91 protein-coding genes and 1 pseudogene (2 of these 92 only partly in view) are annotated in these 115343 nt (G+C 64.8%); 36 read left to right on the top strand and 56 right to left on the bottom strand.

The genetic code is table 11. The features are described 5' to 3' along the window. From ectB to CEY05_RS09590, 5 genes are all read right to left on the bottom strand, one after another. On the bottom strand, positions 1 to 1168 hold the 5' portion of the coding sequence (ectB, locus tag CEY05_RS09570; RefSeq protein WP_088598237.1) for a diaminobutyrate--2-oxoglutarate transaminase. 140 nt of this gene lie to the left of the window's left edge; 1168 of the gene's 1308 nt are visible here — the first part of the coding sequence; its start codon is at positions 1166 to 1168; its stop codon lies beyond the left edge, outside the window. A gap of 243 nt (positions 1169 to 1411) precedes the next feature. Beyond that, positions 1412 to 1954 carry a diaminobutyrate acetyltransferase gene (ectA, locus tag CEY05_RS09575; RefSeq protein WP_233161489.1) on the bottom strand — a complete coding sequence of 181 codons (543 nt, stop codon included), beginning with the start codon at positions 1952 to 1954 and terminating at the stop codon, positions 1412 to 1414. 112 nt (positions 1955 to 2066) lie between these two features. Further along, a complete protein-coding gene (locus tag CEY05_RS09580) occupies positions 2067 to 2615 on the bottom strand; it encodes a MarR family winged helix-turn-helix transcriptional regulator (protein WP_088598239.1) in 549 nt (182 codons plus the stop codon). A gap of 267 nt (positions 2616 to 2882) precedes the next feature. Beyond that, complete coding sequence (gene parC / locus CEY05_RS09585; RefSeq protein ID WP_088598240.1) at positions 2883 to 5195, bottom strand: DNA topoisomerase IV subunit A; 2313 nt, start codon at positions 5193 to 5195, stop codon at positions 2883 to 2885. 101 nt (positions 5196 to 5296) lie between these two features. Then, complete coding sequence (locus CEY05_RS09590) at positions 5297 to 7258, bottom strand: DNA topoisomerase IV subunit B (protein WP_198952732.1); 1962 nt, start codon at positions 7256 to 7258, stop codon at positions 5297 to 5299. Between the two features lie 477 nt (positions 7259 to 7735). On the opposite strand from CEY05_RS09590, the gene trxA reads away from it, so the two are divergent. Together trxA and rho are read left to right on the top strand one after the other, a co-directional pair. Beyond that, positions 7736 to 8065: a thioredoxin TrxA gene (gene trxA / locus CEY05_RS09595; RefSeq protein ID WP_088598241.1), complete on the top strand. Its 330-nt coding sequence runs from the start codon at positions 7736 to 7738 to the stop codon at positions 8063 to 8065. Between the two features lie 77 nt (positions 8066 to 8142). Beyond that, entirely contained in the window at positions 8143 to 9399 is a 1257-nt protein-coding gene (gene rho / locus CEY05_RS09600) for a transcription termination factor Rho (protein WP_057652616.1), read from the top strand. 85 nt (positions 9400 to 9484) lie between these two features. Here rho and CEY05_RS09605 read toward each other — a convergent pair whose 3' ends face one another. Next, positions 9485 to 13312 (bottom strand): YhdP family protein, encoded by a 3828-nt coding sequence (locus CEY05_RS09605; protein WP_143220342.1) that lies wholly within the window; start codon positions 13310 to 13312, stop codon positions 9485 to 9487. 120 nt (positions 13313 to 13432) lie between these two features. On the opposite strand from CEY05_RS09605, the gene glnE reads away from it, so the two are divergent. The 3 genes from glnE to CEY05_RS09620 all read left to right on the top strand — a co-directional run bounded on the left by glnE (position 13433) and on the right by CEY05_RS09620 (position 18747). Next, complete coding sequence (gene glnE / locus CEY05_RS09610; RefSeq protein WP_088598243.1) at positions 13433 to 16261, top strand: bifunctional [glutamate--ammonia ligase]-adenylyl-L-tyrosine phosphorylase/[glutamate--ammonia-ligase] adenylyltransferase; 2829 nt, start codon at positions 13433 to 13435, stop codon at positions 16259 to 16261. 70 nt (positions 16262 to 16331) lie between these two features. After that, entirely contained in the window at positions 16332 to 17012 is a 681-nt protein-coding gene (locus CEY05_RS09615) for an epoxyqueuosine reductase QueH (RefSeq protein ID WP_088598244.1), read from the top strand. 196 nt (positions 17013 to 17208) lie between these two features. Next, positions 17209 to 18747 (top strand): acetolactate synthase large subunit, encoded by a 1539-nt coding sequence (locus tag CEY05_RS09620; protein WP_088598245.1) that lies wholly within the window; start codon positions 17209 to 17211, stop codon positions 18745 to 18747. A gap of 216 nt (positions 18748 to 18963) precedes the next feature. Here CEY05_RS09620 and CEY05_RS09625 read toward each other — a convergent pair whose 3' ends face one another. Together CEY05_RS09625 and CEY05_RS09630 are read right to left on the bottom strand one after the other, a co-directional pair. Beyond that, positions 18964 to 19719, bottom strand: coding sequence for an anti-sigma factor (locus tag CEY05_RS09625; RefSeq protein ID WP_233161439.1), 756 nt, complete (start codon positions 19717 to 19719; stop codon positions 18964 to 18966). Next, on the bottom strand, positions 19716 to 20294 hold the full coding sequence (locus CEY05_RS09630; protein WP_088598246.1) for a sigma-70 family RNA polymerase sigma factor: 579 nt from the start codon (positions 20292 to 20294) through the stop codon (positions 19716 to 19718). Before CEY05_RS09630 ends, CEY05_RS09625 begins: the two co-directional genes overlap by 4 nt. A 254-nt stretch (positions 20295 to 20548) precedes the next feature. Between CEY05_RS09630 and CEY05_RS09635 the strand changes: the two genes are divergently transcribed. Together CEY05_RS09635 and CEY05_RS09640 are read left to right on the top strand one after the other, a co-directional pair. Then, positions 20549 to 21484, top strand: a complete 936-nt coding sequence (locus tag CEY05_RS09635; protein ID WP_088598247.1) for a metallophosphoesterase — start codon at positions 20549 to 20551, stop codon at positions 21482 to 21484. 31 nt (positions 21485 to 21515) lie between these two features. After that, positions 21516 to 21866, top strand: coding sequence for a cupredoxin domain-containing protein (locus tag CEY05_RS09640; protein WP_088598248.1), 351 nt, complete (start codon positions 21516 to 21518; stop codon positions 21864 to 21866). Between the two features lie 68 nt (positions 21867 to 21934). On the opposite strand, the gene CEY05_RS30885 is transcribed toward CEY05_RS09640, so the two are convergent. The 4 genes and pseudogenes from CEY05_RS30885 to aceB all read right to left on the bottom strand — a co-directional run bounded on the left by CEY05_RS30885 (position 21935) and on the right by aceB (position 27529). After that, complete coding sequence (locus CEY05_RS30885; RefSeq protein WP_143220344.1) at positions 21935 to 22132, bottom strand: hypothetical protein; 198 nt, start codon at positions 22130 to 22132, stop codon at positions 21935 to 21937. A gap of 46 nt (positions 22133 to 22178) precedes the next feature. Beyond that, a pseudogene (locus CEY05_RS09645) lies at positions 22179 to 22370 on the bottom strand (DUF1016 domain-containing protein); the annotation flags it as partial. A gap of 449 nt (positions 22371 to 22819) precedes the next feature. After that, complete coding sequence (clpB, locus tag CEY05_RS09650) at positions 22820 to 25420, bottom strand: ATP-dependent chaperone ClpB (RefSeq protein ID WP_088598249.1); 2601 nt, start codon at positions 25418 to 25420, stop codon at positions 22820 to 22822. Positions 25421 to 25945: 525 nt separating this feature from the next. Continuing rightward, a complete protein-coding gene (gene aceB, locus CEY05_RS09655; RefSeq protein ID WP_088598250.1) occupies positions 25946 to 27529 on the bottom strand; it encodes a malate synthase A in 1584 nt (527 codons plus the stop codon). 220 nt (positions 27530 to 27749) lie between these two features. On the opposite strand from aceB, the gene CEY05_RS09660 reads away from it, so the two are divergent. The 4 genes from CEY05_RS09660 to CEY05_RS09675 all read left to right on the top strand — a co-directional run bounded on the left by CEY05_RS09660 (position 27750) and on the right by CEY05_RS09675 (position 31012). Then, a complete protein-coding gene (locus CEY05_RS09660; RefSeq protein ID WP_088598251.1) occupies positions 27750 to 28685 on the top strand; it encodes a LysR family transcriptional regulator in 936 nt (311 codons plus the stop codon). Between the two features lie 89 nt (positions 28686 to 28774). Further along, positions 28775 to 29935 carry a hypothetical protein gene (locus CEY05_RS09665; protein ID WP_088598252.1) on the top strand — a complete coding sequence of 387 codons (1161 nt, stop codon included), beginning with the start codon at positions 28775 to 28777 and terminating at the stop codon, positions 29933 to 29935. A 101-nt stretch (positions 29936 to 30036) separates the two neighbouring features. Beyond that, positions 30037 to 30582 carry a GTP cyclohydrolase I FolE gene (gene folE / locus CEY05_RS09670; RefSeq protein WP_088598253.1) on the top strand — a complete coding sequence of 182 codons (546 nt, stop codon included), beginning with the start codon at positions 30037 to 30039 and terminating at the stop codon, positions 30580 to 30582. Between the two features lie 25 nt (positions 30583 to 30607). After that, complete coding sequence (locus tag CEY05_RS09675) at positions 30608 to 31012, top strand: FKBP-type peptidyl-prolyl cis-trans isomerase (RefSeq protein ID WP_088598254.1); 405 nt, start codon at positions 30608 to 30610, stop codon at positions 31010 to 31012. Positions 31013 to 31124: 112 nt separating this feature from the next. Here CEY05_RS09675 and bglX read toward each other — a convergent pair whose 3' ends face one another. Beyond that, entirely contained in the window at positions 31125 to 33443 is a 2319-nt protein-coding gene (bglX, locus tag CEY05_RS09680; RefSeq protein WP_088598255.1) for a beta-glucosidase BglX, read from the bottom strand. Positions 33444 to 33652: 209 nt separating this feature from the next. Between bglX and CEY05_RS09685 the strand changes: the two genes are divergently transcribed. The 4 genes from CEY05_RS09685 (at position 33653) to CEY05_RS09700 (ending at position 37698) form a co-directional block, all read left to right on the top strand. Beyond that, positions 33653 to 34834 carry a CaiB/BaiF CoA-transferase family protein gene (locus CEY05_RS09685; protein WP_088598256.1) on the top strand — a complete coding sequence of 394 codons (1182 nt, stop codon included), beginning with the start codon at positions 33653 to 33655 and terminating at the stop codon, positions 34832 to 34834. A 38-nt stretch (positions 34835 to 34872) separates the two neighbouring features. Further along, a complete protein-coding gene (locus CEY05_RS09690; protein WP_088598257.1) occupies positions 34873 to 35634 on the top strand; it encodes a FadR/GntR family transcriptional regulator in 762 nt (253 codons plus the stop codon). A gap of 57 nt (positions 35635 to 35691) precedes the next feature. Beyond that, positions 35692 to 36507 (top strand): enoyl-CoA hydratase, encoded by an 816-nt coding sequence (locus CEY05_RS09695; RefSeq protein ID WP_088598586.1) that lies wholly within the window; start codon positions 35692 to 35694, stop codon positions 36505 to 36507. A 213-nt stretch (positions 36508 to 36720) separates the two neighbouring features. Then, positions 36721 to 37698, top strand: coding sequence for a tripartite tricarboxylate transporter substrate binding protein (locus CEY05_RS09700; protein WP_088598258.1), 978 nt, complete (start codon positions 36721 to 36723; stop codon positions 37696 to 37698). Between the two features lie 167 nt (positions 37699 to 37865). Here CEY05_RS09700 and CEY05_RS09705 read toward each other — a convergent pair whose 3' ends face one another. Beyond that, positions 37866 to 38402 carry an NUDIX domain-containing protein gene (locus tag CEY05_RS09705; protein ID WP_088598259.1) on the bottom strand — a complete coding sequence of 179 codons (537 nt, stop codon included), beginning with the start codon at positions 38400 to 38402 and terminating at the stop codon, positions 37866 to 37868. A gap of 188 nt (positions 38403 to 38590) precedes the next feature. Further along, positions 38591 to 39475, bottom strand: coding sequence for a LysR family transcriptional regulator (locus tag CEY05_RS09710; protein ID WP_088598260.1), 885 nt, complete (start codon positions 39473 to 39475; stop codon positions 38591 to 38593). A gap of 350 nt (positions 39476 to 39825) precedes the next feature. Between CEY05_RS09710 and CEY05_RS09715 the strand changes: the two genes are divergently transcribed. From CEY05_RS09715 to CEY05_RS09725, 3 genes are all read left to right on the top strand, one after another. Further along, positions 39826 to 40956, top strand: a complete 1131-nt coding sequence (locus CEY05_RS09715) for a mandelate racemase/muconate lactonizing enzyme family protein (RefSeq protein ID WP_088598261.1) — start codon at positions 39826 to 39828, stop codon at positions 40954 to 40956. A 123-nt stretch (positions 40957 to 41079) separates the two neighbouring features. Further along, entirely contained in the window at positions 41080 to 42057 is a 978-nt protein-coding gene (locus CEY05_RS09720) for a tripartite tricarboxylate transporter substrate binding protein (protein WP_088598262.1), read from the top strand. Positions 42058 to 42239: 182 nt separating this feature from the next. Next, positions 42240 to 43235 carry a tripartite tricarboxylate transporter substrate binding protein gene (locus CEY05_RS09725; RefSeq protein ID WP_088598263.1) on the top strand — a complete coding sequence of 332 codons (996 nt, stop codon included), beginning with the start codon at positions 42240 to 42242 and terminating at the stop codon, positions 43233 to 43235. A 110-nt stretch (positions 43236 to 43345) separates the two neighbouring features. Here the strand turns inward: CEY05_RS09725 and CEY05_RS09730 are convergent, their stop codons facing one another. Then, positions 43346 to 44995 carry a glycine betaine ABC transporter substrate-binding protein gene (locus CEY05_RS09730; RefSeq protein ID WP_233161441.1) on the bottom strand — a complete coding sequence of 550 codons (1650 nt, stop codon included), beginning with the start codon at positions 44993 to 44995 and terminating at the stop codon, positions 43346 to 43348. A 107-nt stretch (positions 44996 to 45102) separates the two neighbouring features. On the opposite strand from CEY05_RS09730, the gene CEY05_RS09735 reads away from it, so the two are divergent. Next, positions 45103 to 45747 carry an LON peptidase substrate-binding domain-containing protein gene (locus CEY05_RS09735; RefSeq protein WP_088598264.1) on the top strand — a complete coding sequence of 215 codons (645 nt, stop codon included), beginning with the start codon at positions 45103 to 45105 and terminating at the stop codon, positions 45745 to 45747. Positions 45748 to 45767: 20 nt separating this feature from the next. Here CEY05_RS09735 and CEY05_RS09740 read toward each other — a convergent pair whose 3' ends face one another. Next, on the bottom strand, positions 45768 to 48509 hold the full coding sequence (locus CEY05_RS09740; RefSeq protein ID WP_233161442.1) for a glucosidase: 2742 nt from the start codon (positions 48507 to 48509) through the stop codon (positions 45768 to 45770). Positions 48510 to 48687: 178 nt separating this feature from the next. Then, positions 48688 to 50850 carry an amylo-alpha-1,6-glucosidase gene (locus CEY05_RS09745; protein ID WP_088598265.1) on the bottom strand — a complete coding sequence of 721 codons (2163 nt, stop codon included), beginning with the start codon at positions 50848 to 50850 and terminating at the stop codon, positions 48688 to 48690. A gap of 384 nt (positions 50851 to 51234) precedes the next feature. On the opposite strand from CEY05_RS09745, the gene CEY05_RS09750 reads away from it, so the two are divergent. Next, positions 51235 to 51480 carry a hypothetical protein gene (locus CEY05_RS09750; RefSeq protein WP_088598266.1) on the top strand — a complete coding sequence of 82 codons (246 nt, stop codon included), beginning with the start codon at positions 51235 to 51237 and terminating at the stop codon, positions 51478 to 51480. 22 nt (positions 51481 to 51502) lie between these two features. Here CEY05_RS09750 and otsA read toward each other — a convergent pair whose 3' ends face one another. Continuing rightward, positions 51503 to 52894 (bottom strand): alpha,alpha-trehalose-phosphate synthase (UDP-forming), encoded by a 1392-nt coding sequence (gene otsA, locus CEY05_RS09755; protein WP_088598267.1) that lies wholly within the window; start codon positions 52892 to 52894, stop codon positions 51503 to 51505. A 105-nt stretch (positions 52895 to 52999) separates the two neighbouring features. Then, positions 53000 to 53740, bottom strand: a complete 741-nt coding sequence (gene otsB, locus CEY05_RS09760; protein ID WP_088598268.1) for a trehalose-phosphatase — start codon at positions 53738 to 53740, stop codon at positions 53000 to 53002. Between the two features lie 129 nt (positions 53741 to 53869). On the opposite strand from otsB, the gene CEY05_RS09765 reads away from it, so the two are divergent. The 5 genes from CEY05_RS09765 (at position 53870) to CEY05_RS09785 (ending at position 59369) form a co-directional block, all read left to right on the top strand. After that, positions 53870 to 54529: a response regulator gene (locus CEY05_RS09765; RefSeq protein ID WP_088598269.1), complete on the top strand. Its 660-nt coding sequence runs from the start codon at positions 53870 to 53872 to the stop codon at positions 54527 to 54529. Further along, a complete protein-coding gene (locus CEY05_RS09770; RefSeq protein WP_088598270.1) occupies positions 54526 to 55929 on the top strand; it encodes an ATP-binding protein in 1404 nt (467 codons plus the stop codon). Before CEY05_RS09765 ends, CEY05_RS09770 begins: the two co-directional genes overlap by 4 nt. An 89-nt stretch (positions 55930 to 56018) precedes the next feature. Beyond that, the gene (locus tag CEY05_RS09775; RefSeq protein ID WP_088598271.1) at positions 56019 to 57497 is read left to right on the top strand and encodes a DegQ family serine endoprotease; all 1479 of its coding nucleotides are present in this window, start codon (positions 56019 to 56021) and stop codon (positions 57495 to 57497) included. A 213-nt stretch (positions 57498 to 57710) separates the two neighbouring features. Next, positions 57711 to 58460 carry a peptidoglycan DD-metalloendopeptidase family protein gene (locus tag CEY05_RS09780; protein WP_369825911.1) on the top strand — a complete coding sequence of 250 codons (750 nt, stop codon included), beginning with the start codon at positions 57711 to 57713 and terminating at the stop codon, positions 58458 to 58460. A 57-nt stretch (positions 58461 to 58517) separates the two neighbouring features. After that, entirely contained in the window at positions 58518 to 59369 is an 852-nt protein-coding gene (locus tag CEY05_RS09785; protein ID WP_088598272.1) for a hypothetical protein, read from the top strand. A gap of 13 nt (positions 59370 to 59382) precedes the next feature. On the opposite strand, the gene CEY05_RS09790 is transcribed toward CEY05_RS09785, so the two are convergent. Next, entirely contained in the window at positions 59383 to 59940 is a 558-nt protein-coding gene (locus CEY05_RS09790; protein ID WP_088598273.1) for a hypothetical protein, read from the bottom strand. Positions 59941 to 60030: 90 nt separating this feature from the next. On the opposite strand from CEY05_RS09790, the gene CEY05_RS09795 reads away from it, so the two are divergent. From CEY05_RS09795 to CEY05_RS09815, 5 genes are all read left to right on the top strand, one after another. Continuing rightward, positions 60031 to 60222 (top strand): hypothetical protein, encoded by a 192-nt coding sequence (locus CEY05_RS09795; protein ID WP_088598274.1) that lies wholly within the window; start codon positions 60031 to 60033, stop codon positions 60220 to 60222. A 435-nt stretch (positions 60223 to 60657) separates the two neighbouring features. Then, entirely contained in the window at positions 60658 to 61065 is a 408-nt protein-coding gene (locus tag CEY05_RS09800; protein ID WP_088598275.1) for an Hsp20/alpha crystallin family protein, read from the top strand. Continuing rightward, a complete protein-coding gene (gene lon / locus CEY05_RS09805; protein ID WP_233161443.1) occupies positions 61062 to 63509 on the top strand; it encodes an endopeptidase La in 2448 nt (815 codons plus the stop codon). The genes CEY05_RS09800 and lon overlap by 4 nt, the downstream gene beginning before the upstream one ends. Before the next feature lie 104 nt (positions 63510 to 63613). Continuing rightward, positions 63614 to 64879, top strand: a complete 1266-nt coding sequence (locus tag CEY05_RS09810; protein WP_088598276.1) for an Hsp70 family protein — start codon at positions 63614 to 63616, stop codon at positions 64877 to 64879. A gap of 241 nt (positions 64880 to 65120) precedes the next feature. Continuing rightward, complete coding sequence (locus CEY05_RS09815; RefSeq protein WP_088598277.1) at positions 65121 to 66695, top strand: tetratricopeptide repeat protein; 1575 nt, start codon at positions 65121 to 65123, stop codon at positions 66693 to 66695. Positions 66696 to 66811: 116 nt separating this feature from the next. On the opposite strand, the gene CEY05_RS09820 is transcribed toward CEY05_RS09815, so the two are convergent. From CEY05_RS09820 to urtA, 12 genes are all read right to left on the bottom strand, one after another. Further along, a complete protein-coding gene (locus CEY05_RS09820; protein ID WP_088598278.1) occupies positions 66812 to 67612 on the bottom strand; it encodes a fused MFS/spermidine synthase in 801 nt (266 codons plus the stop codon). Continuing rightward, positions 67609 to 68370 carry an ABC transporter permease gene (locus tag CEY05_RS09825; RefSeq protein WP_088598279.1) on the bottom strand — a complete coding sequence of 254 codons (762 nt, stop codon included), beginning with the start codon at positions 68368 to 68370 and terminating at the stop codon, positions 67609 to 67611. Before CEY05_RS09825 ends, CEY05_RS09820 begins: the two co-directional genes overlap by 4 nt. Beyond that, the gene (locus CEY05_RS09830) at positions 68367 to 69293 is read right to left on the bottom strand and encodes an ABC transporter ATP-binding protein (RefSeq protein ID WP_088598280.1); all 927 of its coding nucleotides are present in this window, start codon (positions 69291 to 69293) and stop codon (positions 68367 to 68369) included. Before CEY05_RS09830 ends, CEY05_RS09825 begins: the two co-directional genes overlap by 4 nt. 126 nt (positions 69294 to 69419) lie before the next feature. Beyond that, positions 69420 to 70358: a dihydrodipicolinate synthase family protein gene (locus tag CEY05_RS09835; protein ID WP_088598281.1), complete on the bottom strand. Its 939-nt coding sequence runs from the start codon at positions 70356 to 70358 to the stop codon at positions 69420 to 69422. A gap of 133 nt (positions 70359 to 70491) precedes the next feature. Then, positions 70492 to 71397 (bottom strand): JmjC domain-containing protein, encoded by a 906-nt coding sequence (locus CEY05_RS09840; RefSeq protein ID WP_088598282.1) that lies wholly within the window; start codon positions 71395 to 71397, stop codon positions 70492 to 70494. A gap of 188 nt (positions 71398 to 71585) precedes the next feature. Further along, positions 71586 to 71918, bottom strand: a complete 333-nt coding sequence (locus CEY05_RS09845) for a zinc ribbon domain-containing protein (RefSeq protein ID WP_088598283.1) — start codon at positions 71916 to 71918, stop codon at positions 71586 to 71588. Between the two features lie 12 nt (positions 71919 to 71930). After that, positions 71931 to 73160, bottom strand: a complete 1230-nt coding sequence (gene fmdA / locus CEY05_RS09850) for a formamidase (protein WP_088598284.1) — start codon at positions 73158 to 73160, stop codon at positions 71931 to 71933. 31 nt (positions 73161 to 73191) lie between these two features. Beyond that, a complete protein-coding gene (urtE, locus tag CEY05_RS09855) occupies positions 73192 to 73884 on the bottom strand; it encodes an urea ABC transporter ATP-binding subunit UrtE (protein ID WP_088598285.1) in 693 nt (230 codons plus the stop codon). A gap of 94 nt (positions 73885 to 73978) precedes the next feature. Then, on the bottom strand, positions 73979 to 74752 hold the full coding sequence (urtD, locus tag CEY05_RS09860) for an urea ABC transporter ATP-binding protein UrtD (RefSeq protein ID WP_088598286.1): 774 nt from the start codon (positions 74750 to 74752) through the stop codon (positions 73979 to 73981). Continuing rightward, positions 74749 to 75888 carry an urea ABC transporter permease subunit UrtC gene (urtC, locus tag CEY05_RS09865; RefSeq protein ID WP_088598287.1) on the bottom strand — a complete coding sequence of 380 codons (1140 nt, stop codon included), beginning with the start codon at positions 75886 to 75888 and terminating at the stop codon, positions 74749 to 74751. Before urtC ends, urtD begins: the two co-directional genes overlap by 4 nt. 17 nt (positions 75889 to 75905) lie before the next feature. After that, positions 75906 to 76823, bottom strand: a complete 918-nt coding sequence (urtB, locus tag CEY05_RS09870) for an urea ABC transporter permease subunit UrtB (RefSeq protein WP_088598288.1) — start codon at positions 76821 to 76823, stop codon at positions 75906 to 75908. Between the two features lie 116 nt (positions 76824 to 76939). Continuing rightward, positions 76940 to 78202, bottom strand: coding sequence for an urea ABC transporter substrate-binding protein (urtA, locus tag CEY05_RS09875; RefSeq protein WP_088598289.1), 1263 nt, complete (start codon positions 78200 to 78202; stop codon positions 76940 to 76942). Between the two features lie 222 nt (positions 78203 to 78424). On the opposite strand from urtA, the gene CEY05_RS09880 reads away from it, so the two are divergent. Together CEY05_RS09880 and CEY05_RS09885 are read left to right on the top strand one after the other, a co-directional pair. Further along, positions 78425 to 81979 carry an ATP-binding protein gene (locus CEY05_RS09880; RefSeq protein ID WP_088598290.1) on the top strand — a complete coding sequence of 1185 codons (3555 nt, stop codon included), beginning with the start codon at positions 78425 to 78427 and terminating at the stop codon, positions 81977 to 81979. Then, positions 81960 to 82931 carry a response regulator transcription factor gene (locus tag CEY05_RS09885; RefSeq protein ID WP_088598291.1) on the top strand — a complete coding sequence of 324 codons (972 nt, stop codon included), beginning with the start codon at positions 81960 to 81962 and terminating at the stop codon, positions 82929 to 82931. The genes CEY05_RS09880 and CEY05_RS09885 overlap by 20 nt, the downstream gene beginning before the upstream one ends. A gap of 239 nt (positions 82932 to 83170) precedes the next feature. Here CEY05_RS09885 and CEY05_RS09890 read toward each other — a convergent pair whose 3' ends face one another. From CEY05_RS09890 to aceA, 6 genes are all read right to left on the bottom strand, one after another. Further along, on the bottom strand, positions 83171 to 84436 hold the full coding sequence (locus tag CEY05_RS09890) for a hypothetical protein (RefSeq protein WP_143220346.1): 1266 nt from the start codon (positions 84434 to 84436) through the stop codon (positions 83171 to 83173). Between the two features lie 31 nt (positions 84437 to 84467). Further along, positions 84468 to 85973 carry a DUF6844 domain-containing protein gene (locus tag CEY05_RS09895; RefSeq protein WP_143220348.1) on the bottom strand — a complete coding sequence of 502 codons (1506 nt, stop codon included), beginning with the start codon at positions 85971 to 85973 and terminating at the stop codon, positions 84468 to 84470. Positions 85974 to 85985: 12 nt separating this feature from the next. Beyond that, complete coding sequence (locus CEY05_RS09900) at positions 85986 to 86606, bottom strand: penicillin-binding protein activator LpoB (RefSeq protein ID WP_088598294.1); 621 nt, start codon at positions 86604 to 86606, stop codon at positions 85986 to 85988. Positions 86607 to 86620: 14 nt separating this feature from the next. Next, positions 86621 to 87055, bottom strand: a complete 435-nt coding sequence (locus CEY05_RS09905) for a DUF1425 domain-containing protein (RefSeq protein WP_143220349.1) — start codon at positions 87053 to 87055, stop codon at positions 86621 to 86623. Between the two features lies 1 nt (position 87056). Next, positions 87057 to 88550, bottom strand: a complete 1494-nt coding sequence (locus CEY05_RS09910) for a hypothetical protein (RefSeq protein WP_143220351.1) — start codon at positions 88548 to 88550, stop codon at positions 87057 to 87059. 529 nt (positions 88551 to 89079) lie between these two features. Next, positions 89080 to 90441, bottom strand: a complete 1362-nt coding sequence (gene aceA / locus CEY05_RS09915; RefSeq protein ID WP_088598297.1) for an isocitrate lyase — start codon at positions 90439 to 90441, stop codon at positions 89080 to 89082. A gap of 505 nt (positions 90442 to 90946) precedes the next feature. Here aceA and CEY05_RS09920 point away from each other — a divergent pair. Genes CEY05_RS09920 through queF form a run of 3 tightly spaced genes read left to right on the top strand, consistent with a single transcriptional unit; the run spans position 90947 to position 92474 of the window. Next, the gene (locus CEY05_RS09920) at positions 90947 to 91186 is read left to right on the top strand and encodes a type II toxin-antitoxin system Phd/YefM family antitoxin (RefSeq protein WP_088598590.1); all 240 of its coding nucleotides are present in this window, start codon (positions 90947 to 90949) and stop codon (positions 91184 to 91186) included. Continuing rightward, positions 91183 to 91587, top strand: a complete 405-nt coding sequence (locus CEY05_RS09925; RefSeq protein ID WP_088598298.1) for a type II toxin-antitoxin system VapC family toxin — start codon at positions 91183 to 91185, stop codon at positions 91585 to 91587. The genes CEY05_RS09920 and CEY05_RS09925 overlap by 4 nt, the downstream gene beginning before the upstream one ends. A 56-nt stretch (positions 91588 to 91643) precedes the next feature. Further along, complete coding sequence (gene queF / locus CEY05_RS09930) at positions 91644 to 92474, top strand: NADPH-dependent 7-cyano-7-deazaguanine reductase QueF (protein ID WP_088598299.1); 831 nt, start codon at positions 91644 to 91646, stop codon at positions 92472 to 92474. Positions 92475 to 92531: 57 nt separating this feature from the next. Here queF and CEY05_RS09935 read toward each other — a convergent pair whose 3' ends face one another. From CEY05_RS09935 to CEY05_RS09965, 7 genes are read right to left on the bottom strand one after another with little or no spacing between them, the layout of a single operon-like run. Beyond that, on the bottom strand, positions 92532 to 93515 hold the full coding sequence (locus CEY05_RS09935) for a D-2-hydroxyacid dehydrogenase family protein (protein WP_088598300.1): 984 nt from the start codon (positions 93513 to 93515) through the stop codon (positions 92532 to 92534). Positions 93516 to 93549: 34 nt separating this feature from the next. After that, a complete protein-coding gene (locus CEY05_RS09940; protein ID WP_088598301.1) occupies positions 93550 to 95388 on the bottom strand; it encodes a CocE/NonD family hydrolase in 1839 nt (612 codons plus the stop codon). Between the two features lie 54 nt (positions 95389 to 95442). After that, on the bottom strand, positions 95443 to 97044 hold the full coding sequence (gene ggt, locus CEY05_RS09945) for a gamma-glutamyltransferase (RefSeq protein WP_088598302.1): 1602 nt from the start codon (positions 97042 to 97044) through the stop codon (positions 95443 to 95445). Beyond that, positions 97041 to 97883 (bottom strand): ABC transporter permease, encoded by an 843-nt coding sequence (locus tag CEY05_RS09950; protein WP_088598303.1) that lies wholly within the window; start codon positions 97881 to 97883, stop codon positions 97041 to 97043. The genes ggt and CEY05_RS09950 overlap by 4 nt, the downstream gene beginning before the upstream one ends. Before the next feature lies 1 nt (position 97884). Next, a complete protein-coding gene (locus tag CEY05_RS09955) occupies positions 97885 to 98904 on the bottom strand; it encodes a PotD/PotF family extracellular solute-binding protein (protein ID WP_088598304.1) in 1020 nt (339 codons plus the stop codon). Positions 98905 to 98943: 39 nt separating this feature from the next. After that, positions 98944 to 99999 (bottom strand): ABC transporter ATP-binding protein, encoded by a 1056-nt coding sequence (locus tag CEY05_RS09960; protein WP_088598305.1) that lies wholly within the window; start codon positions 99997 to 99999, stop codon positions 98944 to 98946. A gap of 11 nt (positions 100000 to 100010) precedes the next feature. Further along, on the bottom strand, positions 100011 to 100811 hold the full coding sequence (locus CEY05_RS09965; protein WP_088598306.1) for an ABC transporter permease: 801 nt from the start codon (positions 100809 to 100811) through the stop codon (positions 100011 to 100013). A gap of 62 nt (positions 100812 to 100873) precedes the next feature. On the opposite strand from CEY05_RS09965, the gene CEY05_RS09970 reads away from it, so the two are divergent. Then, on the top strand, positions 100874 to 101842 hold the full coding sequence (locus CEY05_RS09970) for a LysR family transcriptional regulator (protein ID WP_198952733.1): 969 nt from the start codon (positions 100874 to 100876) through the stop codon (positions 101840 to 101842). Between the two features lie 26 nt (positions 101843 to 101868). Here the strand turns inward: CEY05_RS09970 and pgsA are convergent, their stop codons facing one another. The 10 genes from pgsA to CEY05_RS10020 all read right to left on the bottom strand — a co-directional run. After that, positions 101869 to 102441 (bottom strand): CDP-diacylglycerol--glycerol-3-phosphate 3-phosphatidyltransferase, encoded by a 573-nt coding sequence (pgsA, locus tag CEY05_RS09975; RefSeq protein WP_088598308.1) that lies wholly within the window; start codon positions 102439 to 102441, stop codon positions 101869 to 101871. Positions 102442 to 102562: 121 nt separating this feature from the next. Beyond that, positions 102563 to 104389, bottom strand: coding sequence for an excinuclease ABC subunit UvrC (uvrC, locus tag CEY05_RS09980; RefSeq protein WP_088598309.1), 1827 nt, complete (start codon positions 104387 to 104389; stop codon positions 102563 to 102565). Then, the gene (nagZ, locus tag CEY05_RS09985) at positions 104349 to 105407 is read right to left on the bottom strand and encodes a beta-N-acetylhexosaminidase (protein ID WP_088598310.1); all 1059 of its coding nucleotides are present in this window, start codon (positions 105405 to 105407) and stop codon (positions 104349 to 104351) included. Before nagZ ends, uvrC begins: the two co-directional genes overlap by 41 nt. Before the next feature lie 131 nt (positions 105408 to 105538). Beyond that, positions 105539 to 106063, bottom strand: a complete 525-nt coding sequence (gene acpS / locus CEY05_RS09990; protein ID WP_088598311.1) for a holo-ACP synthase — start codon at positions 106061 to 106063, stop codon at positions 105539 to 105541. A gap of 61 nt (positions 106064 to 106124) precedes the next feature. After that, positions 106125 to 106880, bottom strand: coding sequence for a pyridoxine 5'-phosphate synthase (locus CEY05_RS09995; protein WP_088598312.1), 756 nt, complete (start codon positions 106878 to 106880; stop codon positions 106125 to 106127). Beyond that, positions 106877 to 108367: an efflux transporter outer membrane subunit gene (locus CEY05_RS10000; protein ID WP_088598313.1), complete on the bottom strand. Its 1491-nt coding sequence runs from the start codon at positions 108365 to 108367 to the stop codon at positions 106877 to 106879. The genes CEY05_RS09995 and CEY05_RS10000 overlap by 4 nt, the downstream gene beginning before the upstream one ends. Beyond that, on the bottom strand, positions 108364 to 111606 hold the full coding sequence (locus CEY05_RS10005) for an efflux RND transporter permease subunit (protein ID WP_088598314.1): 3243 nt from the start codon (positions 111604 to 111606) through the stop codon (positions 108364 to 108366). The genes CEY05_RS10000 and CEY05_RS10005 overlap by 4 nt, the downstream gene beginning before the upstream one ends. A gap of 95 nt (positions 111607 to 111701) precedes the next feature. After that, complete coding sequence (locus tag CEY05_RS10010; protein WP_088598315.1) at positions 111702 to 112952, bottom strand: efflux RND transporter periplasmic adaptor subunit; 1251 nt, start codon at positions 112950 to 112952, stop codon at positions 111702 to 111704. Positions 112953 to 113300: 348 nt separating this feature from the next. Next, the gene (locus tag CEY05_RS31705) at positions 113301 to 114164 is read right to left on the bottom strand and encodes a winged helix-turn-helix domain-containing protein (protein ID WP_233161444.1); all 864 of its coding nucleotides are present in this window, start codon (positions 114162 to 114164) and stop codon (positions 113301 to 113303) included. A 136-nt stretch (positions 114165 to 114300) separates the two neighbouring features. After that, a protein-coding gene (locus tag CEY05_RS10020) for a DUF3734 domain-containing protein (protein ID WP_088598316.1) crosses the window boundary here: on the bottom strand, positions 114301 to 115343 show its 3' portion. It continues 139 nt past the right edge of the window; 1043 of the gene's 1182 nt are visible here — the last part of the coding sequence; its start codon lies beyond the right edge, outside the window — the gene reads right to left on this strand; it ends in the stop codon at positions 114301 to 114303.

The raw sequence follows: 115343 nt of genomic DNA on the forward strand, positions 1-115343 counted from the left end.
GCACTTCGTCATGGGCCCCGGAGGTCTCGATGACGATGCCGCGCTCGAAGGCCTTGCGGGCAATGGCGTTGGCCAGTTCGGGATTGGCGGTGGACACCAGGCCCTGGATCAGGCCGCGGCCGCGCACGGCCAGGCCGGCGCCGGGATAGCTGTGCGCCACGTTCTCCAGCCAGTCGCGCACCAGCCTTTCCTTGCGCTGCACGTCCTTGGTGAACGTGTCATCGCTCCAGTACGTACGCAGCGCGGCGGCGGCGGTAACGAAGGCCAGGTTGTTGCCACGGAAGGTGCCGCTGTGCGCGCCCGGCTTCCAGATATCCAGTTCGGGCTTCATCAGCACCAGCGACATCGGCAGGCCGAAGCCCGACAGCGACTTCGACAGCGTGATGATGTCGGGCTGGATGCCGGCGCTTTCGAAACTGAAGAAGCTGCCGGTACGGCCGCAACCGACCTGGATGTCATCGACGATCAACAGCATGTCGTGGCGGCGGCAGACCTTTTCCAGTTCCTTGAGCCAGCGCAGCGTGGCCACGTTGACACCGCCCTCGCCCTGCACCGTTTCCACGATCACCGCGGCCGGCTTGTCCATGCCGCTGCTGGGATCGTCCAGCATCTTTTCCAAGTAGGCCATGGTGTCGACGTCCGGACCGAAGTAACCGTCATAGGGCATGAAGGTGGTGTTGCCCAGCGTGTAGCCGGCCGCGTCGCGGAACTTGGCGTTGGCCGTGGCGCCCAGCGAACCGCCGCTGACGCCGTGGAAACCGTGGGTGAACGAAATGACGTTGGGACGGCCCTTGACCTGGCGCGCGATCTTCAGCGCCGCTTCCACCGCGTTGGTGCCGGTGGGACCGGTGAACTGCAGCGTGTAGCGCCACTTGCGCGGCTGCAGCAGCACTTCGTCGACGCTTTGCAGGAAGCGCTTCTTGGCGCTGGTGGCCATGTCCAGGCCATGCACCACGCCGTCGGCGGCCAGGTATTCAAGCAGCTCGGACTTGAACAAAGGATTGTTGTGGCCGTAGTTCAGCGTGCCCGCGCCGCTGAAGAAATCGATGTACTCGGTCCCATCCTCGTCGATCAGCAATGAGCCACGCGCCTGGCTGAAAATCACCGGAAAAGAGCGGATGTAGCCGCGTACCTCGGACTCCATGCGATCAAAGATTTTCAAGTCCATAAATTTTTCTCCCTCATTGTGGTTGACAGGTGACCGGCCGCGGAGCGCGACCAGCCTTGGCGTCATCGAAGGGCCGTTGTGGCGTTCGCTTCGAACGGCCCCTTCTAATGGGTCAGATAACCCGGTCAAGAAACCCGTGGTGCTGCGCACGGGCTTCACGATGATGGCGGCGCGGGCACTTGGCCCCTGCGCACCGCTGCTTCGTCACGGCGTAGATCGCTACGTCCGCGACGTCCTCGATCGCTACGCCGCCATGGGCACGGACGCGAACGGTCCGATGCGCAGCAGCATTTCGTCGTCATGGTCGCCATGGCCGAACAGCTGCTTGCCGAACAAGGGCTGTTCCGCCAGGTGGGCGCCAAGGCCGGCGGCCAGACCCGTGAAGGTGCGGCGCGACGGCGCGTTGTCGGGGCCCACGGTGGTCTCCAGCTGGCGGACATGGGCCAGGCCCGGGCGGCCCAGCAGGTGGCGCAACATGGCGCCAGCCAGGCCATGGCCGCGCGCGCGCTCATGCACGGCGACCTGCCAGATGAACAGGGTGTCTGGCGACGCGGGGGGAATGTAGGCGGAGACAAATCCGTCGATGCTGCCGCCGGCCGTTTCGGCCACCACGCAGGTATCGGGGAAGTGCTCGCAGAGAAGCAGATAGGCGTAGACCGAGTTCAGGTCGAGCGGGGGACATTCGGCAATCAGGCGGTGCAGGGCCGCGCCATCGGCGGGGCGGGGGCGTCGCAAATTGTGCGCCGCGGATTGCTGGGTGAGACGGGTGTTTTCAGTGGAAGCGATAACGTGATTCCTTTTCTTTTCAGGGGCGGCCCCGGGTCCCGAAGGATGCAAGGCCGCCATTGATTCGGATATTCAATGCGCGCATTCAATACGAACAGACGGACGATTCTCTTCAGACCACCAGCCCGGACTCCGGCGCCGGCCCCGTCGTGGGGACCTCCAGGATGGCGGTTGCGCCTTCGCCATGCGGCTCTGGCGGCGCGGCCTGACCGCCCTGCTCCATCAGCGCGACGATGCGCTCCAGCGACAGGGTGATGGTGGCCTGTTCCAATTCGGGCAAGGCATTCAAGGCCTCGGCCAGGTGTTTCTGCAGCGGCGACGGCGCCTCCTCAGCCAGCGCCATGCCGGCGGGCGTGGCGGTGACGAACACCGTACGGCGATCTTCCCGGCTGCGTTCGCGCCGCACCAGCCCCTTGTCCTCCAGCCGATCCAGGATGCCGACCACCGTGCTGGGGCTGACATGGATCTCGCGGCTGATGGCCGTGGCCGTGATGGGCGCCGACGCGATCACCGTGCGCAAGCACATCAGCTGCGGCGCCGTGATGTGGCTGACCGCCGCCAACTGCCGTGAATGCAGCGCGATGGAGCGCGTGATCCGGCGTAGAGCACGGAGGATGCGCAAATCGTATTGCTGAGCGTTAACCGTCGTGGAAGTCGTCATAGTGGGCTGTGCCTCGAATTGAGACGCCAATAAAAGATCGGTACTGAAATCTGTGTTGCTGAATTGATTTGAGTACGAATTATATCGACGCAAGAGATCAGGGGAGAATAGAAAATGTAAAACTCGGACGCGAATTGGTGACGGGCCACCTGTTCGCTCAAGATGCTTTGCCGAAATTAGCGGAATTTGGCCGAAAAAGGCGACAAAAAAGCCCGAGCGATGTGCACTCTGCAACATCGCTCGGGCTTTTTGTTCCGTTGCTCTCAGTTACAAAACCGGAGACAGCACTGGCTGTTTCGGCCGGACTTCCAGTTGTCGACCCTTGCGCGCACGCTTGCCGATGTAGGTTTGCAGGGTGGCGCCCACCAGGATGTCCTCGGTCTGCTTGTTGCGGTACATGCCGACCGCGCGCAAGCCGGCCGGCCCCACCGGCACGATCTGCGCCAGCTTGTCGTTGCCGTCCAGGCCCATCAGGATGGTGCCGCGGCCGCCACCGGCCAGCACCTTGACCTCATCCAGGCCGAATACCAGGAATTTGCCCTTGGTCGACAGCAGCGCCAGTTGCATCGCGCCCGGGAACACCGGCACCGGATGCAGCATGGCGTCGCCCGCTTCCAGCGTGATGAACTGCTTGCCGGCGCGCTGGCGGCTGCTCATGTCGCCCAGCTTGGCGACGAAGCCGAAGCCGCCCTCGCTGGCGAACAGCCACCGGGTATCCGCCGCGGCGGCGATCATATGGGTGATGCGGGTGCCGCTGGCCAGGTCGATCATGGTGGTCACCGGCTGGCCATCGCCACGCGCCGACGGCAGCGCCGACACCGCCACGCTGTAGGCGCGGCCGTTGTCGCCCAGCGCGATCAGCGTGTCCGTGGTGCGGCACTCGAAGGCGCCATAGAGTCCATCGCCCTGCTTGAAGGTGAACTGCCCGACGTCATGGCCATGGCCCTGGCGTGCACGCAGCCAGCCCTTCTGCGACACGATGACCGTGACGGGCTCGTCGACCACGCGGGTTTCCACCACGGCGCGCTCGGCCACTTCGATGAGGGTACGGCGATCGTCGCCGAATTGCTTGGCGTCGGCCTCGATCTCGCGCACGATGGTGCGCTTCAACGAGGACGGGTTGTCCAGCAGCTCCTGCAGCTTGGTCTGCTCTTCGCGCTTGTCGGCAAGTTCCTGCTCGACCTTTATGCCATCCAGGCGGGCCAGCTGGCGCAGCCGCATTTCCAGGATGTCTTCGGCCTGGCGTTCGCTCAGCTTGAAGCGCGCCATCAAGGCCGCGCGCGGCTCGTCGGCCTCGCGGATGGTCTGGATGACTTCGTCGACGTTGAGGTAAACCACCATGCGCCCTTCCAGCACATGGATGCGGTCGATGACCTTGTCCAGGCGATGGCGCGTGCGGCGCGTGACCGTATCGGTGCGGAAGGCCAGCCATTCGACCAGGATGTCGCGCAAAGGCTTCTGGCGCGGCCGGCCGTCGGTGCCGATGCACACCAGGTTGATCGGCACGCTGCTTTCCATGCTGGTCTGCGCCAGCAGGATCTTGACGAACTCTTCGCGGTCCACGCGCGAGGTCTTGGGTTCGAAGACCAGGCGCACCGGCGCTTCCTTGCCCGACTCGTCGCGCACGGCGTCCAGCAGGCCCAGCATCAGGGCCTTGGACTGCTGTTGTTCCGGCGTCAGGCTCTTCTTGCCGGCCTTGATCTTGGGATTGGTGATTTCCTCGATCTCTTCCAGCACGCGCTGGCCGGAAGCGCCCGGCGGCAGTTCGTTCACCACCAGTTGCCACTGGCCCCGCGCCATTTCCTCGAACGTCCAGCGCGCGCGCGCCTTCAGCGAGCCGCGGCCGACGCTATAGATTTGCGCGATGTCCTGCGGGGAAGTGATGATCTGGCCGCCGCCGGCGAAATCCGGGCCCTGCAGCAGCTTGTGCAGTTCCTCGTTGGGCAGCGTGGGATTCTTCAACAGCGCCACGCAGGCCTGGGCCACTTCGCGCAGGTTGTGCGGCGGAATTTCCGTGGCCATGCCCACCGCGATGCCGGATGCGCCGTTGAGCAGCATCATCGGCAAACGCGCCGGCAGCATCTGCGGTTCCTGCTGGCTGCCGTCGTAGTTCGGAATGAAATCGACGGTGCCTTCGTCCAGCTCGTCCAGCAACAAGCGCGAGATGGGCGTCAGGCGCGCTTCGGTGTATCGCATGGCGGCGGCGTTGTCGCCGTCGCGCGAACCGAAGTTGCCCTGGCCGTCGACCAGCGGATAGCGCAGGGAGAAATCCTGGGCCATGCGCACCATGGCGTCATAAGCCGCCTGGTCGCCGTGCGGATGGTATTTACCCAGCACGTCGCCCACCACGCGGGCCGACTTGACGTGCTTGGCGGTGGGGCCCAGGCCCATGGCCTGCATGGCGTACAGGATGCGGCGCTGCACCGGCTTCTGGCCATCGCCGACGTCGGGCAGCGCGCGGCCGCGCACCACGGAAACGGCATAGTCCAGATACGCCTGCTCCGCGTACAGGCCCAGCGTGATGGCACTGTTGTCGCCTTCAGGCGGCTCGAACAGGCCGGGTTGGTTGTTATCGGTCATAAGTTTCGCGAGCCGTGGCCGGCTCGAGCATCGATTCGTTCAGATTCAAGCTCCCCCCGTTTCCCGTCGCCGGCAAAGGGGGAGAGAACAAGCCCATGGCATCAGATATCGAGTTCGGCGAGATTGCCCTTTTCCTCGATCCACGAGCGGCGCTGCGACGATTCGCCCTTGCCCATGAGCATGTCGAACATGCGCGTGGTGTCCTCGGAGGTCAGTTCGCCGTAGCCCACCGGCAGCAGGCGCCGGGTGTCCGGATTCATCGTGGTTTCCCACAACTGCTCCGCGTTCATTTCGCCCAGGCCCTTGAAGCGGCTGATGCTCCAGGCGCCTTCGCGCACGCCTTCCTTGCGCAGCTTGTCCTGCACGGCCTCCAACTCGCCGGCGTCCAGGCAGTAAGCCTTGCGCGCCGGGCGCTTGCCCTGCGCCGGCACGTCCACGCGGAACAGCGGCGGCTTGGCGATATAGACGTTGCCGGCCTCGACCAGCTTGGGGAAATGCTTGTAGAACAGCGTCAGCAACAGCACCTGGATGTGCGAGCCGTCGACGTCCGCGTCCGACAGGATGCAGATGCGGCCGTAGCGCAGGCCGGACAGGTCCGGCGTGTCATTGGGCCCGTGCGGATCGACGCCAATGGCTACCGAGATGTCATGGATTTCGTTGTTGGCGAACAGGCGGTCGCGCTCGACTTCCCAGGAATTCAGCACCTTGCCGCGCAGGGGCAGCACCGCCTGGAATTCCTTGTCGCGCCCCATCTTGGCGGAGCCGCCGGCCGAGTCGCCCTCGACCAGGAAGACTTCGGTACGGCTGGCGTCGCTCGATTCACAGTCGGTCAGCTTGCCGGGCAGCACCGCCACGCCGGAACTCTTGCGCTTTTCCACTTTCTGCGCCGAACGGGCGCGCGCCTGAGCCTGGCGGATCGCCAGTTCGGCCAGCTTCTTGCCGTACTCGACATTGCTGTGCAGCCACAGGTCCAGCGCGCTCTTGGCGAAACCGCCCACCAGGCGCACGGCGTCACGGCTATTCAGGCGTTCCTTGATCTGGCCCTGGAACTGGGGATCCAGCACCTTGGCCGACAGCACGAAGCTGGCGCGCGCGAAGACGTCTTCGGGCAGCAGTTTCACGCCTTTCGGCAACAGGCTGTGCAATTCGGCGAAGCTCTTGACGGCGCTGAACAGGCCTTCGCGCAGCCCCGATTCGTGGGTGCCGCCAGCCGGCGTGGGAATCAGGTTGACGTAGGACTCGCGCACCACGTTGCTGTCCTCGGCCCAGGCCACGGCCCATTGGGCGCCCTCGCCTTCGGCGTAGCTTTCGTGGTCGGCGCCGGCGTATTGCGCGCCTTCGAACATGGGCACCATCAGGTCGGCGCCGTTCAGGGCCTCGGTCAGGTAGCCGCGCAGGCCGTCCTCGTACAGCCAGGTCTTGACCTCGCCGGTCTTCTCGGTGGTCAGGGTGACCTTGACGCCCGGCAGCAACACGGCCTTGCTGCGCAGCAGGTGGGTCAGCTCGCCCAGCGGGATGTTCGGCGAATCGAAATACTTGGGATCGGGCCAGACCCGCGCCCGCGTGCCGGACTTCTTGCGCGCGACGCCGGTGTAGGCCGCCAGGGGCTCGGCGACGTCGCCGTCGCGGAAGACCATGCGGTGGATGCCGCCGTCGCGCCAGACCGTGACTTCCAGCCGCGTGGCCAGGGCATTGGTGACGGACACGCCAACGCCGTGCAGGCCGCCGGAGAACGCGTAGGCGCCGCCGCCCTGCTTGTCGAACTTGCCGCCGGCGTGCAGCCGGGTAAAGACCAGTTCGACGACGGGGGCATTTTCTTCCGGGTGCATGCCGACCGGGATACCACGGCCGTCGTCCTCCACGGAGACGCTGCCGTCGGTGTGCAAAGTGACCTGGATATGTTTGCCGTTGCCAGCCAGGGCTTCATCGGCGGCGTTGTCGATGACTTCCTGCACGATGTGCAGCGGATTTTCTGTGCGGGTGTACATGCCCGGGCGTTGCCGCACGGGCTCCAGGCCCTTCAGGACCCGGATCGACGACTCGGTGTAACGTGGTGTGGCCAAGTTATCCCCAACATCTGTGGAAAAAAACCGACATTTTACGGAAAGGCTCAGGATTGGCGCGGCTTCCAGTGGAATGCGCACAGTCTGACCAGTGCCGGTATGACGGTGGTAACGAAAGGCCCGGCGGAATCCGATCCGGGGCGCGCGATTTTAGTCACGAGAACCTCGTTCCCGGCCGAAATGCACCCCGGCCGACCGGCTTGCCGGACTGCGAGGCCGTTTATCCTACACAAAACCGGTGAAGCCTGTTCGTATCGACAGTGGTATGCTTTAATCCTGTCAACTCAAAAACGCCGGGTTAGCGCTCAGGCAGTGCGGCAGATGTCTGTCGCGGGCGACATGAAGGTCGGGGAACCCCTGTCATTCATCGGTGTCCCAGCCAACAGGCCTCAGGGATACCACCTGTCCAGCCACCCGCAGCACGTCACCGCCGGTTCTACCGGCCGCCTAGCGCAAAAAACCTAACGAGAAACCGCCATGAGCGACCAAATCAAGCACGTAAGCGACGCCAGCTTCGAAGAAGATGTGTTGAAGTCCGATGTCCCCGTTTTGGTGGACTACTGGGCTGCCTGGTGCGGCCCCTGCAAAATGATTGCCCCCATCCTGGAAGAAGTGGCCAAGGAATACAATGGCCGCTTGACCATCGCCAAGATCAACGTCGATGAGAACCAGGATACGCCCGCCAAGTACGGCATCCGTGGCATCCCGACGCTGATGTTGTTCAAGGGCGGCCAAGCCGCCGCAACCAAGGTCGGTGCCCTGTCGAAATCCCAGTTGACGGCTTTCCTGGATAGCTCCCTGGGTTAACGCGTACCCTTTTTCGCGCGGGCCCGTCCGTGGCCCGCCGCCCCACTCCCCCTCTTTCCTCCCCCAACAACACCGCAATGCACCTGAATGAATTAAAGGCGCAGCACGTCTCCCAACTGCTCGAGCAGGCCGCCAAACTCGAAATCGAAAACGCCAACCGCCTGCGCAAGCAGGAGTTGATGTTCGCCATCATGAAGAAGCGCGCCAAGCAAGGCGAGCAGATCTTCGGCGACGGCGTGCTCGAAGTACTGCCGGATGGCTTCGGTTTCCTGCGCTCGCCGGAAACGTCCTACCTGGCCAGCACGGACGACATCTATATCTCGCCGTCGCAGATCCGCCGCTTCAACCTGCACACCGGCGACTCGATCGAAGGTGAAGTGCGCACGCCCAAGGATGGCGAGCGTTATTTCGCGCTGGTGAAGGTGGACAAGGTCAACGGCCTGGCGCCCGAGGCGATCAAGCATCGCATCATGTTCGAAAACCTGACTCCGCTGCACCCGAACCGGGTGATGCGCCTGGAGCGGGAAATCAAGAGCGAAGAGAACTTCACCGGTCGCATCCTGGACATCTTCGCGCCTTTGGGCGCCGGCCAGCGCGCGCTGATCGTCGCGCCGCCGAAGTCGGGCAAGACGGTGATGATGCAGCACATCGCGCATGCGATCACCACGAACTTCCCGGAAGCGGTGATGATCGTCCTGCTGGTGGACGAGCGTCCCGAAGAAGTGACCGAAATGCAGCGCACGGTGCGCGGCGAAGTGGTGGCGTCGACCTTCGACGAACCGGCCACGCGCCACGTGCAGGTCGCTGAAATGGTCATCGAGAAGGCCAAGCGCCTGGTCGAACTGAAGAAAGACGTGGTGATCCTGCTGGACTCGATCACGCGCCTGGCGCGCGCCTACAACACCGTGGTGCCGGCTTCCGGCAAGGTATTGACCGGTGGTGTGGATGCCAACGCCCTGCAGCGTCCGAAGCGTTTCTTCGGCGCGGCGCGGAATATGGAAGAAGGTGGTTCGCTGACCATCATCGGCACGGCGCTGATCGAAACGGGCAGCCGGATGGATGAAGTCATCTACGAAGAGTTCAAGGGCACGGGTAACTCCGAAGTGCATCTGGAACGTCGTCTGGCGGAAAAGCGCGTCTACCCGGCCATCAACCTGAACAAGTCGGGCACCCGTCGTGAAGAACTGCTGATTCGTCCGGAGTTGCTGCAGAAGACGTGGGTGCTGCGCAAGTTCATCCATGACATGGATGAAATCCAGGCGATGGAGTTCATCATGGACAAGATGCGCGCGACGAAGACGAACGACCAGTTCTTCGACATGATGAAGAAGTAAGGCCCTGGCGGACCGGCACAACCGGCTCCGCGGTGCCAGCGAAAAAAAACCTGTGCGAGGCACAGGTTTTTTTTATTTGGACCGATCAATGCTCGATGAAATCGCGTGCCTTGGCGGCGGCGTCGGCTTTGTTGGATGACTCGATGGCGGCGACCTTGGGGTCGTTCCAGCTGCCGGTGACCGCGTATTCGCTGGTGAGCGCGCTGGCCAGCGGATGCTTGAGGATCAACTGGCCCAGAAAAGCGCCCAGGCCCAGCAAGGGATTGACGAAGGCAGTGGCGACGGCGGCGCCGCTGGCATCCAGGTTGGGGACGACCACGGCCTTGACGTTCCAGGTTTCGTCGATGATGTTGGTGTCGCCCGCCAGAATGATGCTGGCCACCGGACCCGCCACCTTGTAATCCTCGGTATGCGCCACGCCCTTGGACAAGTCGACGTGGCCGCGAATGGTGTCGAACGGAAAGCCGTCGCGCAAGACGTTGACGGGGTTGAAGTCCAGCCGCGCCAGGCGGTTCACCGACTGCAGCGACAGCAGTTCCAGCAGCCGTGACGTGCGCGAGTTGACGTGCACGAAACGCCCTTTGTCCAGGCTGAACTCCAGCTTGCCCTCGACATTGCCCAGTTCATGCGTCCACGGCAGGTCCTTCCACGTCAGACGGCCCGAGGCCGAACCCGTCCCGCCGGCCACGGTGTCGGGCTTGCCCAGTCGCGCCAGCAGCTTGCCGAAATCATTGAACTTAGCCTTGGCATCCACCGTCAGGCCGCGATCGGCGCCACTGAGCCGCCAGTTGCCCGTGGCGTCCAGGGTCGCGTCGGCATTGGTGACGCGCAGCTTGTCCAGCTGCCAGTGGCGGCCCCGCTCCAGGTTGGTGCCAGACACCTGCAGCGCGCCGACGTCCATGCCATACAGGCGCAGGGCATCGGACGTCAGGTCGACCGCGGGAATGTCCGACAGATCGTCGGTTTTCGACAGGGCATCGGTGGCGGTGTTGGTATCGCTGGCATCGCCGAAGGACAGGTACTTGAACCGCCCCGTCACCTTGCCGGCCACGTTGCCCGAGGCCTCGCGCCACGACAGCGAACCGGCGGCCTGGCGTGACTGGAGATCCACCCGCCATTGCATCTCGATCGGACGCTCCGCCGTCAAGGTCAGGTCGTTCAACGTCAGGCCGGACATGCGCAACTGCGGCGTCTGGATACTGACCAGATTGATGGGTGGCAACAGCGGCTGCGACGGCTCGGCGGACACCGGACGGCGCGCCGCCGTCTTCCCCGCGGGCGCCGGTGCCGGCGTGGGCGAGAAACCGTTGACCAGTTCCTCCCAGGCGTCGGCATCCAGCTCCGGCAGATTCAGCTTGAGACTGAAGCCTTTATCCGGCAACGTCGCCGCCTGGTTGGCCCCCACGGCGCCGCGCGCGAAAAACGCACGCCGGTCCGCGGGGTCGCGTTCCATCAGCACATTGATGTTCTGTCCCACGCTGCCGGTCAGCCACACCCGGTTGCGTGGGCCGGGCGTTTGCGCCGGGCTCCATTGCACCTTCAGCGGCAACGCCGTGGCGGCGCGCTTGCCCACCGGCGCCGGCATGTCCAGGGCCAGGCCGACCAGGTCGGACTCCAGCGTGGCATCGATGTTGCCGCCCTGCAGATACAGCAGGCGGGCGCGATAGGCCGTCTTGCCGCTGATACGTGCCATGGACTTGGCGTGGAACAGCTGCGACAGCGATGCGCCATTGACGGAGCCCTCGAAGCGCAAGCCGTTCTTGCTGTCCAGCAGGCTGCCGTCGACCCGCAAGGGCCCGCCCAGGAACTGGCCCTCCAGGGCGCGGGCGCTCACATCCTGCTCCGTGAACGCCAGTTGGCCGCGCACTTGCTGCACAGGCGGCAATTGCGGGAACAAGGCGAACTCGTTGCCATCGAAGGTCACGGTGCCGTCGACCTTGGTGTCGTCCGGATTGAGCAGGGGCACGCGCAGCGCCACCGCCAGGCTGGCGTCGCCGGTGCCGCGCGCGTCGTCCAGCAGATTGTTCAGCAGACCGCCCAGCGGCGACGTCTTGGCGGTCGCCAGGTAGGTCGTCAGGGGACCGCTGGTCTCGCCATCGAGGGACAGCTCGGCATGCAACTCCATATTGGGGATGCTGGCCTTGACGCCGTGCAGCGCAATGGGGGCGTTGGTACCGGGCGCCTGCAGAAAGCCGCCGGGCGCGGCTTCCAGCGTCAGCGCCGCGCCATCGATGGCGAAGCTGCCGTTCACGCCCGTGACGGCCGGCCAGCCCTTGCGCTTGTCGCGCGCCGGCGCGTAATCCACGGTGGCGCCGTTGTAGCTGCCGCCGATATGGAATTTGCCCGGCCTGCCCGGCTGCGTGAAGGGGAAGTCGTCCAGATCCCCCTGGATCACGATACCGGCATCGCGCACGTCGCCCGCCTTCAGGCCCAGGCGCAGCCAGTCACGCGCTTCCGCCGTGACGGTCAGGGGCAGGTAGCGATGCAAGGCATTCATGCGCATGCGCGTCAGCTTGCCGGTCAGGTCGGCGGTGCCGGCCGCGGTCTTGCCGGTTTCGCGCCAACGGCCTTGCAAGGTCAGGTCCAGGTCCTCGTTACGCACATTGGCCTGGCGCAGGTCGATGCCCAGCACGCCATCGTCGCCGCGCCGCGCCACGCCGTCCAGGTTGAGCTGGGCCAGCGCCACGTGCGGCTGTTGCAGCACGCCCGGCATGTCCGCGGTCAGTGCCTGCGCCTGCAATTGCAGCGCCAGGCCCTTGGGAACGGCCGCGGCGGCGCCCATGGGCGCAGGCCGCTGCGAGGGCGCGCCACCGCTCTGGGCCAGCGCCAGTCCGCCCAGGCTGTCCCAGACATCGCCCGGCAGGCCATCGATGTGCAAGCGCACGCTGCCCGCGCCCACCTGGGCGCCGTCGGGCCAGCGCCAGCCCATGCCGCGCGCGGCCACGTCGGCGGTCACGGCGCCCAGGCGCTTGCCGTCCACCTGCATCCAGGCTCGTGCCGCCAGCCGGCCGCCGGTCGGCGGCAATTGCACCCAGGGCGTCCAGGCCGCGGGATCGACGTCGACGATCTCGCCGTAGAGCTGCCCGTGCCAGTTGTTCGGATTACGGCCATCGCGCACGAACAGGGAACGTTCGATCTCGCCGCGCAGGTCCACGCTGCGGCCCAGGGCGGGCGGCAATTGCGCGCGCACGGCGAAGCGATGCGACAGCACGCCATTGAGCGAAGCCAGGCTGGCGTCCTGGATGACCAGCTCGGGGGTGCCGCGCAACTCGTCCTGCCAGCGCACGGTCACGTGCTTCAAGGCGATCTCGCGCTGGCGCGCCAGCCAGCGCACCGCCGCCGTGTCCAGCAGCGGGGCATCGTCGCCCGTGTCCAGGGCGATGGCCTGGCCGGCCACCCACAGGCGATTGTCGCGGTCGCGCCGCAAGGTCAGGTCCAGGCCGTCGGCCCGCAGGTTGACCAGGCGCGGCACGCGGTCGAACAAGGTGCGCCAGGCGACCACGGCCTGCACGGTGGGCAGGCTCAGGACCGGGGTGGCGGGGGCGGAGATGAAGGTGGTACCCGGGCTGGCAGGATCTGGTGGATTGGCGCTACTGGCGGCCGGGCCGGCACCCGCCGCGGAACCGGTACTGGCCGCCGGGCCGGCGCTGCCGCTACCACTGCTGTCGCCGGCGGCACCGGCCGGGCCTGGCGCATTGGGTATCTCATAAATACGCACTTCGCTCAGATTGAGGCGCGGGTTCAGGCCGTACCAGTCGGCCGAGATCTTGCCGATCTCCACGCGCGCACCAATCGCCTGGCTGGTGTACTCCTCGATCTGCGGGCGCCATTGGTCGATGCGCGGCAGGACCAGATAGCGCATGCCGAGCAAAGCCACGGCCGCGACAAAGTACACGGCCCAGACGACCCACATCAGGATGCGCAGTATTTTGAAGGAAAAATGCACTGGAAAATGAGCGAGAGCGATAGTCTTGCGGTATCGTCCCCTTATACATGAAATGCCTATCGGCGTCTGCGTAACTCTTTACTGACCATGTCCGCCGCTACCCCCATCGATACCAACTCAGCACCCAACGCCGCCCCCGCTTCCGACGCGCTGCTGGCGCCTGCGCTCGCCTGGTCAGGCTATCTGCGCCGCCGCTTGCAGGCCTATCCGGATCTGGCTGCCTGGCTGGGCCAGCATGCAAGGCAGCCGGTCGACCAGGCCACGCTGCTGCGCTGGCGCGATGAATTGGCGGGGGCCGGCGATACGGTACTGCCCGTGCCGGCTTGCCGCGCGATGCTGCGCCAGCTGCGTGAACGGGTCTTCTGCACCCTGATCGTGCGCGACCTGGCTGGCCTGGCGCCGCTGGAGGAAGTGGTGGGCGCCATGACCGGCCTGGCCGACCTGGCCATTGCCGCGGCCTACCGCAGCGTGGCCGCCGACCTGGCCGAAACGCATGGCATCCCCATCGATCCCGCCAGCGGCAAGCCCCAGGAAATGCTGATCATGGGCATGGGCAAACTGGGCGGCGGCGAATTGAACGTGTCCTCCGACATCGACCTGGTCATGCTCTATGGCGAGGAAGGTGAAACCAATGGACGGCGCAAACTCAGTTATCACGAATTCTATGGCCGGCTGACCCAGCGCATGATGCCGGTGCTGTCGGAAATGGATGCGCATGGTCACGTTTTTCGCACCGATCTGCGTTTACGTCCGGACGGCGACGGCAGCCCGCTGGCCTGGAGCCTGGACGCCTTCGAGCGTTACCTGGTCGGCCAGGGCCGCGAATGGGAACGTTATGCCTGGTTGAAGGCGCGCGCCATCCCGGCCCAGGCCTTCGCCGGCAGCGATTCCGAAGCGCAACTGCGCCAGATGGAAAGCCTGCGCATCCCCTTCGTCTATCGCAAGTACTTCGACTTCGACGCGCTGGCCGCCCTGCGCGCCCTGCGCGAACGCATCCGCCTGGACTGGCAGCGGCGCGCGCTGGGGCGCAACGGCATGGACAGCGCCCTGAACATCAAGCTGGGCGACGGCGGCATACGCGAGATCGAGTTCGTGGTCCAGTTGTCGCAGTTGATTCGCGGCGGCCGCATGCCGGCCTTGCGCGATCGCGGACTGCTGGCTGCCCTGCACGCCCAGCGCGACGCGGGCATCCTGCCGACGGCCGATGTCGAGCGGCTGGAGGCGGCCTACCGTTTCCTGCGCCGCACCGAACACGCCCTGCAGTACCGCGAGGACGAACAGACCCATCTGCTGCCGGCCGATCCCGAGCCGCGCGCCGCCCTGGCGCGGGCGCTGGGCATGACGCCCGCGGACTTCGAGGATCGCCTGGCCGGGCATCGCGCCTTCGTTGCCGACACCTTCCGCAATGCCTTCGGCATGGCGGGGATGGATGACGCCAGCCAGGGCGACGCCGGCCGGTCCACGGCAGGCAGCACGGGCGGCAACAGCGGCGCCGACATGGAAAGCACCCTGCTCGACCAGATCCACGAGCTGTTCGGCGATGAAGGTCCGCAGCTGGCCGCGCGCGCCACATCCCTGCTGGGCAGCCATCGCGTGCGCAGCCTGCCGGAAACCAGCCGGCGCCGCCTGGAAACCTTGCTGCCGGCGGCCGTGCAGGCGGCCGCCCGCACCGATTCCCCCGCGGCGGCCACGGTGCGCCTGTTCGACCTGATCGAACAGGTGGCGCAGCGCAGCGCCTACCTGGCCTTGCTGGCCGAATATCCCGATACCCTGGCGCGCGTGGCCCGCATGATGGCCGCCAGCCCCTGGGCCGCCCAGTACCTGACCCAGCACCCCCTGCTGCTGGACAGCCTGATCGACTGGCGCACCCTGTTCCAGCCGCTGGACTTCCAGCAGATCGGCAGCCAGTTGACCGCCGATCTGGATACCTGCGTGCTGCCCGACGGCAGCGCCGACGTCGAACGCCAGATGAACCTGATGCGCGACGTGCAGCGCCAGGCCAGCTTCCAGTTGCTGGCGCAGGACCTGGAAGGCGAGCTGACGGTGGAGAAGCTGGCGGACCAGTTGTCGGCACTGGCCGATATGCTGCTGGCCGAGACCATCCGCCGCGCCTGGCCGCTGGCCAACCGCCAGCCGGACGCGCAGCCGCATTTCGCGGTGGTGGCCTATGGCAAGCTGGGCGGCAAGGAACTGGGCTATTCCTCCGACCTGGACCTGGTCTTCGTGTTCGACGATCCGCGCGAGGATGCCCCGGAGACGTATGCCAAGCTGGGCCGGCGCATGAGCTCCTGGCTGTCCACCATGACGTCATCGGGCCGCCTGTACGAAGTGGACCTGCGCCTGCGGCCGGACGGCGAAGCCGGCCTGCTGGCCGTTTCGGTGGAGGCTTTCGCCGAATACCAGCGCAAGCACGCCTGGTCCTGGGAACACCAGGCCCTGACCCGCGCGCGCTACGCGGCGGGGGATGCGGCGGTGGGCGCACGCTTCGAGGCGGTGCGGCGCGACATCCTGTTGGGACCGCGCGATGTGCCGGCCCTGCGCGCCGACGTGCGGGCGATGCGCGAAAAGATCAGCGCGGGCCATCCGAATACCAGCGGCAAGTTCGACGTCAAGCATGACCGCGGCGGCATGGTGGACGTGGAGTTCGTCACGCAGTACCTGGTGCTGTCGCAGGCCGCGGCACACCCGGTCCTGGCGGAAAACCTGGGCAATATCAATCTGTTGCGTCTGGCTGCCGAGTTGGGATTGCTGGACCCTGGCGTGGCCATGCGGGCCGGCGACGCCTATCGCACGCTGCGGCGGGTGCAGCACGCGATGCGGCTGCAGGGGCAGGAAAAGGCGCGGGTGGCGCCCGATGCTCTGCCGCAGGAAAGGGCGGCGGTCACGGAACTGTGGAATCTGATCCTGGGCGAGTAAAATAGCGGATTCGCCTCAGCCGGTGAGGGCATCTGCCCCGGCTCGCCCCCACCTCCGCCCCGGTATTGCCATGTCTGAATACGTCCGCCCCAAACTCGATCTGCCTGAAGGACGCCGCAAGGTGCTGATGCACTCCTGCTGCGCGCCCTGTTCGGGTGAAGTAATGGAAGCCATGCAGGCCTCCGGCATCGACTACGCCATCTACTTCTACAACCCCAATATCCATCCGGTGAAGGAATACGAGATCCGCAAGCAGGAGAACATCCGCTTCGCCGAGCAGCACGGCATCGAGTTCATCGACGCCGACTACGACATGGACAACTGGTTCGATCGCGTCAAAGGCATGGAAGACGCGCCCGAGCGGGGCGAGCGCTGCACCGCCTGTTTCGACATGCGATTCGAGCGCACCGCCTTGTACGCGCACGAGCACGGCTTCGATACCATCACCAGCTCGCTCGGTATTTCGCGCTGGAAGGACATGAACCAGATCAACGGCTGTGGCGAACGCGCCGCTGCCCGCTACCCCGAACTGGTGTACTGGACCTATAACTGGCGCAAGGGTGGCGGCTCGCAACGCATGATCGAAATCAGCAAGCGCGAGAACTTCTACCAGCAGGAATATTGCGGCTGCGTCTACTCGCTGCGCGACACCAATCGGCATCGGCGCTCCCAGGGCCGCGACCGCATCCATATCGGTGTGAAGTTCTATGGCCGCGAAGGGCTGGTGAACGAAGAAGATATTCAAGGGTAAACCCCGACCTCAATCGCTTACGACGTTTACACGGCGGATCTAATACGCATCTGCCCGCTTCTAGCGTCAATTCGCGGCGCATCCTCATTGCCGCACGCCTCGCGGCCTTCCTTCACGACAATTGCCCATCCATCGACGGCGTACACTCTGCCTGGTTTTTTAGCCTTCTACGTACGGCTTTTTCGATGAGGATGGAATGAACGGCGCCGAAAGTCTGGTCCATACGCTGCTCAAGAGCGGCATCGATACGTGCTTTGCCAACCCTGGCACGAGCGAAATGCACTTTGTGTCCGCGCTCGATCGCATTCCCGGCATGCGCTGCGTGCTGGCATTGGCCGAGACCGTGGTCACCGGCGCCGCCGACGGCTATGCCCGCATGGCGGGCCGCCCCGCCGCCACCCTGCTGCACTGCGGCCCCGGGCTGGCCAACGGCCTGGCAAATCTGCACAATGCGCGCCGCGCCCATTCGTCAATCGTCAATATCGTCGGCGACCAGGCCACGCATCACCGTCCCCTGGACGCGCCGCTGACCGCCGACACCGAAGGGTGGGCGCGCCCGGTGTCGGCGTGGACGCGCACGTCCAGCACGGCAGAAACCATAGGCCGCGATGCCGCCGCCGCGGTCCAGGCCGCGCGTGCCTCGAACGGCCAGATCGCCACGCTGATCGCGCCTTCCGATACCTGCTGGAATCCGGGCGGCGTCGTCGCCGATGCCCTGGACGTGCCGCCGGCCCCCACGGTGGACGAAGGCGTGCTGAGCGCCGTGGCGCGCGTCCTGCGCAGCGGCGAGCCGGCCATGCTGTTCATGGGCAACGATGCGCTGTTGGCGGGGCCGCTGGCCGCGGCCGGCCGCATCACCCACAAGACGGGCGCGCGCATGATGGCGCAGACGTCCAACCGCCGCATCGAGCGCGGTGCCGGACGCCAGCCGATTCCCCGCCTGCCCTATGCCATCGAGCCGGCGCTGGCCGCGCTCAAGGGCGTCAAGCATTTGATCCTGGTCGGTTCCAAGGCGCCGGTGGGTTTTTTCGCCTATCCCGACAAACCGGCCCTGCTGTATCCGGAAGACTGCCAGATCCATGTGCTGAGCCGTCCTGAACAGAACCAGGGCGAAGCCCTGGCCCGCCTGGCCGACATGCTGGCGGCGCAGGAAGCCGCGCCGGTGGCGGAACGCGTGGCCGTGGAAGCAGCGCGTGGCGCGGTTACGTCCGAAGCGGTGGCGCAGACGGTCACGGCCCTGCTGCCCGAGCACGCCATCGTCATCGATGAAAGCGTGAGCTTCGGCCGCGCCTTCTATCCCGGCACGGTCAATGCCGCGCCGCACGATTGGTTGCAGATCACGGGCGGCGCCATTGGCAACGGCCTGCCCCTGGCCACTGGGGCAGCGATCGGCGCGCCGGGCCGGCGCGTGGTGTCCCTGCAGGCCGACGGTTCTGCCATGTACTCGCTGCAGGCGCTGTGGACGCAAGCCCGTGAGCAATTGGACGTCACCACGGTGATCCTGGCGAATCGCAAGTACGCCATCCTTATCGGTGAACTGTCCGGGGTTGGTGCCGAAGCGGGCAAGACGGCGATGAACATGCTGGATCTCACGCGGCCCACGCTGGACTGGGTCAAGCTGGCCAACGGCATGGGCGTGGAGGCGGCACAGGCGCAGAACATGGAACAGTTCGCTGACTTGCTGGCTGCCGCGAACAAGCGCAAGGGGCCTTTCGTTATCGAACTGGTGATTTGATTCGATAATCCGGAGCCGGACGCCACCTGAACGGCATTCGTTGCTGGCGAAGAGAATTATTTTTTGTGGGGGATATACCTCCACGCCCCCTCTTTTTCGGACGGCCCGGGTCGCGGCCTGCCGGCTGCGCAGCCCTCACGCTGAATGCGTGGGGGCGTTTTCTTTTCGGGCGCGGCGGCCGCCCGACCAGCGCCGTACATTGTCCGCCGTGCATCGTCAATTGCCGGCCTTGTTCATCAGGCTGACGAAACCCTGCAGGTCGCCCGCGCCGGCGTCGGTAATGGCCCAATAATTCATGCCCGCCGCGCGCCAATGCGCGAGGCGATAGCCCAGCCTTTCCTCGAAGCGCGGGGCCGCGGCCTCGGCCCCGCCCGGCCAGACGAACAGGCTGATCGGGTGCAGCTTGTCGCGGTAGATCATGACCGCCACCCGCTGCCCGTCCAGGTAGTCCACCCGCCCGCCCTTCAGCGGATAGCCTTGCGCGGCCAGATCGACGACGGGCGGCGCGAAATCCAGCTTGCCGCCAAACCACGGCTTGACCGTATGCTGGTCGGTCGATGCCACATCGAACAGGTGATCCACCTGCATGGAGCGGATGTTGTTACCCGCCAATTCCTGCGCGAGGCGCTGTTCGTCGGAGGGCACCTGCAGATAGAGCGCCATGCTCACCGCCAGCGCGGCCACGCTGGCCAGCGACAGGGCCCATGGCGCCCAGGCTGACGACCGTCGAGCGGGCCTCGGGGCCAAGCCTGCCGGCAGCGCCTCGGTGACCCGCCTGACCAGCTCGGCGGGCGCCGCGACACGCAGATCGGCCTGCCGCAGGCGCGTGCTCGCTTCACGTTGGCGCGCGAACGCCAGCCGGCACTCGTCGCATTGCGTCATATGACCTTCCAGCGCCGAGGATTCGGACAGGCTGAGTTCCCCGTCCAGATAGCCCGGCACCAGCGCCAATGCCTGTTCGTGATCCATCATGCCTCCCGCTCCGCCGGCGCCAGCAGCGCGGCAAGCTGCTGGCGGCCACGGCCCAGCCTGGACATTACGGTACCCATGGGGATATCCAGGATCATCGCGATTTCTTTGTAGGACAGTTCTTCCAGTTCACGCAGCACGATCACCTCGCGGTACTCCAGACGTAAAAGGCTCAGCGCATCGTGCACGCGTCTCTGGTTCTGGGCACGGATGAACATGGCCTCGGGACCATGCTCTTCAGGGGTCAGTCCGGTCACCGGGTCGGCGTGCCGGCCGCTGTGTTCCTCATCCTCGAATTCCGTGGATTCCCCCGCGTGCTTGCGGTTTTCCGCGTACCAGCTGCGGAAGGTATTGCGCACGATACTCAGCAGCCAGGCCCGTCCGTCGTCGCCGCGCAATCCACCGGAGAATCGAAAGGCGCGCAGTAATGCTTCCTGGACCACATCCTGTGCGTCCTGGTCGTTGCGTGTCAGCCAACGTGCGACGTTGAAGGCCGAGTCGAGGTGAGGTAGCACCAGCCTTTCGAAGCGCTGCGCGCTGGCTGCATCGGTGATTGCGACTCCTGCTCTGTGGGCCATGCGTGCTTATCCCTGTACAGACCGGATTCCTCCGCGTTTCATCCCTTTCATGCCAAACAGACGAGACGGCCCCATCCCTGCATAGACCGGCATACACCGCGATTTATTCCCGCTTTGGCATATTTATTTTTTCGCGTCCCGCCGATGATAGAGCGGGAATAAAGCCATTGGCGACCCGGTCTTCTGATCGAGACCAGGACGAAGCGTATTGGACGGTCCGACACGCCGTTGCTGGAATTGAACCGGGAGTTCTCATGGACATCGATCTTCCAGACCATCCTTCACGCCGCCACGCCCTGAAGTGCCTGGCCTTCGGCGGCGCCGGCACGCTGTTCACACTGGCGGGGGGCGTGCTTGCTCCCATCGATCTGGCGCTTGCCGCGACCCAGCCAGACACTGCTGGCGTACCGCTCTTTCTGCAGATCAGCGATACCCATATCGGCTTCGGGCAGGCGGCCAACAAGAATGTGGCGGGCACGCTGCAGCAGACCATAGCCCTCGTCAATGCCATGCCGGTGAAGCCCGCGCTGACGATACATACCGGGGACATCACCCACCTGGCCAAACCCGAACAATTCGACCAGGCCGCTCAATTGCTGAAGGGCCTGAACATTACCGAACTGCACACGGTACCAGGCGAACATGACGTTTCGGATGCCGGCGGCGTGGAATATTTCACGCGATTCGGCAGTGCGTCGAACAGCAGGGGCTATTACAGCTTCGATCACCAAGGCGTGCATTTCGTGGCGTTGATCAACGTCATGAACTTTACGCCGAACGGATTGGGGGGCCTGGGCCAGGAGCAGCTCGACTGGTTGAAGGCCGACCTGCAGGACCGCTCATCCAGTATGCCCATCGTGGTCTTCGCGCACATGCCGATGTGGACCATTTACGCGCCGTGGGGCTGGGGTACCGGGGATGCCGACGTAGCCATGGGCTACCTGCGACGCTTCGGGTCAGTGACCGTGCTGAACGGCCATATCCATCAGATCGTTTCCAAGGTGGAAGGCAACATCACTTTCCACACGGCGAGGTCGACGGCGTTTCCTCAACCGACGGCGGGTAACGGACCGGGGCCGGTTCCGCTTACGGTGCCTGGCGACCAGCTTGCCAGCATGCTTGGGGTGACGACAGTGCGGATCACGCAGCATCCGCTGGCTGCGTCACTGGCAGACACCACGCTTGCCTGAGCCAGGCGCTTCCATTGAGCAGAGGGACACGATGATGATTCAATTTTTATCCCGCGCAGGCTGCCGAGCCTGGACTATCGCTGCCGTACTGGCACTGGGCATGCAGGTTCCGCCAGCACAAGCCCTGGCCGACGATGGCCACGTCGTTGCCATCAAGGAGTTCATGTTCACGCCGATGAGCACCACCATCGAGGCCGGTTCGACCATGACCTGGAAAAACCTGGACGACGAAGCCCATTCGATCGTCGCCGAAGGCGGCTTGTTCCGTTCGAACCCCCTAGACCAGAACGACACCTTCTCCTACCGTTTCGACAAACCGGGCGTCTACAGGGTGGTCTGTGGCTTGCATCCCTATATGAAGGAAACCATCACGGTGGAGTAAAAGCAGATTTCGGCAGGGAATTCCGACGCCGGACCAGATTCCCGATTCACCATCGGAATCTGAACAGCCTAAAGCTCTCTCAGATTCCGATGCGCCATCTTTTCGGCCAACTCCCACAACAATTGTTCCTTGAGCAACCTCGTATCATTGATTTCCCGCCGCGGCGCCGCCCGCAGGCCGGAGGCCTCTTTGGCCGAGTTGCTCGGTTCGAGGAAATTATTTCCCAGCGGTTGGGTGACCGAGCGAATTTCAGTATCGATTTTCATTGCAGTGAGTCGCTCCATTGCGCATCAATCTGTCTGCGCGCCCGATCAATTGTCGTGACAGTGACCCGACAATTGTCTCGTCCGGATAACTGACGGCGAACTGCACCATCCGCCGCAGGTTCTTATTGGCGAAGCTACGTCCGTAATCGCCGACTAGCTCATCGATCAGCATCCGAATGTCGCTCAGCAGCACTACAGGCGCCGCGGATGAGATACGGGACACTTTATGCTCGCTCATGGAAGGCACCCTGGGGGGCATCAAGAAGCAAAAAAGACCCCGGGGTGAGGGAACCCCGGGGGCACAGGAGCGTTGCGTGGCTGCCGCAGCAGCAGGCCGACGCAACTGCGATTCATGAACACGCCACGGAGGAGAGCACAATCGCCATGAATCGCGTGATGCCATGAGACCACGCGTGATCCTGTCGACACATGAGAATTTTCTGGGTCCGCGCGCTTCCGGCGGCCCCAATGTCTGAATTCAGGATGGGAAATTTCTTACCTGGATTACCAAGGTAAAAAATAGAACATCGATCGTCATACAAAAAAGGCGCCGTCTCAAACGGCGCCTTTTCCCGGTCTGTCAACGCGGCCAGTCCACCCCGCCTCCTACCTACATCGTTAACGGCCAAGGGCGTGGAAACGTGCAGCGCGGTCAGCGGCGTGGGAACACGCCGCTCACCTTGCCGCTTACTGCAAGGTGCGTTCGAACACCAGCTTGCCGTCCCGCACGTCCACCGGCACCACATCGCGCGGACCGAAGCGGCCTTCCAGGATCAACCTGGCCACCGGGTTCTCGATCTGCTGCTGGATGGCGCGCTTCAACGGCCGCGCGCCGAACACCGGATCGAAGCCCGCACGCGCGATTTCCTTCATCGCGGCATCGCTGACCTCCAGACGCATTTCCTGCTTCTCCATCCGATCGGCCAGCCGCTTGATCTGGATGCGCGCGATCGATTCGATATGCTGCGCGGCCAAACTATGGAAGACCACCACCTCGTCGATGCGGTTGAGGAACTCCGGCCGGAAGGCCTGCTTGAGTTCATCCCACACGACTTCCTTGATGACTTCATAAGGCTGCCCCGCCATCGACTGGATATGCTGCGAACCCAGGTTGGAAGTCATCACCACCACCGTGTTGCGGAAGTCCACCGTGCGGCCCTGGCCGTCGGTCAGGCGACCGTCGTCCAGCACCTGCAGCAGCACGTTGAACACATCCGGATGCGCCTTCTCGACTTCATCGAGCAGGATCACGCTATAGGGCTTGCGCCGCACGGCTTCGGTCAGATAACCGCCTTCCTCGTAGCCCACGTAGCCAGGAGGCGCACCGATCAGGCGAGCCACCGAATGCTTCTCCATGAACTCGCTCATGTCGATGCGGATCAGATGCTCCTCCGAATCGAACAGGAACTCGGCCAAGGCTCGCGTCAGCTCCGTCTTGCCCACGCCCGTCGGGCCCAGGAACAGGAAGGAACCATAGGGCCGCGAGGGATCGGACAGGCCGGCCCGCGAACGGCGAATGGCATCGGACACCAGGCGCACGGCCTCGTCCTGGCCAACCACGCGACGGTGCAGGAAGTCTTCCATGCCGAGCAGCTTCTCGCGCTCGCCCGTCATCATCTTCGACACCGGAATACCCGTGGCGCGCGACACGACCTCCGCGATTTCCTCCGCGCCCACCTGGGTGCGCAGCAAACGCGGCCGGCCCGGCTCGGCTTCGGCCTCGGCCTTTTCCGCGCCGCTTTCGGCGGACTTCAAGCGCGCTTCCAATTCAGGCAGCTTGCCGTACTGCAGCTCCGCCAGCTTGTCGAACTGGCCCTTGCGTTGCAGCTCGGCCATCTCGGCGCGAACCTGGTCGATCTCTTCCTTGATGGCCTGGCTGCCTTGCACGGCGGCCTTCTCTGCCTTCCAGATTTCCTCGTAGTCGTTGTACTCGCGCTGCAGCTTTTCCAGTTCTTCCTCGATCACGTGCAGGCGGCGCTTGGAAGCATCGTCGGACTCTTTCTTCACCGCTTCGCGTTCGATCTTCAACTGGATGATGCGACGGTCCAGGCGATCCATCACCTCCGGCTTGGAATCGATTTCCATGCGGATGCGCGCCGCCGCTTCGTCGATCAGGTCGATGGCCTTGTCCGGCAGGAAGCGGTCGGTGATGTAGCGGTTGGACAGCTCGGCCGCGGCCACGATGGCCGGGTCGGTGATGTCCACGCCGTGGTGCAGCTCATAGCGTTCCTGCAAGCCGCGCAGGATGGCGATGGTCGACTCGACGTCGGGTTCGCCCACGAGCACCTTCTGGAAGCGGCGCTCCAGCGCGGCATCCTTTTCCAGGTACTTGCGGTATTCGTCCAGCGTGGTCGCGCCGATGCAGTGCAGTTCGCCGCGCGCCAGGGCCGGCTTGAGCATATTGCCGGCGTCCATCGCGCCTTCGGCCTTGCCGGCGCCGACCATGGTGTGCAGCTCGTCGATGAAGACGATGTTGCTGCCGTCGTCCTGCGACAGTTCCTTGAGCACCGCCTTCAGGCGTTCTTCGAACTCGCCGCGGAACTTGGCGCCCGCCACCAATGCGGCCATGTCCAGCGCCAGCACGCGCTTGCCGCGCAGGGTCTCCGGTACTTCGTCGTTGACGATGCGCTGCGCCAGGCCTTCGACGATGGCGGTCTTGCCGACGCCGGGTTCGCCGATCAGCACGGGGTTGTTCTTGGTACGGCGCTGCAGGATCTGGATGGTGCGGCGGATTTCGTCGTCGCGGCCGATGACGGGGTCCAGCTTGCCTTCGCGGGCACGCTGGGTCAGGTCCATCGTGTACTTGGCCAGGGCCTGGCGGTTGGACTCGCCCTCGGCGCCCTGCACGCTTTCGCCGCCGCGTACGGCGTCGACGGCGGATTCCAGGGCTTTCTTCTGCAGACCGGCTTCGCGCAGGATGCGGCCGGCCTCGCCCTTGTCGTCGGCCAGGGCCAGCAGGAACAGTTCACTGGCGATGAAGGTGTCGCCGCGGCGGGCGGCTTCCTTGTCGGTGCGGGTCAGCACCGATTGCAGGTCGCGGCCGACCTGGACGTTGCTTTCGCCCTGCACCTGCGGCAGTTTCTGCAGGGCCTGGTCGATGGCCGGCTGCAGGCGGTTGACGGCCACGCCGGCACGCGCCAGCAGGCCGGTGGCGCCGCTGTCGGCGTCCGTCACCAGCGCGGACAACACGTGCAGAGGGTCGATGTATTGGTGGTCGTTGCGCGCCGCCAGGCTTTGTGCGTCGCCCAGGGCTTGCTGAAATTTGGTGGTCAGCTTGTCGAATCGCATAGTTTTCGCTTTGGCCCCAGGCCACGGCAGACGACTGGGTCTGTTCGTGACGGCGGGCGCTAAAGATGGAGTTGAAACCCGACCTTGGACGGCCGGCTCGATGATCAGCAAATGCGGGCTGGACAGCCAATTTCAAGACCCTGGGTGGGCCAGGGGCTTTGGGTGAGCATAGTCTTTTTTGGTGGAGGGAATGGAGGATGGATGGGAGGGTGGATTTTTTTAAAAGCGGTTTTTAGATGACGGGGGGACCCCATCGCCCCTTTCCCGGGCTATCGCCCCAGTGGCCACTTTTCGCCTGAGCGGCGTAGTGGACCGGGAGACTGCTCAAAGAAAGAGGGGAACTTCTTTAGAAATTCCCCTTCATTTGTGGACTGCCGCAACGATCGAAGGCCCGACGCGCGCGTGGGCGTTCCTTCCCACTAAAAAAGGGGAATTTCTAAAGAAATTCCCCTTTTGACTCCCTGGCTACGGCAAGGACCCCAGCCGGGCTAGGCGTTCGGGACTTCCTTGCGTCCGCCTGGGGACTCAGACCTCTTCATACAGCGGCAACGTCAGGAATTCGGCGAAATCATCCTGGGTACTCATCTGCTCGAAGATCTGCGCGGCACGGTCGTAGGCTTTGCTGGGGCCCGCCACTTCATGCACCTTGGCCAGTTCCTCGGGGATCAGCTTGCGCACCAGCTCGGCCGTGACCTTGCCGCCGCCTTCCAGCACGCCCTTGGGCGAACGGATCCATTGCCACACCTGGGAGCGGGAGATCTCCGCCGTGGCGGCATCTTCCATCAGGTTGTTGATCGGCACGCAGCCATTGCCGTCCAGCCACGAACCCAGATAGTGGATGCCGACGTTGATGTTGGCGCGCAGGCCGGCTTCGGTGATGGGCGCTTCCGGCTGGAAATCCAGCAGGTCGGCGGCCGTCACGGCGACGTCGGGACGTTGCTTGTCGATCTGGTTGGGCGCGTCGCCCAGCACCTTGCGGAACTCCTCCATGGCCACGCCGACCAGACCGGGGTGGGCGACCCAGCCGCCGTCATAGCCATCGGTGGCGTCGCGCGCCTTGTCGGAACGGATGCCGGCCATGGCCTGGTCGTTCTTGACCGGATCGTTCTTGATCGGGATCAAGGCGCTCATGCCGCCGATGGCCGGCGCCTTGCGGCGGTGGCAGGTCTTGAGCAGCAGCAAGGCATAAGCGCGCATGAAGGGCGAGGTCATGGTGACCTTGACGCGGTCGGCCAGGCAGAAGTCGCGTTCGACCTTGAACTTCTTGATGCAGCTGAAGATGTAGTCCCAGCGGCCGGCGTTCAGGCCGGCGCTGTGTTCGCGCAACTCGTACAGGATTTCGTCCATCTCGAAGGCGGCGAGGATGGTCTCGATCAGCACCGTGGCCTTGATGGTGCCCTGCGCCACGCCCAGCGTCTTCTGCGCCTGCACGAAGATGTCGTTCCACAGGCGGGCTTCCAGATGGCTTTCCATCTTGGGCAGATAGAAGTATGGGCCGGAGCCGCGTGCCAGCAGTTCGCGGGCGTTGTGGAAGAAGTACAGCGCGAAGTCGAAGATGCCGCCGGAGACACGCTGGCCGTCCACCGTCACGTGCTTTTCGTCCAGGTGCCAGCCGCGCGGGCGCACCAGCAGCACGGCGGGCTTGTCGTTCAGCTTGTACGACTTGCCGTTCTGCTCCAGCGTGATGGTGCGGCGGATGGCCTGCATCAGGTTGATCTGGCCGTGGATCTGGTTGTGCCAGTTCGGCGTGTTGGAGTCCTCGAAGTCGGTCATATAGCTGTCAGCGCCCGAGTTCAGGGCGTTGATGACCATCTTGCGTTCGACCGGGCCGGTGATTTCCACGCGGCGGCACAGCAGGTCCTGGGGCAAGGGGGCGATGGTCCAGTCGCCTTCGCGCACGGCGCGAGTGGCGGGCAGGAAGTCCGGCTTTTCGCCCTGATCCAGGCGTTGGGCGCGCACGGCGCGGGCGGCCAGCAGTTCCTGGCGGCGGCTTTCGAAGGCGCGGTGCAGGTCGGCGACCAGGGCCAGGGCGTCATGGGTGAGGACAGTGTCGAAGCCGGCTTCGATAGGCGCGTCGATGGCGACGCCGGCGGGCAGTTTCAAGCTCATGATGTCTCCGGGATAGTGGCGGTCAGGCGGACAGTGTACGGATCGGATCTTGAATTAAAAAGCGTATAAAAGTAGATTCATTGTTTATTTTTAGTATGAAATAGCCGGTTTGTCTGCTTCTGGGACGGAAGAGGCGGGGCCGGGCTGGGTGGGCTGGGCTGGGCTGGGCTGGGCTGGGCTGGGCTGGGCTGGGCAGGCGATTTTCTTCTGAGGAGTTTTTTTGGACCGCTTCAAGCAACTGCATACTTTCGTCAACGTCGCCACGTTAGGCAGCATGTCCGCGGCGGCGCGGGCGGAGGGGGTGACGGCGGCGATGGTGGGGCGGCGGATCGACGCCCTGGAAGCGCGCTTGAGCGTGAAACTGCTGGTGCGCTCCACCCGCCGGCTGTCGCTGACCTCGGAAGGCAGCGCGCTGCTGGAATACGCCCAGCGCATCCTGCGTGACCTGGACGACAGCGAAAACCTGATCTCCTCGGGCAGCGCCAGGCCCAGCGGCCACCTGCGCATCACCGCGCCGGCCGGCTTCGGCCGCCGTCACGTCGCCCCCCTGCTGCCCGCCTACGCCGCCGACCACCCCGCCGTCAGCGTCACGCTGGACCTCAGCGACCGCCTGGTCGACCTGATCGAGGAACGCTACGACTGCGCCATCCGCATCGGCGACCTGAACGACTCCAGCCTGGTCGGCATCCGCCTGGCCGACAACCGCCGCGTGGTGGTAGCAGCGCCCTCCTACCTGGCCCGCCGCGGCACCCCCACGACCCCGGCCGACCTGATGCGCCACGACTGCCTGTCCTTCGGCAACCAGGCCAACCAGGCACGCGGCTGGCTTTTCACCGTGGCCGGCCAGGTCCAGGCCCAGCGCGTGGCCGGCCGGCTGGAGTGCAGCGACGGCAGCGTCCTGCACGAATGGACCCTGGCCGGCTGCGGCCTGGCCTGGCGGTCGCTCTGGGAAGTGCGCCACGACCTGGCCCAGGGCCGCCTGCGCACCGTCCTCGACGACTACGCCGCGCCGCCCAACGGCATCTACGCCGTCCTGCCCGAACGCCGCCACTCCCCCGCCCGGGTCCGGGTCTTCGTCGACCTGCTGCGCCGCACCTACGCCGCGGCCGAATACTGGGACGCGCCAGACCAACGAGACGCCGCCGAAATCCGTTGAAACACCCCGCGCGAAAGCCGGCCCGGAAAAGCAGCCGGCAGCGATCACCCGGCATACAATCCGCCAACGCCAAAACGTCGGACCGTGCCATGCCTCTTCGCTTCCTGTCCGCCCCCGCGCCATCGCTGCCCGGCCGCGCCATCGCGCTTACGCGCCTGCGCGCCGCGGCCCTCTGCGCGTTGCCCCTGGCGCTACCGGCTTACGCCGCCCCCGCCTCGCATGGCCCCGCACCCTCGTGGCAAACGGTGGAACTGGGCCGCGCCGGCCATCACTACCCCTTCCCGGTCTATGCCAACGTCGACCTGGCCAACGCGCACCTGGACAAGATCCGTCACGTGCTGATCATCGTCCATGGCCTGAACCGCGACGGCGACAACTATTTCCAGACCGGCGCCAACATCCTGGCCCTGAGCCCCGGCGCCGATGCCGACACCCTGCTCATTGCCCCCAAGTTCCCCGCCGCTCTCGACCGCGGCTTCGACAAGATGCCGGTGTGGAGCCACGGCCGCTGGTCGGCCGGCGAAGCCAGCATCAAATCCACGCGCCGCCCCGCGCCGGTCAGTTCCTTCGAAGTCATGGACGACCTGCTGGCCCGCGTGGCCGATACCCGCCGCCTGCCCTTGCTGCAGGACGTGGTGATCGCCGGCCATTCAGCGGGCGCGCAGCTGGTCCAGCGCTATGCGGTCTTCAATGCGGTGGACGAGCGCATCAAGCGCAGCGGCGTCAGCATGCATTACGTGATCGCCAATCCTTCGTCCTATGTGTACTTCTCCAAGGACCGCCCCAAGGGCGACGACAATCGCTTCGGGCCCTTCAATCCCGGCCAGTGCCCCGACTACAACCTGTACAAGTACGGCCTCGACCGCCAGCCGGCCGAACTGCCGCCCAGCGGCGTCGGCCCCGCCACGCCCGCGCAGGAAGCCGTGCGCCTGGCGCGCCGCTACGCCGGCCGGTCGGTGACCTATCTGCTGGGCGGCGACGACACCAACCCCGAACACCGCCTGCTCGACAAGAGCTGCGCCGCCGAAGCGCAAGGGGCCACGCGCCTGGCGCGCGGCAAGGCCTATGTGAACTACGAAAAATGGCTGCCAGCCAACCACAAGCTGAAAATCGAACACCAGGCCTTCGAAGTGGCCGGGGTCGGCCACGACAGCCGCCGCATGTTCAACTCGGAATGCGGCGTGCGGGAACTGGTGGGCGCGCGCGCCCAGGCCGTGACCGGCGCCGCCGCCTGCACGCCCATACGCTGACGCCACGACATAATCCCCTGGTCCACCCAGTGCTTTGGCGCAGCGGTCGCGCCGGTTTGGTATCGTATCGGACACCGACTCATACAGGTTTAAGCAGAATCATGTCCCTGGAAACGAACTACCACGCCATCCTGCAATCGCTGGGCGAGGACCCCGACCGCGAAGGCCTGCGCGACACGCCCAAGCGCGCCGCCAAGGCCATGCAGCACCTGTGCCAGGGCTATCACCAATCCCTCGAGGAAATCGTCAACGGCGCGCTGTTTTCCTCGGACACCAGCGAAATCGTGCTGGTCAAGAACATCGAGCTGTATTCCCTGTGCGAACACCACATCCTGCCTTTCATCGGCAAGGCGCACGTGGCCTATCTGCCCAAGGGCAAGGTGCTGGGCCTGTCCAAGGTGGCGCGCATCGTCGACATGTACGCGCGCCGGCTGCAGATCCAGGAAAACCTCAGCCGCCAGATCGCCGAGGCCGTGCAGCAGGTCACCGGCGCCTCGGGCGTGGCGGTGGTGATCGAAGCGCAGCATATGTGCATGATGATGCGCGGTGTGGAAAAACAGAATTCGTCCATGGTGACTTCGGTCATGCTGGGCGAGTTCCACGACAACCCGGCCACGCGTGCGGAATTCCTCACGCTGATCCGCTGAACTTAGGTATCAACCTGGAATCATGATGATGAAATCCCGTCTTCTTTTCGCTGCCGCCGCGCTGGCTTTCGCCGCCGCGGGCCAGGCCCAGTCCAACGTCCAGACCTTGCCTTCGGGCGTGCGCGTCGAGACGATCACCGCCGGCAAGGGCATGAACCCGACAGCCAGCAGCACCGTCACGGTGAATTACCGCGGCACCCTGACCAATGGCACGGAATTCGACAGCTCCTACAAGCGCAACGAGCCCATCTCGTTCAGCCTGAGCCAGGTCATTCCCTGCTGGACCGAAGGCATCCAGAAAATGGCGGTCGGCGGCAAGGCCGTGCTGTATTGCCCCGCCAAGACGGCTTACGGCTCGCGCGGCGCCGGCGGCGTGATCCCGCCGAATGCGGACCTCAAGTTCGAAGTGGAATTGATCGGCGTCCGTTGATTCGGTTGCTACGCGTCAGCCCGGGCTGACGATTACCGCTGGGCGCTGCCCAAAAACAAATGCCCGCATCGAAACGATGCGGGCATTTTTTTACATCGGCCGGTATTCGCCCTTACCGTCCCTTGGCCGCCGTCACCTCGAAGCTGGCCGCCTTCACGTCTTCCGAATCTAGCCCGATGTAGACGTTGAAACGCCCCGGTTCGACCACCCACTTCAGGTCATTGTTGAAGAATGACAGGTCATCCTGCTGGATGGGGAAAGTGATCTCCTTCTGCTCCCCCGCCTTCAGCGTGATCTTCTCGAAGCCCTTGAGTTCCTTCACGGGACGGCTGATCGATGCCACCGGATCCTGCAGGTAAAGCTGCACCACCGTGGCGCCGTCGCGCGTGCCGGTATTGCGCACCGTCACACTGGCGCGCACGATCCTGCCCATCGGCACCGACGCCGCCGACAGCTTGATGTCCGACACATCGAAGGTGGTGTAGCTGAGCCCGTAGCCGAAGGGGAACAAGGGGCCGTTGGGCGCATCGAAATAGCGCGACGTGTACTTGTCCGGATGCTGCGGGTCGAAAGGCCGGCCGGTGTTCAGATGGTTGTAGTACATCGGAATCTGGCCGACCGATCGGGGGAAGGTCATCGGCAGCTTGCCCGACGGATTGACGTCGCCAAACAGCACGTCCGCCACCGCGTGGCCGCCTTCCGTCCCGGCGAACCAGGTTTCCAGCATGGCGTCGGCGTTGTCCTTTTCCCAGCCCAGCGCCAGGGGCCGGCCGTTCATCAACACCACCACCAGCGGCTTGCCGGTCGCCTTCAGTGCCTTGAGCAATTCTTCCTGGCCGCCCAGCAGATTGATATCCGAACGGCTGGACGCCTCGTGCGCCATGCCTTGGGCTTCACCGACGACGGCCACGACCACATCCGACTTCTGCGCCGTTTGGACTGCCTCGTCTATCAGCTGCTGGCGCGTGCGCGGATCGTCCTCGACATCCTTCTCGTAGATATTCAGGTACTTGACGATCTCCGGGTCATCGACCACGTTGGCGCCACGCGCATACAGCAGCGTGGCCTTGTCGCCCACCGCGTCGGCCAGGCCCTGGTACAGCGACACCACCTGCCCCGGCACGCCGGCCGCGGACCAGTTGCCCATCATGTCCCGCTGGCTCTTGGCCAGTGCGCCGACCACGGCGATGGTGCCCTGCTTCTTCAAGGGCAGCGTCTGCTTGTCGTTCTTCAGCAGCACCAGGCTCTGCTGGGCCACGGCGCGGGCGTCCTGGCGGTGCATGCGGCTTTCGGCATTGGTGTCCGGCGGATCGTCGGCCGCCACGCCAACGTGGCGATACGCGTTCTGGAACAGGCCCAGGTCGTACTTGACCCGCAGCACATCGCGCACGGCGCGGTCGAGGTCGGCCTGCTTGATCCGGCCGGCCTGCAGCAGCGGCTTCAGGTTCTGGCCATACATGGTGTCGCTCATGCTCAGGTCCGCGCCGGCCGTGATGGCCAGGCGCGAGGCGTCGGCGCCGTCGGCGGCCACGCCGTGCTTGATCATCTCCATGATGGCGCCGTGGTCGCTGATGGTCACGCCTTGGAAGCCCCACTGCTTGCGCAAGATGTCCTGCAACAACCATTTGCTGGCCGTGGCCGGCACGTTGTTGACTGCGGTCAGCGAGATCATCACGCCGGCCGCGCCCGCGTCGATGGCGGCCTTGTATGGCGGCAGATAGTCCTGGAACAGCTTCTGCGGACTCATGTCCACCGTATTGTAGTCACGGCCCCCTTCGATGGCGCCATACGCCGCGAAGTGCTTGACCGCCGCCAGGATGTTGCCCGGCGCGGCGGGGTCCGAGCCTTGATAGGCATGGACCAGGGTCGCGCCGATGCGCGACACCAGATAGGTGTCTTCGCCGAACCCTTCCGAATTGCGCCCCCAGCGCGGATCGCGAGAAATATCCACCATGGGCGAGAAAGTCATGTTCAGGCCATCGGCGCTGGCCTCCACCGCGGAGATACGGCCGCTCAGCGCCACCGCGTCCATGTCCCAGGTCGATGCCAGGCCCAGGCCGATGGGGAATATCGTTCGATGGCCGTGCAGCACGTCGTAGGCGAAGAAAAGCGGGATCTTCAGGCGGCTGCGCACGGCGGCATCCTGCAGCACGCGGATGTCCGGGCGCACCACCGTATTGAATATGCCGCCGACCTTGCCAGCCTCGATGTCCCGTATCAGCACGTCCTTGTGCGCATCCGGCCCGGCATCCACGCTGACCAGGCGCAACTGGCCGATCTTCTCGTCCAGCGTCATCTTCTTCATGAGACCGGTAATGAAGGTCTCGCGGTCCTCGCCCGTCACCGGGCGGTGCGTGTCGCCGCCTTGCGCGAAGGCAGGCGCGCTGGCCAGGCTCAGTAACAACAGGCCCAGCATGCGGATTTTTTTCATTGAGTCGACGTTCCAGCTTATGGGAAGCCGCGTCTCCACGCCGCCAGCCCTTTGTCAGTTGAGCGTCGAGTGTGCCACAGGATGACAAAAGTCCTCTCGTGCATCCGGGTTTTCCTGGATATGAGGGTAACGGCCAATTAAGTAGGATGTCCAACATCCTACTACGTGCATTCTGCTGCACCCCATAACAACCAGGAGACAAGACGGCTATGGCTGTACCCTATCTGCCGCTGAAGCGGTTCGTCGTCCTCGACCTTTCGCGGGTCCGCTCCGGCCCCGCCGCCGTACGGCAGTTCGCCGACTGGGGCGCCGACATCATCAAGGTCGAAGAGCCCAGCGAGGTCAAGGATGACAAGCCGGGCGGCGCCGCGAAATTCAGCGACTACCAGAACACGCATCGCAACAAGCGCAGCCTGACGCTGAACCTGAAGGATCCACGCGGCAAGGCCCTGTTCCTGGAACTGGTCAAGCGCGCCGACGTGCTGGTGGAAAACTATCGTCCGTCGGTGAAGAAGAAGCTGGGCATCGACTATGAATCGCTGCGCGCGATCAACCCGGGCCTGGTGTATGCCAGCATTTCCGGCTTCGGCCAGGACGGCCCCTATGCGGACCGCCCGGGCCTGGACCAGATCGCCCAGGGCCTGGGCGGCATCATGTCGGTGACGGGCGAGCCCGGCCATCCCATGCGCGCCGGCATTCCCATCGCCGATCTCAGCGCGGGCCTGTTCGCCGCCATCGGCATTCTTATTGCGCTGCTGGAGCGCGACCAGAGCGGCCAGGGCCGCTGGGTGCAGACCTCGCTGTTGCAGGCCCAGGTCTGGATGATGGACTTCCAGGCCACGCGCTGGCTGATCGACGGCGAAGTACCGGGCCAGTCCGGCAACGACCATCCCACCAGCGCGCCCACGGGCGTCTACCCCACCGCCGACGGCTACATCAATATCGCGGCGATGGGCTCGACCATGTTCAACCGCCTGTGCGAAGTGCTGGGCATGCCGGAAATGAGCAAGGATCCGCGCTTCCTCGAAGCCGGCCTGCGGGTGGAAAACCGTGGCGACCTGAACCGCGAGATCATCGCCCGCACCCGCACCCGCGACAGCGCCGAGTGGATCACCGCATTGAACGCCGCCGGCGTGCCTTGCGGTCCCATCCTGTCGATGGACGGCACCTTCGCCAACGAACAGGTGCAACACCTGCGCATGACGCGCCAGGTGGAGCATCCGCGCAAGGGGCCGATCACCATCATGGCCCAGCCGGTGAATTTCAGCGACGGTGAACTGCCGGCCCCGCGGCCCGCGCCTGAAACGGGGGCGAACACCGCTGAAATCCTGGAGTGGCTGGGCGTGGATGGGGCGGAATGCGACCGTTTGCGCGCCGCCGGCGTGGTGTGACACCATCGAGCCCCCCAAGCTCGCATTCTGGAACTTTCATGGCAGCCTCCGACGTCGCCACCGACCTGCCCTTCGGCAGCCTGACCCGGCCCGATAACCTGCCTGACGAGATCGCCCAGCAAATTCGCGGCAAGATCGTCAGCAAGGCTTTCGAGCCCGGCCAGCGCCTGCCGACGGAGCTGGAGTTGTCGCAGGTCTTCGGTGTCAGCCGCAATGTGGTGCGCGAGGCCATCGCCAGGCTCAAGCTGTCCGGCTACATCGAGACGCGCCGTGGCGTGGGCAGCTTCGTCGCCACCGACGCCGGCCAGCAGCACTTCGCGCTGACGCCGCAGGAATTGCTGCGCGCGGATGCCCTGGAACAGGTGTACGAGTTGCGCGTGGAAATCGAAGCCGGCGCGGCGGCGCTGGCGGCGCGCCATCGCACCGAGGCGCAACTGGCCGCGCTGCGCGATGCGCTGGCCAAGGTGGATGCATCGACGGACGACTGGCGCGTCGGCGCGGATCGGGCCATCGACTTCCACATGGCCGTGGGAGAAGCCACCAACAATCCGTATTTCGTGCGGCTGCTGGGGCATTTCGCGCGTGTCATCGGCGATGCGGTGCGCACCTTGCGCTACAGCAGCACGGGCACCGACCGCATGGACCAGATCGAACATGAACACCACCAGATCTTCGATGCCATCGCCGCTGGCGATGCGGACGCGGCTCGGCAGGCGATGCGTGAGCATCTGGAACACGGGATGGAACGCCGCAAGGCCATCCTGGAAAAGAAACATAAACAAGGCGACACCGCGCCTTGATCAAAGGAATGGCGGCACGCACACACGTGCCGCGTGGAAGACAACAAGGACTCACCCATGACCGTCGAACGCCTACTGCAGGACAGCATCACCGAAAACATCATCGTGGAAAAACGCGGCAATGCCGGCTGGATCACCTTCAACGATCCGGACCGCCACAACGCCGTGTCCTACGCCATGTGGGAGGCCATCCCCCCTGCCCTGCAGGCTTTCCAGGACGATCCGGACATCCGCGTGGTGGTGCTGACCGGCGCGGGGGAAAAGTCCTTCGTCAGCGGCGCCAACATTTCGCAGTTCGACAAGCTGCGTTCCGGCGAGGAAGCGGTGCAGGCCTACGAGCGTGTGGCCGAAGCCGCCCAGCTGGCGCTGTACGACTACGACAAGCCCACCATCGCCCGCATCCGCGGCTATTGCATAGGCGGCGGGCTGAACATCGCGCTGTGCTGCGACCTGCGCGTGGCCTCGGACGACAGCTCGTTCTCCATTCCGGCCGGCAAGCTGGGGTTGGGCTATCGCATGACGGCGATCCGCAACCTGGTGACGGCGGTGGGTCCGGCCAATGCGCTGGAGATCTTCCTGACGGCCAATCGCTTCAAGGCCGCGCAGGCGCGCGAACTGGGCCTGCTGCACAAGGTGACGGCCGCCGCCGAGCTCGACGCCGCGCTGGAGACCTACATCACGCAGATCGCCGCCAACGCACCGCTGACGCTGCGGGCCGGCAAGAAGATGATCCGCCAGATGCAGCAATTGGGACCCGAAGTGGATCAGGACGCCATGACGCGCCTGGTACTGCAGTGTTTCGAGAGCAATGATTATCGCGAAGGCCGCAAGGCGTTCGCGGAGAAGCGGACACCGGTGTTCAACGGGACGTGATCCCTTCCCGCGCCCATAAGACGCTTCAGACACTTTAGTCACGTTAGACGTAATCGCGGTATTTCCGACCGATGCCAGGCCGCTGTGCGGCCCGGCAGGGGATCGGCTTGCCCGATGCAGCACCTTTACCCGGATGGACGATCAAGCGGCAGCGACTAGCCGCGCGGCCGTCCGGCATCTGAATCACCTTCATCGACAACAACGGAGACAACGATGAAATCGAGCATGGCCAGCATGATCCTGGCGGCGAGCGCCGCCTTCGCGGTAGCACCGGGCGGTGCCCGGGCCGCCTATCCCGACCAACCCATCCGCCTCGTCATCGGCTATGCCGCCGGCGGCACCACCGACATCCTGGCCCGCGCCCTGGGCGAGCAGCTGGGCAAGTCCTTGAATACGTCGGTCATCGTCGAGAATAAGCCGGGGGCGGCGGGCAACCTGGCCGCTTCCTATGTGGCGCAGGCAAAGCCGGACGGCTATACCGTGTTCATGGCGACGGTCGCCAGCCACGGCATCAACCCGGCGTTGTACAAGAACCTGGGCTATGACCCGGTCAAGGGCTTCGCGCCGGTGGGCATGGTGGCGGCGATTCCGCTGGTGCTGATCGCCAACCCCAAGCTGCCGGCGAAGAATGTCGAGGAACTGGCCGCGCTGTGCCGGGAAAAGCCGGGCACGATGAACTATGCCTCCAGTGGCAATGGGTCGCCGGTGCATCTGGCGGGGGCCATGTTCGCGCAGGCGGCGAATGTGAATATCGTGCACGTGCCCTATCGCGGCGGTGCGCTGGCGAATACGTCGGTGATGACGGGCGAAACGCAGTTCAGTTTCGCCACGCTGCCGGCGGCACTGCCGCAGGTGAAGGCGGGCACGCTGCGGGCGTTGGCGGTGACCACGCGGGAGCGGTCGGATCAATTGCCCGATGTGCCCACGGTGGGGGAAACCAAGGGCTTCGACGGTTATGAGATCAATACGTGGAACGCCATCATGGCGCCCGCGGGCACGCCGCCGGCCGTCGTGGAGAAATTGAACCAGGCCATCAAGCAGGCGATGACCTCGCCGGAACTGGTCAAGCGCTTCCAGGGAGAAGGTGCCATGCCGAAGACCAGCACGCCGCAGGAACTGGCGACGTTCGTCGACGCCGAGTTGAAGAAATGGGCCGGCGTGGTGAATAAGGTGAACATCAAGTTGGATTGAGGGAGAGGGGGACCACCCCCGAGGCGCTGCGCGCCTCCCCCTCAAGGGCGCGGCACTGGCGGAGCCGGCTGCGCCGATCCGCTGTGCCCCGGATCCAATAGACCTGTGCAATGCACAGGTCTTTTTTCATCGAGGAAGAAGTCCTCGGGCGCGGGGCCGCTGACGGGCTATTCGTTCTTTTGCCATTCCAGCGGCCAGGCGCCGCTGAGGACGTTTTGCAGCCACAAGGTGCAGGTGAGCGTCTTCGAGTCGGTCACGCGGCCGTCGCGGCAGGCTTCGTAGAGGTCTTCCACATCCATGGCATGGACGTCGAGGAACTCATCAGGATCGAGCTCGGCCGCACCCACCTGCAGGTTGCGGGCGAAATAGATGTGGATGATTTCCGTGGAATAGGCGATGGCCAGGTGCAAGGCGCCAGCATAGGCCCATTCGCCCCCCCGATAACCGGTTTCCTCCAGCAGCTCGCGCCGGCCGCAGTCGTAGGGATCTTCGCCCGGGTCCAGCTTGCCGGCGGGGAATTCGATCATCACGCGGCCCACCGGATAACGGTACTGGCGTTCGATCAGCACCCGGCGGCCATCGTCCAGCAGCGGAATGACCACCACCGCGCCCGGATGCACCACGTATTCACGCGTGGAGGTGTTGCCATTGGGCAGCCGCACCGTATCGCGGCGGGCTTCCAGGAAACGGCCATGGAACAGCATTTCGCGGCCGACGAGGGTTTCGACCAGATGGGATTCGTCGCCAGGCGCGGCGGAATGTTTATCGTCGGGAGCAGTCACGATGGTTCAAGGGATATGGGGGAAAGGACCTACTGTAGCAGCAAGGTGTGACGGATCCGGGCCTTCTGCCCGCGCCAGGGACGGTCGCCCCGGGGCGCGGCCGCGCCCGCCTACCCTGTCCGGCGGCGTTTGCCACCCAGGGCCAGCTGGACGAAGGCCTGCACCAATTGGGCGCGGACCGAGGAGGGCTGCCACAGGACGCCGACGGTGCGGGTGGGACGTGGGGCGGGCAGCGTCCACTTCTTCAGCGCCGGGTCCGCCGGGCCGATCACCGGCCAGTCAGGCAGCACGGAAACGCCCAGCCCTTCCGACACCAGCTTGGCGATCGATTCGATGCCATCCAGTTCGAAGCGCACGCGCGGCCGGATGCCCCGTTCGCGCAGGTAATCGTCGGCCAGACGTCCCCCCACCACGCTGCGGTCGTAGCGGATGAAGGGCTCGCGCGCCGCGATGGCCAGGGCGTCGCGGCCGCTGACATCGTGGCGGGTCAGCAGGATCAGGGGTTCTTCCCGCAAGGGACACCAGGCATAGCCCTTGGGTAGATCGAACAAAGGATGTACCAGCACCGCGGCATCCAGCTCGCCGGCCAGCACGCGGCTATACAGCCGCACGGTGGATCCCGGGTCGATGTAGATCTCGATGTCGGGATGGCGCGCTACCCATTGCTTGAGTACGGTCGGCACGATGCCGGTCAGGGCGGTGGGGGTTGCTCCCAGGCGCAGAGGTCCGGCCGGCATATCCGTGCCGGATGCGGCGGACTTGAGGTCACGCACCTCGTCGACCAGGCGCCGGGCGCGCTCCATGATGCGGTTGCCGGCGACCGTGGGCCTGACGTTGCGGCCGGAGCGCGCCACCAGCTTGCTGCCGACGGAGGCTTCCAGCGCTTTCAGCCGTTGCGCCACCGAGGCCGGCGTCAGATCCAGCCGGCGCGCGGCCTCGGCGATGGAGCCGGACTCGACCACATGGATGAAGCTTTGCAGGAAACGGGTGTCCATAGGCCCTTCGAAAATGCGTCTCCCGGGCCAACCCGGAAGTTGAAAGATCGAGGGGCTCCGCCCCTTACGCTCCCCGTGAAATGCCCGACGGCCCCGGCAACCCGGAAGGGATTGTCGAGGAGCGGTAGCCCCGACGCTCCCCGGGCGGAAATAGGCCAGGGCGCGTACGAGGCGGGGCGTTGAGGGGCGGAGCCCCTCAAAAAAATCCCCCCGAACAGCGGCAGCATGCACCTCCGGAAGATGGATATTACATCTTCACAAGATGCCGGAACGCTCTTTTTCTTTTTCCTGACTTCCCCAAGAATGCCCCGTAGCCACCCAATTTCCAGCCACTTCAAAAGGAGCCCTCCGTGCCCCGTATCGCTTCGGTCCAGTTCTGCCACGCCGCCGTCCCGCTCGACAAAGTCACCTCCTTTTCCACGCGCACCGTCAGTACCCGCCATTACGGCCTGGTCAAGGTGCGTAGCAGCGACGGCGTCGAAGGCATAGGCTTCTGCTACGTCGGCAGCGCCGCCGGCCAACTCTTCTCGGTCGCCGTGGAGCAATTGCTGGCCCCCCTGCTGGTGGGCGAAGACAGCACCGCGGTCGAAGCCCTGTGGCAAAAGATGTATAGCGAATCCCTGCTGCAAGGCCGCGCCGGCACCGTGATGCGCGCCATCAGCGCACTGGACACGGCGCTGTGGGACCTGAACGCCCGGAGCGCCGGCCTGCCCCTGCACCGTTACCTGGGCGCGGCCGCGCTGGACCGCGTGCCGGCCTATGCCAGCGGCGGCTATTACCTGGAAGGCAAGACACCGGCCAAGCTGGGCGAAGAAATGGCCAGCTACGTCGCCAAGGGCTTCAAGGCCGTGAAGATGAAGGCCGGCCGCCTGAGCCCGAAGGAAGAAGAAGATCGCCTGCGCGCGGCCCGCGAGGCCATCGGTCCCGACGTCGAACTGATGATGGACATGAACAATGCGTGGACTGACGTCACCCAGGCCATGCAGTACGTGAGCCGTTTTGAAAAATACGACCCCTACTTCCTGGAAGAGCCTTTCTCCCCGGACGACATCGACAGCCACGCCAAGCTGGCGCGCCTGACCCGCGTGCCGGTGGCTACCGGCGAAATCGGCTACGGCCGCTGGTACCACAAGGAACTGCTGGACAAGGGCGGCGCCGGCATCCTGCAGACCGATGCCCTGGTGTGCGGCGGCATCACCGAATGGAAGCGGATCGCGGCCACGGCCGCCAGCTACGGCGTGGTCGTATGCCCGCACTGGTTCCACGATGTCCACGCGCCGCTGGTGGCGGCCACACCCAATGCGCGCTACGTCGAGTTCTTCTGGGACGACCAGGTGCTGAACTTCCGCCGCCTGGTCGATCGCCAGCTGGAACATCGCGACGGCCACGTCATCCTGCACCAGGAACCGGGCCTGGGCTTCGGCTTCGATGAGAAAGCGGTGACGCGCTACGGCCAGTGGGGCACCGTCAAGGAAAAATGAACCGGCCGGTTCGCAGCGACACCAGAACCATGACCATCGCCGTGCAAAACAAAAACTGATACTCGCACAACGACCAGGACCGCCGCGGCACAGCGGCGGCCTGGGCACGAGGAGGAGACACTCATGCATCGCAAGGAATTCCTGCGTTCCACGCTCGCCGCCATGGCGGCCATGGCCTTGCCACGAGCCCATGCGGCCACCGGCGCCTGGCCCGACCGGCCCATCAACTACGTGGTGGCCTTTCCGCCAGGTAGCAATACCGACGTGCTAGGCCGCATCGTCGCCCAGCATCTGGGCGACGCGTTGCACACCTCGGTGGTGGTCGACAACCGGCCCGGCGCCACCGGCATGATAGGGTCGGCCTACGTCGCCAAGGCGCCACCGGATGGCTACACCCTGCTGGGCGCCAGCATCGCCTCGCACGCCATCAATCCCAGCCTGTTCCGCAACATGCAGTACGACCCGGTGCGTTCGTTCCAGCCCATCACCATCATCGGCATGAACGGCAACACGCTGGTGGTACGCCAGGACAGCCCCTTCCACAACGTCGCCGACCTCATCGCGGAAGCACGCAAGCGGCCCGGCACGATTTCCTTCGCGTCATCGGGCATAGGCACCACGCAGCATTTGTCGGGCGTGCTGCTGGAGCAACTGGCGGGCATCAAGATGGTCCACGTGCCCTACTCCAGCCGCTCGGCCCTGCCTGACGTAATCGGTGGCCAGGTCGACTTCATGTTCGAAGGGCCCACCGTGATCTCGCATGTCAAGGGCGGCAAGCTGCGGGCGCTGGCGGTAACGTCGCCGACGCGCCTGCAAAGCCTGCCGGACGTGCCGACCATGATGGAAGCGGGCGTGGCCGGCTACCAGGTGCAGGCCTGGCAGGCGATCTTCGCGCCGGCGGGGGTGCCACCCGACATCGTCGACAAGGTCTATCACGCCATTGCCGGCGTGTTGAAGCAGCCCAAGGTGCTGGCGCAGTTGCGCGACATGGGTGTCGAACCCTCCGGCATGCCGCCGCGCGAGTTCGCGCAATTCCAGCAGACCGAGATCCATCGCTGGGCCGAAGTGGTCGGCAAGGCGGGCATCAAGGCCGAAAGTTGAACCGGATCTGACGGCTGCCATTGTCCGGTGCGGGATTTGGAGCATGGCCCCGACCTGCTCCCTGCCGTATATTGCCTCCATAAACAGATTCAGCGTTCACGGACCGCCGCTTCCCCAACGGCGAGCAGCGGTCCGGCAGCAAACGAATCCCGCGACTTGCGGATATACAAAGGAGGAAGACAATGACGAGCAGTCCCGCTATCACCCTGCGTCGGCGCATCGCTACCGGAGCCCTGCTGGCAAGCACCCTGTTGGGCAGCCTGGCGGCCACCGGCGCGGCACGCGCGGACGAGTATCCGGACAAACCCGTCAAGGTGGTCGTGGCGTTCACGGCCGGCGGCACGACCGACATCCTTACCCGCAGTGTGTCCAACCTGCTGGGACAGAAATTCAAGCAATCCTTCATCGTCGAAAACAAGCCGGGCGCGGGCGGCAATATTGGCACCGAATACGTCGCCCGTTCCGCCCCCGACGGCTACACCCTGATCGTCGACTCGGTCGGCCCGATCGCGGTGAATTCCAGCCTCAACAAGCTGAACTACGATCCGCTGGTGGACCTGGTGCCGGTCATCCAGATCGCCGACGTGCCCAACGTGCTGGTGGTGCCCCCAGATCTGCCGATCCACAACATGAAGGAGTTCCTGGCCTATGCCAAGGCCCACTCGGGCAAGCTGAACTACAGTTCGACCGGCATCGGCACGTCGTCGCACCTGTCCAGCTATATGCTGATGCAGCTCAACGGCGTGCAGGCCACGCATGTGCCGTACAAGGGCGCGGATGCCCTCAACGACCTGCTCACGGGCCGCGTGCAGTTCATGTTCGCCACCATCCCGTCGGTGATCGGCCAGATCAAGGCCGGCAAGCTGCGCGCCATCGCGGTGAGCAGCGCACGCCGCTCGGCGTCCATGCCCGACATTCCCAGCGTGGCGGAAAGCGGCTTCCCGGGCTTTGAAGCGGGCTCCTGGTTCGGCATGTTCGCGCCCAAGGGCACGCCGCCGGACGTGATCGCGAAACTCAACACGGCCATCAACGGCATCCTGCCGCAGCTCAAGGACAAGATGATCGCCGAAGGGGCCGACCCCGTGGGCGGCACTGCCGCGGACTTCGACACGTTCACCCACGCGGAACAGCGCAAATGGAGCGCGCTGATCAAGCAGATGAATACGAAGGCGGAATAAGCCGGGGCGGGCGCGCCCGCCGCGCCCGCGCATCGAAGCCGCGCGTCACAGCTGAATACCACAGCTGAATCTCACGGCTGAATATCACGGCTGAATATCACGGCTGAACGTCATCGCCGGGTATGGCGCCGCAGCCGCCATTGCAAGGCTTCGAACAGCAGCTCGCTGATCAAGGCCAAGGCGGCGGCAGGCGCCGCGCCGGCCAGCATCAAGGCGCGGTCGTTCAAGGCCAGGCCGGTGACGATGCGTTCGCCATAACCGCCGGCACCGATGAAGGCGGCGATGGTGGCGGTGCCGATGGCGATCGACGTCGCCGTCCGCACCCCCGTGAGAATGGTCGGCCGCGCCAGCGGAAACTGCACCAGCCGCAAGGCCTGGCCGGACGTCATGCCCAGCGCGATGGCCGCCTGGCGCATCGAGCCCGACACCTCGCCCAGGCCGGCGCACGTGTTGCTGAAGATAGGCAACAGCGCATACAGCATCAACGCGGTCAGCGCCGGCAGCGCACCGATCGCGCCCGTCAACGAAATCAATACCGCCAGCAGGGCCAGGGAAGGAATGGTCTGCAGCAGTCCGGCCACGCCCAGCGCCAGCGCGCGCAGCCGTGGCCGCGCATGCACCAGGATGCCGGCCGGCACCGCGATCATGCAGGCCACCAGCACCGCCACCCCCACCAGCAGCAGGTGCTGCGCGGTCAGGCGTCCCAGGTCGGGGCCGAACAGCTTGGCCCAGAACCCACGCGCTTCGCCGCCGGGCTCGGGCGGCGCCACGCCGCGCTGGCGCGCCGCCAGCCAGTCATGGGCGATGGTCTGGAAAGGCACGCCATCCAGCTCGGCGCGCGCGTTCATGGTGATCATGGCGCTTTCATCGATGCTGCCCGCCAGCGCCTGCATGGCCGCCCACGCCCGCGGCTGCCGTTGCGGCAGGTCCAGGCGATGCAGCACCACGGCGTCGTAGCGCGGGAAATAGCCCAGATCGTCACGCAGCACGCGCAGGCCCAGGGCCTTGATCTTGGCGTCCGTGGTGTAGATGTCGATGACGTCGACCTGCCCTTTGCGCAGGGCGTCATACGCCAGGCCATGATCCAGGCCGATGGGTGCCTGCCGATAACCGTAGCGCTGCGCCAGCCCGCGCCAACCGTCGGCGCGGCCGATGAACTCATTGGACAGGCCCAGGCGCTGGTCGGGATGGCGCGCCAGGTCGCTGAGCGTCGCAATGCCCAGACGGTCGGCATCGGCCGCGCGCATGGCCAGCGCATAGCCGTCGTTGAAGCCGAGGGGGATATCGACGCTCAGGCCCAGCCTGGCCAGTTCGGGACGCATCTGCGCCAGGGTCAATGGCCGATCGCTGCGCAGGATCTCCTGGACGATGGTGCCCTCGTATTCGGGATACAGGTCGATGCCGCCGGTCTGCAGGGCCTGGTAGACGATGGCGGTATTGCCCAGGCCCTGCCGCACGACCGGGGTCTCTCCCGTGCGCGCCGCGACGGCCTGGGCCAGGACTTCGGCCAGGATGTAGGATTCGGTGAAACGTTTGGAGCCGATGCGCAACGCGGCCCCAGGCTGCGCCGGCTCCGGCGCGGTTGCCGTAGTGATGGGCTTGGGCCCCTGCGCTCCGGCAGCGTTGGAAGCCGTGCCGGACGGACTGCCCGGCGTCGCGGTTCCGGCGGCCATGGCCATGGCCGTCGCCGTGGCCATGGCCAGAATCACCGCCATCGTGCGGAAGACATGCATGAGCAGGCGGCGGATCGGGCCAGGCATCAGGTCGTCTACTCCCTGGTTGTCGACGATTTGGAGGACCGGGCCTGCGCCGATTGGACGTCGCGACCGGGCAGGGCAAACAGGCCCATGTAGCTTATCATCGACCAATGGCTTCGATTCCCCTCTTCCCGCTCGGCAACGCCGTCTTTCCAGCCGGCGTGCTGCGCCTGCGCATCTTCGAGGTGCGCTACCTGAACCTGATCGAGCACTGCGTCGCCGACGGCACGCCCTTCGGCGTGGTCCCGTTGCTGGCGGGCAGCGAAGTGCGCAAGCCGGAAGGCGGCGAGGTGCTGGCGCAGGCCGGCACGCTGGTACGGGTCGAGGAAAAGACGACCCCCATGCCGGGGCTGCTGCAGATCACCTGCAGCGCCATGCAACGCTTTCGCCTGCGCGACAGCGAACAGGGGCAATATGGCCTGTGGCATGGCACGGCCGACTTGCTCGACGACGATCCCGTGCTGCCCGTGCCCAAGCGCCTGCAGGCCTGTGCCAACGCTTTGGGAGCCCTGATCGCGCAATTGCAGCGTAGCGGGACGCCGGCCCATCTGATGCCCCTGGTACCGCCCTTCCGCCTGGACGAGTGCGGCTGGGTGGCGGACCGCTGGGCGGAGCTGCTGCCATTGCCGATGGAAGAAAAGGCGGCGCTGCTGCTGTCCACCGATCCGCTGCATCGGCTGACGCTGATCCACACCGCGCTGGGCGACCGCCAGTTGCTGCCGCCCGAGGACGCGCAGCAAGACCCGCTGGCCTGATCCGCTGGCCTGGTCCGCGCTCAACCCTCTCTCAGATCGACCTGCCCCGTATCCTCCGGCGCTTCGGCAACGCCATCGTCCCCGGTGCGCTGCAGCAGCAACGCCACCAGGCTGGTCCAGCCGGTCTGGTGCGAAGCGCCCATGCCACGGCCGTCATCGCCATGGAAGTATTCGTGGAAGAGCACCATGTCGCGCGTGGCGGGATCGCCCTGCAAGGACGGATAGCTAGCCATGGAGGGCCGGCGGCCCGACGCGTCCTTCAGGAACAGGCCGATCACCCGTCCCGCCAGCGCATCGGCGATCTCGCGCAGCGACAGCAGCGTGCCCGAGCCGGTGGGATATTCGACGCGGAACTCATCGCCGTAGTAGCGGTGGAATTCGTAGAGCGATTCGATCAGCAGGTAGTTGACCGGCAGCCACACCGGTCCGCGCCAATTCGAATTGCCGCCGAACACGCGGCCCTCCGACTCGCCGGGCAGATAACGGATGTCGAAGCTGTTGCCATTGTGCCGATAGACGAAGGGATGCTCGCGGTGATAGCGCGACAGCGCCCGCACGCCGTGATCTGAAAGGAATTCGCTTTCATCCAGGGCACGGCGCAGCAGGGCCTTGGTGCGGTGGCCGCGCAGCAGCGACAGCAGCACGGAGTTGCCCACGCCATGCTCGGTCCAGCGCGACACCAGGCGCGCCAGGTCGGGCCGATGCCGCAGGAACCAGCGCAGGCGCTCCTTCAAGCCGGGCAGGCGGCCATGCACGCGTTCCTCCAGCACATGGACCGCGAACAAAGGAATCAGCCCGACGATGGAGCGCACGCGCATCGGCTGGCTGCTGCCATCAGGCAGGTGCAGCGCGTCGTAGAAGAATTCGTCTTCGTCGTCCCACAGGCCCCGCTCTTCCTCATCGCCGCTATTGACCGCGCCGGCGATGTAGAGGAAGTGCTCGAAGAACTTGACGCCGATGTCGACGAAGGTCCGGTTGACCGTCGCCAGTTCCAGGGCGATTCGCATCATGTCCAGCGCATAGGCCGCCATCCATGCCGTGCCGTCGGCCTGGTCGATATGGCCGCCCGTGGGCAGGGGCGCCGAGCGGTCGAAGATGCCGATGTTGTCCAGGCCCAGGAAGCCGCCCTGGAAGATGTTGTGGCCGTCGGCGTCGCGGCGATTGACCCACCAGCCGAAATTCAACAGCAGCTTGTGGAAGATCAGTTCCAGGAACTCGTGGTCCGGCCGTCCCGTCCAGGCGCGATCGATCTCGTACACGCGCCAGACCGCCCAGGCATGCACGGGCGGATTGCCATCGCCGAACGCCCATTCGTAGGCGGGCAGTTGGCCGTTGGGATGCTGGTAGCGGTCCTTGACCAGCAACAGCAGCTGCTGTTTGGCGAAGGCCGGATCGACCAGGGCGAAAGCCGCGGCCTGGAAAGCCAGGTCCCAGGAGGCGTACCAGGGGTACTCCCATTTGTCCGGCATGGAAATCACTTCGCCGTTGGCCAGGTGCCGCCAGTCCGCATTGCGCCCGCGCTTGCGGCGGGCCGGTGGCGCGGGCTGCGCCGCGTCGCCGTCGAGCCAGCGGCTGACGTCGAACTCGTAGTACTGCTTGGACCACAGCAGGCCGGCCAGGGCCTGGCGCTGCACCAGGCGCGCATCGGGGTCGGTCAGCGCCTGTTGCAGGCAGGCGTAGAAGGCATCGGCTTCGCCGCGGCGCTGGGCGAACAGGGTATCGACGTCGTAGGGGGGCGGCGTATGGGCGTGGGCATGCGCAGCGGCGTCGGCGCCGGTCAGCGGCCGCCAGCGCAGCGTCATCACCTTGCATGCGCCCGGCGCCAGGTGCAGCTTCAGGTAGGCGGCCGTGCGCGTGCCGGCATCGTGGCGCACGGCCTGGGCGTCGCCATGCACCAGATAGTCGTTGAAGCCGTCCTTGAAAGGTCCCTCACCGTCGTTGCCGAACAACCGGCGCACATTGGTCTCGTTCTCACAAAACAGCCACTGCGGCGGTGTCTCCCCGGTAGCCGTGAGCAATAGCGGTTCATGGCCGCCATGCCGCGCGACCACCTCGTCGCCGGCGGCGCCCGCACGGCGCCGCAGCGACGGCTTGCTGGTCTCACCATCCCAGGACCAGGTATTGCGCGCCCAGAATTGCGGCAGCAGATGCAGGTCTGCTGACTCGTCGGCGCGGTTATGCACCGTGATGCGCATGGTGACGTCGTCGAAGGCGTGCTTGGCGTATTCGACGAACACATCGAAGTAGCGCTGATCGTCGAACACGCCGGTGTCGAGGATCTCGTATTCCGCCTGGTCGGGCCCACGTCGTCCATTCTCCGCCACCAGGTCCGCATACGGGAAGGCCGCGTGCGGATAGCGGTACATCATGCGCATATAGGAATGCGTGGGCGTGCCGTCCAGGTGGAAGTAAAGCTCCTTGACGTCCTCGCCGTGATTGCCCTCGGCGTTGTTCAAGCCGAACAGGCGTTCCTTGATGATGGGGTCGCGGCCGTTCCACAGCGCCAGGCCGGCACACCAGCGCAGCTTTTCATCGCCGAAGCCGGCGATGCCGTCCTCGCCCCAGCGGTAGGCGCGGCTGCGCGCGTGGTCGTGCGGGAAGTAATCCCAGGCGGTGCCGCCTTCGCTGTAGTCCTCGCGCACGGTGCCCCATTGCCGGTCGCTCAGATAAGGCCCCCAGCGGCGCCAGGGCGTCTTGTCCGCCGCATGCAGTCGGCGGCCTTCGGCGGTATCGAGCAGGCCAGGGGGCAATTTGAATGGCATCGACGGTTCCAATCTGGCGCGTGCGGGACGCAGGCGCGGCTATCCGGGTCACGGGCGACGAGTCGTCGCTTGCGCTTCCCGTTGCCCCGCCCACTTTACCCCGCCGCGCTTACGATTGCCCTACCGTGGCCCCTGCCCTGCGCCGCAAGGCAGCCGGGCGGCCGGCAGAACGCCCGATTCAGGCAGATGCCGCGGGCGCGGACGGCGTCGCGGCCACGATGCCGCTGCCGGCGGGGGCGGCGGCGTCCAGCCAGGCGGCGATGCGCAGGGTTTCGCCCAGGGACCAGGCCTGGCAAGGTGCACCGCCCCAGGCGTGGGGGGCGTCGCCATCGACGACTTCGGCGATGTGGTCCAGGCCGCCGTCGTCCAGTTGCAGCAGCAAGGACGCCAGGAAGCGCCGGCGGGCGTCGTCGCGCACCCCGGCCACATCGCCGTGCACCCGCAGCCACGCCTGGACGAAAGGCCCCATGAGCCAGGGCCACGCGGTGCCCTGGTGATACGCGGCGTCACGCTGCGCGGCAGCGCCTTCATAGCGGCCGACGTAGCGCGGATCGCTGGGCGCCAGCGTACGCAGCCCCAGTGGCGTCCATAGATGCAGCTGCACGGTCTCCAGCACGTGGCGGGCGGCCATGCCCTGCAGCACCGGATAAGGCAGGCCGCCCACCGCGAAGATCTGGTTGGGGCGTATGGATGCGTCGACGCGGCCGGCGACGTGGTCGGCATCGATCACGTCGAACAGGCCGCCGCCCGGGCTGGCGAAGCGCGCCTCGAAGCTGCGCTGGGCGCGTTGCAGCCGGGGCGCCAGGCCGGCGTCCCACGCCGAAGCGATGCGCAGGGCATTGATCCAGAGCGCCTGCACTTCCACCGGCTTGCCGATGCGGGGGGTGACCTCGCGGCCATCCACGCGGGCATCCATCCAGGTCAATTGCTGGCCGGGCTCGCCGGCGCGCAGCAGGCCATCGCTGTCGGCCGCGATGCCGTAGCGGGTGCCTTGCAGATGGCCGCGCAGGATGGCGTCCACGGCATCGCACAGGCGCCGGCGGCGGTCGCTGCCGGCGTGGCCGGTCGCCAGGTAGTCGTGCACCGCGACGATGAACCATAGCGAGGCGTCGACGGTGTTGTATTCGGGCGCGCCGCCGTCGTCGGGGAAGCGATTGGGCAGCATGCCTTCCGAGACGTAGGCGGTCCAGGCGTCGAGCAGATCGCCGGACTCGGCGGCGCGGCCGCTCGCCAGCAGCAGGCCGCGCATGGCGATGAACGTGTCACGGCCCCAGTCGGTGAACCAGGGATAGCCTGCCAGCAGGGTCAAGCCCTTGTCTCGTTTGACGAGATAGGCATCGGCTGAACGGCGAAGCCGGTCCGCAAACGCCGCCCGCCGGGCTTTTTCGGCAGAGATGATGGCTGCGGCATCGGCGTCGGCTTGGATTTGGCCCGGGGCAGTGCCAGTGCCTCCGGTTGCCGATCCGGGCGAGACTGCGGGTACGCCCGCGGCGTCCACTACGGTTGCGGATCCGCCGACGGCCTGGGTCGCGGTCTCGGATATCGCGGCCAGGATCATCACCGCCGGGCCTGCGTCCAGGTCGAAGGTGAAGACGCCGGGCGTGGCAAGGTCTTCGCCGTCGTCCAGCCCGCGCTGGCGTTCGCGCGCATAGCTGAAGTTGCGGTACCAATCGGGTTCATGGTGATAAGCCCCGTTGCTGCATACCTCGATCGCGGGCAATTGGGCATAGGGCCGCCAGCGGACACGATCCGCGTCACAAGTCGCCGTGAAATCGAAGGCGGAATTCTCGTGATGCAAGGCGTGATAGTCCCGCCCGGACAGCAGGGGCCTGACACACAGCCGCCAAGCGCCGGCGCCCGCCGACGCGGATTGCGCTTGCACCGCGCCCGCATCATCGACCTCAACCTGGCCACGGCCTGTACGTGCAGGGCCCGCGCCTGGAACGCCTGCGCCGTTTTCGACCAGATGCCAACGCAGCAGCGTGCGGCCGCCGGCGCGTTCGACCAGGTGTTCAGCCACCAGGTCGTGGCCATCGTCCACCCGCAGGCGCCAGGTGGGCCAGGGCCGCGTGCTGAAGCCGGTGCAGGGTGCCGTCGCGGCGGGGGATTCCAGGTCGGGAAGGTAGCGCTGGCTGGTCAAGGGCACACGCCGGCCAGCCCCCTCCAGCCATGCCTCGATCCCGTTGACCAGCACCATGCGGCCGGCGGGCGGGTGCGTCGCGCACAACAGCAACGCATGATAGCGGCGCGTCCTGGGCCCCAGCACGGTTCCGCTGGCGAACCCGCCCCGGCCGTCCGACTCCAGCCACTCATCGTCACGTCGTGCCACCGCATCCATCATCCGTCTCCTCCGCGCCTGAAGCATCCCTTACAGGCATCCCGCACAGCACAACTTGTGCCGGTAGCTTACGCCACGATGGCGCCTGCGCCCCCTCGGCGGGCCGGCCGCTACACGCACGACTTACTCGGGGTTGAATTGGCCGAGGCACGGCGTGCATCACGATGATGCAGCGCACCATGACGCGGCATTTCCTGGAGCATTCGTGTGCTGACTTTTGATTTTCAGATGCACATGCAGCGCTTTTGCAACCTGCATAAGAAAAGAAGCACATGCATATTGCGACGCAACAAAATCGGGGATTATCATGATCTCGTTTTCACCTGCCAGTGAAGCCCGGGCTTGACGCGATTGCCGCGCCGGCCCTCCTTACGAGAAGCTTGAATCATGCCCCTGCAACGCATCGTCCTTACCGCGCTGCGGCGTGCCGATGCCGCCGTGTGGCACGGCGCGCGCCATGCCGTGCGTTATCTGGAACGCGATGTCGCCACGCCCGCCGCCTGGTTTCTCTACGACTCGGTCGACGGCGTGATCAATTTCACCAGAGACCTGATCGATTCGGCCCGCGAAGTGAACCGCGCCATGGACCGCGCCCGCGCCAAACGCGCCGCCCAGCCACTGCATCGTTTCTGAACGGCGCGGCGCGCGCTCCCACTCACCCCGGCGTGCCGGAGTCCTCCAGGTCCTGCAGGAAGCGGTCGCGCCAGTGCGACAGGTTGTTGTCGTTCAAGCGGCCCAGCATGGTCTTGTAGCGTTCAAGGCGTTCCGGCAGCGGCATGGTCAAGGCCCGGTGCAGCGTATCCGCCATGCCGTCCGTATCGTAGGGATTGACCAGCAAGGCGCCATCCGCCAGCTCCTCGGCGGCACCGGCGAATTCAGACAGCACCAGCACGCCCGGATCGTCCGGCGGCTGCGCCGCCACGTATTCCTTGGCCACCAGGTTCATGCCGTCGCGCAGCGGCGTCACGTACCCCACCTGCGATGCACGGAACAAGGACATCAACAAGGAACGATCGTAGGACTTGTTGATATAGCGCAGCGGCGTCCAGGACAAATCGGAGAAGCGGCCATTGATACGCCCCGCCGCGGTTTCCAGCTGGCGGCGGATATGCCGGTACTGCTCCACGTCCGAACGCGACGGCGGCGCGATCTGGATGAAACTCACCTTCCCGCGATGTTCAGCCTTGTTTTCCAGCAGGCGCTCGAACGCGGTAAAGCGCTCCAGCAAGCCCTTGCTGTAATCAAGCCGGTCCACGCTCAGCATCAGGCGCCGCTGCAACAAGCCCTGCTTCAGGTTGGTGATCTGCTTCGAGCTGCTGTGCTTGAGCGACAGCTTCTGGATCTCATCCGGGTAGATGCCGATGGGATACGCCCCGACCCCGATGCGCTTGCCGTCCAGTTCGATGGCCCGGTCCACCACACGCGACCCGCCCATGCGGCGCCGCACGTAATCGGTGAACGCGCGCCGATCGCCATCGCTCTGGAAACCCAGCTGGTCGTACTCGCACATGGCTTCCACCAGTTCGCGATGCGGCGGCACGGTGGCCATGATCTGTTCAGCGGGAAAGGGGATATGCAGGAAGAAACCGATGCGATTGCGTATGCCCGCACGGCGGCAGGCCTGCGCGAAAGGCAGCAGGTGGTAGTCGTGCACCCACAGGCGGTCGTCCGGCTTGAGCAGGGGCTTGAGCCGCGCCACCAGCCATTCGTTGACCTTCAGGTAGCCCGCGTATTCACGCCGGTCGTAGCGGCTGAGATCGGGACGGTAGTGGAACACCGGCCACAAGGTGCCATTGGAAAACCCGCGGTAATAGAGGTCGTAGTCGCTGCGCGACAAGCCCACGGTGGCATAGGTGATGTTGTCGCGCGATTCCTCCCGCACTTCCTCGGGTGCCGTGCTGCCCTCGGTGATTTCACCGTTCCACCCAAACCAGACACCACCGGCCTGCTTGAGGGCGTCGAACACCCCGACGGCCAGGCCGCCCGCGGTAGGCTTGCCTTCGGCGATCGGGGCTACCCGATTCGATATGACGATCAATCTGCTCACGGCTGAACTCCTTGCATTTCTGTTCATCGGCCGGCATGGAGCACGGCGCGTGCCTCGCGCAGCCGCCGCGAGGTCTGTACTGGTACTGTCCAGGCTTTTCAGCGTTCAGTAAAGTAGGGCCAACCAGCCCGCCAGGGCAGCCGGCGTGGGCATGCGCCACTGCGCGCGGGTGTCGCCCTCGCCTATCTTGATCGACACGCCGCCCAGTTGGCGAGCCATGTCGAACCCGGCTTCATCGGTCAAGTCGTCGCCCGCGAACAGCGGCAGCCGCCCGGCAAAAGGCGGCAGCTCCATCAAATGGGCAATGGCGCCGGCCTTGCTGGCCTGGCGCGGTTTGATTTCCAGCACCATCTTGCCGGGCTGCAGCACGAAGGCATGCGTATGCGGCAGCAGCACGTCGTTGACGGCGGCGCTCACCATCTCCTGCAAGTCCGGTGCATTACGGTAATGCAGCGCCAGGGACAGGCCCTTGTCTTCCAGTTGCAGGCCGGCGTGGGCCTGCACCAGCGGCAGCAGCGCGCGCACCATGGCGGCGACCGCCTCGTTGTCGACACTCAGCTGCGTCTGCCGCCCGTCCGGGCCGCGCAACTGCGCGCCATGCAAGCCGCCCGCGCAATAGACTTGCGGGGCCAGCAAGTGATCGATTTCGCTGATGGGCCGGCCAGAGACTATGGCCAGCGCGCCGCCGGTGGCCTCATGCAGCTGCTTGAGCGCCTCGCGCGTGGCTTCAGGCACGGCGGCCTGTTCAGGCGAGGCGGCAATGGGTGCCAGCGTTCCGTCCATGTCGAACAGAAAGGCGTAGCCAGTGATATTGTCTTTGGTGACCGGTAGGGGTGCGCTCTGCAAAATGAATACCCCACTGCTTAGGTGGGCAGGTTTTTTTGGATAAATTGTTATACCGCGAGGGCCAGCAAGGATTACGATTCTGGAAGTTACAAAACGAGAGAAAACGCCGCGCGGCAGGGAGATTTCCTTATGCGTGTCCTGCTGATCGAAGACGACAAGATGATCGGTGAAAGCGTCCACGACGGGCTGCGCGCCGAATCCTACGCCGTGGACTGGGAAAAAAATGCGCGTGGGGCGGATCTGGCCTTGCGCACTACGCCTTATGACGCCGTCCTGCTGGACCTGGGCCTGCCCGACGGCAATGGCCTGGCCTTGCTGCGCGACCTGCGCGCCCGCAACAACCGCGTCCCGGTACTGATCGCCACCGCGCGCGACGCGGTCGCCGACCGCATCGCCGGCCTGGATGCGGGTGCCGACGATTACGTCGTCAAGCCCTACGACCTGGAAGAATTGCTGGCACGCCTGCGTGCCCTCCTGCGGCGCAGCGCCGGCCGCGCCGAACCCGTGTTCGAGCACGACGGCGTCACCATCGATCCCCGCGATCACACGGCCACCGTCAACGGCGAACCCGTCATGCTGACGGCGCGCGAGTGGGCCGTGCTGCAGCCCTTGATCGCCCGGCCGGGCATGATCTACTCGCGCGCCCAGCTCGAAGAAAAACTCTATAGCTGGCAGGACGAGATCAGCAGCAACGCGGTCGAAGTCTATATCCACGGCCTGCGCAAGAAGCTGGGCCAGCGCTTCATCCAGAACGTGCGTGGCGTCGGCTACGTCATTCCCAAGACATGAAAGCTTCCCACGGTCCTCGCTCGCATTCCCTCCCCCATTCCCTGCTGCACTCCCTGCGCGCGCGCCTGCTCGTCTTCCTGCTGGCCTCCATCCTGGTCGCGGCCCTGGTGCAGGGCGTGGTCGCGTATCGCAGCACGCTGCAGCAGACCGACCAGATCTTCGATGCGCAACTGGTCAGTACCGCCACGTCGCTGACAGCCGGCGACGGCCTGCTCAGTGCCACGCCCATGCCCACCGGCGATGTCGCGCCCGCCGACGACCTGATCATCCAGATCTGGACCGCCAGCGGCGCGCGCCTGTTCAAGTCGCGCACCGGCAAGCTGCTGCCGGACCCGGTCGTGCTGGGCTTCTCCAACGTGCGGGTGGACACCTCGACCTATCGCGTCTATGCCGTGGCGTCGCCTTTCCAGGTGACGCAGGTGGCGCAGGACATGAAGGTGCGCAAGGACACCGCGCGCGCCCTGGCATTGCGCACCGTCGGCCCCATCGCCGCCGCGGCCCCTTTGCTGATGCTGGTGGTCTGGTTCGTCGTCGGCGCGTCATTGCGGCCCTTGCGCCGGACCCGCGCGGAACTGGCGGCGCGCCAGCCGGAAGCGCTGGATGCCGTCGACGAAAGCGGCCTGCCCGATGAAATCCTGCCGCTGGTACGCGAACTGAACCTGCTGCTGGACCGAACCCGCCACGCCTTCGCCCTGCAAAAGCGCTTCGTCGGCGATGCCGCCCATGAACTGCGGTCGCCGCTGGCCGCGCTGCGCCTGCAATTGCAAGCCCTGCAGCGGCCCGGTGACGCCCAGGCGCATCAGGTGGCGCTGGGCCGGCTGGCCACCGGCATCGAGCGCGCCAGCCGCCTGATCGAACAGTTGTTATCCATGGCGCGCCACGACGCCGCCACCGACACCTTGCCGGCGCAAGGGGTCGACCTGGCCGAGGTTGCCCGCCAGGCCATTGCCGACGTGCTGCCCGAGGCCAACGCGCGCGAGATGGACATCGGCATGGAGGGCCTGCCCCAGGCCTGGGTGCGCGGCAACGGCGATGCGCTGGGGCTGCTGATGCGCAATCTGCTGGACAACGCCATCAAGTACACCCCGCGCGGCGGCCGCATCGACATCATCCTGGAGACGGCGCCCACCGGGGCGCGGCTGCTGGTCGACGACAGCGGGCCGGGGGTGCCGGCGGAAGAACGCGAGCGGGTGTTCGACCGCTTTTACCGCCTGGCCAATCATGACGAGGTGGGCAGCGGCCTGGGCCTGTCCATCGTGCGTGCCATCGCCGAGCGGCATGGCGCCAGCGTACGCCTGGAACAGGCGCCGGTCCTGGGTGGCCTGCGCGTGCAGGTGGATTTTCCGCGTCCGGATGCGTCGATCACGGCATCTTCCCCCGCGGACGCGACGCTTCCCTGAGCGGATGGGATTTCCGCTTTCTTAAGTTTGGCCTAAGACTCGGGCAGCAACATGGCGCCGTGTCCCAGGAACCAGCTAAAGGAAGCGACATGAAAAACAAGACTTTGTACCCCACCCGTCTGGCGCTGGCCCTGCTGGCCGCGGGCGCCATCGGTGGTGCCGGCATCAGCGCGGCAGTCGGCTCGGCCCATGCGCAGAGCGCACCGCAGGCGACGCAGGCGCAGCAGCAAGGACCGCAGCAGGCACAGCCCGCCGTCGGCACGGTCACGCCGCCGAACTTCGCCCAGATCACCCGCGAATACGGCCCGGCCGTGGTCAATATCAGTGTCAGCGGCCTGCGCAAGGTCTCGGCCGCCGATGACGAGGACAACCCGTTGGCGCAGTTCTTCGGCGGCCAGTTTCCCGGCATGATGCCCGGCGGTCCCAACGTGACGCGCGAAGTGCCCATACGCGGCGAAGGCTCGGGCTTCATCATCAGCCCGGATGGCGTGATCCTGACCAATGCCCATGTGGTCAAGGACGCCAAGGAAGTCGTCGTCAAGCTGACCGACCGCCGTGAATTCCATGCCAAGGTGCTGGGCGCCGATCCGCAGACCGACGTGGCCGTGATCAAGATCGAGGCCAAGAACCTGCCGGTGGTGCGCATCGGCGACGTCGGCGCCCTGTCGGTGGGCGACTGGGTGCTGGCCATCGGTTCGCCCTACGGCCTGGAGAACACCGCCACGGCCGGCATCGTCAGCGCCAAGGGCCGTTCGCTGCCGGACGACACGTCGGTGCCTTTCATCCAGACCGACGTCGCCGTCAACCCGGGCAATTCGGGTGGTCCGCTGTTCAACGACCGCGGCCAGGTCGTCGGCATCAATTCACAGATCTACACGCGTACCGGCGGTTTCCAGGGCCTGTCCTTCTCCATCCCCATCGACGTCGCGTACAAGATCAAGGACCAGATCCTGGCGCATGGCACGGTTGAACATGCCAAGCTGGGCGTGATGGCGCAGGAAGTGAACCAGGACCTGGCCGACTCGTTCAAGCTGGACAGCCCCACCGGCGCGCTGATCGCCAACGTCGAGAAAGGCAGCGCCGCGGAGAAGGCCGGCCTGAGGCCGGGCGACATCGTCCGCGCCATCGACGGCCGCCCCATCATCTCTTCCGGCGACTTGGCCGCGGTGATCAACCTTGCCACGCCCGGCCAGAAGATCGACCTGGATGTCTGGCGCGACGGCAAGCGCGAGACGCTGACGGCCTCGCTGGGCACCCTGAGCAAGGGTGATGCGGTGGCCAGCAATGGCGACCAGGGTCCGTCGCACGGCAAGCTGGGGCTGGCGCTGCGCCGGCTGACGCCTGACGAGCGCGAGCAGGCGGACACCGACGGTCTGCTGGTGCAGCAGGCCAGCGGCCCGGCCGCCAAGGCGGGCATCCAGCGTGGCGACGTCATCCTGTCGGTCAACGGCGTGGCGGCGCGCAGCGTGGAGCAGGTGCGCGAGGCGCTGACCAAGGCCGGCAAGACGGTGGCCCTGCTGGTCCAGCGCGGCGACAGCAAGATCTTCGTGCCGGTGCAGATCGGGTAAGCCTGCGGGCCGGCGGCGCTTGCTGCCGGCCCGCCAAAGCCATGCGGGACGCCCTCTCGCACATGCGTCGGAATTTCTTGGTACCCTTCGGAGTCCCTGGAGGCTGCTCATCCCAGCCTCCGCCCCCAGGAATCCCGACGCGACCCAGTGCCTGTTTTCTCCGTATCCGACCTTCGTCTGCCGTTTTCGTGGCCGCTTTCGTTGCGGCCTTCGTTGTCACGTTCGCTGCCATTCCAGCGCGATGCGCGCCGCTCATGGGCCGCGCGCCTGTCCGGCGCCGCGCTGGTGCTGCTGCTGGCCGCCTGCGCCTCGACAGGCCCGGTCGGCCCCGGCTATTACCGCGTCCAGGCCGGCGATACGCTGAGCCAGATCGCCCGCGCACACGGCCGCAGTGTCAGCGAGCTGGTGCGCTGGAACAACCTGTCCAGCGCCAATGAGATCGACAAGGGCCAGGTGTTGCGCGTCGACCCGCCTGGCGGCACGGCCGCCAGCAGTGGCGGTAGCGGCGGTAGCGCCGCCAAGTCCAAGCCGGCCGGGCATGGCAGCAGCGGATCCAGCCAACCGGCCTCGCCCAAGCTGGCCCCCGGCGAGCCCATCACCGACATCAAGCTGATCTGGCCCGCGCCCGGCACCGTGGCGCGGGGCTACGGTGGCCAGTCGCGGGGCGTGAGCATCGTCAACCAGCCGGGCACTCCCATCATCGCGGCCGCGGCCGGTACCGTGGCCTACGCCAGCAATGGGCTGCGCGGCTACGGCAACCTGATCATCGTGCGGCACGGGTCGACCTACCTGACGATCTACGCGCACAACCGCAAGCTGCTGGTCAAGCAAGGCCAGTCGGTCAAGCAAGGCCAGACCATCGCGGAAATGGGCGACAGCGACAGCAAGCGCGTCGAGCTTTATTTCGAACTCCGCCGCGGCGGCACCGCCGTGGATCCCACCCGCGCCCTGCCGCCCCGATAACGCGGGCGGTGGCATCTGTGCTATGTTGAGCGGTTTTCCGCGCTCGCCTGCTTTCCGATGGCCCTGGTTCTGGCTCGTTTCGCTTTTGGTTTTTCCCTTACCTGGATCATTGCCGGCGTCCTGCTGCTGGCCACGCTGCTATGCATACGGCTGGTAGGGATCGCCGTGGTCGCCTTCACCGATGAACGGCGCGGCAATGTGGCCGGCGCCGTTGCCGTCGCCCTGCTGGTGATCGGCTCACTGGTGCTGATCTATTTCCTGGGTGACCGCTTGCACACGGCGCTGGGCGCGTCATTCCTGGCCGATGGCGCCAACTGGGTCGCCGGCGGCAATCATCTGTCCGCTGCCGCGGTATTCGGCGCCATGAGCGGCGTGGCCGCGCTGGCCGCCATTCCCGCATGGCTCAATCGGCCGCGCCTGACGCCGGAAGAAAAAGCCGAACGCGCCGAAGCGAACCGCGCCTTGAAGGAAAAGCTGGCGGCGGAGCGCGCCAAGGCCCGGGAGAAAGCGGAAAAGGAACACGCCAAGGCGGTCAAGGAGCAGGCCAAGGCACAGGCCGCCGCGGCCAAGGAAGCCAAGGCCGCCGCCAAAGCCGCGGGCGCCGACAGCAAGGCCGCCGCGGCCGGGGGCAAGCGCGCCAAGGCCGAGGTCGCCGCGGCGCGGGGCCCGCGCCGCGCGGGCCTGGGCTGGACGGCCCTGTTCATGTTGTTATTGGGCGCGGTCATGCTGGCCTTCGCCTTCAGCGTGGCGCCGCTGGCCCCTCCGCGTAACGCCAGCGCCGCTGCGGCTACCTATTACCTGACCCTGGCCGAGCGGGCCCGCCCCATCTACGTGGCGGGGGGCGGCCTGGTCGGGGTGGGATTGTTGCTATTGATGCTGTGGCAGGTGTGGCGCCGGCCAGCGGAGTGAGAACCGGATCAGCCTAGCCGCGGCCGCCGGAGCGCCGCAAGGCGCGGGGCCGCACTTCATCATGCAAGACGCGAGGCTGCGTTTCATCCTGCAAGAGGCGGGGCAGCGGTTCGTCCTGCAGGATGCGGGGCCGCGCGTCATCCAGCCAGCGCGACCATGCGCCGGAGCGGCGTCCACACGGAACGCGGTCGCCCGGCAAGATGCCATCGCTTTCCACGCCCAGGCGGCCCGGGCTCCACATGCTGGAGGAAGGGTGCTCGCCGGGCTCGGCGCCGAACGCCAGGATGATTTCCTGGGCGGCCCGCTTCACCAGCTGGACGATCTCCGGCAAGGCAATCTCATAGCCGTTCTTGCTTTCCACGGGACGGTAGCCGGCTTCCATCAGCAGCACATGCGCCAGTTGTTCCGTCGCGAAGCCGCGCACCACGGGCTCGCAATGGGCGATCGTGTAATCCGGCGGCGGTCCTTCTTCCTGTCCGCCGTCCCGTTCCACGGGTGAACGCACGGAACGCAGCAGCCATGCCATCCCCGGCATCTCGGGTCGGGTCAGAACATACAGGTATTGGGACATGCGCGACTCCTGTTAGTACGCGCGACCGACCAGAAGGGAACGATTCTCAATATAATCAGCCGCGACTGACATCAGAGGAATCGGACTCACATGGCCGCATCGCACAATTTCTGGTTTGTCTGGCGGGTGCCGACCCTGCTGGGCCTGCTGACCGTCTTCGGCCTGCTTGCTGCCCTTTTGGGTACTGGCGCCTGGCACTGGGCTTCCTGGTTGGCCATGGCCCTGCCGTTAGCGGTAGTCGCACTATGCCTGACCCGACCCTCAAAACGCCAGCGTCCGTAGGATCTACATACGAAGCATTACCTGTGCCTACGTTGGCGTCGCATGAACGCCGAATGTTTGCGACGATGTAGTACCAAAATAACGAATTGTTGGTTCCGAGCGTGATTTATTGCGAATTATGCGAGCAAATTTTGCAACTCCTCGTTACATGACTGACTAGGCCCTTTCGGTGGATCGGGCCCATTTTCTTGCGGCGCATCATCTGCGGCGCGGGTTGGCGACGCCCTGCATCAATCACGATTTTTCTGAGACTGGGGGTCCCCCCACCGCCCCCCTTTTCTGGGCTCTCGCCCCTACGGCCGAGATAAAGGCAAGTCCGGACCTCCGTTGCCTGCCCCCCCACAGGAACGCGATATGCGGCCCCCCTTCCCTCATAGCTCTTGAAACGCGCAACGGTGTCGCCATCTACCCTCCATACCAGAGAGGCATGCCATCATGAGATCCCGTGATTTGTCATCCTGGATGTGGGGCGACGCCCTGTCGATGCTTGAGCAGGCCGAACGCCTGCAACGGCAATTCTTCAAGGCGTGTGCCGCCGACCCGCAACGTTGGGAACCTCCCATCGACGTCATCGAGACCGCCGACGCGGTCATCGTCTACGTCGCCCTCCCGGGCGTTCCTGCAGCGGCGGTCACCGTCGGCTTCGAAGCCGGCGGCATAACGGTCGCCGGCGTACGACGTCTGCCGGCAACGCAAGCCGCCCACATCCATCGCGTCGAAATCCCCTATGGCCGCTTCGAGCGGCGCATCGCCCTGCCTTTGCACGCGCTCGAGCCCGAACCGCCCGTCATGGCGGACGGCTGTCTCGTTCTTACCCTCGTCAAGAGAAAGGAAACGCCATGAAGTTCTGGCCCACGATGCAAGTGCGGTCCGGCGACGATGCGCCCCGGACCAGCGGCGGCGCCGCGCCCGCAGCCGCGCAGGCGAGCAGCACCCTCAAGCGCCTGCCCCAGGACGCCATCATCCTCGTGCCCCTGCGCGAGTCGGTGCTGTTTCCTGGCGTCCTGTCACCCGTGACGCTGCGGCGTGCGCCCACCGTCGCGGCGGTACAGGAAGCCGTCAAGAGCGAACTGCCAGTCGGATTTCTCCTGCAGCGCGATCCGACCAAGGACGAAGTCGGTCCCGATGATCTCTATTGGGTCGGTACGCAAGGCCCGGTCGTGCGCTATATCACCGGCCAGGACGACACCCATCACGTCGTCGTACAGGGCGAGTCGCGCTTTCGCGTGCTGGAATTCCTTGAAGGCTGGCCTTTCCTGGTGGCGCGCGTCGCCACCATCGAGCAACAAGAGGCCAAGACCCCTGGCATCGAAGCGCGCGCGCTGCAATTGAAGGAACAGGCGGTCGAAGCGATCAAGCTGCTGCCCCACGTGCCGGACGAACTGGCTTCCGTGGTGCAGGGTATCGATGCGCCCGCCGTGCTGGCCGACATGGTCGCCAACCTGGTGGACGTGAAGGCCGAGGAAAAGCAGGACATCCTTGAAACCTTCGACCTGTCGCGCCGCCTGGACAAGGTCATCGACCTGCTGGCCGCGCGCGTGCAGGTGCTGAAGCTGTCGCGTGAAATCGGTGAAAAGACCAAGGCGCAATTCGACGAGCGCCAGCGCGAACACGTCCTGCGCGAGCAGTTGCGCCAGATCCAGAAGGAACTGGGCGAAAGCGACGACACGGCCGCCGAGGTGGAAGAGCTGAAGGCCGCCATCGACAAGGCCGGCATGCCGGAAGAAGTGCAGAAGCACGCCAGCAAGGAGTTCAAGCGCCTGCAGCGCATGAGCGAAGGCGGCGGCGAATACGCCATGCTGCGCACCTATCTGGAATGGCTGACCGAATTGCCGTGGCAGCAGGTGCCGCAGGCGCCGATCGACATCGCCGAAGCCCGCCGCGTGCTGGACGACGACCACTTCGGCCTGGACAAGATCAAGCGCCGCATCCTGGAATACCTGGCCGTGCGCAAGCTCAACCCCAACGGCAAGAGCCCGGTGCTGTGCTTCTCCGGCCCGCCGGGGGTCGGCAAGACCTCGCTGGGACAGTCCATCGCGCGCGCCACGGGACGTGAGTTCCAACGCGTGGCCCTGGGCGGTGTCCACGACGAAGCGGAAATCCGCGGCCATCGGCGTACCTACCTGGGCGCATTGCCGGGCAACATCATCCAGGCCATGCGTCGCGCCGGCACCAGCAATGTGGTGCTGATGCTCGACGAGATCGACAAGCTGGGTGCGGGCGGTTTCCATGGCGACCCCGGCAGCGCGCTGCTGGAAGTGCTGGACCCTGAACAGAATCACAAGTTCCGCGACAACTATCTTGGCGTGGACTTCGATCTGTCGCGCGTGATCTTCATCTGCACGGCCAACGTGCTGGACACCATCCCGGGGCCCTTGCGCGACCGCATGGAGATCATCCAGCTGCCGGGCTATACGGCGGAAGAGAAGGTGCAGATCGCGCGCCGTTACCTGGTGCGCCGCCAACTGGAGGCCAATGGCCTGCAAGCGGACCAGGCGACCGTCACGGACGCGGCACTGGCCACCATCGTGGGCGACTACACCCGCGAGGCCGGCGTGCGCAGCCTGGAACGCGAGATCGGGTCGGTGATGCGCCATGCGGCCATGCAGATCGCGGAGGGCACGACGCCGCCCATCACGGTGGACGTGGACGACCTGGCGGAATCGCTGGGCCCGCGCCGCTTCGAGAACGAAGTGAAGCTGCGCACCAGCGTGCCGGGCGTGGCCACGGGCCTGGCCTGGACGCCGGTGGGCGGTGACATCCTGTTCATCGAGGCCAGCAAGGTACCGGGCGGAGGTCGTCTGATCCTCACCGGCCAGCTGGGCGACGTGATGAAGGAATCGGCGCAGGCCGCGTTGACCCTGGTGAAGACGTGGAGCGGCGATGCCATGGACAAGATCGACGTCCATGTGCACGTGCCGGCCGGCGCCACGCCCAAGGACGGCCCCAGCGCGGGCGTGGCGATGTTCGTCGCCCTGGCCTCCCTGCTCAAGGGCCGGCCGGTGCGTTCGGACGTGGCCATGACCGGCGAGGTCAGCTTGCGCGGACTGGTGCTGCCCATCGGCGGCGTGAAGGAAAAGACGCTGGCGGCATTGCGGGCCGGCATCACTACCGTCATGCTGCCGCGGCGTAATGAGAAAGATCTGGAAGACGTGCCGAAGGAAGCGCGGGAGAAGTTGAAGTTCGTGCTGCTGGACAACGTCGAGGAAGCCTTGAAGTACGCCCTGGAGGAAGATCCGGCCGTGCCGAGCGCAGCGGCGGGCGTCAGCGAAGCGGCTGTCGCCTGATAGGCCGTACAATGGGGGGGACCGGCATGTCGCCGGTCCCCCCCTTTACTTTCCAAATCCGTACCCGCGCTTCTTGTCGCGCGAGCCGCGGCGCATTTCTCTTCATGACTGCATCCTCTCCCGCGACTGCCTGCGGTGTCGACTTCGGCACTTCCAATTCCACTGTCGGCTGGCTGCGTCCCGGCCAGCACTCGCTGCTGCTGTTGGAAGACGGCCGTCCCACCCTGCCTTCAGCCATTTTCTTCCACGACGAGGACGAGACGGTCAGCTATGGCCGCGGTGCATTGGCGGACTACCTGGCCGGTTACGAAGGCCGCCTGATGCGCGCCATGAAGAACCTGCTGGGCAGCCCACTGATCGACGGCCATACGGAAATCCGCGGCCGCGGCGTACCGTTCCGCGTACTGCTCACGCGCTTCATCCAGCAATTGCGCGAGCGCGCGCAGCAGACGGCGGGCCGCGAGTTCACCTCGGTGGTGATGGGCCGCCCCGCCTTCTTCGTCGACGACGACCCCGACGCCGACAAGCTGGCCCAGGACACGCTGGGTGAAATCGCCGCCGCGGTAGGCTTCAAGCACATCGAATTCCAGTTCGAACCGCTGGCCGCGGCATTCGACTATGAATCCAAGCTGGATCGCGAGGAACTGGTGCTGGTGGTGGACATCGGCGGCGGTACCTCGGACTTCTCGCTGATCCGCCTGGGGCCGCAGCGCGCGCAGGCGCTCGATCGCCGCGCCGATATCCTGGCGCACGGCGGCGTGCACATCGGCGGGGGCGATTTCGATCGCCAGCTGAACCTGAAGACCGCCATGCCCTTGCTGGGCCTGGGCAGCCAGTTGCGCAGCGGCAAGGACGTGCCGTCCACCGTCTATGGCAACCTGGCCTCCTGGCACACCATCAACTTCGTCTATACCCCCAAGGCGCGCGAACAACTGGCCTACATCCGCGCCAACGCCGCCGAACGGGACAAGATCGACCTGCTGTTCCGGTTGATCGAGCAGCGCGAGGGCCACTGGCTGGCCTTGCAGATCGAAGAAGCCAAGATCGCGCTGTCGGATGCGCCGGAAACGCGGCTGGTGCTGGATCGCATCCAGGCCGACCTGGACCTGAACGTCGACCGCCCGGTGCTGGATAACGCCACCGCGCCCTTGATTGCCCGCATCGAGACCACCGTGGCCGGCCTGCTCAAGGAAGCGGGCGCCGCGGCCGCCAAGGTCGACACCGTGTTCTTCACGGGCGGTTCCAGTCGCCTGCCCCTGTTGCGCGAACGCGTCGCCGCCTTGTTGCCCGAAGCGCGCTCGGTGGAAGGCGACCTGTTCGGCAGCATCGGCGCCGGCCTGGCCCTGGACGCTGCACGCCGCTTCGGCTGAGACGGCGGTCAGCGCGGCGTCAGCATGGTGACGCCGTGAAGGGCGCCGCGGATGTACTTGGCGCCGCACCGATAGACAGCGCCGCGTCAGGTTCAAGGCAGGGGCCGGACTCGCCCTTGCGCGCGCGTTGCGGCGAATAAGGAAAGTCTGAGAAGTCGCGGCGCATCGCGCCCGCGAAACAGGCTCTATTCAGGCATCGGACGATACATTCCGGCACCGTCATTCGTGCCCTGCCTGAAGTATGTCCGCCAACATCGATACCCCTGCTCCCACCCCGCCACGGTTCACGGGCGAGCAATGGCTGGCGTTGGGCCGCACGCTGCAGGCCGCCGGCCGCCATGGCGATGCCGTGGCCGCCCTGCAGCAGGCCGCCTCGCGCCTGCCCCTGGACACCGACGTTTATCGCGCACTGACCGTGTCGCTGGATGCCACCGGGCAGAAAGCCGATGCGGCGTCGGCCCGGCTGGGTGCGGACGCCATCTTGCGGCGTAGCGCGCTCGACATGTTCGACATCGGCCGGGTCTATGGCAAGCACAGGCAATGGGAAGCGGCCGCGCATTGGCAGGAAAAGGCCCTGCTGATCGATCCCGGACTGGCCAGTGCGCACATCGCGCTGGCCTGGGCGCTGCGTGAGCTGGGGCGGCCGCTGCGCGCCAGGGCCAAAGAGCCTGACGCCACGGTGGTGAGCGCTACGGCTGAAACCGATGATGTCCCCCATGCCGCCGCTGTAGCCGATGCGGCTGCCGCCGCTGTGACGGATATGCCCGATACCTCCGCCGCGCATGCCGCCGCAGGCGTCATCGATGACGGTCGTCGCAACGCGTACAAGGTCTATCGCCGCCAGCCCGCTTTCATCGCCGCCAAGGCCAAGCGCCGCCGCACGGTGCTGGTGCTGTGTTCCAGCCAGCGCGCCAACCTGCCCTTCCGGCACCTGGTGCGGCCGGCGCTCAGCCGCATGGTGCGTTGGGTCATGGACGAGGGCGTCAAGGGCATTGCCCATGGCAGGTCGCGCGAACTGCCCCGGTACGACATCATCTTCAATGCCATCGCCGATGCCGACAACGCCCGTTCCTGCAACGAGGAGCAGGCCCGCTTCATGGCGACGGACCATGGGCCGCTACTGAATCCCCCGGCGAGCATCGAGCGCACCTACCGCGAGCGCACCGGCACGCTGCTGGCAGGCATCCAGGACATCCTCGTCCCGGCCACCCTGCGCTGGGACCGCCAATCGAATCCGACGTTCGTCGTGCACTCGGCGCTGGCGGCTGCCGGGATCGGGTATCCGGCCATCGTGCGGCGCGTGGGAGAACATGGCGGCGAAGGCCTGGTCGTGCTGAATACCGCGGGCGACCTGCCCGAGTTGCCGGCGCTCAACGAGATGTACCTGACCCAGTATCACGAGTACCGTTCGCCTGACGGGCACTACCGCAAGTACCGCGTGATCTTCATCGATCGCGTGCCTTATCCCTATCACCTTGCCATCGGCAGCCAGTGGCTGCTGCATTACTTCTCGGCGGACATGCTGTCGGCGCAGTGGAAGCTGGACGAGGAACGGCGCTTCCTGGACGACCCCGAGCAGGCGCTGGGCAAGAAGGCCTGGACCGCCCTGCACGCCATCGCCCGGCGGATGGACCTGGATTACTGCGGCATCGATTTCTCGCTGCTGCCGGATGGGCGGGTACTGGTGTTCGAAACCAATGCCTCGATGCTGGTGCATCCGGAATCGGAAGATGACGGCTTGCGCTTCAAGAACGTATACATCGACCGGATCTTCAACGCCTTCGAAGCACTGATGGCACGCCGCACGGCGGATTGAGGGCATTCAAGCCAAATCCATCGGCCCACAGTCACAGTAGAAAAAAAGGAAAATCCCTTCGGGGATTTTCCTTTTATCCATACCGCTGAAACCAGGGCATATGAAGCGCCGCCGCCTCAACGTAGCGCCATCGTCGCCGCGATCATACGGAAGGTCGGCATGAGTTGGCGCCAGGCTTCCTTGGCCAGGTTGTCCGGCCGCAAAATGGCATCGGCGCGCAGGCGGCCGGCCAGGTCGGCGGCGCTGGCGTAGACGATGCTGTTGGCCAGGTCCTCGTCGGCCACTTCCAGCAGCCCCGACGGAAACAGCGCCATCAAGTCGTACAGGCAAGGCGAATAATCCTGCGCCTGGCGATGCAGGTTGGCCACCAGGATGCCGTGATGCCGCAGGCACCGGCGGCAATCCTCGAAGAATTCGCGGCCGCGCAGGCGGGCCGGCAGGCCGTTGTCGTCGTAACCGTCCAGTAACAGCACATCGGCCGCCTGCGCATGCGTGCGGACGAAGTCCGCGCCATCGCCCTGCACCACGCTCAGCCGCGCATCGTCAGGCGGGATGCGGAATTCATCGCGCATGGCGATGACGCGGGGATCGATCTCCACCACGGTGATACGCGCGCGCGGCAGGAAGCGGTGGCAGAACTTGGCCAGCGAGCCGCCGCCCAGGCCGATCTGCACGATGTGGGCGGGCTCCGGCTGGAACAGCAGGAAGCCCATCATCAGGCGCGTGTATTCCAGGTCCAGCGCGTCGGGCTGGCGCAGCGACATGCGGCTCTGCACCGCGCCGCCCGGCCGCAAGCGCAGCGTCAGGCTGTCGGTATCGCGCACAAGGGCCGGAACGCGCGGCGCGGCATCGGCGCCACCCGTGGCGCCCGCCGTCCGGCCGGCCTCCTTATCCGTGTCGCGCGAATCGCTTGTCATGCCTTCAACCGGTAACCGGTCTTGAAGATCCAGTGCACCGCGATCAGGCAGAGCGCCAGGAAAACCAGCGTCATGCCCACGCTGATGCCCACCGTCACGTCGGACACGCCATAGAAGCTCCAGCGGAAGCCGCTGATCAGGTAAACCACCGGATTGAACAAGGTGACCGTGCGCCAGAACGGCGGCAGCATGTTGATCGAATAGAAGCTGCCACCCAGGAAGGTCAGCGGCGTGACGATCATCAGCGGGATGATCTGCAGCTTCTCGAACCCATCGGCCCAGATGCCGATGATGAAACCGAACAGGCTGAAGGTGATGCAGGTCAGCAGCAGGAAGCTCACCATCCACACTGGATGCGCCACCTCGAACGGCACGAAGAGCCGCGCCGTCACCAGCATGATGGTGCCCAGGATCACCGACTTGCTGGCCGCCGCCCCCACGTATCCCAGCACGATCTCCACATAGGAGATCGGCGCCGAGTGGATCTCGTAGATGGTCCCGCTGAAGCGCGGCATATAGATGCCGAAGGACGCATTGGCGATGCTTTGTGTCAGCAGGGCCAGCATCACCATGCCCGGCACGATGTAGGCACCGTAGCTGACGCCGTCGATATCGACCATGTGCGAACCGATGGCCGAGCCGAACACGATGAAATACAGGGAGGTGGAAATGACCGGCGACGCGACGCTCTGCATGAGCGTGCGCCACATGCGGGCCATTTCAAACAGATAGATGGCGCGGATGGCGTATACGTTCATGATTCGTGGACCAGGCTGACGAAGATATCTTCCAGTGAGCTTTCCGACGTGCGGATGTCGGTGAATACCACCCCCGCGTCGGCCAGTTGCCGCAGCAGCGACGCGATATCGACCCCACTCTCGTTATCGTAGGTGTAGACGATCTGATGGCCGTTCTCGGCCAGCGCCACGTCGTGCCCCGTCAGGGCGTCCAGCGCGGGCAGCGTGGCCAACGGCTGCTTCACGGTCAGGAACAGCTGGCGCTTGCCCAGCTTGCGCAGCAGGTCAGCGGTCTGTTCGACCAGGATGATGCGCCCCTTGCGGATCACGCCGATACGGTCGGCCATCTCCTGCGCTTCCTCGATGTAGTGCGTGGTCAGGATGACGGTGACGCCGCGCTCGCGCAGGCGCCGCACCATGTCCCACATGCCCCGGCGCAGTTCCACGTCGACGCCCGCGGTGGGTTCGTCCAAAAACAGGATGTCCGGTTCGTGCGACAGCGCCTTGGCGATCATCACGCGTCGCTTCATGCCGCCTGACAGGGTCATGATGCGCGAATCGCGCTTGTCCCACAGCGAGAGGTCGCGCAGCACCTGTTCGATATAGGCGGGGTTGGCCGGCTTGCCGAACAGGCCGCGGCTGAAGGTCACGGTATTCCAGACGCTTTCGAAGGCGTCGGTGTTCAGTTCCTGCGGCACCAGGCCGATCTTGGCGCGGGCCGCGCGGAAATCGCCGCGGATGTCGTGGCCGTCCGCCAGCACGGTGCCGGCGCTGGCATTGACGATCCCGCAGATGATGCTGATGAGGGTGGTCTTGCCGGCGCCGTTGGGGCCCAGCAAGGCAAATATTTCGCCACGACGGATTTCCAGGTCTATGCCTTGCAGCGCCTGGAAACCCGACGCGTAGGTTTTGGATAAACCTTTGATCGAGATGACGCTATCCACACATGCCTCTTGATAGGTAGGGATCCGTCGATTCTACCTGCCGCATATGTATATGCCGTGCCTGTGCGTGGTAAACGCCGGAATTACAGTTTCCGGCTGCGCCGAACAATAAAGGAAAAAGCCCGCTTATACCGCCGGCAATGCGGCCCGTTTGTCGTGGCGGGCCAGGCGTGTCAGCAGATGTTCAACTTCGCCGCGGGCGGTGGCGGACATGGGGCTGGCGGGTCGGCGTTGCGCGGCCGACGTCAGGATGCCGCGACGCATCATGACGTATTTGCGTACGGCCAGGCCGGCGCCCGGCTGCTGCTCGTAACGCAACAACGGCAGATGCGCGTCGAACAGGTCGTGGGCCGCCTCGCGCTCGCCCGCGGCATTCAAACGCACCACGTCGCACAGCATGTCGGGGAAGCAATACCCCGTATTCGCCCCGTCGGCACCGCGCTCGACCTCATAGTCCAGGAACAGGCCATTGTTGCCGCACAGTATCGAAATATGCCGCATGGAGCCATCCTTCTCGAACCCGCGCAGGGTGGAGATCTTCTCCAGCCCCGGCCAGTCCTCATGCTTGAGCATCACGCAAGACGGCAGCTCCTGCACGATGCGGCGGATCACGCCAGGCGTCATCTGCACCGAAAACGTCAGCGGATAGTCCTGCAGCACGAAAGGCACGTCCGCACCGATCGCCTCCACCGCCTGGCGGTAGTAATTGACGATCTGGTCGTCCGTGCGCAGGCTGTTGGGCGGCGCGATCATCACGCCGGCCGCGCCCTGCGCCATGACTTCATGCGTCAGCGCGCGCATGGCGGCGAAGCCGGGCGCCGAAACCCCCACCACCACCGGCAGGCGCGCGGCGCGCCGGATGACCTGCCCGGCCACCGCCACCGACTCCGCATGTTCCAGCTTGGGCGCTTCCCCCAACTGCCCCAGCACGGTCAAACCGGTGGAGCCGCATTCCAGATAAAAATCCGTCATGCGGTCCACCGAAGCGGTGTCGATGGCACCGTCATCGAAAAACGGCGTGGGGGCAATGGGAAAAACGCCTTTGGCGTCTGCGGTAAGCAACATGCTGCGACTCCCTCGATGGGTGGTGGGACGGGACGGCGGGGCCGCTACAGCCAAGGCGATAGCCGACCCCTGCCCCCGCGATCCGCTCGATCTTAACCGCAGGACCCCGCCGCCACCTGACGCAGCGCAACATTCACCGCGGCCGCTGCGGATCCGGCCAGGTGGTGATGCCGGGATAGGGACGGTTGCCCATGGCCTGGATCTGGCGCAGGAAGGCATTGACCAGTTTCTCGTCCAGCAGGCGGAACGGCAGTTCGCCCAGCAGGTCCCGCAGCGCGGCCATATTGTCCGCGCCGGGACGCAGCGTGGCGCGCGCGCTCAGCATGTCCGGCAGCACCCGGTCGCAACACCACGCGATGTAGTCGGCCACCTTGCCAGTATGCGCGCCGGCGGCCACATGGAAACTGGGCATGCCTTCCTGCGGCAGCGTTTCATGCCACCATCCGCGCGGGATATACAGCAGGTCGCCGGGTTCCAGCCAGACATCGAGCACCGGCAACGCGGGGCAGTCTTCCTCCCGCGCAGCGCTGTTCTGTTCCGGCATGGGTAGCGGAAACGTGGGCTGGTACAGGCGCCAGCGCTTGCGCCCCAGCAGTTGCACCGCGTACACGTCGTGCGTATCCCAATGCTTGCCGAAGGCGCCTTCGCCGCGCATCGAGACATAGCCGTTGGCCACCAGCCGATGGCCGTTGAATTCGGCGATCCGGTCGCACAGGCGCGCGATGTCGCGGCAGCGCAGGTCCAGGCGGCTCATGACCAGCGTGGCGCCCTCCTCGATATAGCGCCGCACTTCCTTTGCCTTCAGGCGCAGCCGGCGATCGTCGATGTCCTGGTAGGACTGGACGTAAAGCTCCGGCGGGATCAATTGCCCTTTGCGTAGCTGGATCTCGGCTTCGCCCAGGTTCCAGGAATGCAGGATGTCGTCGACATCACTCCAGGTGAGTAGCGGCGCACCTCCCAGCGCGCCGCGGGCCAGCAGATAGTTCCGTTCAAAGTAGCGTGAAAAAAATTCGGTGCGAGATAGGCCGAAGTCCAGCATTGGGTTCTCCAGGTTGCGTCAGGACAAATGAGACCGACGGATAAATCGGTCCCGGTCGTACTAGCTACGCACTGGATTCTGAACAATCTGGAGAAAATTCAAACAGAGTTGCCTGGAAATAGGACTACTCTCGCATTTTTCTTTCGTTCGGCCCCAAAATTTCACGCTTTCAGGAGGCCTGGACCCCTTCAGTGGCTGATCATCCACGGTCGGCTGTTGGCGAAAGTCTTGCCGCCGTCGGCCGTCTTGCGGGTCTTGCCCGGCAATTTTCCGCCGCCGCAGCAGCCGCAATTCATGCCGTGGCCACCGCGTGAACTGCGCGGCTCGCTCGCATTGCGCTCGTTCATCGCATGCGCCCGGTTCACCGCCGAGGACAAGGCGCCCAGCGCCGGCGCGCCACCGATGATGCGCGGCGCTTCGCCTCCGCACTCGGGGCAGACCGCCGGATCGCGCCACGCCGCCAGCGGACGCATGACCGCGAATTCTCCGCAAACGGGGCAGCCGTAGTCGTATAAAGGCATGGCGCGATCTCCTTACAGGTCCGGTGACAAGGGCATGTCGACCCCGCCGCTGATGGCCTTGATCGGCCCGCTTGCGGACGGCTGGATGTCGAAATCGAAGATTTCCGTGGGCAGCCACAGCGTGGCGCAGGCGTTGGGGATGTCGACCACGCCGCTGATATGCCCCTGCACCGGCGCCGTGCCCAATATGGAATACGCCTGCGCCCCGGAATAGCCGAACTTCTTCAGGTATTCGATGGCATTGAGGCAGGCCTGGCGATAGGCGATGTGCACATCCAGGTAGTGCTGGCTGCCCTTTTCATCAACGGAAATGCCTTCGAAGATGAGGTAATCCTTGTAATTCGGCGTAATGGGGCTGGGCTTGAAGATGGGGTTCTTGATGGCGTACTTCTCCATCCCGCCCTTGATCAGGCTGACCCGCATATGGATCCAGCCGGCCATTTCGATGGCGCCGCAGAACGTGATCTCGCCGTCCCCCTGCGAGAAGTGCAAATCGCCCACCGACAGGCCGCCGCCCTTCACATACACCGGGAAAAACACGCGCGAGCCGCGCGACAGGTCCTTGATGTCGCAGTTGCCGCCGTGTTCGCGCGGCGGCACCGTGCGCGCGCCTTCGGCCGCGGCCTTGTCGCGCGCCGCGCCGGTCAGCTTGCCCATGTGCGCGGTCTTGGGTGCGGGCGGATTGGCCAGCGGCGGCACACGGTTGGGATTGGTGTCGATCAGCGCCTGTTCGCGCTTGTTCCAGGTGTCCAGCATGGCCTGGTCGGGCAGGCAGCCGATCAGTCCCGGATGGATCAGGCCGGCGAAGTTGACGCCGGGGATGTGGCGCGAGCTGGTGAACATGCCATGAAAATCCCAGATGGATTTCTGCGCCTGGGGGAAATGCTCGGTCAGGAAACCGCCGCCGTTTTTCTTGCTGAAGAAACCGTTGAAGCCCCACAGGCTGTCCGGCTTGGCGCCGATATCGAGGAAGTCGACCACCAGCAGGTCGCCGGGCTCGGCGCCCTCCACGCCCACGGGACCGGACAGGAAGTGCACGGTCGACAGATCGACGTCGCGCACGTCATCGGCGCTGTCGTCGTTCTTGATGGCGCCGCCGGTCCAGTCATAGGTCTCCAGCACGAAGTCGTCGCCGGGCTTGACCCATACCGAGATCGGAATGTCGGGGTGCCAGCGATTGTGGATGTTTTCGTTTTCGTAGGGCGACTGGGCCAGATCGACTTTGATCAGGGTATCGGGCATGACTTGCTCCTTTGTTGAACGTAAGGGATGACTACACGGACAAGTAGCGGCTGATCGTCTGTTCATCCACCTCGTCGCGCTTGTTCTCGTGCACGAAGCGGCCCTTGTCGATGACGATCAGGCGATCGGCGATCTGCATGGTGAAGCTGAGCACCTGCTCGGACACCACGATGGCCAGGTCCTTGAGCTTGCGGATTTCCAGCAGGGTGCGGGCGATGTCCTTGATGATGGACGGCTGTATGCCTTCGGTGGGCTCGTCCAGCATCAACACCTTGGGGCCGGTGACCAGGGCGCGCGCGATGGCCAGCTGCTGTTGCTGGCCGCCGGACAGGTCGCCGCCGCGCCGGCGCCGCATGTCATGCAGCACGGGGAACAGCGCGAAAATCTCTTCCGGCAGCGGATCGCGCAAAGCGCGGCCGCGCAGGCCGGTGCGGATGTTCTCTTCCACCGTCAGCGTGGGGAAGATCATGCGTCCCTGCGGCACATAGGCCACGCCCGAACGCACACGCTGGAAGCTTTCCATGCGGGTGATGTCCACGCCATCGACTTCCACCTTGCCGCCCATGGCGGGCAACACGCCCATCATGGTCTTGAACAGCGTGGTCTTGCCCATGCCGTTGCGGCCCATCACGGCGACGATCTCGCCCTTGGCGATATTGAGATCCACGCCGTGGATCACACGGCTCTGGCCATACCCGGATTGCAGTCCCGATACGTTGAACATGGCTTTTTTCTCCAAGGAGGGGCGATGGCCGGGGCGCTGCACGCTGTGCATGCCCAGTCTACGGCCAGCGCGATTGCCTGAGTCGGTGACCGTCTCAATGGCCTAGATACACTTCGATGACGCGCGGGTCGTTCTGCACCTTGTCCATCGACCCTTCGGCCAGGACCTTGCCCTGGTGCAGTACCGTCACCTTGTGCGCGATGTTCTTGACGAATTCCATGTCGTGCTCGATGACGATCATCGAGCGGTTCTTGCTGATGCGGTTCAGCAGCTCGGCGGTCTTTTCGCGCTCGGACACGCTCATGCCCGCCACCGGCTCGTCGAGCATCATCAATTCCGGCTCCTGCATGAGCAGCATGCCGATTTCCAGCCACTGCTTCTGCCCGTGCGACAGCAGCTCGGCCGACCTGTCCAGCATGTCTTTCAGGAAGATATCCTCGGCCACCTGTTCCACCCGTTCGATCACGTCGGCGGTCAGGCGGAAGGCCATCGCGCCGAAGACGCTGCGCCCGCGCGGGAAAGACACTTCCAGGTTCTCGCGCACGGTCAGGGTTTCGTAGATGGACGGCGTCTGGAACTTGCGGCCGACGCCGGCGCGCACGATCTGGTGCTCGGCCATCTTGGTCAGCTCGACATCCTTGAAGCGGATCGAGCCCGACGTCGCCTTGGTGCGTCCGCAGATCAGGTCCAGCACGGTGGTCTTGCCGGCGCCGTTGGGACCGATCACCACGCGCAGTTCGCCTTTGTCGACGTAGAGGTTGAGGTCCTTGACGGCGACGAAGCCGCCGAAAGCCACGGTCAGGCCCTCCACGTAAAGCGCAAACTCCTGCGGGGGCGTGACGGTGCTGTTGAGGATGGGCGGATTCATGCGGCCTCCGTATTGCTGGGGGCGGGTTTGGCGGGACTTGCCGGGCTCGGTTCACGGTTCCTTCCCAGGCGCGGCTTGACGTATTGCGCATACAGGCCGGCCAGTCCGTTGGGGAAGGCCATCACCACGGCGATGAACAGGCCGCCCATCAGGAACAGCCACAGCTGCGGAAAGCTTTCCGAGAAATAGCTCTTGCCGAAGTTCACCAGCAGCGTGCCGTACACGGCGCCCAGCAGGGACAGCCGGCCGCCCACCGCGGCGAAGATCACCATTTCGATGGACGGCACGATGCCGACGAAAGACGGTGACATGAAGCCGACCTGCAGCGTGAACATGGCGCCGCCGATGGCCGAGAACACCGCTGCCACGCAGAACACGAATACCTTGAAGCTGGATACGTCATAGCCGGAGAAACGCACCCGTTCTTCCTTGTCGCGCATCGCCATCAGCAGCTTGCCCAGCTTGGAGGACAGCAGGAAGCGGCCGAACAGGATGCAGGCGAACAGCAGCACCGCCGTGACGAAATACAGGATGACGCGGGCCGAGTCGGTACGGATGTCCCAGCCCAGCAGTGTGCGCAGGTCGGTGATGCCGTTGACGCCGCCGGTATAGCCCTGCTGGCCGATGATCAGCACCGACAGGATCAAGGCCACGGCCTGCGTCACGATGGCGAAGTAGGTATCGCCCACGCGCCGCTTGAACATGGCCACGCCCAGCACCAGGGCCAGCAGCGCCGGCACGATGGGCACGGCGAACAGCGTGAAGATGAAGCTCTTGAACGGCACCCAGAACCACGGCAATGACGTGATCTGGTTCCAGTCCATGAAATCGGGAATGCCGGGCGTGGACTGGATCTTGGTGGCTTCCACGCTGGACGCTTCCAGCTTCAGGAACATGGCCATGCAATAACCGCCCAGGCCGAAGAACACGCCCTGCCCCAGGCTGAGGATGCCGCCGTAGCCCCAGCACAGCACCAGGCCCAGCGCCACGAAGGCATAGGTCAGGTATTTGCCCACCAGGTTCAGCCGGAAGCCGTCCAACACCAGCGGAAAGACGATAAAGATCAGCGCCGCCAGGATGGCGATCCCGATCAGGCCTTGACGGCCGCCCAAGACATTCTTGTACAGGGTTTTCACGTTCGTGCTCCCACCGCCTACTTGCGGACCTTGATTGAGAACAACCCTTGCGGGCGCAGCATCAGGATGATCACCACCGCCGACAGGACCAGCACCTTGGCCATGGAACCGGTCAGGAAGAATTCCGACACGGACTGGGTCTGGGCGATCAGGAAGGCCGACGCGATGGTGCCGTACAGGCTGGCCGCGCCACCGAACACCACGGTCAGGAAGGTATCGACGATGTACAGCGAGCCGCTGGTCGGACCGGTCGACCCTATCGTGGTGAACGCCGCGCCGGCGATCCCGGCAATGCCGCAGCCCAGCGCGAAGGTGACACGGTCGACCCGCTTGGTATCGATCCCCACCGAGCCGCTCATCACGCGGTTCTGCACCGTGGCGCGCACATGCAGCCCCCAGGTGGAGCGGAACAAGGCCAGCAGCAGGCCGCAGGTAAGGACCAGGGTGATGACCATCACCACCAGTCCGTTGACCGGGATGTCAACGCCGGGCAGCGGCTGCACCGATCCCATCAGCCATTCCGGCAGGGCCGGGCTGACTTCACGCGGGCCGAAGATGGAGCGCAGCGCCTGCTGCATCACCAGCGACAGGCCCCAGGTGGCCAGCAGCGTGTCCAGGGGACGGCGGTACAGGTGGCGGATCATCAGCCATTCCACCAGCCAGCCCAGGATGAAGGCGACGGCGAAGGCGGCCACGATGGCGAAGAAGAAGTAGTAAGGCATGAGCGACGGCAGGTATTGTTGCGTCAGCTCGGAAAACAGGTACGTCGTATAGGCGCCGACGGCGAGAAATTCCCCGTGCGCCATGTTGATGACCCCCATCTGGCCGAAAATGATGGCCAGGCCCAGGGCCATGAGCAGCAGGACGCTGAAGACGGACAGGCCATTGAAGCCTTGCATCAGGAGAATGGCGCCCAGGTCTGAGAAGGATTCCATGGCTGGCCTCGGGTGGATGTGGGGTGGATATCGGTACAGGCGCGCGGCCGGCTTGCATTGCGCGGAACCGCGGACGGCCGCGCCGCGCAGGCGGCTGCCGTCCGCGCGCGAACTGCTTACTGGTAACCGGCGGGGAAGGGATCCGGCTTGATCAGGTCCTTGGTTTCATAGACCACGTCGAACTGGCCATCCTTGCGGATCTGGCCCACGCGGGTGCGGCTCCACAAGTGATGGTTGGGGTCGACCTTCACGTAGCCTTCGGGCGCGTCCTTGAATTCCTGGTTCGGGGCCGCGGCCACCACCTTGTCGACATCGAAGCTGCCGGCCTTCTCCACCGCCATCTTCCACAGCCACGGGCCCAGGTAAGCAGCCTGGGTGACGTCGCCGATCACCGCGTTGGCGCCGTACTTGGCCTTGAAGGCCGCCACGAACTTCTTGTTGTTGGGGTTGTCCAGGCTCTGGAAATACTTCATGCACGAATAGAAGCCTTCGGCGTTTTCACCGCCGATCCCCAACAGTTCGTCCTCGGTCACGGAAATCGTCAGCAGCTTCTGCTTCTCGGCGGTGACACCGGCGGCCTTCAACTGCTTGTAGAAGGACACGTTGCTGCCGCCCACCACGTCGGCGAACACCACGTCCGGTTTCTTCAGCTTGACCTTGTTGATCAGCGAACCGAACTGCGTGTGGCCCAGCGGGAAATAATCCTCGCCCACCACTTCGCCCTTCAGCACGTTCTCGATGTGCTTACGCGCGATCTTGTTCGAGGTGCGCGGCCAGATGTAGTCGGAGCCCACCAGGTAGAAGGTCTTGGCTTTCTTGGTCTCGTGCAGCCAGTTCAGGCTGGCCAGGATCTGCTGGGTGGCTTCCTGGCCCGTGTAGAAGACGTTCTTGGACTGCTCCAGGCCTTCGTAGAAGGTCGGGTAGTAGAGCAGGCCGTTTTCCTTTTCGAACACCGGCAGCACCGCCTTGCGCGAGGCCGAGGTCCAGCAGCCGAACACGGTGGCCACCTTGTCGCTGACCAGCAGCTTGCGCGCCTTCTCGGCGAAGGTGGGCCAGTCCGACGCGCCGTCTTCCTGGATGATCTTGATCTGGCGGCCCAGGATGCCGCCGGCGGCGTTGATCTGCTCGATCGCCAGGCGCTCGGCCTGGATGGAGCCGGTTTCGCTGATGGCCATGGTGCCGGTGGCCGAGTGCAATTGGCCGACGGTCACTTCGGTGTCGGTAATCGCCCGCCCCGTGGTGTTGACGACGGACGTGGCGGGTCCGGCGGCACGGCTGAAGGCGGGGATGCCCAGCAGTGGCAGCGAGGCCAGCGTCAGTGCCGCGCGCCGGCGAGAAGGCGACGCGAGTTCGTTTTGGAAGGGGGGTTTGCGAGACATCGAACGCTCCTTGCGGATGAGACGCTTTAGGGGAAACCCGATGTCGCGGCGATGCTTTAATGTGCGCCGTACCCGGGGGTTCGATGCAATACTAGGAACGCATGACGCAGCGCAACATACGTTGATTGACGTAGTGGCCGTGCCGTCCCCAGCGGGTACAAAGCAGGCATACGTCAATCAACGCATACGTACATACCTAAACACAACAAGGGGACAGACAGCGTGGACGCCAGCGCAACCCAACGCATCGTCAAGATCAGGCGCGACTACAACACGTGGGTCGCGAACGAGACCCTGGAGGACTACGCGCTGCGCTTCACGCCGCTGTCCTTCCGCAAGTGGTCGGAGTTCCGCGTCGCCAATACGGCGGTGGGCGCCCTCTCCTTCCTGGCGCTGGAAGCCATCGGCGGCGCGCTGGCCTTGAACTACGGCTTCATCAACGCCTTCTGGTCCATCATGGCCGTGTCGGTGCTGATCTTCTTCACCGGCCTGCCCATCGCGTATTACGCCGCCCGCCACGGGCTGGACATGGACCTGCTGACGCGCGGCGCCGGCTTCGGCTATATCGGCTCGACCATCACATCGCTGATCTACGCATCCTTCACCTTCATCTTCTTCGCGCTGGAAGCGGCCATCATGGCGCTGGCGATAGAGTTGTGTACGGGCTTGCCGCTGTCGCTGGGTTATCTGGTGTGCGCGGTGGTCATCATCCCTTTCGTCACCTACGGCATCACGCTGGTGAACCGCCTGCAGGCCTGGACGCAGCCGGTGTGGCTGCTGTTGCTGGTGCTGCCGTACGTGTTCATCCTGGTGAAGGACCCGGGCGCGCTGTCCGGGCTGTTCGATTACGCCGGACGCAGCGGCAATGGCGGCCACTTCGACCTGCTGATGTTCGGCGCCGGCGTGGCGGTGGGCGCGGCGCTGATCACGCAGATCGGCGAGCAGGTCGACTTCCTGCGTTTCCTGCCGGCCAAAACGGCGGCCAACCGCAAGCGCTGGTGGCTGGCCTTGCTGTGCGCTGGCCCCGGCTGGATCATCCCCGGCGCGGCGAAGATGCTGGCGGGCGCCTTCCTGGCCTATCTGGCGCTGGGCCATGGCGTGCCGGCGGCGAAGGCGGCGGATCCGACCAAGATGTATCTGGTGGCCTTCCAGTACGTGTTCGCCCATCCCGCCTGGGCACTGGGTGCGATGACGCTGTTCGTGGTGGTGTCGCAGGTGAAGATCAATGTGACCAATGCCTATGCCGGTTCGCTGGCCTGGTCCAATTTCTTTGCGCGCATCACGCACAGCCATCCCGGCCGCGTGGTGTGGCTGGTATTCAACGTGCTGATTGCCATCGGGCTGATGGAAATGGGCGTGTTCGACGCCCTGGAGCACGTGCTGGCCATCTTCGCGCACGTCGCCATCGCCTGGATAGGCGCGCTGGTGGCCGACCTGGTGGTCAACAAGCCGCTCGGCTGGAGCCCGCGCGGCATCGAGTTTCGCCGTGCCTATCTGTACGACATCAACCCGGTGGGCGTGGGCAGCATGCTGCTGGCATTGATCCTGTCGCTGGTGGCCTATGCCGGCGTGTTCGGCGCGGTGGCACAGGCCCTCTCGCCTTTCATCGCGCTGCTGGCCGCGTTCGTTACCGCGCCGGCGATAGCGCGCGCCACGCGGGGACGCTACTACCTGGCGCGCCAGCCGCATGACCTGGCACCGGCCGCGCGTGCAGCGGCGGCTGGCGACGAGGGCTGCGGCGAGAGTTGCAGGGAAGGCTGTGGCGAAAGCGGCGGGCGGGCTTGCGGCACCGGGTGCGGTGCTGCCGCCGATGCGGGTACGGTGGCCCTGGGTCGCGCCGCCGCCGACGCGGGCACGTACGCCTACACCTTGCGCTGTGTCATCTGCGCCAACGCGTTCGAGATACAGGACATGGCGCACTGCCCTGCCTACAGCGGCGCCATCTGCTCCTTGTGCTGCACCCTGGACGCGCGCTGCCAGGACCGCTGCAAGACCGATTCGCGCCTGCAGGACCAGTTGGGCGCCACCCTGCGCCGCTTCCTGCCCGGCGCGGCCACGCCACTGTTCCATACCCGGCTGGCCCACTACCTGGTGACACTAGGCATGATGGGCGGCGTGCTCGCCGCCATCCTGGCGCTGATCTATTACCAGGAGGCCGTCACTTTCGCGCAGATCGGCGCGGACACGTCGGCCCTGCGGGCGACTTTCCTCAAGCTGTTCGCCGCGCTGCTGTTGATCGGTGGCGTGGCGGCCTGGTGGCTGGTGCTGACCAATGAAAGCCGCCAGGTTGCCCAGGAAGAATCCGACCGCCAGACCAATCTGCTGTTGAGGGAAATCGACGCCCACAACGAAACCGATGCCCAACTGCAAAAAGCCAAGGAAGCGGCCGAGTCCGCCAACCTGGCCAAGAGCCGCTTCATGGGCGGCATGAGCCACGAACTGCGCGCGCCGCTCAACAGCATCCTGGGCTATGCGCAGATCCTGCAGCGCGATGCCGCCATGCCCACCGGCCGGCGCGAGGCCATCGACGTCATCCATCGCAGCGGCAAGCACCTGATCGGCCTGATCGACGGCCTGCTCGACATCGCCCGCATCGAAGCCGGCAAGCTGCGCCTGGAAACCGCCGACCTGCGCCTGCCGGAATTCCTCGACCAGATCGTCAGGATGTTCCAGCCGCAGACCGCGCTCAAGGGGCTGGCTTTCGACTATGAAGCGGCGCCCAATCTGCCCAAGATCGTCCACATCGACGAAAAGCGCCTGCGCCAGATCCTCATCAACCTGATGAGCAATGCCGTGAAATTCACGCGGGGCGGCCACGTGGCGCTGCGTGTGCGCTATGCCTCGAACATGGTGCAGATGGAAGTCGAAGACAGCGGCGCGGGGATTCCGGCGGAAGACCTGGAGCGCATCTTCATGCCATTCGAGCGCAGCTGGGCCGCCACCGAGCAGGCCGACACCGGCACCGGCCTGGGCCTGACCATCTGCCGCATGCTGACCGGCATCATGGGCGGCGAACTGACCGTGCGCAGCGAGGTCGGCAAAGGCAGCGCCTTCACGCTCAAGCTGTTCCTGCCGGAAGTGCGTTCGCCCCGCAGCGATCTGCGGCCCAGCGGCCCGGTGGTCGGCTATGTTGGAGAACGGCGCAGCGTGCTGATCGTCGACGACCAGCCTTCGCAGCGCCGCATCCTGCGCGCCATGCTGGAGCCGCTCGGGTTCGACATCCACGAAGCGGGCAATGGGCAGGACTGCCTGGCGTGCGTGCACACGCTGCGGCCGGCCCTGATCCTGATGGACATCTCCATGCCGGGCCTGGCGGGTTCGGAAGTGTGCCGCGTGCTGCGCGACCAGGGGGTGGCCGTGCCCGTCATCATCGTGTCGGCCAATGCCTATGCGCTGGACCCCAAGGAGGCCGTGGAGGCGGGCCTGACCGACTGGATGATGAAGCCGGTGAACCTGGACGACCTGCTCAGCAAGATCGGCCTGCACCTGAAACTGGAATGGGTGGTGCAGGCCCTGGCGCCCGACCCCACGGCGCCGAGCGCGGCCAGCCTGCGTGCCGTGGTGCTGGAACGCGAGGATGCCGAGTCCCTGCTGGAACTGGGCGCCATGGGCTATATCAAGGGAATTTTTGCGCGGCTGGACGAGATACGGGCGCGCGCGCCGCACACCGCGCCCTTGATCGATCATCTGGCGCTGCTGGCCAAGGATTTCCGGCTGGGGGAATACAACACGCTATTGAAGGAGTATCTACAGCACCATGCCGCAAGCCTCCGATAACAAACTGGTGATGCTGGTCGATGACACGCCCGACAACCTGAAAATGCTGTCGGACGCCTTGGACGAGGCCGGCTATATGGTCGTCGTGGCGACGGACGGGGCGTCGGCGCTGGAACGGCTGGACTTCGTGCTGCCGGACATCGTGCTGATGGACGCCCTGATGCCCGTGATGGACGGCTTCGAAGCGTGCCGCCGCATCAAGGCGCATCCGGTGGCGGGCCATGTGCCGGTGGTTTTCATGACCGGGCTGACCGAGCCCGAGCATGTGGTGCGCGGCTTCCAGGCGGGCGGCATCGATTACGTCACCAAGCCCATCGATACCGATGTGGTGCTGGCGCGGCTGGACGCGCATCTGCGCAATGCGCGCATCATGTCGGTGGCCATGAATGCCATGGACGCGGTGGCCAATGCGGTGGTGGTGCTGGACGGGCAGGGCCAGGTGACGTGGAAGACCAGCAAGGCGCGGCTGTGGCTGAGCGAGTATTTCGCGCATCCCGAGAATGCCGCGGGGCTACCGCCGGTGCTGGCGACGTGGATCGCGCAACAGCTGGAACGGCCGCGGACGGAGGATGCCGGGGAGTTCACCGTCGTTGCCGGCGCTACCTCGGCTGCTTCTGCTGCTACGGCCCCCGCCGCCGGCAAGCGTGAACTGCGGCTGCGCCTGACCGCCTCGCGCAAGGCGGGCGAATACGTGCTGCTGATGGACGAACGCGAATTGCCGGCCGCTGCGGCTGACACCTTGGCGGCGGCCTACCAGCTGACCGCGCGCGAAGGCGAAGTGCTGCACTGGCTGGCCAAGGGCAAGACCAACCGGGATATCGGCGAGATCCTGGGCATGGCCCCGCGCACCGTCAACAAGCACCTGGAACATGTGTACGTGAAGCTGGGCGTGGAGACACGCGCCGCCGCCACCGCGCTGGTGTTGACGCATATGCATAAAGGGTCAGCTTAGCGATCAGGGATGCCCAAAGCGATGGGGCTGGTGAGGCCATCAGCATTCAAAAAAGTCAGACCAGCTTGCCTTGCTCAGCAGGCGTCAATAAAGTCCATTGCAACGGGGTATCAGAAATTCCGTGTTCAAGTCTTGGCTAGAAATTGAACATAAGAAATTTTTGCTGGCCCACGGTCGCGCCGCGAGCGTGGGCCGACCGCGGGACAGCGGGACAGCGGGACAGCGCGACAGCCAAGTGTTCAATTGTTAAGGAATACGCTGGCGCGGTCGGGCTCCGTGGACTTGCGCGGCGCGGCCGCTGCGGTGCTGCGCTTCGGCGCGGATCGGGCGGCAGCCGCGGCCATGGGCCGCTTGTCCGTCTTGCGCACGATATAGCTGGCGCCTTCGGTCAAAGTACCGGAAGCCATTTTCAAGAATGAAAACTTGGGTTTCACTTCGGTGACACGGCCCAGGCCCACTTCGGTTTCAATCGGGCCCAGCGATTCGCCGCTCTGCGGGTCGCGCAGCTCTTCGCCTACTTGGAAGACAGCAAAAGTCTCGCCGGCGGAGATGCCGCCTTCGCCCCGGTTGACGATGGCGGTGTCACCCATGACTTTGATGACCTGCATAGGGTAGATTGCATCGATCATGCGCGCCACCAGTTTGTCCGATGCGCCGCTGATCAATCCGGCCAGGGCGCCAGCGCCCACGCTGGTAGCGCCTGCGTAGTTCCCGCCAAAGCGTTGCGAGCCAACCCATTTGACTTTGCGCGAGGCAAATTCGATCACCTGCAGTTGCAGCGTCCCGCTGGCAGCGCTATTGACCAGAACCTCGCCCGTCATTGCGATGGTTTCCCGCTGGTTATTGCTCACCCCCAGGTTCTGCAACTGCGCCACCACCAGGTAGTCGGCGCCGCTGGCCTGAGACAAACGGGCAATTTCGGGGTTGGCCGCGGCGTCGCCCAGAATGAAGTCCTTCTCGTTCTGAAACAGCTGGTCGTTTTCCCGATTCAGCACATCGAAACGGCGGGTACCCACCAGCGACTGGCTTATCCCCTGGATCAACTGCTGACGAAACTGTCGACTGCTACTGACCACGACCACGCTGCGGCGATTGCTGTCCGAGCCCAGGCGTTCGTACTTGGCATAACGCAGCGTCACGCTGGCTTCCCAGCCGTGGCCGGGATTCTCGGCCGCGTTGTTGACGTCGTAGCCCAGTATCGGCGCGTTCTGCGGGGCGTTGAGCACTTGCTGAATGTTCTTGTTCAGAACATTCATGACGGCGGAATGGTCCTGGTTGTCCACGGAGCCATCGGCCGCTATCGTCTGTGTCCCGAATTGCGCTGACAGACGCACGCCAAAGGCCTGGCCTGCGGCATTGACCAGCGCATTCTGAATCGCGTCGTCACGGCTCATACCCTGTCCGTCTGCCGTAACCGTGGCTTCGGTGACCTGGGCGCGAGCACCAGAACTCAGGCCCAGACACAGGGTCAGGGAAATGACCAGGAATGAAAGAACGGCTCTCATTAAATGTTCCTGTGGGATGGGCTGACGGCCGTTAGAAGTCATTTTTGTTATTGATGGGCTTGGACATCCTGGACTGGTCGGAAGCCGGGGCGCGATTAGCGTCCGATTGCTGACCGGTCGCCCTGCCGCGCGACTGAGCGTCAATGGCATTGGCGTTATCGAGCTGCCCGTAGGTCCATCCCACCACAACGCCAACGTGCGTGACGCCGTTGGCATCCTGAGTGCTCCAGCGCTTCAGGACGCTGGTGCCGCGCAGCTCGCCGTTCGCAGTCGCCGTACCCGATCGCGTGAACTTCTGTATCGTCTCGACCACCTGTTCGCGAGTTTCCTCGCTTTCGCCTGCCTTGCCGTTACTGACGTCGGTGATCTTCTTGGCCCAGTCTTCATTAACCGTACCCGTCTCGTCGCTCTCCGAGATCTGGATATTGTTGTTCATGAAGGCGATGATGTTCGACTCGGCGTTCGACTGAGCGATGCTTTGGGCATTCTGTTCTGCGCGCATAGCACGCGAGGCACTCCAGCTTGGATCCATCGGAACAGAAGTGCGCCCGTAGGACAGCAACATGGGACGACCCGCTTCGTCATAGGTGAACCGCAGGCCGATCTCGTCGAGATACCCCTTGGTGTCTGCGGGAAGGAGGTCCTTGAGCTGCTTGGGCGCGCCCTTGACCAGCGACGGACGCTTGCGGGCGATATCCTGCGCGAACTGACGGGTCTTATCCGACTGCACCGCGATCACTGCCACGACCATCGTTTTTTTGCCGTTCTTGGTATCCGGAAAAATGCGTGTTTGTACCGGCACCAGCCCCTGCATATTGTGAAAGGCCGACTTCGTTATCGTCTTGCTCAGATTGTCTTTGAAGAGATTCTTCTTCTGCTCCACGGACATCTTCTGGATGTCACCGGGCGGAACCCCCTCCTTGACCAATTCGTTGTCGAGCTTTTTATCCAGCAGAGCCAGGCCCTTGTCCAGTAGCGCATCCAAGCGACTACCGCCGGCTTTGGTCGCCGCCTCGATCTCCGCTGGATCAAACGCGTCCTTGTTGCTGGACTGATCTTCGAACAGCGAAAGCACGAGCTTGGTCTTCTCGCGACCATAGGTCTGCAGGATGAAGTCAGCCTGCATGTCGAACACCGCGCGGTCATAGGCTGCTGCCAACTGCACGCCGTAATGCGGATCGGCTGCGCTGTCGTTCGAAACCGGCGCACGGCCGCTATAGAACACACGCCCATCCTGCGCCACGTTCATACTTTGGCCAAACTGCCTTTCAAAGTCGGCGACCCAGTCTTCGTAACTCTGGACGGGTGCGTCACTCATGGCATTCGCCGCCGTGGCCTTGTCAAGCAGGGTTTCCGACGCCTGCGGAGGTGCTGACGCCGCCGCAGCTTGCGTCAGCGTCGTCGGCACCGCGGCCAGCGTCGGTGCCGGAGCCGGAGCCGGAGCCTGAGCCTGGCTTTGACCCATCGCAATCTGCACCGAACCCGCACTGGCCGCGAGCAAAGACAGGCCCATGAAAATCGGAGTAAATTTCGTCATGGTCCGTCCCCCTTACCAAGCGAAGTTCTGGTTGGGACCAAGCTTATCGATGGGGATAAGCGATTGGAAAATTTCCAGACCGCTATCACGCTCGACCACGCGGAAGTCGAATTCGTATTCCAGTTGCTGCTGCTTTTGCGCGCCATCCACCAGCGTGCGCTGGCGGATGCCGCCCAACATTTCCAGATCGGACGCGACCACCGTGCCATCACGCGCCACGGTCTTTTGATTGAACATCTTGGACTTGCTCAGTTGGCGCGAATCCTTCACGTAATCGGTGCGCTCCGTGCCGGTCGCGCCCGTGAAGATGAACTGGCCGGTCTTGGTCAACGCAATCTTCATGCGCGACGTCATGCTGGCCGTATCGATGCGGAAGGTAGTGTCGTTAACGACTTCGCCCATCTGCACAACCCAGCGTCCGCCGCCCGGCTTCTTCGAATAGGGCGACTCCAGAAATTCCTGTACGGCCTTCTTCGAGGCGTATTCGAAGTCGGTGCTCTGCAGGCCGAAGGACACCATGCCCGGCTGCCCCGTACGGCTGAGGTCTCCATTCGGGTTGCTGGACGTCACCGCCATATTCTGGCAACCGGCCAGGAACAAGGACAGAAGGGCAATGAGAGAGGCTTTTTTCATTAGATGTCTGCTGCTTAATTGTCAACGTATACGCGCACGAAGGCTCGCGTGGCCTGGGGATCCAAGGCCGTGGATTGAATGACGTCATTACGCTTGGGATCCAGCGCCAGACCATCGATGACCTGCGCGCCATTCATGACGCGGTGGCCACAATCGTCAAACCACTGGACCGTGTAGCGAACCCGCAGGATCGCGTCACGCGCGTTGCGCACCGAGAACTGCACGGCTTTCATGCCGCTGGACAGATCGACCAGCGTCACGCCTTCGAGCGAGGCACCTTCGCCGGTCGCCTCGTCCTGAACGCGCAAGGCCGATTCGGGCGCCAAGGTCATGTCGCACGTCAGGACTCGGGGCGTCGTGGGCAGGACCTGGGCCTGGCCCTGGGCAGTGGCTGCACCCGCCAGGCCCATCAAGAGAACGCCCGCCAGCCGGGCATATGAATATTTCATCTCAAAGCCCACGCGCGACCTGCAGCGCCGTCACGTTTTGGGCGAGTACCCCGTGCGCCGGTAGGGATTGCACGTAGACCGCGGGCTTGCCTTCGGTGCCGGAAGCCTTGACCAGGACCAGAGAGCTGACGTCCTGCTGCAGCGGAATCCGCGCCACCGGCTCGCCCAGCGCGCTGGTCAAGGTCAGCACACCGTCCGTGGGACGATCCACCACGACCATTTGCAAGGTGTCGGGCAGATTGACCCAGGCGCGCGTGTCAGCTTTGGTCAAGGCATATTGCGCCGCGCCGGTGCCCAGCTTGAGCAGCCCGCCAATCAGCGGGTTTGCTTTGGACTTGTCGACCTGGTTGTTGATCGCAGCTTGGGCGACCGTCTTGACGACCGTCGAGACCACCGCCTTCGCCACGACGCCCTTGTAGCCCGCATCGAATTCCAGCCCGGCCACTTCATTCAGGTCGGTAAGAACCGCCGTTTCCTGTTGCGTTGTGCCGGAGCCAACCTTCAGGCTGCCATAAGCAGGGTGTCCGGGGACAAACTGGGGCAATGCCAAGCCAGTATACGTAACCTTGCTGCTCACGATGAACAAAGGAAGGTCGACACGGAATTCCTTGAAGCTGGGTCCCACGCCGTCCTCGAACAGGACAATGGCCTTGTTGTTCAGACCGCCCTTGCCGCGTTGCAGCTCCTGGGTCAGGTATGCCAGGACGGCGTTGCCGCCGCGCGTGGCGCTGGCTTCGTTTGCGCTCTTGAGCATGTCCTTCGCCTTGTTCGACTGCTTGTCGGACTCGGACGACGACGTCGCGCGGAACACGGCACTCATGGCGTCGCCGGCGGACAGGCGGATCTTCGAGGCGCCCAGGTGCCCGGGCAGGTCTTTGATGCCGTCGGCAATCTTGGGACCGACCTCGGCCAAGCTCTTCTTGGCGCTTTCGTGGTCCTTGTTCGACAGATCGGACTTGGCCGATGCGTCGATCGAGTCGGCGTAGGCTTTGAGTTGGGTCGCCGCATTGTCCTGGCGGACCTGCAAACGGTTGAAATCGACTCGCGCATTGGCTTCGTCACCCAGCATCAAGTGGTTGATCGCCTGGTAGTAGTCGATCATTGAACCTTGATAGATCTTGCCTTGATAGGCGCCAAAGGCGCTGCTGGTCAGGGTCGTGCCGATCAGGTTGGCTACGTCATCCGGCGTCTGAACAGTGTCTTCCTTCCAGCTCAGCTGGGCGGCTGCCGCGTCGAAAGCGGCGCTGCTCAGTGCCCACATGCCGGCATCGTTGAAGGCCTTGCCCGCTTCCAGCGCATCCAGCAGGCTCTTCGGGTCATACGTCGGCTGCCCCTTGGCGTCGAGATACCGGGCGGCGTACGACTGATAGTCCGAAATCGCCAGATGGCCGCTTGCATCTTTGTCCGCAACCGTGTGTGTCCCCGCGCAGCCCGCCAGGCCCGCGATGCTCAAACTCAGTAAGCCACTCCGTACCCATCGATCGCCGCGCATCATGTTTCCTCTTCTTAATTAATACAGGATCAGTTACATAAGTTCGACCAAGAGTAACATAAAAGAATATAAAGACACAATTAGCACACACTTTGAATCTTTTTAGATACAAATCATTAGATCTTGGAGACAGGAAGGACGCGGTCACCAAGTTACGAGACCGGAATAAAAACGGGAGCGTCTTGAAAGCTCCCGTTTTCTACCTCGAGGACATGTCGGTACTGTCCCGGTACTAGGTAGTGAGCAATGCCATAGCGTAGGTCGTCATGCCCAGTGCTACACGGCTGAAAGGACTCTCACGCACCCCATGCGTCCTTCGGGGTCGCCCACCACTGAGCGGTCGCTGGGTGGGCTGTGGCGTCGTCTCGTGTTTTCAGGTTCGCTGAGAAAGTTGGCGGCCAGTGCTTGTCTGGCGTGCAGGCGGCAGGAACGAAGCTGAGCATGGAGTGCGGACCCGGCCGAACAGCCAGGACTTGTGGCCCTGGCTGTCTAAGGCGACCCTCATTGTAGGTATCGACTGACGCGTAATTGCTTACCCCGTTGCACGCATCTCCAGGCCCCCTGCCACGGCCAGGCGCAGCGATTCGCGGCGCGACTCATGGTCGAACTGCGCGTCTTCCGTCGACCCGTGCAAGGCCGTGGTCGACGAGCGGCCGCCTTCGATGGCTTGCGTCACCGCGTCGAAGTAGCCGGTACCGACCTCGCGCTGGTGGCGCACCGCGGTGAATCCCAGCGTCGCCGCCGCGAATTCCTTTTCCTGCAGCTCGACGAAAGCGCTCATCTGGCGTCGCGCATAGCCGTGCGCCAGCTCGAACATGCCGTAGTTCAGCGAATGGAAGCCGGCCAACGTGATGAACTGGAACTTGTAGCCCATGGCGCCCAGCTCGCGCTGGAACTTGGCGATGACCGAGTCCTCCAGGTTCTTCTTCCAGTTAAAGGACGGCGAGCAGTTATAGGCCAGCATCTTGCCCGGATACTCCTTCTGCAGCGCCTCGGCGAAGCGGCGCGCGTATTCCAGGTTGGGCGTGCCCGTCTCGCACCACACCAGGTCGGCGTAGGGCGCGTAGGCCAGCCCGCGCGAGATGGCCTGGTCCAGGCCGGCGCGCGTGCGGTAGAAGCCCTCGACGGTGCGTTCACCGGTGATATACGGCCGGTCGTTCTCGTCGACGTCGCTGGTGACCAGGTCGGCGGCATCGGCATCGGTGCGGGCCAGGAGCAAGGTGGGCACGCCCAGCACGTCGGCCGCCAGGCGCGCGGAGATCAGCTTGGCGACCGCTTCGCGGGTGGGCACCAGCACCTTGCCGCCCATGTGGCCGCACTTCTTCACCGAAGCCAGTTGATCCTCGAAGTGCACCCCGGCCGCGCCGGCTTCGATCATGCCCTTCATCAGTTCGAAGGCATTGAGGACACCGCCGAAGCCGGCTTCGGCATCGGCCACGATGGGGGCGAAATAGTCGACGTAGCCGCACTGCCCTGCTTCCTTGCCTTCCATCCACTGGATCTGGTCGCAGCGCGTGAGGGTGTTGTTGATGCGGCGCACGGCGGCGGGGACGGAATCGGCCGGGTACAGCGACTGGTCGGGGTACATCTGTCCGGCCACGTTGGCGTCGCCGGCGACCTGCCAGCCGGACAGGTAGATGGCCTTCAGGCCGGCCTTGACCTGCTGCATGGCCTGGTTGCCGGTCAAGGCGCCAAGCGAGTTGACGAAAGGTTCCTCATGCAGAAGTTGCCACAGCCGCGCGGCGCCTTGCTGGGCCAGGCTGTATTCCGGCACGCGCGAACCACGCAGTTTCACCACCTCGGCGGCGTCATAGCCGCGCTTGATCCCCTGCCAACGGGGGTTTTCGGCCCAATCCTGCTGCAGACGTTGAATGTCGGTTTCCCGGTTCGTCATGGTCTTGCTCCTGGAAGTTATCGAGTAAAGATGCCGAACTGCAAAGCGGCCTTGCCCTGCCAGCCGCCGATTCACCGAATCAAGGTTGCGCATTTGGAGTCATCGTTGCGGCACTGCGTTGCTGCGCTGCCCTGTCCTGCACAACCTTGATTCGTTGGCTACCAGTCTAGGTTTTTGCTGCGCGGCAAAATCACCCGAACACTTCTACAAGACGAATTTTTTTATCAATCTAAATCAACAACTTATAACAATCGTTTCGGATTACGAAATGAAATCCATCTCGGTGAAATGCACCCTCATCGCGGCGCGCCATCGCGTTTCATGACAGTTCATTCGAATTTCGTAATGTGGAAGATCTTCGTCAACCGGCTGGCTAAAACAGCCCCACTTGCGGGAACGTAAACGATGGAAATGAGACCAACCTCTGTAAGGCACTAAAATGACCACAATAAATAGTCATTTATCGCCTCAATCGTTAATTCTTAAGGGGCGAGTCATGGAGCTGATCGTGGCCCACCGGTTTATTTCCAAGACCCATTTCAAGGCTCACGCACTTGAGATCTTCCGGCAGGTCGAAGCTGGTGGGGAGCCCGTTGTCATCACCGACCATGGGCATCCCACGCTGGAGATCCGTCCCTACCGGCCCTCACAGGAAAACGCGCTCGACCTCCTGCGCGACTCTGTCCTCCGATATGACGATCCCTTCGAGCCTGTCGGCGAAGACGACTGGGAGGCCGCCCAGTGATTGTTCTGGACACGCATACTCTGGTCTGGTGGGTGGCAAGGGATGCCGCGCTGGGTGCGGCGGCGCTGGACGGCATCCAGACGGAGCAGAACAAAGGCGAGCATGGTGAAATCCTTGTCTCCGCCATTTCCGCGTGGGAGATCGCCCTGCTCGTGAAAAGCGAACGCCTTGCGTTGAACATGTCGGCCAACGCCTGGCTGGACACGGTCGCGCACGTCCCTGCCGTCCGCTTCGTCCCCGTCGATGCGCGCATTGCCACGGCCAGCGTCGACCTGCCCGGCGAGTTCCACAAGGATCCGGCTGACCGCATCATCGTCGCAACCGCGCGCATGCATAAAGCACGACTTGCGACGGCCGACAGGAAAATCCAGGCCTACCCACATGTGGAGACAATCTGGTGACCTGCCTTGCGGCATAGCGGCCTAAAATGGCGGTCTGACTGATTTAGTGTGTTGCCATGACTTTGCAAGATGCGCCCCTGGGGCATGAGGTCGCTTATCCCGACCGGTACGATCCCACGCTGCTGTTTCCCATCGACCGCGCGCCCAACCGGGCGGCGCTGGATATCACGGCGGACAGCCTGCCGTTCGCCGAGGGCGTGGACATCTGGAATGCCTATGAGGTGTCCTGGCTGGATCCGCGCGGCAAGCCCCGCGTGGCGCTGGCCAGCTTCACGGTGCCGGCCACCACGCCGTGCCTCATCGAATCCAAGTCCTTCAAGCTCTATCTGAATTCCTATAACCAGGAACGCATGCCGGACCTGGCGACGGTGGCGGCGCGCATGGAACAGGACCTGAGCGCGGCGGCAGGCGGCCCGGTGGGCGTGCGCCTGATTGCGCCGGAAGAATTCAATATGCAGCGGATCGCCGAACTGGACGGCGTCTGCGTGGATGACCTGGATATCGAGATCGAAGCCTACACTCCCGCGCCGCACTTGCTGCACGCCGCTGACCAGGCCGACATCGTGGAGGAAACGCTGACGTCACGCCTGCTGAAGTCGAACTGCCCGGTCACGGGGCAGCCCGATTGGGGCAGCGTGCGCATCCACTACCGCGGGCCGCGCATCGACCGCGCCGGCCTGCTGGCCTATATCGTGTCTTTCCGCCAGCACGCCGATTTCCACGAACACTGCGTCGAGCGCATGTTCACCGACATCCTGCGGACGTGCCGGCCGGAAACGCTGTCGGTCTATGCGCGCTATACCCGGCGCGGGGGACTGGACATCAATCCCTGGCGGGCAACGAAGGGCATGCCGGCGCCGGCGGACACGCGCACGGCGCGGCAGTAGCGGCACTAACGCAGCAACGGCACTAACGCAGCAACAGCAGCAACGGCAGTGACGGCACTAACGCCCCCCCGCAGTCCAGGCATCCGGGTTGATGGCATTGAGCAGTTGGCCTCCGCCATATGCCTCGATCTGCGCGAAAACGGAATCGAAGGCGATCTGCAGAACCTCCTCGGTGACGAAACCCAGGTGCGGTGTGGCGATGACCCTGGGGTGATGAATCAACGGATCGCTGGCATCCAGCACGGGCTCGACATCAAACACGTCGAGCGCGGCCCGGCCAGGACGGCCCGCATTCAGGGCCGCCAGCAGCGCCCCCGGCTCGATCAGCGCGGCGCGCGCGGTGTTGACCAGCAGTGAGTCCGGCTTCATCAGCGCCAGATCCTGCGCTGTCACGGAACCTCGGGTAGCGGGCACCACCCGCTGGTGCAGGCTGATCACATCGGACTGCGAGAAGAAGGCTGCACGGCTGTCCGCCACCAGCTCGCCGTCCGCCGCGGCCCGCTCACGTCCAGCGTCCGAAGCCCACCACCAAACGTGCATGCCGAACGCTTTGGCATAGGCCGCGACCTGCCGTGCCACGGCGCCATAGCCATACAGGCCCAGCACCCGACCCGCCGCGCTGCGCCCCACCTGGGTCTGCCAGCGCCCTGCCCTGACACTGTCCATCTGATTACGCAGGTCACGCAAGCCGGCCAGAATCAGTGTGAACGCCAGTTCGCAGGTGGCCGTGGAAAGAGGATCCTTGCGGGTTTCAGAGCAGAACACGATACCGCGGCGGGTAAGCGCAGGGATATCGACATGCGGATAATGACCACGACTGCTGATCATCCGGAGATTCGGCAACAGGCTGACCAGCGCTTCCGTCACGGGGGTGCGCTCCCGTACCAGCACCAGGATCTCCGCATCCTTGATCCGCGCCGCCAGGCGCACCGGATCCGGCTCATGCTCGTTCCAGATAGTGACATCGTGACCCGCCAGCCGGCCATAGCAAGGCAGCTGGCGCAGCGCATCCAGCCAATCGTCGATGATATGTACACGCATGAAGATACTCCAAAGCAGAGAAAACCCTTGCGCCTCAGCGCACGTCCGTGCGCAGGCGCAGGTACGAGTGCTCGCCGTGATGTACGGTGAGCAACGGCGGGCGGCCGTGCGGGACTTGCCCGAAATGCTGGGCATCCGCTCCCGCGAGCGAAACCCGGATGCGGCTGCCCTGGGAAAATGTCCATGCGGTGGGCGTCAACGCGAACTCGATGCGCACCGGCTCTCCCGGCACCAGTGGCGCTGCGTCGGCGCGCTTCAGGCTTTGGTAGGGCCAGGTGCAGCGATAGGTTTCAGGGGGCTCCGACACCTTCCGATGCAACGCTCGCAACATCCCTTCCGTGACGTATCGCATCGTCCCATCGGCTTCTACCTCCGTCACGTAGACGTGCAAGGCAGCATCGGGCTCGCTCGCGCTCAACAACACGGAGAAGACCGGATGACCGACAATGGAAAAAGCGTCATCCAATGGTGCGGACGTATAACTGAGAAAACCTTTTTGCGTCTCTTCCCAGGCGGGATAGCACACCGTATTCTCGTAGCCGGCGGCACGTTCATAGCGCGTATGGCGACCGGTGCCCGCGGAGAGATCCACCTGATAGGTATCACACCCCCCCCTTTCAGGCTGCCCCACCAAGCCGGCGTTACCGCCCAGAAAAAGCGTCCGTTGGACGACGCCGCCCGGCCACTCGCGGGCGCTGTGCCACTGTTCTTCATGCATGGAAAAATAATGGATGGGATCTTCGTCCGCGTAGCCCTTATCGACGCCCGCAAGATAATGATCGAAGAACCTCAGCACCTCCGCCATGATGGGAAACTCAGGCGCCACCGCGTCCCGCCACGGTGACACGTTCACCCGCGCGCCATGGTCCCAGGGTCCCAGCAGCAGATGGGTCGGATGGCTGTCCGCATAGGTCAGGTAGCGGCTGACCGAGCCGTTCGCATATGCAGCACCGTCCATCCAGCCCGACACGCACAGAACCGCCGCGCCGGGCGTCGCATTCGCGGCATAGTGATAGGGTCCCATCACCGCCGCCGTGAACGCGGCGTCATAGGGCAAGGCGCTGTCCTTGTAGCGAAACTCGGTGATGAAATCCACCATATGGAAGCTGTCCCGATGCTCGATGATGGCGGCGCGGCACAGGCTGCCGTCCACGTCCTCGTCCACCGGCTGCGGACCCGCCAGATTGGGATCCTTGAAATAGGCGAATTGCTGACGCAGTTCGCGGTCATCGCGATCCAGCGCACCCATGATCTGCCCATCCTTGCCCGCCAGCCGATTCGCCAGCAGCAAACCGCCGGGATAGCAGTTCTCCATATACGTATCGAACACCGCAAACAAGGGTGCCACTGCCTTGATCGCCGGATGACCGGTGGTCAAGAGGAAATCCGCCGCCGCGCCCAGGTACGAAACACCGGTAGACCCGATCGCGCCGTTGGACCATGGCTGCGCGACGATCCAATCCGCCACGGCATGGTAATCCGTGCGCTCGCGTGGCGAGCGGAAGCTGTCGCGGCGTCCGAAACTCGCGCCCGTACCGCGCACATCGACGACCACCAGGGCGTAACCGCGTGGAATGAACATGTCGCGATAGCGCGAAGTATTGGGACTGCACTCCGTGGCGACAGAGTCATCCACCAGGGCGAAGCGCCGGTAGTAAGGCGTGAATACGACAATAGTGGGAAAACTCGCAGGCGCCGCCGTGTCCGCCTTGGGTTGCGGCAGATGCACGTCAAGCGCCAGGCGCACGCCATCGTCCATCGCGACGTAGCAGGAAAGCGGTTTAAGGGGAATCGTGTAGCCCACGGGCCGCTGCGCAAGATAGGCAGAGGGCGAGACACGCCAGGCGCGAGTGGTCCTGTCTGAATCCGACATGGTTTTTCTCCAGATGAATTTTTAGTGTGGTGCTAAGTACGTACGCGCGTCGTCTCAGGCATAGGCGACGCCGGCTCCACCGCGTGGATCGGCGCCTCCGCGCAGCTTGCCGTCAACGAGGCTGATCGCGTGCGCCCGCGCCATGACGGGATCGAAGCTGTAGAAACTATGCTGTACCTGATGCCCGCGGCCGCGCAATGCATCCACGACGCGCGACTGCACCGTCGCCTCGGCGTGTATCACCGGCCCTTCGCAATGAATGCGCGGCACGGTCACGGCTTCGACGGGTGACATGCCAAAGTCGATGATGTTGATGATGGCCTGCACGACGGCGCTGATGATCACGCTTCCGCCCGGCGATCCCACGGCCAGGACGGGCTTGCCGTCCTTGAACAATATGGTGGGGGACATGCCGGTCGTCCGCGCCTTGCCGGGAGCCATCGAATTCATGTTGCCGGGAATGGGATCGAACAGCTTCATGGAGTTGTTGTAGTTGAAGCCCAATCCGGGCGTGACGACACCGGCCGTCGTTCCCAGCGTATGCGTCAGCGCCGCGACATTGCCCTGCGCATCCCATACCGTTACATGCGTCGTGCATCCTGGCAGATCCTCGAACGCATCGCCGATTCTTTCACCTCGGCCTATCCTGTCCGCCCAGAACGCCGCGCGCTCCGGCGCAATCAGTTGCATGACCGGCACGTCGACGTAGCGCGGATCGCCCAGATAGCGATTGCGATCCATGTGCGCCGCCGCCATCGCGCTGGCCACCAGATGCATATGCTCGGGGCCACCATGCTCCAAGCTACCGAGGTCGAAGTGATCCAGGATGTTCAGGATCTGCAGGACCGTCAAGCCGCTGCCCGGCGGATTGTTGGATCGCACCGTGTAGCCACGATATCGGCTTTCGAGCGGAACCCCCTCATCGACACGGTAATTCGCGAAGTCTTCGCGGGTCACGTAGGCGCCGTTCGCTTCGAAGTCGTTCAGAATCTCATCGGCGAGCGCCCCTGTGTAGAAGTCTCGCCACCCCGCGCTGGCGATCCGCTGCAGCGTACGGCCGTAATCGGTCAGCATCATGCGTTCTCCGGGCTCGTAGAACCTGCCTTCCGCATGCAGGTAGATCCGCGCGCTTTCAGCCGTGGTAGCCAGACGGCGCAGGCCATCGGGGGTGCCGGGATGTGCGTACGCCACCCAGACCTGGCGCGCGTGCGGGGTCACGATGACGCCCTCGAGGGCCTGTTCGATGGCAGGCTGCAGCAGGCTATCCCAAGACATTGAGCAACATGACTCGTGGAAGGTGCCGAGCCCCGCCAGCGTGCCCGGGGTCATGATGGAGCCGTAGCCGATTTCGCTGCGGAAATCATCGAACAGGGAATAACGGGAGATCGCCGTGCGCCCCTTCACATCCCCGGCCCACATATCAGGCGTCACCCGCGATCCCGCACGGTTATTGAAGTCCAGGGTGCGGCTGCGCCCCGTCGCCGCGCTGTAGTAATGCAAGGTTCCCATGCCACCGATACCGCCCATGAAGGGATCGTTGATCATCTGGGCGAAGGCCGTAGCCACCAGCGCGTCAAATGCATTCCCCCCGGAAGCAAGGATGCGCGCCCCGACATCCGCGGCACGCGGCTGCGGGCAAACGACGACTCCTTTCATTTTGCGCTCCTCAGGTTGTATCGGCGTCCCAGCAAGGCACTCCCCGCCACGGTCAGCAAAAGCGTCACAGCAAGCAGGACAAAGGACAGCGCCGCCCCGAACGGCCAATTGCTGGCGCGCGTGAACTGGTCATAGACCGCGGGCGCCATCATCTGGAATTGCGGACCGCCCAGCAACACGGGCGTGGAGTATGCGTTCATGCACAAGATGAACACCAGGGCGCACCCCGCCACGACGCCCGGCGTTGCCTGCGGCAGGACGATGCGGCGGAACACGGTGAACGGCGACGCGCCAAGATTCGCCGCGGCTTCCTCTGTTTCACGGCGTATGCTTTCGATCACGGCGGAGAGCGTCAAGACCATGTATGGCAGTACGACACCGACAATGCCGGCGATGACGGCGCCCGGGGTATACATAAGCTTCACCGGGCTGGAGATGAGGCCGGCGCCCAGCAGCGACGCGTTGACCAGCCCGGAACTGCCTAATAGCGCCACCCATCCCGCCGCTCGCACCACGTTGCCGACCAGCAGGGGAAACAGCGTCAGGATGGTGAACAGGGACTTGTAGCGGCTTTCCATCCTGGCCAGCCAATATGCCACGGGAAAGGCCAAGGCCAGCGTGACGATCGTGCACAGCAGCGCGATACCCAATGTGGTGAGCAGCACATCCTGATAGAACGGATCGCTCACGGCGCGCCAGTAGTTCTGTGCGGTGAACATCTGCTCCAGCATGCCGGCGGTGGAACTGAAGCCGTTGAAAGAGATGCGCGCCATGAGTGCCAGCGGAATACCCATGAGAATCACCACGATCACGGTGGCGGGCAGTATCAGAATGGCCATGTCACCCCCGGATCTCGCGTGTCCAGAAATCGAACATCGCGGCATGCTGGCTAGCCATATAGGCGAAGTCCAACGGCCACAGCTTGGCGATCTGCTCCGGCGTCAGGCTGATCTCACGGCTCAATGACTCGGGCAGCCTTGCATTGTCCACGGTAGGCAGATAGCCGGTCTTGCTGGCTACCTCGACCTGGGCTGCCGGATCCAGCATCGCGTTCAGGTATGAGAAGCCTGCCGCCTTGTTGCGAGCATTGCGCGGCACTCCGGCGTCGTAGCTGGTGACGTAGCTGCCCTCGGAGGGGAATACGATGCCCACCGGCAATCCGGCCTGGCGCCAGCTGTAGGCACGAGCAATGGAATTCACGGTGATCAGGATGTCCTCGGATTTCAAGGCTTGTCCCACGGCATCCGTCGCCGGCCACAGCTTGATATCCTGCTTCTTGAGCTCCCGTAGCTTGCTGGTCGCCGGAGCAAAATCCTTCATGCTGCCGCCGCCGACCATGGCCGAGATGACCGCCATCGTCAGGAAGAAGTTGTCCGAGATGCCGAATTTCCCTTTCCACTTCGGATCCCACAGATCGGCGAAACTTTGCGGCGGTACCTTGATCCTGTCCTTGTTGTAGATGATGGCGTAGGCCGAATAGATCTGGGGAATGCCGTACGGGCGCCGCAGGAAAGGCAGCACGTGGCCGGCATTGGACACATTCTCCGTATTGATGGATTCCAGGGCATTCTGCTCCGCCACGGCGAACAGATCGTAATCCGCCAGATGCGCCACATCCATGCTCCCGCGCCGGCTGTTGCGTTCCGCCAGGACCTTCGTGCGCCTCGCGGAGGCGGCGGAGACGGCCTGCAAAACCTCGATCCCCTGCGGCCCCATCAACGGACCGTCGATCGAATCGCGCATGGCCTGCCCAAGTTCGCCGCCCCAAGTCCCCACAACGACCTGAGAAGCGGCCATGGCCGCCTTGGGCCCCAGCAGCGACAGGGCCGCCGTTGCCGTAAGGAATTCACGTCTGTTCATTTTGATTCTCCCCTTGCGAAATGTTCTGCGTTGACGAACTCAAGCGACGGCCATCAGGCGCACGGCCGCGCTATCCCAGGAGGCGGCCACCACATCCCCCACCCTGATGCCGCGCCTGGAGTCGTCGATGCCCGGTGTCGGATGGATGGCCAACAACGAAGTGCCTTGGAAATCGAGGCGATACTCGGTTTGCGAGCCCAGATACTGAATGGATGCCACTCGCGCTGGCGCCGTGCCGGCAGACGCCGGCCGCAACTGGATATGCTGGGGCCGCAGTACGAACAAGCGCTCGTGGCCGCCCGGCTCCTGCCCGGTGTTCGCCGACAACAGAGCACCGGACGGCGTACGCACACCGTCAGCCTCCACCATGCCCTTCACGATGTTGCAACGTCCGAGGAAATCGGCGACGAATGCATTGGCTGGCCGCTCGTAGAGGTCCTCCGCCGTACCGATCTGATGCACCCGCCCGGCTTCCATGACGACCAGGCGGTCGGCCATGCTCAATGCCTCTTCCTGGTCATGAGTGACCAGGAGCGTCGTGAATCCGAGGCGCTGTTGCAGCGTCCGTATTTCCTCACGCACGTCGGCCCGCAGCTTGGCATCCAGATTGGACATGGGCTCGTCCAGCAAGAAAACGGATGGATTGACCGCCAGCGCCCGCGCCAAAGCGACACGCTGCTGCTGACCACCGGACAACTGCCGGGGCAGCCGATCCTGCAAATGTTCCAGGCGCACCAGCCGCAGCGTTTCCCGCACGCGGTCCTCCCGCTCCGAGCGGCCTACCTTGCGCATCTCCAGACCGAAACCCACGTTCTGCGCCACTGTCATGTGAGGAAACAGCGCATACGACTGAAACACCATGCCCGTGCCGCGCGCGTACGGTGCCTGCGCGGTGATGTCTTTGCCAGCGATATGGATTTCACCGCTGGTCGGCTCGATGAAACCGGCCACCATGCGCAGTGTCGTTGTCTTGCCGCAACCCGACGGCCCGAGCAGAGCGACGAGCTCGCCCTCGGCCATATCCAGTTCGATTCCTTCGACGGCGACATGGCTACCGTAGGTCTTGCGAAGGTTCTTCAGTTTGAGTGTGTTCACGTACGCAGCCTTCAGACGATGCGGGACAATTTGACAAACCGATCCGTGAGCAACATCAGCGCGGCGACGATCACGATTTGAATGGTGGCGATGGCCGAAAGCGTCGGATCCATCCGGAATTCGAGGTAATTCAGCATGACAATGGGTAGCGTCGTCATGCCGGGGCCAACCAGTAGCAAGGTAAGTTCGAGGTTCTCGAAGCTCTGGATGAAAGAGAACATGGCGGCCGCCACCAGGCCTGGGCGCAGCGCGGGCAAGGTAATTCGATAGAACACCGTAAAGGGATGTGCGCCCAGGTTGGCGGCGGCTTCCTCCGCGGCCAGGTCCAGCCCCTGCAGGCTGGCCAACGTGACGCGCACCGTCCACGGGATGGTCAGGAGCACATGGGCGGCGATCAGACCTGGCAACGTCCCGGCGATGTCGACGTCAAGACGGTCCTGGAGATTCAGATAGAAGAGGAACAGCGCGGTGCCGGCGACCACGCCGGGAACGGCAAGCGGCCCCAGCAGCAACGTTTTCAAAGCCTCTTTCCCCGCAAAACTGCGGCGCGTTATTGCCAGCGCCGCCAGCGTGCCCAGCGGGACGCCAATGAGGCTGGCGATCAGGGCTACTTCGATGCTGGCCAGGAAACCCTGCGAGAACTCCCGTTGGACCAGGGCGTTGGCGTACCACTTCAATGACCAGCCCTGAGGTGGGAACGAGACAATTTCCTGGGAGAAGAAACTGGTGATCACCACCATGCCGACAGGAATCAGCATGATGAAATACGCGATGAAGACCGTCGCACGCAGCGACTTGCTTTTGCCGGCCATCTGATTTTCCCCTTTGCTATGCGTTCTTCAGCCATTAAATCGATGGCGAATACATGCGTCAAATGCGAAAATCCATCCTCGAAATGCGAAAAACGCATAGATCAAGGGAGCCTGCAATGATGAATGTGAAAGAACTGGAGGCCTTCCGCGCCTTCATCGAAAGCGGCTCGGTCACCGCCGCGGCGGAGCGCTTGCACCGGACCCAGCCTCAGATAGGCAGGTTGCTGACTTCATTGGAGGAAACGGTCGGATTCCGCTTGTTCGACCGCGTCGGCAGGCGGCTGCAACCCACCCCTGAGGGCTGGCGGTTCTATGACGATGTGGAGCGGGTCATGCGTGACCTGCAATCCTTAAGCCGGTCTGCAGCGCATATCCGTACGGGCGTGTCTGACCATTTGCGCATCCTGGTGGCGCCCCACGTCGTCGGCGCGTTGGTCGCCGGCGCCTTGGCCGAGGTTCAGGCTCGCAATCCCAAGCTGACCGCCGAGGTCAGGGCGCGTACGCGGCGCGATATCGAAACCTGGATCGTCAAAGAAAAATTCGACGTCGGCATCAGCGTGTTGCCGGCGGAAAGCCCCTTCATAGAGGTGGAACTCTTCCTGCGCAACCAGGCCGTCGTCATCATGCATCATGCGCATCCGCTGGCCTCCCGCGAAGTCATAGACCTGGATGCGCTGCTCGATCAACCATTGATTCTTACCCATCCCCGTTCGCTCCTGCGGCAGAGCGTCGAATCCCTCTATCGGGAGCGGCGCAAGACGCCAGTAGTGCAGTTCGAAACCACTAACGGACTGACAGCCTGTGAGCTCGCGGCGCATGGCCTGGGAATTGCGTTTGCCGACCCCTTCGTCGCGCTGTCGGTGGATACGCGCAACCTGTGCATACGCCAATTCGTGCCCGAATTGCCTCTCGAATATGGCTTCATATTTCCTGCGGGGCGTTCGCGCCCGAAGTCCGCCCGGGACTTCACGGATGCCGTGCGCGTCACCGCGGCAAGGCGCCTGGCCGAACTGGGTCTGGCTTCATCCTAGCCGATATCCGGCTGGCGCCGGGCGCCTTACAGCGCCTTTTCCCGGATCGCGGGCCAGGCGCGTTGCAGGTAGTACAGCATCGACCACACCGTCAGGATCGCGGCGATGAGGATCAGGATGTCGCCCAGGACACGCATGCTGATGCCATGAATGGGCTGGTTGTACAACAGGCAGGGAATGGCCACCATCTGGGCGGCGGTCTTGAACTTGCCCAGGCGGTGCACCGCCACGCTGGCGCTGGCGCCGATCTTCGCCATCCACTCGCGCAACGCCGAAATCGTGATTTCCCGGCCGATGATGATCAGGGAAATGAAAGCATCGACCCGGCTCAGGTCCAGCAGCACGATCAGCGCGGCGCAAACCATCAGCTTGTCCGCCACGGGATCCAGGAAGGCGCCGAACGCCGACGTCTGGTTCCAGCGGCGCGCCAGCCAGCCGTCGAACCAGTCGGTCAACGCGGCGATGATAAAGGACACCGCGGCCAGCATATCGCGATGGCCTTCGCTAAGCCAACTGCCGGGAAGGTAAAACAGGCCCACCACCAGAGGAATCATGGCGATGCGCAGCCAGGTCAGAATGATCGGTACGTTTAGGGGCATGATGACGCGTATGCTACATCAGCCAGCGCAACAAGATTTGTCATATGGCGATTTGCGGGTTAATTGTCATCACTTAGATACATATGATCGTCGCAAGGACGATCGTATGCCTCTTCGCCCCTCAGTGCAGCGCTTCATAAATCCGTTCCGCCAGATCCTGCGAAATCCCGTCCACCGAAGCCAGATCCTCGATGCTGGCCCGTGATACGCCGGAGAAGCCGCCGAAGCGCGCCAGTAGCCGCTGCCGCCGCCGCGCGCCGACGCCCTCGATTTCCTCCAGCCGCGAGACATTGCGCGCCTTGGCCCGCCGCGCCCGCATCCCGGTGATGGCGAAGCGGTGCGCCTCGTCCCGCACCTGGGCGATCAGCATCAGCGCGGCCGATTCGCCGCCCAGCGCCACCGGCGGCCGTTCGTCGGGAAAGACCAGGGTTTCCAGGCCGACCTTGCGCCCTTCCCCCTTGGCCACCCCGACCAGCACGGAGATATCCAGCCCCAGCTCGACGAACACCTGGCGCGCGACTTCCACCTGCCCCTTGCCGCCGTCGATCAGCACGACACCGGGAAGCTCGGCATCCCCATCGGCAACCTTGGCGAAGCGCCGCGTCAGCACCTGCCGCATGGCGGCATAGTCATCCCCCGGCGTGATCCCGGCGATGTTGTAGCGCCGATAGAGCGAAGGCTGCATCTCGTGATGCTCGAATACCACGCAGGAAGCCTGCGTCGCCTCGCCCGCCGTGTGGCTGATGTCGAAGCACTCGATGCGCAAGGCATCCAGCGCCGCCTCGTCGTTGTCCAGGTCCAGGGCCTCGGCCAGGGCCAGCGTGCGCGCCGCGCGCGCCCCCGACTCCGTCAGCGCGCGCGCCAGCGCCATCTCGGCATTGCGCTGCGCCTGCTCCAGCCAGGACCGCCGCACCCCTTGCGGCCGCGTCAGCACCCGCACGCGAATACCCGCCTGTTCCGCCAGCAGGTCGACCAGTTCCGCATCCGGCAAGGCATGCGAGCACACCAGCACCGGCGGCAGCTTGTTGTCCGTGTAATGCTGACCGACAAAGGCCTCCAGCACATCCGCGGCCGCCTCGCCTTCCGCATGGGTAGGGAAAAAAGGCTTGTCCCCCAGGTGCCGCCCGCCGCGCACCATGGCCAGGTTGACGCAGACACGCCCGCCCGCCACCGCCACCGCGATGACATCGCTGTCCTCGCCGCCCACGTCCTCCATGGTCTGCTGATGCAGGACCCGCGCCAGCGAACCCATCTGGTCGCGCAGGGCAGCGGCACGCTCGAACTCCAGCGCTTCGGACGCGCGCAGCATGCGTACCTCGATCTCGCCCATCACTTCCTTGGCCTGACCATTGAGGAAACGCCCCGCCCGATCCACGTCCCGCGCATATTCCTCGGCCGGCACCGCATCCACACAGGGGGCGGAACAGCGTCCGATCTGGTGCAGCAGACAGGGCCGCGACCGGTTGGCGAAGACCGTGTCCTCACAGGTGCGCAGGCGGAATACCTTCTGCAGGATCTGGATGGTCTCGCGCACCGCCCAGGCGTTCGGGAAAGGCCCGAAGAACTGCCCGCGCTTGTTGGTCGCGCCGCGGTAATAGGCGATGCGCGGCCACTCATGTCCCGTGATCCACAGATACGGATAGGACTTGTCGTCGCGGAACAGGATGTTGTAGCGCGGCCGCAGGCTCTTGATCAGATTGCTTTCCAGCAGCAGCGCTTCGGCCTCGGAACGGGTTACCGTCACCTCGACCAGCGCCACCTTGGACACCATCTGCGCAATGCGCGGGCTACTCAGCGTTTTCTGGAAATACGACGAGACGCGCTTCTTCAGGTCGCGCGCCTTGCCGACATACATGACCTGGCCTTCCGCATCGATATGCCGGTAAACCCCCGGCAGATGCGGCAGATCAGCCAGAAACGATTTCAGATTGAAGGCTGCTTCGGGCATGCTGATAACGGCGTTCGGCTTGCAGGGCGTCCCAGCGGGGGGCGCGGAATCGGGGCATCAGGCGGCGGATGCGTTCAACGGACAGCTCGTCCAGCTGCCACTTCAGGCGGTCCAGCAGGTCATCGGCCATGTCCGGCCGGTTGCACACCAGGACCATGTCGCAACCGGCATGCAGCGCGGCTTCGGCACGCGCCAGGATGTCGCCCGCCACCGACGCGCCTTCCATGGTCAGGTCGTCGGAAAATACCACGCCGTCGTAATGCAGGCGGTCGCGCAGGATCTCGCCGACCCAGCGGCGCGAGAAGCCGGCGGGATGCTTGTCCACCTTGGGATAGATCACATGGGCCGGCATCACCGATCCGAGCACGTTGTCGCCCAGCCAGCCATAGGGCGCGGCGTCTTCATGCAGGATGCGTTCGAGGCTGCGCGGATCGACCGGAATGTCGTGATGCGAATCGGCGCTGACGAAACCGTGGCCGGGGAAATGCTTGCCGCAGGCAGACATGCCGGCCAGCCCCAGCCCCTGGATGACGGCGCGCGACAGCATGGTGACCACGCGCGGATCGCGATGGAAGGCCCGATCGCCGATCACCTTGCTGACCCCGTAGTCCAGGTCCAGCACCGGCGTGAAGCTCAGGTCCACGCCGCAGGCACGCAGTTCGGCGGCCAGCACATAGCCGGCATCGGACGCCACCCGCATGGCCACCAGCGGATCGCGATTCCAGATCTCGCCCAGGCGGCCCATGGGCGGCAGTACCGTGAAGCCATCGCTGCGGAAGCGCTGCACACGGCCGCCTTCATGGTCCACCGCGATCAGCAGCGGCTCGTCGCGCGCATCGTGGATCTCGCGAGTCAGGTCGCACAGCGCGCGGCGGTCCTGGAAATTGCGGGCAAACAGGATGACGCCGCCCACCAGCGGATGGCGCAGGCGTTTCTTCTCCTGCTTGGTCAGCGAAGTGCCCTGCACATCGACCATGACGGGACCGGGGGGCAGCGATTTCTTTTTCTTGTGTGACATATTGGGTAGAACTCCGGTGGGAAGAACTCCGGTGGTTAAAACGCCACCAGCTGGAACGCCGGCAGGATAAAGCTCCAGAGAGGCAGGACTTCAATCGGCGGCGCAGGGCACCTGCAACGGCGCCAGCCCTTTCAGCGCCGCGTTTCGACTATGACATACGCCGCGGCCATGTCGGACTCATCGGTCAGCGAGACATGCGCGGCGCCGAAGCGGGTGGCATACCAGGCCTGCAGTTCCGGCGCCAGTACCAGGATGGGCCGGCCGCTGGGCGCGTTAAGCGTCTGCACACGGCGCCAGGCCATGGGCATGCGCATGCCCAACCCGATGGCCTTGGAAAAGGCCTCCTTGACGGCGAAGCGGGTGGCCAGGAACAGCACACCGCGCCGCGCATCACGGCGACGCCGCGCGTGGAACTTGATCAATTCCTGCTCACCAAGGATTTTTTCCGCGAAACGGTCGCCGTGGCGTTCCAGCGCGCGGGCGATGCGGTCGACACGGATCAGGTCCATGCCGATGCCGGCTATGGTTGCCGCCGGGGCATCCAGGATCGCGCCAGGGATGGCCCCGGATACAGCCCCGGGGGCAAGCCCAGGCGTCCCCCCGGATATGGCCTGGGCGGCCGAAACGTCAGGCGTCGTTGATGACGGCGTACTCATGATGGATTCCTCAGCTGCGCGGCACGTCGCAGGGCGTCGCGCCGCAGCCGTCCATCATACGTCAGGCGGGCGTAAACCCCTTGCCGCGCGCCGCTTCCACGCGGGCCAGCACCATCAGCGCCTTCATGTCGCGCACGGCCTTGTCCCAGCCGTCGAACACTGCCTGGGCGACGATGGCGTGGCCGATGTTCAGCTCGGCCAGGCCGTCCAGCGCCGCCACCGGCTGGACGTTGCCGTAATGCAGGCCATGGCCGGCATTCACGCGTAGCCCGTGGCGCAAGCCTTCGGCGATGGCGGCCTTGATACGCGCCAGTTCGGCGACGGCCTGGGCGCCCGTCGTCTCGGCATACGCGCCGGTATGCAGTTCGATGACCGTGGCGCCGGCGCGGGCGGCGGCCTCGATCTGGGCCGCCTCGGGATCGATGAACAGCGACACCCGGATGCCCGCCTCGCGCAGTTGCGTCACCGCGGCGCTGACCGCGGCCTGCCCGCCGATCACGTCCAGGCCGCCTTCGGTGGTCAGTTCGGCGCGCTTTTCCGGCACCAGGCACACGTCGTTGGGCCGCACCTGGCAGGCGATGTCCAGCATTTCCGCCGTCACCGCGCATTCCAGGTTCATGCGGGTGCGCAACTGGGGCCGCAGTGCATGCACGTCGGCGTCCTGGATATGGCGGCGGTCTTCCCGCAGATGCAGGGTGATGAGATCGGCCCCCGCTTCTTCGGCGCGCAGCGCCGCGGCGATGGGGTCGGGATAACCGGCGTGGCGCTGCTGCCTGAGCGTGGCCACGTGGTCGATATTTACACCTAGTTCAATCATTGCGCTGCCGTCTTGGTCGTTTCTTCCCAGCCTCCGCCCAAAGCCTTGTAGAGCTGCACGCGGTTTACCAGGGAAGCCAGCCGGGTCTGCACCACTCCCAGCTGGGCGTTGAAATATGTAATCTGGGCATTCTGCACCTGCAGATAGCTGTCGACACCGCCCGTGTAGCGCAAATTCGATAATTCCAGGCTGCGCGCGGAGGACTGTTGCAACGCCAGTTGCGCCTGCAACTGCGTCCCGTAAGTCGCTTCGCCCGCCAATGCGTCCGAGACTTCCTGGAACGCCTGCTGGATGGATTTTTCGTACTGCGCCACGGCAATATTATCGCGTGCCTTGGCCAGGTCCAGGCCGGCGCGGATACTGCCGCCGGCGAAGATGGGGGTGGTGATGGACGGCGAGAAGCTCCAATAGCCGTTACCGCCCTTGAACAGGTCGGACAACGACGGGCTGGCCACGCCAAACAGCCCGGTCAGGCTGAGCGTCGGGAAAAAGGCCGCGCGCGCCGCGCCGATATTGGCGTTGGCCGATTGCAGGCTGTTTTCCGCGGACAGGATGTCGGGCCGCCGTTCGAGCAGGTCCGACGGCAGGCCCGCCGGCACGTCCGCCATGATCCGGTCCATCTCGAAAGGCGCCGGTCCCGGCAGGTCCGTCGGCAGTGGCGCGCCGACCAGCAGCACGAGGGCATTGATGGCCTGCGAGCGGGTGCGCGCCAGTTCCGTCAGGTTGGCGGAAGCGGTATCCAGCAGGGACTTGGACTGGTTCAGGTCCAGCTCCGACGAGATGCCGCCGTCGAAGCGGCGCTTGACCAGGTCATAGGACTGCTGGCGCGAGTCCAGCGTCTGGCGGGTCAGGGCCAACTGGGCGTCGGCGGCGCGCAGATTCAGATATGCCTGCGCCACCTCGCCGATCAGCGATATCTGCACGCTGCGCTGGGCCTGCTCGGTCGCCAGGAAGTTCTGGTAGGCCGCTTCGGACAGGCTGCGCAGGCGACCGAAAACGTCGATCTCGAAGGTGGTCAGCCCTATGCCGGCCTGATAGCTGCTGTTGATGGACGGACCGTCCGTACCCCCCAGGCGCATCTTGGGCGGCAGGCGTTCGCGCGTTCCCTGCACGCCGGCCCCAATGGACGGCCACAGCTCGCCGCGCTGCTGACCCCATTGGGCGCGCGCTTCCTCGACGCGCTGCACTGCCACGCGCAGGTCGCGGTTATTGGTCAGCGCCAGGCCGATCAAGGCGCGCAACTGGTCGTCGCGGAAAAATTCCTGCCAGCCCAGGTCGGGGGCGGCGGTGCCCGCCACGGGCGTGACCGCGCTGGCGGGCTGATCACCGGCGGTGGCGGCCTTGTCGTAGCCGTTGTAGACCACCTTGGGCTGTTGCGGCCAATCGGCCTGCACCGGCGCTGGCGGGCGATGGTAGTCAGGAGCAAGGCTGCAGGCCGACAGCAGGCCAGCCAGCAGGCTCACGGAAAAGACGCGGGCCGTGCTCATCGTTGCTCCTTGTCGTCGGTGGAGGACGGACCCGGCGTCGCCATCGGCGGTATCGGCGGACCGTCGGCGGCGACTTCGCCGCGCGCGCGCTTCTCGGCCTGCTCGGCCTCCCACGCACGGGCCTCGGCACCCAGCAGACGGGGTTTGCTCTTGAAAAAGCCCAGCACCACCACGAAGAACGTCGGTACGAAGATCACCGCGAAAGGCGTGGCCGCCAGCATGCCGCCCATCACGCCCAGGCCCACCGCGCGCTGGCTGGCCGCGCCCGCGCCGGTGGCGATGCACAGCGGAATCACGCCCAGGATGAAGGCCAGCGACGTCATCAGGATAGGCCGGAAGCGCAGCCGCGCGGCGTCCACCGCCGCTTCCATCAGGCCCTTGCCGCGGGCATATTCGTCCTTGGCGAATTCGACGATCAGGATGGCGTTCTTCGCCGCCAGGCCGATCACCGTCACCATGCCGACCTGGAAGTACACGTCGTTGGACATGCCCAGGGCGCTCACCAGGGCCACCGCGCCCAGCATGCCCAGCGGCACCACCAGCATGACCGATAGCGGGATGGCCCAGCTTTCATACAGGGCGGCCAGCACGAGGAACACCACCAGCAGCGACAAACCCATCAGGATGGGAGCCTGGTTGCCGGCCTGCCGTTCCTGGTAGGACAGGCCGTTCCACTCGTAGCCGAAGCCTTGCGGCAGCTGGTCCATCAGGCGTTCCATCTCGACCATGGCGTCGCCGGTGGTGTGGCCCGGCTGGGCGTCACCGCTGATGCGGATGGATTCGTAGCTGTTGTAACGCACGATCTGCACCGGCCCCTGCTTCCAGTGGGGCGTGACGAAGGTCGACAGCGGCACCATGCCGCCATCGCTGTTGCGTGCGTTCAGCTTCAGCACATCCTCCACCTGCATGCGGTACTTCTGGTCGGCCTGCACCCAGACGTTCTGCATGCGCCCGAAGTTGGGGAACTTGTTGATGAAGGCACTGCCGACCGCGGTCGACACCAGGCTGGCCGCTTCGGAGAAGTCCACCCCCAGGGCGGCGGCCTTGTCGCGGTCGATATCCAGGCTCAGCTGCGCGCCCGGCCCCAGGCCGGAAATCCGCACCTGGGACAGGATGGGGCTCTGCATCGCCAGCCCCATCAGCTGCGCGGTGGCCTGGCCCAGTGCTTCCGTGCCGGCGCTGGCGCGGTCCTGCAGGCGGAAGTCGAAACCGGTGGCGTTGCCCAGCGTGGAAATGGCCGGCGGCACCACGGTAAAGACCATGGCGTCGTGGATGCCCATCAGCAGCGTGTTCAGCGCGCGGAACGACACGGCCTGCGCCGAATTGGCCCGGCCCTTGCGCTGGTCGAAGTCCTTCAGCGTGGTGAACGCCAGGGCGGCGTTCAGGCCGTTGCCGTTGAAGCTGAAGCCCTGTACGGCGATGATGTTCTGCACCTGCGGCTCGGCCATGAAATGCTTCTCGACCTGCTCCAGCACTTCGACCGCGCGGTTGGCGCTGGCGCCCGTGGGCAGTTCGATATTGCTGATGACGTAACCCTGGTCCTCTTCCGGCAGGAACGAGGACGGCAGGCGCAGATACAGCCAGCCCAGCGCCAGTACCAGCACCAGGTAGATCAGCATCATGCGGCCACCCTTGTGCAGGATGCGCGCAACCCAGTTCTGGTAGCGGGTGGTGGTGGCGTCGAAACTGCGGTTGAACCAGCCGAAGAAACCACGCTTCCCGTTATGGTGATCGGCCGGCACCGGTTTCAGGATGGTCGAACACAGCGCGGGCGTGAAAGTCAGCGCCAGCAGCGCCGAGAAGAAGATGGACACGGCCATGGCCACGGAGAACTGGCGGTAAATCACGCCCACCGACCCGCCCATGAAGGCCAGCGGCAGGAACACGCTGACCAGCACCAGGGTGATGCCGGTGATGGCGCCGGTGATCTGCGGCATGGCGCGCGAAGTGGCCTCCTTGGGCCCCAGGCCTTCGGTCGCCATGATCCGTTCGACGTTCTCCACCACCACGATGGCGTCATCCACCAGGATGCCGATGGCCAGCACCATGGCGAACATGGTCAGCACATTGATGGAAAAGCCCAGCGCCAGCATTACCGCGAAGGCGCCCATCATCGCCACCGGCACCACCAGGGCCGGGATTAGCGTGTAGCGCACGTTCTGCAGGAACAGGAACATGACCAGGAACACCAGCACCATGGCTTCCACCAGGGTGTAGACCACGTCGGTGATGGAGACCTTGACGTAGGGAGCGGTGTCGTAGGGGATGTCGTATTTGACGTCGGCGGGGAAGTAGCGTGACAGCTGCTGCATCTGCGCCCGCACGCCGCTGGCCGTCTGCAGCGCGTTGGCGTCGGGCGACAGGATGATGGCGAAGGCGGCGGTCGGCTTGCCGTTCAGGCGTGCGCCGAAGAAGTAGTTGTCGGCGCCGATTTCCACGCGCGCCACGTCGCGCACCCGCACCACCGAACCGTCGCTGTTGGCGCGCAGCACGATGTTGCCGAAGCCTTCCACCGAGGCCAGTTGGCCATTGGCCACCACCGTGGCGGTGGTGCGCTGGCTGTCGGGGTTGGGCGGGCCGCCCAGGTTGCCGCCGGAAATCAGCACATTCTGCTGGGCGATGGCCTGGTTGACCTGCTCCATGCTCAGGTTGAAGCCGACCAGCTTCTGCGGGTCGACCCAGATGCGCATGGCGCGCGGCGCCGCGAACAGCTGGAACTGGCCCACGCCCGGCACCCGCGAGACCGGGTTCTTGATGTTGCGCGTCACGTAGTCAGCCAGCGCGGTCTGGTCCAGCGTGCCATCCGTGGACGACAGCGTGACGATCATCAGGAAGCCCGTACTGGTCTGCTGGAATTGCAGGCCCTGCTGCGTCACGGCTGCCGGCAGCTGCGCGGTGACGTTGGCCACGCGGTTCTGCACGTCCACCTGGGCCAGGTCGGGATCGCGGCCCGGTTCGAAAGTGGCGGTGATGGTCGATTGGCCGTTGGAGTCGCTGACCGACTCGTAATACAGCAGGCCCTTGGCGCCGTTGAGCTGATCCTCGATCAGGCTGGTGACCGAATCGGCCACTTCCTTGGCCGAAGCACCCGGATAGGTGGCGGTGATTTCGATCGCCGGCGGCGCCACGTTCGGATACTGCGAGATCGGCATATTGGGGATGGCCAATATGCCCGCCAGCAGGATGAACAAGGCGACGACCCAGGCGAAGATCGGTCTATCGATAAAAAATTGCGGCATGTGTAGGTGTCCTGGGGACAGTACTGACCGAAGGTAGGCAGATGCCTGCCCGTGCCCGCGGTGTCAATTTTCCGGAATCAAGGTTCCCGTCTGGCTCAGGACTTCTGCGCGGGAGCCCCGCCCTGCCCGCCGGCGGCCGGCGCGGCGTCCTTGCCGGCAGGGCCGGCCGGTGCCGCCGCGGGAGCAGGTTGCCCTGGCTGACCGGGATTTCCCGGTGTCCATTGCGACATCTTCACGGGCGCTCCCGGACGAATCTTCTGGAAACCCTCGACGATCACGACATCGCCCGCCTTCAACCCGCTGGTGACGATCCAGCGGCCGTTGTTGACACCCGCCGTCGTGACGTTCACCGAAGCCACCTTGCCGTCGCGCACCAGCATCAGGCTCTGCAAGCCGTCCGGCGTACGCTGCAGGGCCTGTTGCGGCACCAGCAAGGCCTGGGCGTCGACGCCCTGCGCCAGGCGCACCCGCACATACATGCCAGGCAGCAGGTCATGCTCGGGGTTGGGGAACTCCGCGCGCAGGTTGACCTGGCCGGTGCCGGGATCCACCGTAATGCCGGTGAACAGCAGCTTGCCCGCATGCTTGTATTCGGATCCGTCCTCCAGCAACACCTTGGCCTGGGCCGAGTTGTCGCCTATCTTCTGCAACTGGCCGCTGGCCAGCGCCCGGCGCAATTGCGCCAGCTCGGTGGTGGACTGCGTGAAATCGACGTAGATGGGATCCAGCTGCTGGACCAGGGCCATCTGCGTGGCGGCCGAACCTTCGACCAGGGCGCCTTCCGTCACCAGCGGCTTGCCGATACGCCCCGAGATGGGCGAGGTCACGTCGGTGTAGCCAAGGTTGATGGAAGCCGTCTGCAGATTGGCGCGCGCTGCCGCCACCGCGGCGTCGGCCTGGCGGTAGCTTGCAACGGCGTTGTCATATTCCTGCTTGCTGACGGCATTGGCCTTGACCAGCGGCGCGTAGCGGTCCGCCAGCGCCTTGGCGCTGAAAAGATCGGCCTGCGACTGCTTGAGCTGGGCGGCGGCCTGATCGTAAGCCGCCTTGTAGGGCGCCGGATCGATCTTGAACAGCAGCTGGTTTTCCTTGACGTCGCCGCCCTGCTCGAACGCCAACTTCTGGACGATGCCGGTCACGCGGGCACGTATCTGCGCGTCGCGCACCGCGTCGACGCGGCCGGGCAGCTCTGACACACTGGGTGTACGTTCGGGTTGTACGGTCACCACGCCAACTTGGGGTGGGCCGGGATTCAATTGCGGGCGCTCTCCGCAACCGGCAAGCAGCACAGCCAAGACAGCACCGGCGCAAACCGGCTTGCAGACATGCGTAAAGCTGAAACCCATGTAACCCTCACGTCGAAATCCACGCGCGGCCATCGAGAGTAGGGGCGGATGCCTGCACGCTTATCGATGCAAACGAGGCCTGCATGGGCTGCCCTGCCTCCCCGACCGCATGCCAGGGCAAGAAAAGAAATTTCCTACCCTTCTTACTTATTGATTCGGATTTGTATTTGCGCGGAAGCTTACCCGTGTTCCAGCGGCTATGGCATGGACTGTAACTTAATTTTTTGTAAGGATACCTATTCCCCCCACGATCTCCACAACAGCCCTGCTTCGAACCAACAGGTGTTGCAATTGGACGTCAGCCGAGCCGTCCGTTCGGCCGTCCGCGCATCACCCTCCCGCCGGGACTCAGCCTTCCTCCTGCGCCACCAGCGTCCCCGCGAAGACATAGCCCAGGCGATGCACCGTGTGCAGCGGCAGGCGTTGCCCCGCCTGCAGCACCTTCTTGCGCAGGCGGCTGATCACCACGTTCATGGACCGCAGATTGGCTTCCGACATGAAGCGCCGCAAGTCCTTGCGGGACAGCTCCCGTTGCGAGCTTGCCAGCATGCAATTGAAGCAGCTGCGCTCCAGCCCGGTGAGGGGGATGCGGGTCCCGTCCGGCGCCATCAACACCCAGCCTTGGTACATCAGGCTCCAGGGCGTCGCGGGCAAGGCCTGGACCGGCGCCGGCATATTGGGCAGGCTGGCATGGCTGGTCGGATTCAAGCCCCGCAAGGGCGGCAGGATGCCCGGATAGCGCACGGCCCGGCGCGGCGGCGGCACCGACGACGCCCTTGCCAATGCGCCGCGGCCCGCGGCCATGAATCCTGCCCGGCGCGCCTGGGCCCGCAGCAAGGCGGCGAACTCCGGGCCTTCGTATTCGCGATCCAGGCACAGGTGGGCCCCCGCCCCCAGCACCTGCAGCCGCAGATCGGTTTCCGCGCCAGGGCGCTGCACCACCACGCCCGCCGCATGCTCGGCTTCCAGGCGCGGCAGCAGGGTGTCGGTCAACAGGCCTTGCGGCGTGCCGGCGCCCAGCACGACCAGTTGGGCGGGATGGCGGTTGAGCCAGCGGAACAGGGTGTCGGCGTCATGCACACCGTGCACATGAAAGCCGGACGGCCTCAGCAGATTCAGCAGATGCGTACGGGCCGGCCCCTCCGGCTCGTACAGCACGACCGAGATAGGACGAGGCAGTGCTTGGGTTTTGACAGTCTGGCGCGATTCCATGACATTCCATAAAGGTTCGTATCAGGGGAAAAAGCTAACACCGCCATTCCCCTTATGGAGCACCACACCCAAACAATCAGACTGTTCTGACAAGAGATTGCGCCTGCCCTCGTAGGAAGGAGGACAGGCGGCTTCGTCATCCCCTGTGGATATCGTGGGTGACGAAGCCGCTGCCGCCTTCGGGCCGGGCCAGCACGTCCGGGCGCGCCAGGGTGGCCCGGATGTCGGCCAGGCCGGATTGCCAGTGCTCGCGCATGGCCTCGGTGCCGAACTCATAGTCCTTGGAATGGCGCTCGTAGTTCTTGCTCTGGTAGATCAGGTTGATGACATTGATCACCGGCGTGCAGGCCGACTCGCGGATCTGCGCCAGCTCCGGCGCATTGCGCTGCTTTTCCGGCAGCAAGGCCAGCAGGCGCTGCATATCGTGGCGCAGCGCCAGGTTACGTTGCAGCAAATCGGTGACCAGGCGGGTCCGGCTGGAATACTGGATGTCCTTTTGCCGCTCCATGACTTTTTCCATGGTGTCCGGCAGCGGCCCGCGCGCCGGCCACAGGTCCACCTGCAGGGCCAGGGTGTCCCACGTCGGATGCGGCGACAGCACGTAATAGAGCGGCGTATTCGACACCACGCCGCCGTCCCAGTAGTACTCGCCATCGACTTCCACGGCGGGAAAGCCCGGCGGCAATGCCCCCGATGCCATCACGTGGCGCGCCGTCAGGCGTATCTTGGTGCTGTCGAAATAGGCGAAGTTGCCGGTACGCACATTGACCGCCCCGAAGCTGGCGCGTACGGCGCCGCTATTGAGCAGATCGAAGTCGACATACGTATTCAGCGTCTTTTCCAGCGGCGCGGTGTCGTAGTAGCTGGCGCCGGCCGGTCCCTGGCCCTGGGGCCAGAACGGCGGAAACGGCCGCGGCTGGAAAAAGCCCGGCTGGCCATAGAGCAACGCATTGGTGGCGGCGAATATGCCGTTGGCGCCGGGCGAGCCGTAGGCGTAGGACGCGAAAGGCCCGGCCGCGGCGGCGGCGAACATGTCGCCCCACGGCAAGGCGCCGTAGCCATAGGGCCGGCAGATCGATTCCCAGAACCCATGCAGGCGCTCGACCCGTTCGTCGGGCGGCGCCCCCGCGATGATGGCGGCATTGATGGCGCCGATGGAGATGCCGGCCACCCAATCCG

The organism is Achromobacter sp. HZ34 (assembly GCF_002209485.1).
Classification (GTDB): Bacteria; Pseudomonadota; Gammaproteobacteria; order Burkholderiales; family Burkholderiaceae_B; genus Bordetella_C.

Excerpts from the sequence above, each read along its gene's own strand:
- CEY05_RS09580 (WP_088598239.1), bottom strand. The coding sequence starts at position 2,615 with ATGACGACTTCCACGACGGTTAACGCTCAGCAATACGATTTGCGCATC.
- parC (WP_088598240.1), bottom strand. The coding sequence starts at position 5,195 with ATGACCGATAACAACCAACCCGGCCTGTTCGAGCCGCCTGAAGGCGAC.
- trxA (WP_088598241.1), top strand. The coding sequence starts at position 7,736 with ATGAGCGACCAAATCAAGCACGTAAGCGACGCCAGCTTCGAAGAAGAT.
- rho (WP_057652616.1), top strand. The coding sequence starts at position 8,143 with ATGCACCTGAATGAATTAAAGGCGCAGCACGTCTCCCAACTGCTCGAG.
- CEY05_RS09605 (WP_143220342.1), bottom strand. The coding sequence starts at position 13,312 with ATGTGGGTCGTCTGGGCCGTGTACTTTGTCGCGGCCGTGGCTTTGCTC.
- glnE (WP_088598243.1), top strand. The coding sequence starts at position 13,433 with ATGTCCGCCGCTACCCCCATCGATACCAACTCAGCACCCAACGCCGCC.
- CEY05_RS09615 (WP_088598244.1), top strand. The coding sequence starts at position 16,332 with ATGTCTGAATACGTCCGCCCCAAACTCGATCTGCCTGAAGGACGCCGC.
- CEY05_RS09620 (WP_088598245.1), top strand. The coding sequence starts at position 17,209 with ATGAACGGCGCCGAAAGTCTGGTCCATACGCTGCTCAAGAGCGGCATC.
- CEY05_RS09625 (WP_233161439.1), bottom strand. The coding sequence starts at position 19,719 with ATGATGGATCACGAACAGGCATTGGCGCTGGTGCCGGGCTATCTGGAC.
- CEY05_RS09630 (WP_088598246.1), bottom strand. The coding sequence starts at position 20,294 with ATGGCCCACAGAGCAGGAGTCGCAATCACCGATGCAGCCAGCGCGCAG.
- CEY05_RS09635 (WP_088598247.1), top strand. The coding sequence starts at position 20,549 with ATGGACATCGATCTTCCAGACCATCCTTCACGCCGCCACGCCCTGAAG.
- CEY05_RS09640 (WP_088598248.1), top strand. The coding sequence starts at position 21,516 with ATGATGATTCAATTTTTATCCCGCGCAGGCTGCCGAGCCTGGACTATC.
- CEY05_RS30885 (WP_143220344.1), bottom strand. The coding sequence starts at position 22,132 with ATGAAAATCGATACTGAAATTCGCTCGGTCACCCAACCGCTGGGAAAT.
- clpB (WP_088598249.1), bottom strand. The coding sequence starts at position 25,420 with ATGCGATTCGACAAGCTGACCACCAAATTTCAGCAAGCCCTGGGCGAC.
- aceB (WP_088598250.1), bottom strand. The coding sequence starts at position 27,529 with ATGAGCTTGAAACTGCCCGCCGGCGTCGCCATCGACGCGCCTATCGAA.
- CEY05_RS09665 (WP_088598252.1), top strand. The coding sequence starts at position 28,775 with ATGCCTCTTCGCTTCCTGTCCGCCCCCGCGCCATCGCTGCCCGGCCGC.
- folE (WP_088598253.1), top strand. The coding sequence starts at position 30,037 with ATGTCCCTGGAAACGAACTACCACGCCATCCTGCAATCGCTGGGCGAG.
- CEY05_RS09675 (WP_088598254.1), top strand. The coding sequence starts at position 30,608 with ATGATGAAATCCCGTCTTCTTTTCGCTGCCGCCGCGCTGGCTTTCGCC.
- bglX (WP_088598255.1), bottom strand. The coding sequence starts at position 33,443 with ATGAAAAAAATCCGCATGCTGGGCCTGTTGTTACTGAGCCTGGCCAGC.
- CEY05_RS09685 (WP_088598256.1), top strand. The coding sequence starts at position 33,653 with ATGGCTGTACCCTATCTGCCGCTGAAGCGGTTCGTCGTCCTCGACCTT.
- CEY05_RS09690 (WP_088598257.1), top strand. The coding sequence starts at position 34,873 with ATGGCAGCCTCCGACGTCGCCACCGACCTGCCCTTCGGCAGCCTGACC.
- CEY05_RS09695 (WP_088598586.1), top strand. The coding sequence starts at position 35,692 with ATGACCGTCGAACGCCTACTGCAGGACAGCATCACCGAAAACATCATC.
- CEY05_RS09700 (WP_088598258.1), top strand. The coding sequence starts at position 36,721 with ATGAAATCGAGCATGGCCAGCATGATCCTGGCGGCGAGCGCCGCCTTC.
- CEY05_RS09705 (WP_088598259.1), bottom strand. The coding sequence starts at position 38,402 with ATGCTGTTCCATGGCCGTTTCCTGGAAGCCCGCCGCGATACGGTGCGG.
- CEY05_RS09710 (WP_088598260.1), bottom strand. The coding sequence starts at position 39,475 with ATGGACACCCGTTTCCTGCAAAGCTTCATCCATGTGGTCGAGTCCGGC.
- CEY05_RS09720 (WP_088598262.1), top strand. The coding sequence starts at position 41,080 with ATGCATCGCAAGGAATTCCTGCGTTCCACGCTCGCCGCCATGGCGGCC.
- CEY05_RS09725 (WP_088598263.1), top strand. The coding sequence starts at position 42,240 with ATGACGAGCAGTCCCGCTATCACCCTGCGTCGGCGCATCGCTACCGGA.
- CEY05_RS09730 (WP_233161441.1), bottom strand. The coding sequence starts at position 44,995 with ATGCCTGGCCCGATCCGCCGCCTGCTCATGCATGTCTTCCGCACGATG.
- CEY05_RS09735 (WP_088598264.1), top strand. The coding sequence starts at position 45,103 with ATGGCTTCGATTCCCCTCTTCCCGCTCGGCAACGCCGTCTTTCCAGCC.
- CEY05_RS09740 (WP_233161442.1), bottom strand. The coding sequence starts at position 48,509 with ATGCCATTCAAATTGCCCCCTGGCCTGCTCGATACCGCCGAAGGCCGC.
- CEY05_RS09745 (WP_088598265.1), bottom strand. The coding sequence starts at position 50,850 with ATGATGGATGCGGTGGCACGACGTGACGATGAGTGGCTGGAGTCGGAC.
- CEY05_RS09750 (WP_088598266.1), top strand. The coding sequence starts at position 51,235 with ATGCCCCTGCAACGCATCGTCCTTACCGCGCTGCGGCGTGCCGATGCC.
- CEY05_RS09765 (WP_088598269.1), top strand. The coding sequence starts at position 53,870 with ATGCGTGTCCTGCTGATCGAAGACGACAAGATGATCGGTGAAAGCGTC.
- CEY05_RS09770 (WP_088598270.1), top strand. The coding sequence starts at position 54,526 with ATGAAAGCTTCCCACGGTCCTCGCTCGCATTCCCTCCCCCATTCCCTG.
- CEY05_RS09775 (WP_088598271.1), top strand. The coding sequence starts at position 56,019 with ATGAAAAACAAGACTTTGTACCCCACCCGTCTGGCGCTGGCCCTGCTG.
- CEY05_RS09785 (WP_088598272.1), top strand. The coding sequence starts at position 58,518 with ATGGCCCTGGTTCTGGCTCGTTTCGCTTTTGGTTTTTCCCTTACCTGG.
- CEY05_RS09790 (WP_088598273.1), bottom strand. The coding sequence starts at position 59,940 with ATGTCCCAATACCTGTATGTTCTGACCCGACCCGAGATGCCGGGGATG.
- CEY05_RS09795 (WP_088598274.1), top strand. The coding sequence starts at position 60,031 with ATGGCCGCATCGCACAATTTCTGGTTTGTCTGGCGGGTGCCGACCCTG.
- CEY05_RS09800 (WP_088598275.1), top strand. The coding sequence starts at position 60,658 with ATGAGATCCCGTGATTTGTCATCCTGGATGTGGGGCGACGCCCTGTCG.
- lon (WP_233161443.1), top strand. The coding sequence starts at position 61,062 with ATGAAGTTCTGGCCCACGATGCAAGTGCGGTCCGGCGACGATGCGCCC.
- CEY05_RS09810 (WP_088598276.1), top strand. The coding sequence starts at position 63,614 with ATGACTGCATCCTCTCCCGCGACTGCCTGCGGTGTCGACTTCGGCACT.
- CEY05_RS09815 (WP_088598277.1), top strand. The coding sequence starts at position 65,121 with ATGTCCGCCAACATCGATACCCCTGCTCCCACCCCGCCACGGTTCACG.
- CEY05_RS09820 (WP_088598278.1), bottom strand. The coding sequence starts at position 67,612 with ATGACAAGCGATTCGCGCGACACGGATAAGGAGGCCGGCCGGACGGCG.
- CEY05_RS09825 (WP_088598279.1), bottom strand. The coding sequence starts at position 68,370 with ATGAACGTATACGCCATCCGCGCCATCTATCTGTTTGAAATGGCCCGC.
- CEY05_RS09835 (WP_088598281.1), bottom strand. The coding sequence starts at position 70,358 with ATGTTGCTTACCGCAGACGCCAAAGGCGTTTTTCCCATTGCCCCCACG.
- CEY05_RS09840 (WP_088598282.1), bottom strand. The coding sequence starts at position 71,397 with ATGCTGGACTTCGGCCTATCTCGCACCGAATTTTTTTCACGCTACTTT.
- CEY05_RS09845 (WP_088598283.1), bottom strand. The coding sequence starts at position 71,918 with ATGCCTTTATACGACTACGGCTGCCCCGTTTGCGGAGAATTCGCGGTC.
- fmdA (WP_088598284.1), bottom strand. The coding sequence starts at position 73,160 with ATGCCCGATACCCTGATCAAAGTCGATCTGGCCCAGTCGCCCTACGAA.
- urtE (WP_088598285.1), bottom strand. The coding sequence starts at position 73,884 with ATGTTCAACGTATCGGGACTGCAATCCGGGTATGGCCAGAGCCGTGTG.
- urtD (WP_088598286.1), bottom strand. The coding sequence starts at position 74,752 with ATGAATCCGCCCATCCTCAACAGCACCGTCACGCCCCCGCAGGAGTTT.
- urtB (WP_088598288.1), bottom strand. The coding sequence starts at position 76,823 with ATGGAATCCTTCTCAGACCTGGGCGCCATTCTCCTGATGCAAGGCTTC.
- urtA (WP_088598289.1), bottom strand. The coding sequence starts at position 78,202 with ATGTCTCGCAAACCCCCCTTCCAAAACGAACTCGCGTCGCCTTCTCGC.
- CEY05_RS09885 (WP_088598291.1), top strand. The coding sequence starts at position 81,960 with ATGCCGCAAGCCTCCGATAACAAACTGGTGATGCTGGTCGATGACACG.
- CEY05_RS09890 (WP_143220346.1), bottom strand. The coding sequence starts at position 84,436 with ATGAGAGCCGTTCTTTCATTCCTGGTCATTTCCCTGACCCTGTGTCTG.
- CEY05_RS09895 (WP_143220348.1), bottom strand. The coding sequence starts at position 85,973 with ATGACGAAATTTACTCCGATTTTCATGGGCCTGTCTTTGCTCGCGGCC.
- CEY05_RS09900 (WP_088598294.1), bottom strand. The coding sequence starts at position 86,606 with ATGAAAAAAGCCTCTCTCATTGCCCTTCTGTCCTTGTTCCTGGCCGGT.
- CEY05_RS09905 (WP_143220349.1), bottom strand. The coding sequence starts at position 87,055 with ATGAAATATTCATATGCCCGGCTGGCGGGCGTTCTCTTGATGGGCCTG.
- CEY05_RS09910 (WP_143220351.1), bottom strand. The coding sequence starts at position 88,550 with ATGATGCGCGGCGATCGATGGGTACGGAGTGGCTTACTGAGTTTGAGC.
- aceA (WP_088598297.1), bottom strand. The coding sequence starts at position 90,441 with ATGACGAACCGGGAAACCGACATTCAACGTCTGCAGCAGGATTGGGCC.
- queF (WP_088598299.1), top strand. The coding sequence starts at position 91,644 with ATGACTTTGCAAGATGCGCCCCTGGGGCATGAGGTCGCTTATCCCGAC.
- CEY05_RS09935 (WP_088598300.1), bottom strand. The coding sequence starts at position 93,515 with ATGCGTGTACATATCATCGACGATTGGCTGGATGCGCTGCGCCAGCTG.
- CEY05_RS09940 (WP_088598301.1), bottom strand. The coding sequence starts at position 95,388 with ATGTCGGATTCAGACAGGACCACTCGCGCCTGGCGTGTCTCGCCCTCT.
- ggt (WP_088598302.1), bottom strand. The coding sequence starts at position 97,044 with ATGAAAGGAGTCGTCGTTTGCCCGCAGCCGCGTGCCGCGGATGTCGGG.
- CEY05_RS09950 (WP_088598303.1), bottom strand. The coding sequence starts at position 97,883 with ATGGCCATTCTGATACTGCCCGCCACCGTGATCGTGGTGATTCTCATG.
- CEY05_RS09955 (WP_088598304.1), bottom strand. The coding sequence starts at position 98,904 with ATGAACAGACGTGAATTCCTTACGGCAACGGCGGCCCTGTCGCTGCTG.
- CEY05_RS09965 (WP_088598306.1), bottom strand. The coding sequence starts at position 100,811 with ATGGCCGGCAAAAGCAAGTCGCTGCGTGCGACGGTCTTCATCGCGTAT.
- CEY05_RS09970 (WP_198952733.1), top strand. The coding sequence starts at position 100,874 with ATGCGAAAATCCATCCTCGAAATGCGAAAAACGCATAGATCAAGGGAG.
- pgsA (WP_088598308.1), bottom strand. The coding sequence starts at position 102,441 with ATGCCCCTAAACGTACCGATCATTCTGACCTGGCTGCGCATCGCCATG.
- uvrC (WP_088598309.1), bottom strand. The coding sequence starts at position 104,389 with ATGCCCGAAGCAGCCTTCAATCTGAAATCGTTTCTGGCTGATCTGCCG.
- nagZ (WP_088598310.1), bottom strand. The coding sequence starts at position 105,407 with ATGTCACACAAGAAAAAGAAATCGCTGCCCCCCGGTCCCGTCATGGTC.
- acpS (WP_088598311.1), bottom strand. The coding sequence starts at position 106,063 with ATGAGTACGCCGTCATCAACGACGCCTGACGTTTCGGCCGCCCAGGCC.
- CEY05_RS09995 (WP_088598312.1), bottom strand. The coding sequence starts at position 106,880 with ATGATTGAACTAGGTGTAAATATCGACCACGTGGCCACGCTCAGGCAG.
- CEY05_RS10000 (WP_088598313.1), bottom strand. The coding sequence starts at position 108,367 with ATGAGCACGGCCCGCGTCTTTTCCGTGAGCCTGCTGGCTGGCCTGCTG.
- CEY05_RS10005 (WP_088598314.1), bottom strand. The coding sequence starts at position 111,606 with ATGCCGCAATTTTTTATCGATAGACCGATCTTCGCCTGGGTCGTCGCC.
- CEY05_RS10010 (WP_088598315.1), bottom strand. The coding sequence starts at position 112,952 with ATGGGTTTCAGCTTTACGCATGTCTGCAAGCCGGTTTGCGCCGGTGCT.
- CEY05_RS31705 (WP_233161444.1), bottom strand. The coding sequence starts at position 114,164 with ATGGAATCGCGCCAGACTGTCAAAACCCAAGCACTGCCTCGTCCTATC.